Genomic DNA, 115,343 nt, shown 5'->3' on the forward strand with positions numbered 1-115,343 from the left:
GACCGCCCGCCCGGAGAACCGGGCGGCCGTTCGAAGTGCGGGGTCTCGGGCTAGTTGGAGCCGCGGACGATCGCGATGATGCGGAGGATCTCGATGTACAGCCAGACGACGGTCACCATGATGCCGAAGCCGCCGAGCCAGCCGTACTTGCGGGGAGCGCCGTTGCGCACGCCGCGCTGGATCGAGTCGAAGTCGAGCACGAGGGAGTACGCCGCCATGATCACGACGAGGACGCCGATGATGAGGCCGATCGGGATGCCCATGATGGTGTCGCTCAGCAGGCCGAACGGGTTCGAGTTGACGCCGGTCCACATGAGGACGAGGTTCAGCAGCGAGAAGACGAGGTAGCCGACCATCGCGATCATGAAGACCTTGGTGGCCTTCTTGGACGCGCGGATCTTGCCGCTCGCGAACAGAGCCAGCGTCACGCCGACGACCGAGAGGGTGCCGAGCGTCGCCTGGAGGACGATGCCCTCCCAGATCATCTCGAAGTAGGCCGAGATGCCGCCGACGAAGAGGCCCTCGAATGCGGCGTACGCGAAGATCAGCGCGGGGCGAATCTTCTTGCGCGAGGTGAAGATCACGACGAGCGACAGGATGAACCCGCCGAACAGGCCGACGATCCACGGCATGAGCGTGGGCTGGCCGGTCTCGGCGACGGGGGACATCGTCCAGACCCAGCCGGCGACGGCGGTGACCAGCAGGATGCCGAACAGGCCGACGGTCTTCCAGATGGTGTCCTCGACCGTCATGCGGTCGGTCTCGACGGCGCCGGCGGCCGGGGCGGTGTACATGCCCTCGAGCTGGGCCTGGGCCGCGGCATCCGTTCCCGCGTGCTGCGCGGTGGCGTACTGCGTCTGCGCAGCGGGCGGCGTCAGTCCGGGGCGACCGGGGTAGGTCTTGGCGGCCTTGGAATCCTGAAAGGCCGGGTTGTTGAACGCGGGATTGTCGAGGGCCACTGCTCTCACACTCCAAGTAACGAGGTCGACAGCACGGTGCTGTTGATCAACGATATCCGACCGCGTGGGTGCGGGGTGAGGCGGGGGCTGTGAGTGGGCTATGAGGGATGCCGCGGGGGAGGGCGTTTCGTCTCGCTTCGCTCGCTCAACGACCGGGAGCGGGGGGAGGGCGTTTCGTCTCGCTTCGCTCGCTCAACGACCGGCGACGGGGGAGGGCGTTTCGTCTCGCTTCGCTCGCTCAACGAACCGGAGAGGGCGCGCGGGTAGCCTGAGACGATGCCGCGCCGCACCCCGCTCGTGATCGGGCACCGCGGCGCGCCGGGGTACCGGCCCGAGCACTCGCGGTCGTCGTACGACCTCGCGCTCGAGTTCGGCGTCGACGCCGTCGAGCCCGACATCGTGGTCTCCGCCGACGGCGTGCTCGTCGTCCGGCATGAGAACGAGATCTCCGGCACGACCGACGTAGCCGACCGGCTCGAGTACAAGGACCGCCGCACCACCAAGACCGTCGACGGCGCCGAGCTGAGCGGCTGGTTCGCCGAGGACTTCACGTGGGACGAACTGTCGACCCTCCGCTGCCGCGAGCGGCTGCCGAAGCTCCGTGCGACCAGTGCCAGCTTCGACGACGCGCAGCCCGTGCTGCGGCTGCGCGACGTGCTCGACCTCGTCCGCGCCGCCTCGCTCGACCAGGGACGCGAGATCGGCGTCGTCCTCGAGATCAAGCACGCCACGTACTTCGCCTCGATCGGCTGGGACATCGCCGCCCTCATCGACGCCGAGCTGCGCGAGGCCGGCTGGGACGCGGGGCAGCTGCCGCTCACCATCGAGTCGTTCGAGTCGACCGTGCTGTACGCGCTGCAGGAACGAGGCATCCCCGCGACCTATATCTACCTGCTCGAGGCGGCGGGCCGTCCGTACGACTTGCTCGCCGCGCAGGGCAAGGCCGCGCCGACGTACCGGGCGACGGCGAAGCCGGCCGGACTCGACGGCCTGGTCGGGCGGGTCGACGGCATCAGCGTCGACAAGCGCATGATCCTCGCGCCCGACAAGCTCGGCCGCCTCACGGGGCCGTCCCCGATCGTGCGCGACGCCCACGACCGCGGCCTCCGGGTCTTCACGTGGACGTGCCGACCCGAGAACAACTTCCTGATCGGGCAATTCCGCGGCCGGGGCGGTGCGGCCGCGTTCGGCGACTGGGAGTCGGAGTGGGGAGTGATCCGGGATGCCGGTGTCGACGGCGTCTTCGTCGATCACCCCGACCTCGGCGTGGCGTTCTTCCGTTCCTGACGGCTCCGCCGGGTGCGTATGAGATTGTGAGTCTCATGACCTCCCCCGGCATCGTCGTCGAAGGAGTCCGTCGCGCGTTCGGCGAGATCCAGGCAGTGCGCAGCGTGTCGCTTCAGGCGCACGCGGGCCGCGTGACCGGACTCGTCGGGCCCAACGGCTCCGGCAAGACGACCCTCCTCCTCATGCTCGCCTCGCTGCTCGCGCCCGACGCCGGTTCGATCCGCATCGACGGCGTCGACCCGGTCTCCGACCCGCACGCCGCACGCGCGCTCATCGGATGGATGCCCGACGCGCTCGGCGCGTGGGACTCGCTCACGTCGCGCGAGACGCTGGTCGTGACCGGACGGCTGTACGGGATGCCGCGAGCCGAGGCATCCGCTCGCGCCGCCGTCCTGCTGGCCGAAGTGGGCTTGACGGCGCTCGCCGACTCACCGGCGAAGGTGCTCTCGCGCGGGCAGAAGCAGCGGCTCGGCCTCGCACGCGCGCTCGTGCACGAGCCCCGCGTGCTGCTGCTCGACGAGCCCGCGTCGGGCCTCGATCCCCAGGCGCGCATCGACCTGCGCGTGCTCCTCCGCCGCCTTGCGGCCGAGGGGCGGACGATCCTGGTGTCGAGCCACATCCTGTCCGAGCTGGAGGAGGTCGTCGACGACGCCGTGTTCCTCGTCGCGGGTGAGACGGTCGACGCCGGTCGCGTCGAGGCGGCCGCCCGCCGGGCGCGCCCCTGGCGTGTGCGGCTCGACGGGGTCGAGGCATCCGATGCTCTCCCGCAGGTCGCCGCGGCGCTGCGCCTCCCGCTGGAATCGGTCGGCGTGGACCGGCGCGACATCGTCGTCGAGATCTCATCCGACGCGGACGCCGTCGCCGCGCTGCGCGAACTCGTCGCCGCGGGACTCGCGGTCGTGGAGTTCGCCGCGGCGCAGGGCAGCCTCGAGCGGACGTTCCTCGATCTCGGCAAGGGCGTGCCGCCCCACGAGCTCGCAACCCCACCTGCCCCGCCGACGGAACCCGCGGCTCCCGCCGCAGACGGCGAATCGACGAACGACGAGGGGGCGAAGGCATGAGCGGCCAGCGACTCGCGACCATCTTCCGCCTCGAGCTGACCCAGCGCACCCGCAGCGTCGCCTGGTACGTGCTGCTCGGCGTCTTCGCGTGCCTGCTGCTGCTGGTCACGGTGCTGTCGTTCCTCGCATTCGGCGGGCTGCGCGACCAGCAGGGATCGGCCGTCTTCTCGACGATCGTCTACATCACGCTCCTGCTGATCGTCCTCGTCTCGCCGACGCTCAGCGGAAATTCCATCAACGGCGATCGGGATGCCGCGACCCTCGCCCCCGTGCAGGTGACGCTGGCGACCACCGGCGACATCCTGCTCGGCAAGTTCCTCGCCGCGTGGGTCACCGGTCTGGCCTTCGTCGCTGTGTCGGTGCCCTTCCTGGTGATCGCGACGCTCGCCGGTGGTGCGAACGCGGCGACGATCGCGGTGTCGCTGGCTGTGCTCGTCATCGAGGTGGGCGTGATCGCCGCCATCGGCGTGGGTCTCAGCGGCATCCTGGCCCGACCGCTCTTCTCCGTGGCCACCACGTATCTCGTCGTGGCGTCGCTCGTCATCGGCACCCTCATCGGCTTCGGCCTGCTGGGGGCGACCATGCGCACCGAGCAGGTGAACACGTACCGTTCGCTCGACTGGGAGGCGTACCAAGGCGACGACTTCCCGTGCATGCCGGGCGAGGAGCCGTCCGAGAGCTACCCCTGCAACGACGAGAAGCCCCTCGAGTGCGGCGAGTGGGAGACGTACGTCAACGAGGTTCCGCGGTTCGACCGCGTGTGGTGGATCCTCGCGGCCAACCCCTTCGTGATCCTCGCCGACGCGACGCCGACGACCTTCGACCGCAGCGGCTACCCGGTCGACCTCTTCGGGCAGATCAAGGCCGGCGTGCGCATGGCGCAGGAGACGCCGGAGGCCGAGACGTCGTACGACGAGTGCAGTCCGCCGACGGTGGAGGAGAACCGCACGCCCGAGGACATCATCGGCGAGACGACCCCGAGCTGGTTCGTCGGCCTCGGGCTGCAGGTGCTGCTCGCCGCCGGGCTGCTGTGGTGGGCGTGGGCCCGCACCCGCACGCCGGCGCGCACGCTTCCGCCGGGGACCCGCATCGCCTGATCGGAGGGCGGTAGGCGGGATCCTCCGTCACGCCAGTGGCCGCCGTTACGTCAGCGGGCGCGGCTCGTCAAGGCTCCTGCGATCGAGTGCTCGTCCGGCGAGGATCGGACGATCCACTCGAACGCACCATCGCATCGGCGGTGGGCACGGAAGGAGCATCATGAGCGACTCGAACCTGGCCGACGACATCACCCCCGTCGGCAGCGACCAGACCGACGCCCAGCCGCTGCGCGACGGCGATACCTCCCTCGAGGCCGATCCGCAGCAGGATCCCGCCCAGGTCGAGTGGGACCGCACCACGGCCCTCGACGAGGGCGCGACGCCGGAGGAACTCGACACGGAAACGGCAACCGGGGCCGATCCCGCCATGATCCCGGACGACCTCGATGAGATCCCGGCGGAGGACCTGCCTGGCCGCGGCGTTCAGCCCGAATCCCAGGGACTCTCGCCCGTCGATGCGGAGCTCGGCGAGGAGGGCCAGGGCGACCTCGCTCCCGAAGACCTCTGACGTCGTCAGCGCTCGAGCGCGGGGGAGCGGAAGAAGTCGACGAGCTTGTCCGGGTTCGCGATGGAGTGCACGCGCGACACCCGGCCATCCTCGACCGTGACGCCCACGACCGCGGCCAGGATGCCGTCGAGCTCGATGCGGATGCCCGGCTGACCGTTGACCCACGTGGCGAGCGCGACGACTCGACCCCCGGCCTTCTCCCGTCCGCCGATGAGGGTGCGTGCGAGACGGTCGGCGCCGATGATCGGTCGCCGGGCGGCGCCTTGGACCTTCCCGCCGCCGTCGGCGACCGACACGACGTCGGGAGCCAGCACGTCCATGAGCCCTTGCAGGTCGCCGTTGTTGAGCGCGGCGATGAGCCGGTTCACGACGTCCTGGTGCTCGCTCGGGGCAACGGTCATGCGCGGTCGTCGCGCGGCGACGTGGTTCTTGGCCCGGTGCGCGATCTGCCTGACCGTCGCAGGTGAGCGGTCGACGGCATCCGCGATTTCGTCATACGGCATGTCGAACACCTCGCGCAGCACGAACACCGCGCGTTCGGCCGGACCGAGCGTCTCGAGGACCGTGAGCATGGCGAGCGAGACACTGTCGGCCAGCTCGACGTCGTCGGCGACATCGGGTGTCGTGAGCAGGGGCTCCGGCAGCCATTCGCCGACGTACTCCTCGCGCCGTCGCGACACCGTGCGGAGGTGGTTGATCGCCTGCCGCGTCACGATGCGCACGAGGTAGGCCCGAGGTTCGCGCACCAGGGCGCGGTCGACGGCCGCCCACCGCAGCCACGACTCCTGCAGCACGTCCTCGGCGTCGGCGGCCGAGCCCAGCAGCTCGTACGCGACGGTGAAGAGCAGGTTGCGGTGCGTGACGAACGGGTCGTCATGCGGCGCGGGGCACCCATGTCTGCGAGCCTATTCACCCGCGCCGACGGTGGGGCGCTCCGCAAGGGGTGCGAGGCCGCACGCGTCGGCGAAATGCTCTGAGCGGATGCCGAGCGCGATGTTCATGCGCGCCGACATGTTCATGAAGGCGACGCGCGCCGCGAGCTCGACCAGGGCCGGCGCGCCGAGTTCGGCGAGCAGCGCGTCGGACAGTTCGTCCGTGACCGCCGGAGGTGTCTGGCTGGCCGCCTCCGCGTACTCCATGACGAGGCGCTCGACAGGTCGGAACACCGTGGAGTCGCGCCAGCGGGGCACCTCCCGCACCTTCGCCTCGTCGAGGCCACGATTGTGCGCCGTGAAGTAGTTGAAGTCGAGGCAGAAGCTGCAGCCGATGAACGCCGCGGCGGCCATCGCCGCATACGAGGCGAGGTTCGCGTCGAGCTCGTGCCAGTGCTCGGTCTTGCGGCCGATGCCCATCGCGTCCTTCATGACGGCGGGGTTGTTCCAGAGCACCCCCACCGAATCGGGCACGCGGCCGATCATCTTGCGGGCTGCCATCTTGACGACGGCACCGTACAGGCCGTCGACCTCCGCGTTGGGGATGCGGGCGTTCACGGTCATGTCTCCTCCAGTGGTCCGGTTGATCCGTTGCACATGGGACACCGGCCGGAGCGCGGATGTGACACGGCGGCGAGAATTCAGGCGCCCGTGCGCGCCGCGGGAGCACCGCGCCGCGGGGGCACCGCGCCGCGGGGGAACAGCGTCGCGAGCGTCAGTCGGCGATGACGAACCGGTCGCCGCCGGCGCTCTTCGCGTGATACATCGCGACGTCGGCGCGTCGCAGCAGCTCGGACGGCAGCTCCTCGGCGCTCCGCGCCACCGCGATGCCGATGCTGGCCCGCAGCGCGGGACGCGTGGGGGCGCCCGCGTGCTCGCCGCGAAGAACTCCCAGGATGCGCTCGGCGATCTCCGTCGCGCCGCCGGTGTCGGTGACGTCGCACAGCACGACGAACTCGTCCCCGCCGTATCGCGCGACGAGATCGGCTGAGCGCACGGCGCTGGCCAGTCGCTGGCCCGCTTCGCGCAGCATCCGATCGCCGACGTGGTGGCCGAGTCTGTCGTTGATGCTCTTGAAGTCGTCGAGGTCGATGAACAGCGCCGCGCAGTGCACCGAGCGCATGACCTCTTCCATCTCGGCCTCGAGCAGTCGGCGGTTGGGAAGCCCGGTCACGTCGTCGTGCGTCGCGGCGTGCGCGAGGCGCGCCTGCAGGCGAAGGGTGGCCAGCGACTGCGCCGCCTGGCCGGCGAGCGCTTCCGCCAGCGTGGAAGCCTCGTCGTCGAACAGGCGGTCGTGGTGGAACCAGCTGACGAACGCGCCGAAGTCGATCTCCTCGTGATGCAGCGGTGCGGCGATGAACGCTCGCACCGAGGCCGCGCGCATGGCCGCTCCGAGCCCGGGGACCAGGCGCTCAGCCTCGTCCTCGTCCACGACCTTGATGATCCGCCGCGGCGCGCTGACCATCGCGATCAGCGCCTCCGCATCGAAGCGGCCCTCGAGTCCGTCGTAACCGGCGGCGATCACGCTGGTGCCGTCCGGCTGGTGCAGGTAGACGGTCGACTCCTCCGCGCGGTACGCGCGCGCCGTGGTGTCGGCGAGGATCTGTGCAAGACGGTCTTCGTTCGTCGCCGTGGAGAAGGCGATCGACGAGTCCATCACCAGCTCGAGTCGGGTGCGCGTGCGGTCGGCGAGGGAGTACCTGCGACGCAGATCGCGGAGCGCACGGAATCGATCGGATGCCTCGGCCATCACGAGCAGGTCTTCGTCGGGGCGTCGGTGGCGGGTGGCCATGACGGCGCGGTCGGGATCCTGCGCGTGAACCATCACCCAGGGACCTCGGGCGTCGTCGAGGGTGAGGAGATCCTCGTTCGCGTGGACAAGGAACTCGTCGACGCGGCGCCCGGCCAGGGCCTCGGCGGGAACACCGGCCCACTCGGAGAACCATGGGTTGGCCTTCACGATCTCGCCGTTGTGATCGAGATGCACGATGCCGACCGGCAGCGGTGTCTGATCGTTCAACCCGCTTCTCCGTTCGTGCTCGCTCCGGAGCTGTTACTGAACGATATCCCGACAGGGTGCTGGCACGCAGGTTGCCAGCCGATTTGCGCACGTGAGCCGGGATGCGCACGGGAGACGAGCGACTTCCTGCGGACACGGGCTCGTTCCAGGGCGGTGACGTACGATCGCCCTAGGCGCGGCTCCCCCCGTCACGCCCGATTGGAACGCCATGACCGCTGTGCGGACGACCGACGTTCTGCGTCGCAACAATGTCACCGTGTCCGGTGACCCTTCGGGGCGCGTGATGGTGTTCGCGCACGGGTTCGGCTGCAGCCAGGCGACGTGGAGTCTTGTCGCTCCTCAGTTCGAAGCCGACCACCGGGTCGTGCTCTTCGACCATGTCGGCGCCGGTGGCTCCGACAGCTCCGCGTATGACCGCGGCAAGTACGACTCCCTCGACGGCTATGCGAGCGATGTCCTCGAGATCCTCGACGAGCTCGACGTCACCGACGTGGTGTTCGTCGGCCATTCCGTTAGTGGGATGATCGGCGTCCTCGCTGCCAACCGCGATCCGAGCCGCTTCGGCGCGCTCGTCCTGATCGGACCGTCGCCCCGCTACACGAACGACGGGTCGTACGTGGGCGGCTTCGAGCCGGTCGACATCGACGCCCTGCTCGAGTCGCTCGACGCCAACTACCTCGGCTGGTCGCAGGCGACCGCGCCCGTCATCATGGGCACCCCGGATCGTCCGGAGCTGGGCGAACGGCTGACCGACAGCTTCTGCAGCATCGACCCGGAGATCGCCCAGCACTTCGCCCACGTGACCTTCCTCTCCGACAACCGCACCGATCTGGCGCGAGTGTCGGTCCCGACGCTCATCCTGCAGTGCACGGCCGACGTGATCGCGCCGGGCCCCGTCGGCGACTACGTGCACGCCGAGATCGCCGGCAGTCGCCTTGCGCTGCTGCAGGCCACCGGTCACGTGCCCATCCTCTCGGCCCCCGACGAGGTCGTCGCAGAGATGCGCGCGTACCTTCCGTGACGGTTCAGGACTGGTTCCGCTCGGCGCCGTGCGGACTCGTGGCGACGACCGTCGACGGCGAGATCGTCGATGCGAACCCGACGTTCCTGTCGTGGACGGGCTACCCTCTCGACGCCGTCGTGGGCCGGCCCTTTGCCGCGCTGCTCGACCCCGGCAGCAAGCTGTTCTTCGAGACGCGGCATTCGCAGATCATGCACCTCCGGGGCGAGGTCCACGAGGTGGCGCTGACGCTCGTCAAGGCCGACGGCACGACGATGCCCAGTCTGATCAACTCGACGCGCGACGACGACGCCGGCATCATCCGCACTGCCGTGTTCAACGCGGCCGAGCGCATCCGCTACGAGCGGGAGCTGGTGACCGCCCGCCGAGCCGCCGAGACGTCGGAGGAGCGGGTGCGCATCCTGCAGGACGTCTCCACAGCATTCGGCGTGAGTGCCACCGATGAAGACGTCGCCGAGTCGTTTGCCTCGGTCGCACGCACCGCCTTCGCCGCACGCGAGACCGCGGTGCTGCTGATCCAGGAGGATGGCGAGCTCGAGCTCGTCGGCGGGACGAATCCGCTCGCGGGCAAGGTCAGCCCGGTCCCCGAGCTGCGGAAGACCCTCGATGTCGCCGTCGTCACGGCTGGACCGGAGGAGAGGGACTTCCCCCAGGTCGCCGAGGCGCTCCGCGCTGAGCGACTGGCCTCGCTCACGGTCACCCCTCTCGTCGCCGACGGCGTGCGCCTGGGCATCCTGGTCTGCTTCTTCGCGCGGCGCACCGAGTTCGACACTCAGTTCTTCGACCTCCTGGAGGCGCTCGGCCGGCAGGCTTCGCAGACGCTCACGCGCGTTCGGCTGCAGCGCCGGCTGGCGTTCCTCGCCCTTCACGATCAGATGACCGGCGTCGCGAATCGGCAGATGCTGCAGCTCACACTCGACGACGCCATCACCCACGCGAGCGACACGGGTGAGCCGCTCGCCGTCATGTTCCTCGACGTCGACGACTTCAAGAGCATCAACGACGCCTTCGACCACGCCACCGGCGACCTGGTGCTCGTCGAGCTCGCCACCCGGCTGCAGACGGGAGTGCGCTCCGGCGACGTCGTGGGCCGCATCGGCGGCGACGAGTTCGTCGCGGTCTGCGCGGGAACCGACGCGGAGGCAGCGGCATCGATCGCAGCACGCATCCTCGACATCTGCGGTCAGCCGGTCGTGGTCGCGGACGGCATCGTCTCGCCCTCCGTCAGCATCGGCATCTCGCTGTACCGGCCGGGCGTCGATTCGCCGCCCACCCCCGAGCAGCTCCTCGTGCGCGCCGACGCGGCGATGTACGACTCGAAGCGGCAGGGCAAGAACCGCCACTCCTTCAACGAGGCCTGAAAAGCGAGCGGATGCCGCGGTCCGGCGTGCCGCGGCGCCGGAGGCCGATGCGCACATCGCTTCCGCTTACCGCCGTCTCGGGGTAGACCAGAGGTGAGAGGACGGAGGACGGTATGAACGCAGAACACCCGAGGGCCAGTGCGATTGAGAAGCTGGAGACGGCAGAGTGCTGGGCCCTGCTCGAGGCGACGTCCTTCGGCCGGCTGGCAGTCATCAACGCCGACGGCACGCCCGACATCTTCCCCGTGAACTATGTGCCGCATCACGGTTCGCTCTATGTGCGCACCGCGAGGGACGCGAAGTTCATCCACATCGCACGGCATCCGGCGGTCGCGTTCGAGATCGACGGTCATGACGACGACGACCGGTGGAGCGTGGTGGTGCGCGGAGACGCCGAGCGCGTCACCCGGGAGGACGAGATCCGCGAGAGCGGCGTGATGACTCTGGCGTCGTGGAGCCCGACCCCGAAGTTCTTCGTGATGAAGATCGCCGCGCGCGCCGTCACCGGCCGGCGGTTCCCCAAGACCGAGGGCCGCATCGACCACCCCCGGCCCTTCGAAGGGCATGCGGCTCCGGCGCCGGCTGCAGAAGGGGAGGCATCAAGCGCGAGCACGCGCCCGCAGCCGATTCCGCATCGCGGTCCGCTCACGACTCGGAGCAAGCCCCACACGCCGGAGGAGTCGGTCTAGAGCGACTGACGCGCCGGAAGGGATGCCTGCCAGCGGTGCTTCTCGCGCGTGAGGAGGACGGCGAAGATCGCCCAGATGCTGACGTCGTCGGCGAAGCCGAGTGGTCCGAGCACGAGCTCAGGGATCAGGTCGAGGGGCACGAACGTATACACGGTCGCCGCGAGCGCGGCCACCCACGTCGTAGGCGCGACACGGTGCTCGCGCGCTTTCACTGACCGGAGGAACTTCCACCACATGCCGTCCAGTGTGCGCCACCGCGCGCGGGCTGGGTCTCAACACCAGCAAATGCACAGGCAAACGCAATGCCACCGTTGCCGGTCGCTCAATGATCGGCGGCGCGCGCTCAGACCGTGGCCGGATCGGTCGACGGAGGAAACCGCCGGAGCACCTCAGCCTGCACGCGCCGATGGGTCTCGGCGGTGAACGAGACCAGCCGGACGTCTTCGACCTGCGTCGGCGTTGCGGCGATCGTGTCGACCGCCGCGTCGATCGCGTCGTCGAGGGGCCAGGCGTACACACCGGCGCTGATGAGCGGGAAGGCGATGCTCCGCGCGCCGAGTTCGTCGGCGACCGCCAGTGATCGCCGATAGCAGGAGACGAGCAGCGACCGGTCGCGCTCACCGGCGGCGTGATTCGGGCCGACCGTGTGGATGACCCAGGTCGCAGGCAATGCGCCCGCGGTCGTCCATCCGGCGTCGCCGGTGCGGAGGCCGTCGGGGAACCGCGCGATGCAGTCCTCGAGGATCGCCGGTCCGCCGGCTCGGTGGATGGCCCCATCCACCCCGCCTCCGCCGCGCATCTGACGGTTCGCCGCGTTGACGATGGCGTCGACGTGCTGCTCGGTGATGTCGCCCTGGACGGCCGTGAGGTTGACCACGGTCCGAGTCTGCCTCAGCGCGGCGGCGAGGCGCACGACTTATCCCGGGGGATGCTCATGATCCGCTCCTCGCCGAGCGTCAGGCGAACGGCGCCCGATGATGCGGCAGCGAGGTCGGTGGTCAACTGATCGACATCGGCTGCCGAGACCCAGAGTGCGAGCTCCGCCTGCGCCCCGTACGTGGTCGATTCCAACGCCGCGTCGTGACGCGAGACCCACTCACGCAGGAGATGGTCGTAGCGGCCGGCATCAGCGTGGGGTACGAGAACCGTGGCGCGCACGAGCGCCTGCCGTGGCACGAGACCTGCCGCATCGAGAGCTTCCGACGCTGCCTGCGCGTACGCCCTCGCCAGGCCTCCGGTGCCGAGCTTCACGCCCCCGAAGTACCGCGTGACCACCACCAAGACGTCGGTCAGTTCGCGGCGGCGCAGCACCTCCAGAAGCGGGGCACCGGCGGTGCCCGCGGGCTCACCGTCGTCTGACGACCGAGCATGATCGCCGAGTTGACCGGTGATGAGTGCGACGCAGTTGTGGCTGGCAGTCCAGTGGCGCCGCCGGATGGAGGCGATGATCGCCTCGGCCTCTGTCGCTTCCTGCAGAGGAAAGACGTGTGCGAGGAAGCGCGACTTCTTCACGACGAGCTCGTGCTCGACCGACGTCGCGATGGTGGACGGATACCGGCGAGTGGTCATGGCCATCGCGTTCGCACTGTGGTCATTCGCCGGCGCGGTCATCGACGGGGTCGCTGGTCGCGGACGAGTCGAGTGCTTCGCTCGCGGCGCGCCGCCCTTCGGCGATCAGGCGGGGCACATCCCGCATGGTCCACTGCGCCATCCGCTCCATCTCGGGCTGGATCAGCAGGATCGTGGGATCCGCGACGAGCTCGGCGATCTTCGTGGTGGACCGCATCATCCTGGCGTTCTCCCACTTCGCGTGGAGATGGACGACGATCACTCGATCAGCGCCCAGCTCCCGCGCCGACGCGTGAGGCACGTTGTCGACCATGCCGCCGTCGGCGAGCAGGCGGCCGCCGAGACGCACGGGCGGCAGGATTCCCGGCACGGCGATCGTCGCGCGCAGCGCGGCGCTCAACGGCCCCTTGTCGATGGTGACCGCCCGGCGCGTTCGCAGATCCGTGGCAACGGCGCCGAACCGACGCGGCAGATCCTCGATGCGCGGATCCTCGCCGAGCAGGCCCTGAATGGCGTCCATGACGACCCGGGTGTCCAGCAGCCCCCAGCGCGGCTGGAAGCTCCATCGTGCGATGCGGCTCCAGCGGAACCGCAGCGCGATCCGCTCGAGCGTCCCACCACTGAGTCCTGCGGCGTACGCGGCTCCGACGAGCGCGCCTGAGCTCGTCCCGGTGACAATTCCAGGACGGATGCCTCGTTCCTCGAGCACCTGCAGAACTCCCACGTGCGCTGCGCCGAAGGCGCCCCCGCCGCTGAGCGTGATGCCCAGGCGAGGGTCGTCCTTCGGTGCTGGAGTCTCGGGCGGCACGTCGTGACGGTACCACCGGGGCTCTGTGAGTCAGAGCGGCACCTGGCTCAGCGAACTGCTGAGGGCAGGAGTCAGAAGTGATCGACGGCTCTCACGAGCCCGCGCTCGTCGCGCTCGATGCGCCCGGTCTCCAGTCCGCGGCACAGGCCATCGGCGAGGCGTGACGACACTCCCTCGGTGAGGCGCTTGCCACCGAAGAGGGCGAGCGCCCGACGCTTGAGTTCGTCTTCGTTCATGCCTCCGCCCAATTCGGCGACCACCGCCATGGCGTTCGCGATCTCTTCCAGCGGAACGTGATCGAAGTTTCGCCCATCTCCAGGCTGGCTGCGGCGAACGTCCTGCCACCCCACCGGATCGATGCCCGTGGGCCACGCGCATGATCTGTCGGTCGTACGAAGATATTCATGCGGGAGACACCGAAGGATCGCGTCGGCGCGCGCGCCTGAGACGCGGTTGAGGCCGAAGGCCTCCGCTGTGAGCCGCGCCAGTCTCATCTTGTGGATCGGGCCTTCCTTCTGCACGATATCGCGGAGAACCGCACGAACCGCCTGTACCGCCGAATCGTGTGGGAGACGGTCGAGGGTGCCGGTCGTGCCGAACCGCTTCGGCTCCCACTCGACGTACTGGCGAAGCCGAGGGTGCCGGAGCTCAGTCTGTCGGACTGGGGTCGCAAACCGTCCGGCCGCGGAACGCACGGCTGCCGGCTCAGGATCGTCGGCGCGCGGCGTCACGACGGGCTCGGACGGAACCGGGGCGTCGGCGGCAACTTCGCCGGCATTCTCCGGTACGGACCGTGGAAGCTGCCGTTCCGCGCTCGCCTCCACGACTGCGGCACTCAACCGAGCGAGCGTCTCCTCGCGCTGCTGTAGCCACTCCGGCAGCCAGACGCGCTCGACGCCCGGCCATTTCATGAGGCCCTTGAGCACATCGACAGGCAAGCCATCACGATCGGCTACCGTGCGACGCGCACGCCAGCTCTCACCGTCGAGGAGAACAGCGACGAGCGGCCGCGTGGGCTCAGCGGCATCCGCAATCGAAATGTCGACGCGGAAGTCCGACAGACCGATGTCGGTGGACACGGCGAATCCCCGGTAGCGCAACTCGTCTGCGATCTCGTCTCGGTGCCGATCGATGAGCCGCTCGCGATGCGCACTGTCCGTCGCGGATTCCACACCTGACGCGGCGAGCTCCAGGTAGCCCTTCAGGTGCTTGATGCCGATAGAGGCGGTTTCCTCCGCACGCAGTTCGGACGGGTCGAAGCTCGCGAACAAGATCACCTGCCGACGAGCGCGAGTGATCGCGACGTTGAGTCGGCGTTCGCCGCCCGCGCGCGAGAGCGGACCGAAGTTGAGGGGGATGCTTCCCCGTTCGTTCGCGCTGAACGCGACGGAGAACAGGATCGTGTCGCGTTCGTCACCCTGCACGTTCTCGAGGTTCTTCACGAACAGCCCGTCTCGCTCGTCGAGAGCGTGAGCGATCCGCGCATCCGGTGCTTCACGCAACAGAGTCTCGATCAAGGTGCGCTGTTGCGCGTTGAAGGTGATGACCCCGATCGAGGGCGTCTCGTCAGGCGACGCCGCGAATCGCTGCGCGACCTCTCGGACGATCGCCTCGGCCTCCGCGGCATTCGTTCGCAGGTCCCGGCCGCGGCCCGACCGATTGAAGTGCCCGCTTACACGCACGAGCGATATGCCGTGATCAGGATGGGTCGCGGACTCGACCGTGGGCCAAGGCGCTGGGAACGACGAAAGCCGGCTGTCGTAGTAGGCATGGTTGCTGAAGGTGATGAGCGCCTCGTCCTGGCTGCGATAGTGCCAGGACAGCCACTTCCGCGGCACTCGCGCCTGCACGCACTCCGTCAGAATCGATTCCTCGTCCGCGACGACATCGGCCACGGCCGAGGTATCCGATTCGATATCGGTGCTGATCTCGGCGAAGCTCGACGGTGGCATCTGCTTGCTGTCTCCGACCACGACGACGGAGGTGCCACGGCCCATTGCGCCGACGGCGTCAGCGACTCGAATCTGGGATGCCTCGTCGAACACCACGATGTCGAACATCCTGGCCTTGGCGGGAAAGAAGCGGGCGACCGACTCGGGGCTCATCAGGACGCACGGGGCGATCTGCGTGATGAGTTCGCCGTAGTGCTCGAAGAGGGCACGCACTGTCATTCCGCCTCGCTGGCGCGCGAGCTGACGCTTGAGCTCGCCCATCATGCCGCCTTCGTAGGCGGGATCGATCCGACGCTTCGCGATGATCTCGGCGGGAATCCATCGAGGGAGTGCCCCGCGGATCGCTGCTGCGCTCGAGGTGAACCGGTCGATCGTCCGGTTGTGCGCGGGGACGTCGAAGGCCGCCATCGCCTGCGAGTCGGCACGCTCGACGACGGACGCCTGGGCAATTCCCTTGTCGAGAGCGAGCGAAGCGAGATCTGCGGGGACTTCGCCGGTGAGCAGCGCGTCATGAGCACTCGTCATGCCGAACCGGAGGAGTGGTTCGAGATGGCGCCGGAACGCGACCCAGCGATCGAGTGTGACGGGGCCGCTGGTGGTCAGGCTGCGTGCCCCCGTGGTGGAAACCCACGCAGAGAAGAACCCGGCTTCCCGCGCCCACGTCGAGAAGACGTCAGCTCCATCGCCCGTTGGCTCGGTGACGCCGCACGCCGCGACGAGTGCGCGCCATGCTGTGGAGAGCTGCGTGAGCGAGCCGGCCAGGTCGCCGTCGGGACGATTGCTGCTGTAATACCGGCGGAAAGCCTGCCGTAGGTCGGGTCGCCCATCGCTCGATGAAAGCTCGGACCCCAACCACACTGCCCAGGAGAGCGCGGCTCTTGTAGGCTCGGCGTCGTCCCGCAGGTAGGGGTTCCACTGCGCTGACACGAGCGGGAGCGGCAGGGTTGCCAGCTCGGACCTCAGCGAGCGGATCTCGTCGGCGGTGCGCGTCACTTCAACGGTCAGGGGTGTGATCTCGCGCGGAGGAAACTTGCGGGGCTCCACACGGAGAGCGGCGCCGAAGCCGGCGAGAACGCCGCGCTGGCGCTTGCGGCGCCCGAAGAACCCTGATGTCTCGGCAGCAACGGCGGCCTTATGCACGGACTCCACATCGCCGTCGAGCGCCTCGGGGCCGACGGACGCGAACCAGGTGCGTTCGACAGTGCTGGCGTTCAGTCGTTCCTGAAGCGCGGGAACCTCGCCCGACAGCGTGCGCGCGTGGAGCGCGTCGATCGCGTCGAGTGGATGCCGCGGTGCAGTGGCCAGTGTGGCCCATCGGTCGAGTTGCGCCGGCGACGAGACGAGTGCAAGCAGGTCGGCATCGGGTCGACGTGACAGCAGGTCGGAGAGGACCGAATCGAACTCTCGTGCGGCAGAGTGGACCTCGGCCGTGTCGAGGGTCGATGCCCCGGACACCGGGACGAAGCCCCACGGGTGGAGCGGCGTCGGGTGTGCCAGATCGGCTGTCTCCGGCAGCGTTCGAAGCAGATCCCGAAGGTAGTCGAACTGCTCCTCGGTGCCCGTCGCGACGAATGAGCTCGGAACTTCGAGTGCCTCGACGTCGTCCGCCGAGGCGAGAAGCTGCGCTCGCGCCGAGTAGAGGGACATGCCCGCGGAGTTGGGCTCGTGCAGTCGCTTGGCGTACCTGAGCAGCGATCCGCGGCTGGTTGCAGCCGCCTCCGTGTCGGCCTTGAGCGCCGCGGCGTCGGGTCGGGCGATCGCATCGATCGCCGCCCGGATCTGCGTCCGCACCGCATTCGGGCGTGCGCCCTTGTCATGCAGGTCGAGCGAGAAGGCACCGAGGCCTACGGCATCCAGCCGATCCTTGACGACGTCCAGCGCCGCGCGCTTCTCAGCGACGAACAGTACACGCTTGCCGTTCGCGAGCGAGTGTGCCAGCAGGTTGGTGATGGTCTGCGACTTTCCTGTGCCGGGGGGACCCTCGAGCACGAACGTGCGAAGAGCCTCGGCCTCGGCGACGGCTTCAAGCTGCGAGGAGTCGGCTGGCACGGGAACGGCGTTGTTCAGGGCGTCGAGGTCGACGGCGGTGGGGGCGTCGAACGGGTCGACGTACTCGGCCGTCGGCGTGTCGATGAGGTGCTTGACGAGGGAGTTGCTCGCCAGCTCGTTCCAGTTCTCGTCGAGATCCTTCCAGAGGCGGTACTTTGCGAACTGCAGAATCGAAAGATCGACCGTGTCCTCCACCGTGAACGGCAGTCGTGCCGACGCCAAGGCGCGTCGCGTCGCCGCGAACGTTGCGGGCAGATCGATTCCAGAGTCGTCCTTTGCAGGGTTCGCGAGACCTGGGATGTTCAGCCCGAAACTTAGTCGGAGCTTCTCGAGGAGGCAGTAGTTAGGGGTGGACTCACCTGCTTCGTCGAGGCTGAGGCGGAACGTCTTGCCCCCGCCCGACGCCTCCAGGGCCACGGGGACGAGGACCAGCGGCGACCTCAGCTCGCGGTCGTTGAACGTCCAGCGCAGCATCCCGAATGCCAAGTAGAGGTTGTTGGCTCCGGTTTCTTCGACGATCGTCCGGGCCTTGTAGGCGAGTGCGCGCAGTCGGGTCGTATACGTCGCCTCGGTAACCCCGACGTAGACTTGCTTGCGCTCGGTGAGCATTGCCGCGCGCGCCTGCTCGGGGAGGTCGTGACCGAATCGGATGCCGCGACTGCCGTCGACCGTGGGTATCCGGTCGCTCGGCACGAGCGTGACGGTCGTGCCGTTGTTGATCATGTCCTCGAACGCCGCCAGCGACGGCTGCGGAACCGCCAGCGGGTACCCGGACTTCTCGCCGTAGTTGACGAGGCGATTGCGCAGGCTCAAGTCGAGCAGCGCGTTCTTCCATTGCGCAACGCGCGGCGGGACAGGGCGACCGCTGCTGCCGGTCACCGGGTCCGACGACGGCGCGTAGTGCAGAGCATCCGGGGCCTGCGCGACGGCGTACTCGGAGATCGTCACCTCGCCGGACTCGGTCATCGTCCGGCTGGGCAGAGGATAGATCCTCGCCAAGCGTGCTTGCATGACGTCGGTGACGCCCAGGACAGCAGAGATGTCACCCGACAGCGTCGCGACGTGCGGTTGCCGCCGCGCGTCGGCGAAGGGCTTCGATGTCGCGCCCCCCGTGAGGAAAGTGGTCTCGATGACCTCGATCTGCCCGATGCCGACGTAGTTCACCACCTCTGCCGCATCCAGCTGTGCCGGACCGTCGAGACTGGCGTCATCTCGCCAGTAACCGAGGAAGATGTGTCCCTTCAACAGCCAGAGGGTCGAGTTGATCCCGACCTCCTCGAGCGCGGCGGCGAGCGTGACAGTCGTGTCCAGGCATGTCCCGAGCCTGCCCTCGAGCACGTCCGCCGGCGTGCGTACCTTCTGCCCCTCGAGTCCCCAGCTCGCTGGAGGCTCTGCGTAGCGGATGTCGCGGGCGCGCATGCTCTCGTAGATCGCCTCCACGATCGCGTCAACTCGTTCCCGCGAACCCTGCTGGTAACCATCGAGAGCGGAGTTGCCCGTTGCGATCTGCAGTCGATCGGATGCTTCGAGGATCAGCGGTGCGATCGCCGGGGAGTTCGGCTGCACGAACGATGCGAGAAGCTCGAGACTCAGTTGCGGCGGATTTGCGCGCCATTGGTTCGCAGCGAGCACGGTCACTTCGGTGTCGATGAACGTCACTACTATGCCGGCCCCGTCGCGCAGCGTGACCCGGATCACACCCTGCACCGGGTGTTCGACGGCCAGCATGCGAGCAGGATCGAGCACCAGATCGGCGTTGCGGAGCGTTGTCGGCGTGGTGCCGTCCAGGTCCACGATGACCACCCTCGGGTCGCCCAGCGAACCGAGCTGGCAGATCGCCTCGACCTCGACCGACGCGGCCCGCAGTTCGGGTCCGCGGTAGTCCACGACCACCTCGTCCACGATCGCGATGGAGTTGCGTGCGTGGGCATAGCTCAGATCTGGAAGCGTGCTCACGGTGATCGTCGCGCTGCCGGCTGGGTCGACCTTGGCGGCATCCCCGAACACGGGCGCGACAGGCGACGGGGGAGGTGCAGTTTGCGACGGTGCTGCGGGAACCTCGGGCGCGCCCATCGCTGATCCCGAGTCGGATGCTGCCGCCGGAATGGTCGCGCTGGACTCCATGGCCATGGCCGCCAACACCGGACCCTTGAGTGCGTGCACACCGTCGGCCTGGGCATTCGCTCCCAACTCTCGCAGCAGCATTTCTGCGGAGTCGAGCGCGCGATAGGTCTCAGCGACGGAGAAGTCCTCGTTGTGCGCCCACTTGTTGCGTACGTTCCGTAGTTCGCTCGCCCAGTTCTGCGCTTGCCGACTGGCGATACCCGCGAACGGATACCCGAGCGACCCGAATGACTCGGTGAACGCGCGCAGAATCAGGGAGACGTCTCGGGGGTTGTATCGGCCGAGCCCGCGGCCGGCCTGACGATCCTTCTGCGTGAGGATGTCGGTCCACTCAGCGACGGACGGCGCGAGCTCGTGGAACCGACCGGCGACCACGGGGCCAAGGCCCGCACTTAGCGCGACGAGCGCCTTCTCAATGTGGCTTCGCGCATCGAACTCGTGCATCGCGCTCCTCGCTGGGTCCGTCTACTGGAGCATCGAGTGCGCCGCCGGCCAGACGTCAGCGCTCATTGTGATGTCCGGGACTCCATACTCTCGCATAGGCGTGTGACAGCACACGGGCGTCGAGCGGACATGACTCTGCTTTTGCTGAAGGTCATCTCAGGAATACCCTGAGCGCCGAGGGCGCGTCTGTGGCTCCTCCTAGACTGCGAATGCGGTCCCCGGGGGGACCGCTTCTTCGTATGACCGAAGAGCGAAGGGAACCGTCGCATGTCGAAACTGCAGCACCCGGCGCGTCGAGCGCCGAGTGCACCTCCGCGTTCGCATGCGTCCGTTTCGCCGTGGCCGGTCATCTTCGGATGCGCGGCGACAGCCGCGAGCCTCATCATCGCCGTCCTCGTGGCTGTGTTCCTCAGTGCTCCGAGTACCGGATTGGGAATCGAGATCCCGATCGTGCGATCCGAGTATGCCTGGCTCAGCTTGCTGGGGTGGCTGCTGACGCCTGTCGCCGTGATCGCATGCTACGGCTGGGATGTCATCGGCCAGAGAAACGGGTTGCGACGCAATCGCGACATCGTGCTGCAACCGGCTTGGACAACCGTTCTCCTCACGCTGTCCGGCGTCGGAATCCTCATCGGCGTGTGGCACATCTTGAACCTCAGCGTGCCGCTCTCGGAGTGGATGGGCTTCGCATGAGGCGAATCATTGGACTCGGCGTTGCGGCGGGCTTGATCGCGGGCGGCTTGGCGATCGGCGGCGCCGCCGCGCAGACGACCGTGGCAACGGACGAGGCGCTCCTCTCGCAGAATGGCCAGGCTGCGATAGCGGATCTCCGCACTTGCCTCGCATCCGAGGACACGCTGAATGTCTATTACTTGATCGACAGCTCTCAGTCTCTAGACAGACTTGACGGCCAGGCCTCGGGAACGGGCTCGGATCCCGACAATGTGCGCGCTCCAATCCTTGCCAACAGCCTCGAAGAGCTCGGGCGCCTGAGCGAGAACGCCACGGTGAACTGGGCGGCCGGATTCTTCAGCACGGAGTTCTCTGCCGAGATCGAGTGGCACGAGTGGCAGGAGGGTGGACCCGAGGAGCTTGAGGCGGCGATCGAGGAAGAGGTCCCGTCGGGCTACACGAACTGGTCGGCCGCACTGAAAGGCGCGCAAGACGAGCTCGCGGGGCGAAGCGGATGCCGACTGCTGGTCTGGCTCACCGACGGCGTACTTGATCTCCCCGACGGCGAAGGCGACACGACCCTGACGGCCGCCGAACGGGCTGAGCTCGACGGGCTCTGCAGCGCAGACGGCGCCTTCAACGAATTCCGCAGCGACGGGGTGGTGGTGATCGGTGCGCTCCTCTCCAAGACCGCGCCGCCGACGGCGAGCTCCGAGATGCAGAGACTCGTGGAGGGTGAGAACGCGGCAGGCGAAGTCTGCCAACTCCACCCCATGCCCGACGCGTATGCCCACGGTGCCTTCGTCGAGGCAGATGCGCCCGACTCGCTCCGCCGAGTCTTCCTCCAGTTGGGGGCGCAGGTTGGCGGAGGGTTCCCGCGCCCCTTCGACGAAGACGGATCCTTCTGGATTGACCCCGGCGTCGCGAGTTTCCGCATCATCCTCAGCGGCGATTGGACGCTGCATCCGCCCGAAGGCTCAGAGATGGAAGTCGCCACGGCGGCGGCTCCGTCCGGGTGGATGGAGTATGACGGGGAGTGGACGATTGACGTCGGCACCACCACACCGGAAACCCATGGCAAGTGGAGGCTCGAGCGCGGCTCCGACGACGCCCCGGCGCTGTTCCTCTACAGCGGGCTCGCCATTCGGTTCGATGACACGACGACGATCGTAGTAGGCGCTGACGGCGAAGCTTCCGTGACTCTCGATGGTCAGGTACTCACCGCCGACGGTACTCCCGCCGATCTCAGCGGCCTGGATCACACATTGACGGCGACAATCGTGACCGAGGACGGGGCTCCTACGCAGCCGTTCATCTCGCTCGAGAATGCAACGGTGAATTCCGCGAACGGCGCAATCAGCATTCCGATGCCCGATCTCGGCGAGGCGAATACAATCGGGGTCGAGGCGAAGATAGACCCGCTCGTCACGGTGGACCATGGCCTGAAGCTCGCGCCCGTCACGACGCAGAAGGAGTCCGTCGAGATCGTCGAGCCGGGCGACTACCCGCGTGTCACGGCTGTTGAAAAGGTTCAAGACCTCATCGGGGCGCGCGGTGAGGCGGTGTTCAACATCACGGTCGAGGCGCCTGCCGAGGGCGGCGAGGTCTGCTTCGAGGATCCGACGATCGACAGCGACCCCGCTGGGCGTGACGCCGGTAGCTGGAACTGGGACGTCCTGCCGTCGGGCTGTACGCCGGTTTCGGCGGACGGTGAGCAGTTCACTGTGACCGCGGGAAACACCACGGCAGCGGACACCGACGTTGTGGCCACACTGCCGGTCAGGTTGTTCGCGGCAGAGTCGGAGGCGAGCCCAGATGTCTATCCCGAGCAGAACCAGAACGTCCCTCTTGCGTTCCACTCGAGTCATCCGCTCAACCAGGGCGCCATCTGGCCACTCGCCCTGCTGCTCCTTGCCGCGGGAGTCCTCCTCCCACTCCTCGGCCTCTGGCTCGTCAACCGACTCACCGCTGGACTCGACGTCGACAACTCCCTTCAGCGGGGAGCGTTCGCGGTGAAGGTGCAGCCGTCGGGCGTCAGCTTCGTGGATGCTCCGACCAGCGACACGGCCCTGTCGGAGCGGTTCCGCTACGTCACGGCCACCGAGAAGGTCCGGGTGCTCGATGACCCGGACGTGGGGCGGATCAGCCCGGTCGTGCCGTGGTTCCCCCTCATTCCGCCGTGGTACCGGATCCAGCCGTCCAGCGGTCGCAGCATCGCGGTCGCGCGGACAGCGTCGCGATCGGGCGGAAGTGGTGAGGTGCGAGCCGACGGTTCCGTACGATTCGCTCAGCTCCCGTTCGACGGGTTCTGGATGCTCGTCGTGTCCGATGCGGAGTTGGCGCGCACCCAGGCGGGCGACCCGGTGAACGGAAACGTGGTCATCTATCACCGCGCGTCCTCGGACGGTCCCGCTCAGTATCGCGAACGCCTCACCCTCATCACGTCGGACACCAAGCTCCGCGACGCGGTCGACCGTGCTCGAGCACGTGGCGCGCAGGGGGCGACGGCCATTCCCGCCGCGACGACTCCAGCGAAGAATCCAGGGAAGGCGCAGCCAGCAGCGCCCGCTCGCGAGTCGGCTCCAGCAGACGCCGGCCCGCCGCCGCGGCCGGGCTCTGGGGCATCCAGCCCGGGTTCCCCCCCGCCGCGACCGTCAGGGTCGCAGTCGGGTTCGGCTGCCCCACCTCCGCCTCCGCCCTCACGCTCCAGCGGGCCGCCCCCGCGCCCGAGCGATCGCTGACGTCCCCCACCCACTCCAGAAAGCGAACATCCATGCTCAGGCCCTTCCTCATCATCGGAGTCGGTGGTTCCGGCGGAAAAACTCTCCGCGGCATCACCTACCAACTGCAGCTGAAGCTTCAGCAGGTCGGGTGGACGTCGGGCATCCCCGCCGCATGGCAATTCCTCCACTTCGACACACCTACCGCGCAGGACGGCGCAGACTTCCCCGCGCCGTTCCTTCCGGCCCAGCAGTACAAAGGTCTGGTCTCCACAGGAGCGACGTACAACACTGTCTACCGATCGATCGAGAGCTCGCACTCAACCAATCGGCGCGTGCACCGCGACATCCAGCGTCAGCTTCCCGATCAGCGCTATGTCAAGGTCGACGTCACCAAGGGAGCAGGTCAGTTCCGCGCCGTGGGTCGAGCTGTCGCACTCGGCGCGACCAAGGAGATCGCTGCCGCAGCACGCGGCGCCATCGGTCGGCTGAGTGACGCGTCAGCGCTCGCTGAACTGCGGACGCTCGGTCAGCGGCTCAAGGTGCGTGGCGAGGGCAGCGACACCAGCCCCACCGTCATCGTCATATCGTCCATCGCCGGTGGATCTGGAGCCGGCCAGTTCCTCGACGTCATTGAAGTGGTCAAGTCCACGGCGAAGCAGCACCCCTGGTCGAACCAGGTGTTCAGCATCCTGTACGCGCCTGACGTCTTCGACCAGATAAACGGCAGCGCCGGCATGCCGGGAAACGCGTTGGCGGCGATCACCGAAACCATGAACGGGTTCTGGTCGAATGCCCCGTCCGACTCGACTCTCGAGCTGTTGAAGAGCCAGGGGGTGGCGCCGTCGTACGGCGACGCGATGGACCGCGTGGGTGCTGCCTATCCGTTCATCGTCGGTCGGAGCAACAGCAAGGTCACCTTCGAAGACCAGACCGCCGTCTACAATGCCGTCGCCACCAGCCTCACGGCGTGGATCACCGACGAGCGGGTGCAGGACGACATGGTCGCCTACTCGTCGGGCAACTGGCAGGCTCGTGTCGGGGCGAACGTACTCGCTGACCGGTCGGGGCTCGCGAGCCCTGTGCACAACGCACCGCCGTTCTCTTCTATGGGCTTCGGACGCGTCACGCTGGGACGTGAGCGGTTCCTCGAGTACTCGGCGGAGCGCTTCGCGCGGTCGGTGATCGATCGGATGCTGTTCGCGCACACGGAGGGGGATCCGCAGTTCGAGCAGAAGACCGAGCGCGAATGGATCGAGTCCGGGGCTGACAAGTCGTATCAGCGGTTCCTCAACGATCTCAAGCTGAACGAAGAGACCGAGGAGCACAACCAGGTCATCGACGCATTGCGCGCCGACGCCACACTCGAACAGATCAAGGCCGAGCTGGAGAGCGGAGTAGGGCAGCGCCTCGGGAACAGCGGTGGCTTCGACAAGTCCGGTGGGCTCGAGCTCTCTGTGTGGACCGATCGCATGATGCGCGAGTACGCGAACCGGTCCCCGGAGATGCTCCTGCGCGACCAGCGCGATCGCCAGGTGCGCCTCGAGCAGTGGACCAAGCACATGCCGTCCCACATTCTCCATACCGTCGCCACCTACACATCAGACGTGGGCCTTCCCGTCGCCGTCGCGATGCTAGGCCGCCTCGACCGTACGCTGCGCAGCGCCGCCGATGGGCTCGAGGGTGAGTCGCGCCAGTTCGACCAGTGGGTCCAGGACCTACCATCGCTGGTCGCCGATGAGTTGCGGCACGCACCGAACCAGACGTCCATCCGCCCAGACCAAGACGTCATCTCGCACGCCATCGAGCGACTGGCACAGGCGTTGGGGTGGGCGAGCGAGTCCCGCCTCCGGCGGAGTGCGGCGAAGCTGCTCAACGAACTGCGGGCGGATTTCCTTGGCCCGCTTCGCACCCACCTCGAGGGGGCTTTGGAAGCGCTCCGGCAGCGTGTCGGCGACACGCGCACGACAGATCAGCGCACCAACGAGTTCCAGTTCTGGCCGTCCCGGATCGATGCCACCGTGCCCCGCAAGTACGAGCCGGCACCGAACGAGCGGCTCCTCGTCGACCACCGGGAGTATCCCGCAGAGTTCGAGCGACTGGTCCGAGCAAGCGTCGAAGGCGACGAGTCGCGCTATCAGAACGCGATCCTCGACATCATGACCCAACTGCTCATCGGCGACGCCCCCGATTCGGTTCGAGAAGACGATCCCACCTCTTGGACGCTCATCGCCAGCACGCGGACGTGGAAGACGAGCGTGAGCGCGGATCCGGACTCGTCCTTTGCTCCGCAGACCCCTCACTTCCGTATGGAGACCGAGCCCGAGGTCTACCTAGAGCGTGCCCGACTCTGGATGCGGCGCGAGGGGATGCCGTTCCAGGCATACATCGGGGAGGACCTGCTCACGTACTTCGACGAGAACGGCAACCCGCCGGACGTCTTCGCGAAGCGTCGGGATCGCTATCGAGAGCAGCTGCAGGCCGCGCTCGGCGCGAGTGAACCGCTCGTGAAGTTGAACTCCGGCCTCCTCAGAGCCGTGCACGACAAGGCGGTCAACGAGGACACCAGTCTGGTCATCAGTTCCATTCCGTTCCGCGAGGGAACCACGATGTACACCGTAACGAAGGCGGTGCTCGCGGAACTCGGCTTCTGGGATGACGCGACCTCCGAGTCGTGGTTCCGCGACGCGCGGGTCGACGGCATCGAGGTCTTCGCGATGTCGGGGTTCCCCTACCAGCCGATCGTCATGGACTCTGTCATGGAGCCCATCGCGCGGGGCTGGCTCAGCCAGTCGGGGACTCAGGACAGCCGCGAGGCGTTCTGGCAGTTCAAGCGCTCGCGTCTGCTGGGCGAGTCCATCCCGGCTGATCAGCGGGTCATCGCTTCGATGATCCGAGGCTGGTACGTGGCCAAGACGCTCAATCGTCTCGACATCAAGAGCACCGCGGGCGAGCGTGGTCCGGAGCTGCTGGTCTGGGACCCCCACTCACGGAAGCACGTCGGCTTCCCGCATCCGCTCCTCACGGCGCGCAATGCCCTGCCGGTGGACTACCCGGGCGCCGTCATGCAGTCGCTCACCATCGCGATCGCACTGTGTCAGGTGGACGGTACTCTCGACTCGCTGCGTCCCTACCAGGTGCTCGCAGCATTGGGTGGGGAGCAGAACGCTCCTGCGCCCGTGCTCACGAACTGGCTGCAGCACGGCATCGTCGATGGGGGCGCGCCCCCGATGAAGAGCGATCGCGCGGGAACGGCCGACAGCACACTCGAGGAGCGTAGGGAGATCGTCCGTCGCTTTCTGTCGAAGGAGCTCGAGCGTTTCCGTTCCGATGTTGAGGAGCAGGATGACACGGTGCTGGTCTCCGACTACCCGGTGACGTGGGAGCTGCGCGAGTACATCACGGATGCGCTCGAGGGTCTCATGTCGACGGTGATGGCCACCCGTTCCGACGATTCGGGGATCTAGTGGCCGATCGTTTCTGGCCCGGCGCGAAGGCGAGCATCGTCTTGCTTCCCAGTGGGGAGCAAGGAGAGAGGCTGCTGGATCTCGCGGCGGAGTGGACTCAGATGGGTCTTCTTGGGCCGGCGCTCTGGGTGCTCCCCGAGCGCGTGGGTGACGGAGTCGCGGGCCCGCCGCGCATTACCGCGGTCGTGCTCGGCATCGATGTCGACCTGGAAGTCCGTCGCGTCGAGGTGGACCTGTTCGAGGCGCTCGCCCGCGAGGTCCTCACGGTCGTGAGGCTTGTGAAGCTTCGGTCGGCTGCGCCGTCGCGTGAAATGGACGCTTTGCAGGATGCGATCGCCGAGCGCGTTCGCGAATACGTCCGCAAGTCGATGCCGATGCCGAACCCCGGCACGACGGTACTTGACCAGACGGCGGAGCTGAAGCACGCGACGCTCATCTGCGCGCCGACCGAGTTCCAGTTGCAGCAGCGTGTGGACTGGGCATCCTCGGAGTTCGGAGTCGTCGTCGTGGCCTCGCCCGAGGACCGATCGAGCCCGTGGTCAGGTGACGCTTTCGTCCGCGACGACGATCGATTCGTGGGTTTCACGCTTCTCCACGTCGTCAGCGTGGCGGGGCTGTGGCGTGGACTGCCGACTGGCAGCTTCGAGCTGGTGCGCCGAGAGGAATCGGGCCACAGAAGCGTCTGGCTCTCACGCGTCTTCATCAACGCCGTCCTCGCCGGTGCACTCAGCCGTCGGGCTGCTGCCCAGGTATTGACCGAGGCCGCGCGATCCGATTCGGCCTTGGTCGACCCCGGCTTCAGCGCCCCACCCGTCGGCACCGTCTTCATCCAAGACGGCCAGGTCAGCGGCTACATCGATGAGATGGTTCAGGGGGCGATGTCGCTCGACGGCGGCGCGCTGGAGTTCAACGAACCAGCCGTGACAGCGGAGCCTGCGCGGGACCGGTCCAACGCCGGGACGGAGAGCGTCCGGTTCGTCTCGTTCAGCGCAGACAAGCTAGCTCGGGTACCGGTGTGGACCTGGCGCTGGCTGACGTCGGCCGCGTACCGTCGCGTCACCAAGGCCCTTCACTCCGACGAAGGGTCCACGGAACTCGTCGGGTACGAGTCGCATGTGTTCGACACCCGTGAGCTCGAGCTGATCGCAGACGCCGAGCGCATCGTCATGGACGAGCAGCGCGCCAGGGCTGAAGCCGGTGCGCCCGCCTCTGTGTCTCACATCAAGTCGACACCGAGACTTTGGGCGCGGTTGAGAGAACTCGTCTTCGGCTCACTCGATGGCAGTGCCGATCTCAGCGACCTTGGGTTCGCACCGATCGAGGATGCCGTTCCCATCTTCGGACGTGTCAGCGATGTGCTCGCACTGCCTGAACACCCGTGGCTCCCACCGCGAAGTCTCGTTCCCCACGACTTCCCGGAGCGGGTCGACTGGTACGTGCTCGCGCTGGAGGACCCGCGCGAGCGCCTTGTGGACGCTGCGGCGGACGCCAGCGCAGCGCGAGACGCCGCGCAAAGGGAGGTCACCACGCTGCAGCAGGATGTGGAGCGTTTGAAGGCCGAGCTCTCAACTCCGATAGCCTCGCCGGTCGAGGCACCCCCTTCAGCAACGCCCGCCGCTGCAGGGACGGAGTCCGGGCCTGCGGCACCGCCTCCGCCGCCGGCACCCCCGGCCGGTGATGCTCCGGAAACGCTGGCACTCAAGACGTCCATCGCAAGGGTCGAAACCAAGCTGGGAGAGGCGACGGCCGAATTCGCACGATTCTCCATCGAAGCCGAGCGGTTCGAGGGTGGCGTCAACGCGTTCGACGAGTGGGCCTCCACGCAAGATCGGACGTTCGTTTGGCGCCTGTTGACACGCCTGGGTGGCGAGCGCCGCGCAGCGGAGCAGAAATCCGCCGAATTCAGTGAGCAGATCGACTCGCTTACCATCCCTGAGCCCGGTGAGCTGATCAGACTCCGCAGCCGATTCCACCGAGTCGTGGTTCCGACGTGGCTCATCGGCGCAGTGGTGGCGGGCCTCTCCGTCTATGAACTGGTTCGTCGAGCGATCCGCGGCGACGACATCGCGTCTGAAATCGAACTGTGGACGATCCTGGGCGCGACCGTCGGGGTCGTCGTCATCATCAGCGTGATCGCCCTGATCGCCTACCACCGAGGGTGGTCCCGTTTCCAGCGCCGGATCAATCTCGAACGGCACAGGCTTGCGCAGCTCGGAACCAATTCGCGGACCGCGCGGCAAGAGGCGTCTCGGCTGGCTTCGCTGCATCGTCAGACCGTCGATTGGCTCGTCCTGCTCTCCCGCGCGATCCATCGACCGTGGCACGTGCCCGAGCAGTGGACTGCCAAGGACGACCTCGAGGTCGCGCGCTCCCGCATGCCGTTCGCCGTCCAGGTAGCCACGGTCGTCGATGACGACCACGCCAGCGCAACCCGGCTGCGAGGCGTGATGACCGAGCATCTCTTCGTGCGGGGCTGGCGCCACGACGCGTTCACCTCGCTCGTGCGCGAGATCGCTATCGATCGCGGCATGCTGTCGAGTTCGTTCGGTCCGCACACGCTCGACGAAGACCTTCCGCACGCGTCGAACCACAGTCGGCGCATGCTGCTGGCCGCGATCGACGATGAGCACGTCCTGACGCGAGTCGCCGGGCCACGTCTGGAAGAACTTATGAAGGCCGCCCATCGGGATGAGGGTCAGGTCACCCGTCCCCGCGTGCAGCCCGTCGTCGATGATCCGCTCCATGTGATCGCCCGCGGCCCCAACGGCGAGCCCATCGCCACCGATCGCGCGTGGGATGACTTCCTTCTGGGATCGCTCGCCGGCCGCACCGACCCCATGACTCCGCTGAGCGCGACCGTGCTCACCGAGATCGAGTTGGGGGAGCGGCACCACGAGCGCGTGCAGAGTCATCTGGTGTTGCCCGAACGACTCGCGGCGAAGCTCGCCTACTCAAAGGACACCCCCGTGCAGGTCGTCTCGTTCCCGGATGATTCCACCGGGGTGGTCGACCTGAGTTGGAGGGTCGACATCGCTGGACCGGTCCCGATTCGCGCGATCCACCTGTGGGATCGGACGTCGCGGCCGCGCAATCCCGAGAGCTCGGCGGTGCCCACCACGAACACAAGCGGGGATGCCGAAGAGATCGACACCGGCATCTGACCGATGAGCTTACCTCCACCACGCCCCGGCGCCGCCGGCGCGTCCCCGCCGCCGCGCCCGACTACGGGCTCGGTCGGCGCATCTCCGCCCCCGGGCAGGCGTCCCGCGCCGGAGACGTCAGCGCCTGCGGTCGCACCGGCGCCAACGAGACCTCGATGGGCGCTCGCAGGCGGACTTGCTGTGATCACGCTGGTGGTCGGAGTACTCATCGGGTTCTTGCTGGGGTCGGCCGGCAGTGGTGTCACCGCATCGCCTGCAACCACTTCAGCGGCGCCGAGTTCGGCGACGGCGCCGCCATCCGTGACGAGGCTGGCGACACCGTCGCCGGACGCGGTTCCCTCGCCCACGCCGACGGCCGCTGCGACGCAGGGAGCGACCGACACCGTCGCGCAGACGCGATTGCTGCTCAACGACATACCGATCGTCGACGGACGCTCAGAGGCTCGTTACTACCGCGATGCTTTCGGTGAGACGTGGTACGACGTCGATGGGAACGGATGCCGCACGCGAGACGACATCCTCGGGCGCGACCTGACGAATCCGACGTTCAAGCCCGGAACAAACGAGTGCGGGGTGAAGAGCGGCGTACTCACCGATCCCTATAGCGGCGTCGTCGTCGATTTCGTGTCTGGGTGGGACACCTCGCAGCTTGTGCCCGTCGATCACATCGTCGCGCTGGCATGGGCGTGGCGCCAGGGCGCCGACGACTGGACGGCCGCACAGCGACTGAAGTTCGCGAACGATCCGATCAATCTTGTCGCAACGACCCGAGAGATGAATGACGAGAAGTTGGATCACGGTCCCAGCCAGTGGCTGCCGCCGCTGCAGGCCAGCCGGTGTGACTACGTCGTGCGGTGGGTGACGGTCCTCGGCGTGTACGAACTGGGCGTCAATGCGGCGGACAAAGCTGCGGCAGAGTCGGTCCTCGATCAGTGTTGATCCCTCGGCGTGAGATGGCTGTTTAACGAACGTTCGGACTCGACTGCGAGGGAATCGATGCGATCCGAAGACACCGTTGCGGATGGCGCCATCGCACGTAACGATGGCCTATGCCTGCGGACTCTGCAACGCTCAAGCTCATCGACGACGCGCTCGCCCGAGATGAGACCCGGATCGGCGATGTATTCCGGGGAAAGAGAGCGGGGCTGACGAACGCGCAAGTCGCGAAGACGGCTGGCGCGACAACCCATGGCTGGGTCACGAACTACAACGGCTACATCGAGAGCATAAGGACTGCGAAGGTTCCCGATGGGGACAATCGTCGACAAGAAACTCGACGGGCTGTGGAGTCGTTTCTGGATCGACACCGGCGGGAGCTCAACGGTGAAGCGCGCTCGTGGCTGAATCGAGTCATCGCGGATCTGTCCCTGGCAGGCGGGAACCGTCCAGAGGTGAATGATCGCGAATGGGTCGGTGGCGCGGACGGGGGCAGTGGCCACTTCCAGACGATTCAAGTTGACGCAGAGGTCTACCAGCTACTTGTTGATCGCAGATCACGGGACGACCGGACCCTGAATGACACCCTCGGCCGGTTGCTTTCGCGCGACTCGTGCGGATTATGAGCGGATGCCGGATCCGTCCGGCCTGCTCGACCAGCCCCTCACCATCCGGGAGTTGCGTGGCGTGCATGAAGCGGTCGCGGGTGTGTGACTGCTGCCCGACTCGGTCCGGCGGTCGATGCTCCCGCAACTGGAGGCGACGGGCGAGGTGGCGCGATCGGGTCGTGGACGACCCGCGGAGCTGTACCGGAGGGTCGACCACTTGTGACGGCGGACGCTGGGCGTCCCGCGGGTTCGTCGCTCGGCTCGGATCTACACTTCGCGTATGGGCGGACGCTCTCAGATCGACACGACCTTTGACGTGCGTACGGACTCTTCGGGGAAGGACCCAGACAGTCACAGCGCGACGCTCCGCCGGTACCACCGACTGCTGTGGAGTAAGCCGCTGCCGGACGGATCCCCATTCGACCTCGACGCGCGGCTTCGGCACAGTTCGGAGAAAGGGGTCTTCTGGCTCGCGAGCGATGCCATCACACACACGTACTCGACTTGGTCAAGGCCAGCGCGTTTGGTCGCAGTCCTGCGCGAGGTACCTCCCGCGGAGTTGACGGCTTTCTACGATCTCGGCTGCACGGTGGGTGCCTACACGGTCTTCCCTTATGCGATCCAGATCGATGGCAAGTGGCGGCGGTCGATCAACCAGGCTCGAGGAATGCACCATCAGGTGCGGGACCGATTCGACCTCACTCTTGAGTGCATACGACGTCACTACGATGGCGGCGAGCCGAGCCCACTGAGTGATGTGCTCGCGGACTACTCCGACTTCTTTCGACTCTTCGACAGCTTCCGCGGGTACGTCCAGCACTTCCTCCTGGAGGATCTGGTCGAGCACGACTATCGATCAGTGAAGTTCCTCAAGGGCTTCGACGCCTTCGCCGGTGACGCGCTCCCTGTCGGCGATATCGCGGAGTACCGGGAGTACATGATGCGCTCGATGGACTTCATCCGCGCGCGCAACGTGCGGATCGATCGCTTCGCGTCGGCGTTGGAGGCGGGTGACCCCGGTGAGGTCCGATACACCCCCAAATTCTGAGCCGCACGACTCCGTCGAGGATTCCGCAGCACGCATTTTCCTCAAAGAACGTGGACGCGACGGCGGGAGTCGAACCCGCAACACGCCCGGGTATGAGCCGGTGCCCGGGACCACCCGGATCGCCGCGATGACCACACGCTAGCCGCGACCGACGACATATGCCCGAAGCGTTACCCATGGTTGCGCCGCGCGTCGGCATGTGACGGGGGCCGGGCGCGGCATCCGATCACATCTCTGCGAGATAGGCGCGCAGGTGCTCGACGACGAACGCGTGGTCGTCGGCCTGGGGGAGCCCAGAGACGCCGGCGGTGCCCACGACGCCCACGCCGGCGATGGTGATCGGGATCACGCCGCCGTGCGCCGCGTACAGCTGCGGGTCGAGCCGGGCGTCGATGTCGAAGTCCTTGCCGACCGCGCGGAACGACTGGCCGACGCCGTACGACGAGCGGCCGTACCGGCGGGCGACCCGGGTCTTCCGCTCGAGCCAGCTGTCGTTGTCGGCGCTCGATCCGGACAGGGCGGTGTGGAAGACGCGGGCCTCGCCGAGGGTGATGCCGATGACGACCGGCAGGCCGGCTTCCTCGGCGGCTGTGCGCATCCGTGAACCGAGGATCCAGGCATCCGAGAGATCGAAACGGGGCAATATCAGCTCGCGCTCGTCGGCTTCGATGCGGTCGAGGATGCCCTGCGCGTCGTCGCTCATGGGGACGAGCGTATCGCCGCGTAAGAGGCGGTTCGCTGTGCATCCGGACAAGTCAGCCGCCGCTAACGGGGGGTCGGCTGTGCGGTCTGCTCAACCTGAGAATTCACCGTTGACTTGATATGGATTGCCACATACGGTCGCCGAAGTATCTCGCTTCCCAACCCCCAGTCCGAAGCGGGATCATCCACACCTCCAACCCCCAGTACGGAGAAAGTAGGACCCCCTTGTACCGACGTGTATTGGCGGTCGCCGCTGTCGTGGCGCTGTCACTCCCCGCAACCGCGGCATTCGCCGCGACAGACGACGACCCGTCGTCGAAATTCGAGAAGGCCGAAACGCGAGGTGCCATCAGCGCCACCGTCGAGCCGATGAGCGCCAATGCGAGCGGAGACGTCACCGTCGTCGTCGAGCTCGCCGGCGACCCGGTAGCCGTGGTCGAGGCAGAGAAGGGCCGCGAGCTCAGCAAGGCCGAACGCACGGCCATCAAGAAGTCGCTCGAGAAGGTCCAGCAGCCCGTCGTGGGCGCGGTCGAGGCAGAGGGCGGCGCCGTCGAGGCCACGATGCAGTCTGCGTACAACGGCGTGCAGGCGACCATCCCGGCCGAGTCCGTCGACACCGTGGCAGCGCTGCCCAACGTCGTCGCCATCCACGCGGCCCGCACGTACTCGATCGACAACGCGGTCTCCGTCCCTTACCTGGGCGTGCCCCAGGTGTGGCAGAACACCGGATACACCGGCGAGAACATCAAGGTCGCCATCATCGACACCGGCATCGACTACACCCACGCCAACTTCGGCGGCCCGGGCACGGTCGAGGCCTTCGAGGCGGCGAACGCCGCCGAGACCGAGGCCGCCGACCCGGCGTACTTCGGCCCGAACGCCCCGCGCGTCAAGGGCGGCTGGGACTTCGTCGGCGACGACTACAACGCCAATGACGACGCCAGCGTCCCGATGCCCGACGCCAACCCGCTCGACTGCAATGGTCACGGCAGCCACGTCGCCGGCACCACCGGCGGCAGCGGCGTGACGGCCGACGGCGCGACCTACACCGGCGCGTACGACGAGTCCACCGCGTCGCGGCAGTGGAAGATCGGCCCCGGCGTCGCGCCTGAGGTCGACCTCTACGCCCTGCGCGTGTTCGGCTGCGAGGGCTCGACCAACGTCACCACCGCCGCCATCGACTGGGCCGTCGCCAACGACATGGACGTCATCAACATGTCGCTCGGCTCGAGCTTCGGCCGTGCCGACGACCCCGAGGCCGTCGCCGCCGCCAACGCCATCGGCGCGGGCGTCGTCGTCGTCGCCTCGGCCGGCAACGCCGGACCGGCTCCCTACATCGCGGGCTCGCCCGGCAACGGCGAGGGCGTGATCTCGGTCGCGGCCGTCGACAGCACCGAGAGCTTCCCGGGTGCCACCGTCACCGTGAACGGCGTGGCCGTCCCGGCGATCAACGCCAACGGCGCTGACCTCACGGGTCTGCCCGGCATGACCGTCGTGCGTCTGGTCGACAACCCCGCCACGAGCGAGAACGAGGCGCTCGGCTGCTCGACCGATGCTTACACGAGCAACGGTGTCGCGCCGGGTCTCAACCAGCTCGCCGTCTCCGAGCGCGGCACCTGTGCCCGCGCCGCGAGGGCGATCTTCGCCGAACAGGCCGGTGCCGCTGCTGCTCTCATGGTGAACAACACGAACGACTACCCGCCGTTCGAGGGTGCCATCACCGAGAACCCCGACGACGGCACGCCGTTCGTCGTCACCATCCCGTTCCTCGGTGTGCGCATGTCGGACGGTGCGAAGTTCGTCTCGGGCGCTCCGGCGACGATCGCCGCCGCCGACCTGCAGAACCCCGGTTTCCGCGGCTACGCGTCGTTCTCGTCGAACGGCCCGCGCAGCGGTGACAGCGGTGTGGCAGTGGATGTCGCGGCCCCGGGCGTCTCGATCGTCTCGACGGGCGTCGGCACGGGCAACGGCCCGGCCACGATCTCGGGCACGTCGATGGCTGCCCCGCACGTCGCGGGCGTGGCTGCTCTCACCGTCCAGGCCCACCCGGGCTGGAAGGCCGGCGAGGTCTCGGCAGCCGTTGTGTCGTCGGCCGACCCGGAGAAGGTCGCGGGCCAGCAGATGACCCGCGGCGGTGTCGGACTCGTAGATGCCGCGCAGGCCGTGGCGACCACCGTCACCGCGACCGGCGACGCGTTCCGCACCGACAGCGGCTGGCTCCGTGAGACGGCGCTCAACTTCGGGTTCCAGGAGTCGTGGCTCGGATTCGCCGGGCTGAAGACCATCACCCTCACGAACCACGGCGACAAGGCGGTCACCTACAAGGTGAGCTCCGCACCCTCGGCCCAGTCCGAGAACGCGAAGATCACGTTCAACCGCACCTCGGTGAAGGTTCCCGCCAAGGGGAAGGCGACGGTCATCGTCGCCCTCGCCGCGGCGGCCGGATCCGTGGGCTCGTCCACGGTCGACCCGTTCGCCCAGTACGAGTTCTCGGGCGACGTCGTCCTCACGTCGGACTCGTCCACGCTGCGCGTGCCGTACCTCCTCGTTCCCCGTTCGGACAGCCGTGTCGCCTCGTCGACCAGCGCGCTGTTCGGCAAGAAGGAGCAGGTCGCGGATGCCGAGAAGTCGGTCAAGCTGACCAACAAGATCGGCGCCCTCGCAGCCGGAGCGGACTTCTACACGTGGGGTCTCACCGACGGCAAGGACGTGCCGAAGACGATCGGTGACACCGGGTTCGACCTGGCGTCGGCGGGCGTGCAGTCGTTCGCCCAGTCCGACGGCGACCAGCTGCTCGTCTTCGCGGTCAACACCCACAAGCGGTGGTCGAACGCGGCCAGCAACGAGTTCGACGTCGTGATCGACCGCAACGGCGACGGGAACGCCGAGGCCATCGTGTTCTCGGCCGACTCCGGTCTGGTGCGCGCGGGTTCGGCCAACGGTCGTTCGGAGGTCTTCATCAGCACGCCGCAGGGTCTGCTGGCGGCCGGCTTCTACGCCACGGCGCCGACCGACAGCAGCACCATCCTGCTGCCGGTCTTCGCGAGCGACCTGGGTCTGACCTCCGCCGCCGGCTCGTTCGGCTACACGGTCGCCAGCTACTCGATCACCAACTCGGCCGGCTCCGACGAGATCGAGGGTGTCGCGAACTACAACCCGTGGTCGCCGGCGCTCGAGAACGGCCAGTACGTCGAGGTGCCGCGCAACGGCAGCGCGACGGTGCCGGTCGCCGTCGACGGTGACGCGTACGCGACGCAGAAGCCGCTCGGTGTGATGGCGGTCGTGCTCGACAACAAGTCCGGTACGAGCGAGACGGTCCTCGTCAAGACGAAGTAACCGTCCGCAGGCGCGCGAGGGCGGCACTCCCGAATGGGGGTGCCGCCCTCGTCGTCTGCGTCGTCTGTCGTCCTGGCGGTCGGATCGAGCGGATGCCTCGCTCAGGCCTCGCAGAGCACGGGAGAGTCGCCGCGGCCGAACCGGTAGTCGTAGGTGGTCCCGTCGACCTCGACGACGACTCGCATGCCGTCCACGACGGCCTGCGTGTACGACATCCCCGGCTTCGGGCAGCCGAGGGCGCCGTTCGGCCACGACACGGCCTCCGCGCTCACGAGGACCGGCTCGCCCTCGGCCCCGTCCGCGGCGAGGGCCGCGGTGATGGCGTCCCACTTCTCCGGGGGCACGTCGACGGGCGTGCCGGTCGGCGCGAGGGGTCCGGGCGTGGTCGTCTCGAACGCGGGTCGGCTCGACGACGGGGTGGGATCGGTCATGGGTCCTCCGGTGGCACAGGCGGTGAGTGCGAGCAGGAGCAGGCCTCCGGCGCCCGCGAGGATGGGTCGGCGCATGTCACTCCTTCGGTCGGCGCCAGCGTAGGTGCGGGTCCTGCAAGTGCGCTGAGCCCGGGCCGCGCCGCCGCGACGCCAGTCAGTCCTGCCCCATCCGCGAACGGGTGGCCACGACCCGGGGCGGCGGCGGGGGAGCATCGATGGCACGCAGCATCCGCTCGAGAGACTCCCTGAGCTGCGAACGAGAAGGTTCCGCGAGATCGGTCGTGTACTCGACGCCCTCGGGGATCCACATCAGCCCGTACATCGTCTCGCGCCAGTCGGCTCCGCCGACCGGCCAGCGGGTGTGCGTGTCGTCCTCGGCCTCGGCGCCCTGACCCCACTGCCCGAAGAACTCGCGCATCGTGTCGAGCGGAAGCTCCATGACGGCATCCGCCTCCACCTTCTGGCGCACCCACGATCGCGCGACGAAGATGAACTCCTCGATCTGCTCGGGCGTGAGCGGCCTGGGTTCGAAGAGCACGCGCGTGTGCTCCACACCGGCGAGGCGGTCGACGCGGAAGGTGCGCCAGTCCTCCTTGTCGAGGTCCCAGCAGAGCAGGTACCAGTGCCGGTCGGCGGGGGCGAGCGCGTGCGGCTCGATGCGTCGCCGGGTGACCTCTCCCGAAGCGGCCGTATAAGAGAAGCGCACGCGCTCGTGGTCGCGGCACGCCAGGGCGAGCTCGCCCAGCACCTCGCTCGACACCGCGGCGCCGGCGTTGATGCCGGTCGGCTGCACCGCTTCGGCGAGCGCGGTGACGCGTCGACGCAGGGGCGCGGGCAGCACCTGCTCGAGCTTCGCGAGGGCGGTGATGGTGGTCTCGGGTCCGGAGACGAGCCGCTGGGATGCCGCCACACGCAGCCCGATCGCCATCGCGACGGCCTCCTCATCGGTGAGCAGCAGCGGCGGCACGGCACTGCCGGCCTCGAGGCGGTAGCCGCCCGCGGCACCCGGCGAGGACTCGATGCGGTAGCCCAGGTCGCGCAGGCGCTCGACGTCGCGGCGGACGGTGCGCTCGGTGACGCCGAGCCGGCCGGCCAGTTCCGAGCCCGGCCAGTGCCGGTGCGTCTGGAGCAGATTGAGCAGCGAGAGCGCTCGCGTGGTCGTGTCGGACATGTCCTCAACAATGCCCCAAATCGCGGACAGGATCTGTCCGCTATCGCTTCTAGCTTGGGAGCATGGCGAACGAACCGATCATCGAAGCGCACGGCCTGACCAAGCGCTTCAGCGTCAAGAAGAAGACCGTCGAGGCGGTCACCGATCTCACATTCCAGGTCGCGCGAGGAGAGCTCGTCGCGTTCCTGGGTCCCAACGGCGCGGGCAAGTCCACGAGCCTGCGCATGCTCACCACCCTCATCCCGCCGACCGCCGGCACCGCGCGGGTCGTCGGCTTCGACATCCTGAAGCAGCCCGCCGAGGTGCGCGCACGCATCGGGTACGTCGGCCAGCTGACCAGCGGCAGCTTCTCGCAGCGCGCCCGCGACGAGCTGCTGAGCCAGGGAGCGTTCTACGGCCTGTCCAAGGCGGCGAGCCGCGCGCGGGCCGACGAGCTCATCGAGTCGCTCGATCTCACGGGCTTCGCGAATCGCTCGGTGCAGCAGCTGTCGGGGGGACAGAAGCGGCGTCTCGACGTCGCGCTCGGGCTCATGCACGCGCCGCCGCTCATCTTCCTCGACGAGCCGTCGACGGGCCTCGACCCGCAGAGCCGCGCGAACCTGTGGCAGCACATTCTCGACCTGCGCCGGAAGTACGGCACGACGGTCTTCCTCACCACGCACTACCTCGAGGAGGCCGACCGCTACGCCGAGCGCGTCATGGTCATGGACAAGGGGCGGGTCATCGCCGACGACACCGCCACCGCGCTCAAGGCGAACCTGGCCGGCGATGTGCTGACCTTCGGCTTCGCCTCTGAAGCGGATACCGCAGCCGCCGTCGCGGTCGTGCAGCGCCTCACCGACCGCGAGGTGCGTCGCGAGGGCGGCGCCGAGGTCACGCTGACCGCACCCGACGGCGATGCCCTGCTGCCGACGGCGGTGCGGGCGCTCGACGCGGCGGGCATCCAGGTGCGGCGTGCGACCGGCGTGCCGCCCACCCTCGACGACGTCTTCCTCGCACTGACCGGACGCACGCTGCGCGAGGCCGGCGAGGGCGAGGCGGAAGAGAGCGAAGAGACAGCGGATGCCTCGGCCGAGGCATCCGCATCCGTCACGGAATCCGTGAGCGAAGCGACAGGAGCGAGCCGATGACCACCATCCAGGAAGAAGCGCGACCCGACACAGTCGTGCGGGCCAACCCCGCCCGCGACACGTGGAACGTGCTCACGCGGGAGCTCAAGCCGGTCGTCCGCGATCCGTTCACGCTGATCTTCAGCCTGGTGCAGCCGCTCGTCTTCCTCGGCCTCTTCGCGCCGCTGCTCATCGGCTCGTCGGGCGCGCCGGTGGGGGAGACCCTGCAGTGGTTCGTGCCGGGCGTGCTCGTGATGATCGTGCTGTTCGGAACCGGCGCGACCGGGTCGAACCTGCAATACGAGATGATGACGGGCTCGCACGAGCGCACCCTCGTCGCCCCGCTCGCACGGTCGTCGCTGCTGGTCGGCCGCGCGCTCAAGGAGATCGCGCCGATCGTCGTGCAGGCGCTCATCATCGTGCTGATCGCGTGGCCGTTCGGGTTCACCATCAACGTGCCGGGGCTGGTCATCGGCCTGGCCCTTCTCGCGGTGTTCGGCGTCGGGCTCGGCTCGCTGTCGTACACCCTCGCGCTGAAGACGAAAGACCGCGAGTGGCTGTTCTGGGGCGTGCAGCAGACGCTGATCTTCCCGCTGCTGATCCTGTCGGGCATGCTCCTTCCTCTCGACGACGGACCCGCCTGGATGAAGGCGGTCTCGACCGTCAACCCGGTGAACTGGGTCGTGCAGGCCGAGCGAGCCCTGTTCGCCGGTGACCTCGGCGCCGTCGAGGTGCTGTGGGGCTGGGTCGCGGCGCTGGTGCTGGCGGCGCTCGGCCTGTGGGCCGGGATCCGGGCGATGCGCAAGAGCAGCTGAGCCGGACTCCCAAGCGTCCGCGGGCGCCGAGTTGCCAGTTGAGGAGGGGACGCGCGAGCGAAACCCACCACAGCTGGCAACTCGCCCGCCTCGGCCCGCCTGGGCGGGCGGAAGCTGCCTTGCGGCGGGATCGGGTCCGGCCCAGAGTGGGTGGATGGCCGTCGCACGCTGGCATCCTCCGTCCCTATAGCCCCCGGCTGACCCAACCCGACGCGTTTCGTCTCGCTCGCTCGCTCCCTCGCTCAACGGCCGGGGGCTGGCCCAACCCGGGTCGTTGAGCGAGCGAGCGAGACGAAACGCCGCAGACCCCCGGGTCGTTGAGCGAGCGAAGCGAGACGAAACGCCGCGCGTCAAAAGCACTGGTCACGGCGGGGTACCTTTATCGAATGACGCAGGCGACACGGCGAGGCATCCTCGCTGTCGTCACCGGTCTCGTGCTGCTGGCCCTCGGCGCCGGACTCGGCGCCGTCGTAGGCGACGCGCTCGGCATCCGCACCGAGCCGGCCGCGCAGATGGAGCCGGCCGCTCCGACCGCGCCTGACCTGGGTCCCGTCGTGCCGGCACCGTCGTGGACGACGGTAGACGCTCCCGAGAGCCCCCGCTTCGACGCCGCCATCGAGAGCCTGCTCGCCGCGAGCGCTGATGCCCCTGAGCGCGACGGCGAGGCCACGCTGACCGTCGTCGTGGCTGCGGACGGCGACGAGGACGACGAGACCTATCGGCTCTCGGGCACCGCCACCGCTCTCGTGATCGAGGCGGCCGGCGAGAGCGGGGCCGTGCGGGGCATCTACGACCTTGCCCACCAGGTGCGCACCGGTCAGTCGGTCGCCGAGCACCTCGGCGAGGAGATCACGTCGGCGCTGCCGTTCCGCATGGTCGACATGGGCGCCGTCGGCGTCGAGCCCGACCCTGCCGCATGGGAGCCGGGCACCGACTACTCGCACGCGTCCAAGGCGTTCGCCCAGGTGCTGCTGCCCGAGTCGCCGTACATCGACGAAAATGCGCTCGACGAGGCCTTCGCCGACTTCGACGAGTTCGTGCGGCACTCGCTGGCCAACGGCTACAACGCCGTCGCCTTCCCCGGTTTCGTGGAGTTCGTCGCGTTCGATGAGGTCGCCGACGGAGCCGTCTACACACCGGGCGACGAGCATCGCGCCCAGGCGCTGGCGCTGCGCGACGCGTTCGGACCGTTCTGGCAGCACGCCGACGAGCTCGGCATGGACGTCTTCCTGCGCACCGACATGCTGACGCTCACCACTCCGCTCGAGGACTACCTCGTCGACACGTTCGGCTCGCTCGACACCGAGAATCCCGCGCTGTGGGACGTCTACGCCGCCGGACTCGACGAGCTCTACGCCGCCGAGCCCGCGCTCGACGGAATCCTCATCCGCATCGGCGAGGCCGGCGAGGTGTACGACGTCGAAGGCTGGGACTACTACTCGCAGCTCGCTGTGCGCACCCCGAAGGCTGTGCGGACGATGCTCGAGACGCTCAGCACGCAGGCCGAGGCATCCGATCGGGAAGTGATCTTCCGCACCTGGAGCGTGGGTGTCGGCGCCGTCGGCGACATGCACACCAACTCGGCCTCATACGAGGAGGTGCTCGGCGGCATCGACTCGCCCGCGCTCATCGTGTCGACCAAGTACACGCTCGGCGACTTCTACAGCTGGCTGCCCCTCAACGACACCCTCGAGCAGGGTGCGCAGCGGCGCATCGTCGAGTTCCAGAGCAGGCGCGAGTTCGAGAACTTCGGCGCGTTCCCCAACGACCTCGGCCGCGAGTACCAGTACGCCCTGCAGACGCTGCTCGAGGCGAACGACAACATCGAGGGAGTCTGGGTCTGGACGCAGGACGGCGGTCCCTGGCGCGCCGGTCCCATGACCCTCTATCTCAAGGCGGGGTTCTGGCAGCTGTACGAGCTCGACACCGTCGTGGCCTCCGCGCTCGCCCGCGACCCCGAGACCGACGTCGCGGATGTGACGGCGAGCTGGGCAAGGCAGTGGTTCTCGGACGACCCCGCCACGGTCGCGGCCATCGTCGAGGCGATGGGCCAGTCCCGCGAGGCGATCGAGCAGGGCCTCTACATCGAGCAGTTCGCCGACCAGCGCGTGTTCGCAATCGGGCTCGAGCCGCCGCCCATGATGTGGATCTTCGAGTGGGACATCCTCACCGGCGACTCCGCCGTGCTCGATGTGCTCTACGCGATCGCGCGCGATGCGACGGGCGGCGACATCGAGCAGGCCATCGCCGGCGGCGACGAGGCTGTCGCGACGGTCGAGCTCATGCGCGAGACGGTGGCGGGGACGGATGCCTCGACCTGGCGCGACCCCGCGCTGCGCGACGCTTTCACCGAGACGCTCGACTACGAGGCCGATGTGCTGCGGCTGCTCGCGGCGTATCGTGCCATGATCCTGCACCTGGGGCAGTGGCACGACACGCTGTCGTCGGAGGCCTACGCCGCCTGGGACGCCGACCGCGCCGAGTTCGAGGCGCTCGCCGCCGCGCACATCGAGGCGTACGAGGGCGACCTCGACTATCCGGCGTACAACCTCACGGCTGCGCAGCTGGGCGTGGAGCGCGCCGAGCGCGACCTCTCGATGTCGTGGCTGGCGCGCGGGCTGCTCGTGCTCGCGCTCGCGTGGGTCTTCATCGGCATGCTCGCCGCGCGCACCAGCCTGGTGCGCCGTCCCGGGGCCGCGGCCGCCCGCGCCTCGTGGATCGCGTCGACACGGCCGTGGCGGGCGCGCGAGTCGACGCTCGGCATGCTCGAACTCGACCGCTGGCTGCTGCTGATCGTCCCGGCCGCGCTGCTCGTCGCGACGCGGGCGGTGCAGACGTCGTTCCTGTCGTGGACGCACCTCGCGATCGTGTTCGCGGCGTGGGCCGTGTTCGCGCTCGTCGTGCGCATCCTCGTCGGCCGCCGGTCGCCGTGGCCGGTCATCGCGGCCGTGGGCGGGGTCGTGGTGCTTCGCTGCATCGTGACGCTGACGGCGCTGTCGTTCACGGGTCCGGGCGGCTACTGGTTCGCGTTCTGGACCGAGCCGGTGTTCCGAACCGCCTACATCGCGGTCGCCTTCGCGCTGTTCGTGTGGGTGTTCGTCGCCGCGGGCTGGGCGCTGGCGATGCAGGTGCGGGCGCGGCGCGCGACCGGCTACGTGCTGGCCGGTGTCGGCGCCGGGTTGGCGCTGCCCGCGCTCGTGATCGGAGTGTTCGGTCTCGAGCGGGCGCTGACCCTCTGGAACGACGAGATGGGCCTGCTGCCGTGGGGTCTGGCGCGCATCCTCGGCATCACGACGTACCTCGAGATCCCGCCCGAGACGCCGTGGATCGCCGCCGCGTTCGGCGGTGTGCTCCTGCTCGCCGGGGTGCTGCTCGCGATGCCGTGGCAGCGGCGGGAGGACGAGGCATCCCGCCCCGCCTCGATCGCGGCGGACGACCTCAGCTGACCCAGCTCGGGGGCGAAGCCGCCCTCGCCACCCCTTGTTGAGTGTCCAGGACGTGCCGCGCGCTCGGCCGGAGTGACGGCGTGTCCTGGACACTCAACGGGCGGGGTCAGGGGTCGACGGTCATCCGGAGCTGGGCGTTGCGCAGCAGTGCGACCCCGCCCAGGATCAGCAGCAGCAGTCCGCCGGCGAGGACGACGACCCCGATCACCCACCCGGGGTGCAGGTCGGCGGGCGACAGAGTCCGCAGCCACTCGCTGATGGCGGAGAGACCGGATGCCTCGGCCAGCGTCCACAGGGCGGTTCCGGCGAGCACGGCGAAGACGGCGCCCCAGACGATTCCGGCCCAGCGGACCCGGGGGGAGGAGGGCGTCTGCAGCGATTCCACGTCGGCGGCGGCATCCGCGTACGGAGCGTACGTCAGCGGCGGTGGCGTGAAGGACTGCGTCGGTGAGGGGAGGGGCGCGGTGGGTTCGTTGTCCATGGTGAGTCCGTTCAGGGCTGGTAGATGGAGACGGAGACGGTGCCGGATCGCTGGTCGAGGATGACGGTCTGCCGGGTGGGCGGCTCGGCAGAGTCGGCCGGCGTGTTGTCGATGCGCTGGCGCACCACCGTGCGGCCGTCGGCGCTCGCGGCCCCGTCCCACTGCCCGTCGGCGACGGGCTCGCCGGTCTCTCCGTCGAGCGTCGACCATTGCACGCCGTCGGGACTCGTGACCTGCAGGGTGAGGATGACGTCGCCTCCGACCCAGATGTCGGTCGAACCGCTGCGCTTGTCGACCCGGATCGTCTCGCCTGAGGCGCCGTCGGTTCCGCCGAGGTCTCCGATGTCGATGGAGAGGTGACCCCAGACCTGGGTGAAGTCGCGCGGATCCCACGATCCGACGACCGTGTCTCCGAAGACGATGCCGCGAGTGACGGGCACCGCCGCCGTGCTCGTGCCGGCGATCAGGAGGGCGACCGTCAGGAAGGCGAGGAATCCGCTGCGACGGCGGATCGTCCCTGCGACGATCATCGCGATCGCGACGACCAGCGCCGCCGCGAAGAGCCCGACGGTGACCGCGACGAGCAGCTCGTCAGGCTCCACGGCGCTCCGCCACAGTGACGTGATCGCCCCGACGATGAGCGCGGCTCCCATCGTGAAGACGACGTACCCGAAGCTCGTGCGCGGGTTCGAGGCGCGACGGATGCGGCGCTGCGCCGCGGCCTCCGCGGTGAAGGTCGCCATGGCCGCGGCCCGCTCGGCCCTGGACTGATCGCGTGCGGCGCGCTCGGCATCCTGCTGCTGCTGTCGCCACGCCTGGTCCTGGTTCTTCCACGCCGCATGCTGCTCACGCCACGCGGAGATCTCGGCATCCGTCGCCACTCCTGCCGGCGCGGCCGGCTCGAGCGGCGGGGGAGTCAGGGCGGATCCGGCGGCCGACGGTGCTGAGTCGTCGGCGCTCGCCGGATCCGCCGTCGCGCGGACGCCCGAATCGTCCTGCGCGGATTCGCCGGAGTCGCTCGGATCCGCGGAAGCCCTTCGCGGATCCGTCACAGGCGCGACGCCGGACGTGGGAGCGCGGTGCGATGACGACCGCGCGATGAGGTAGATGATCCCGCCGATGGCGGCGACGGTGACCAGGGTCCAGAACCCGCCCCACGGCGACCAGTCGAAGAACGGGCCGAACGGCAGCGCGGCGGCGAAGAACCACGGCACGACCGGGAAGATGCCGATGAGCAGCATGAGGCCGATGCCGACCATCGCGGGGTCGAAGCGACGATCGACGAGCTCGCGCAGGTGGAGACGGCCCGAGAGGTCGGGCAGCAGCGCCCAGGCGATGCCGTAGACGAGGAACATCGGAAGGCCGAACAGCGCCGCGACGACGAACACGCCGCGAACGATGATGGGGTCGATGCCCAGGCGGGCGGCGAGGCCCGCGCACACCCCGCCGATCCAGCCGTCACCGCGGGCGATGCCGAGGTCGGTCAGCCAGGCGAAGAAGCGGTCCCACGAGGAGGGACGCCCACCGGGCGGGGGCGGCGGTGGTCCGGGATCGGCGAGAGGTGCAGCATCGTGTGCGGCAGAGGCATCCGTCATGCTTCGATCCTCCGACGCCTGCGCACCGCCTCGCCATGGGGTGATCCCCTGAGCGGACCCTGATCTTCGCTCCCGGGGTGCGGCACGCGCGAGTGAGGGTGGTTGGATTGCGGCATGTCCTCGTCCGCCCTGCCCGCCGCACGCGACCGCGCGCCGCTGCGCCGCCCCCGCGCGTGCGCCGTGTCGGGAACGTCGGAGGCCCTCGCCGCGCACCTCGGCTGGGGGACGACCGCCGTGCGGATGATCCTCGTGCTGCTCACCCTGCTCTGGGGTGCGGGTGCGCTGCTGTACGCGTGGATCTGGGTGTTCACTCCGTGGCAGGAGGGGGATGCCGCGCCCACGCGACGCGTGCCCCTGGCGTGGATTCTCACCGGCGCGGCCGGCGTGGGGCTCGTCGCGACGTCCGCGGCGCTCATCAGCACCGCATCGGCGCAGCTGCCCATGACCACGCAGCCCGGCTGGTTCGTGTGGGTCGCCTTCACGACCGCGTGCGCGGTGGCGGCGGGGATGTGGGCGACCTTCGTCGATCGCGACGATCCGGCTCGCGGACCCGGGCACGAGCTGGCGGTGCGGCTCACCGTGACGGGCGTCCTCGTCGCGCTCGTCGTCATGCAGGTCGCGATCCTGCAGGAGACCGGGCTCGTCGCCTTCCTGTTCGCCGTCGCGATCATCGTGGGCATCGCGGCGGTCTACTCCTCGACCCTGATTGCGAAGTGGCGCGCGCTCTCGGGCGAGCGCGTGCGCCGCATCCGGGAGGAGCAGCGTGCCGAGATGGCGGCGCACCTCCACGACTCGGTGCTGCAGACGCTCGCCCTGATCCAGAACCGCGCCGGAGCGTCCAGCGAGGCGGCCCGGCTCGCCCGCGCCCAAGAACGCGAGCTGCGCTCGTGGCTCTACGACGGCGACGCCCCCGCCGACAGCGACCTCTCCACCGACCTGCGCGACTACGCCGGCGGTCTCGAGCTCGACTTCCCGGTGCGCATCGACGTGGTCTCGGCCGGCCTGTCCACCGAGCGCGCGAGCGGCGAGATCGCCGCGGCTGCCCGCGAGGCGATGCTCAACGCCGCCCGCCACGCCGGCGGCGAGGTCTCCGTCTACATCGAGGGCACCACGACCGGCGTCGACGTGTACGTGCGCGACCGCGGGCCGGGATTCTCGCTGGACGCCGTGACCGGCGATCGCCTGGGCGTCCGCGAGTCGATCATCGGGCGCCTGCGCCGGGTGGGAGGCTCGGCGACGGTGAAGCCGGGTGCGGGCGGCGTCGGAACCGAGGTCCATCTGCACTACGCCGGAGAGGAGGCCCGACGTGGGTGACACCCTGCGCGTCGTGCTCGTCGACGACCATTCCATCTTCCGCTCCGGACTGCGGGCCGACCTCGATCCGTCGGTCGAGATCGTCGGGGAGGCGGCCGATGTGGCCGGTGCTGTCGCGGCCATCGCCGAGCTGCAGCCCGACGTCGTGCTGCTCGACGTGCACCTGCCCGGCGCTGCGGATGCCGGCATCCCGGATGCCAGCGGCGGCGAAGCCGTGCTGCGTCGCTCTTCGCCGCTGGCCCCTCAGACCCGCTTCCTGGCATTGAGCGTGTCGGATGCCGCGGAAGACGTCGTGCGCGTGATCCGCGCCGGCGCCCGGGGGTACATCACCAAGGGCTCGTCGGGCGACGAGGTGAGCCGCGCGGTGCACGCCGTCGCAGGAGGAGATGCCGTCTTCTCCCCGCGCCTGGCGGGATTCGTGCTCGACGCGTTCGGCGCCGTGGCGGGCGAGACGGCGACCGCCAACGACGAGTTGGATCGACTGTCGGCGCGGGAGCAGGAGGTCATGCGCCTCATCGCGCGCGGCTACGCGTACAAGGAAGTCGCGGCGGAGCTCTTCATCTCGAACAAGACCGTCGAGACGCACGTCTCGGCCGTGCTGCGCAAGCTGCAGCTGTCCTCGCGGTACGAGCTCACCGCGTGGGCCTCGGAGCGCCGCCTGCTCTGACGCGGGCCCCGCTCACCGGTCTGGGCCGCCCGCTAGAGTGAGCGCGTTCGTGCTCTTCGACGTGGGATCGGGGTTCTCGTGAGCAAGCGTGTCGTGGTGCTGGGGGCCGGGTTCGGCGGGCTGGAGCTCGCGTCGACGCTCGCCGAGGAGTTCGCCGGCGAGATCGAGGTGGTGCTCATCGACCGCACCGAGGGGTTCGTCTTCGGCTTCTCGAAGCTCGACGTCATGTTCGGGCGCACGTCCGCCGAGCAGGTCTTCCATCGGTACGCCGATCTGGTGAAGCCGGGCGTGACCTTCGTGCACGCGGAGGTGACCGCGATCGATGCCGGGGCGAAGCAGGTCGAGACGACGGCGGGCACGTTCGCGGGCGACTTCCTCGTCATCGCGCTCGGCGCCGACTACGACATCGGGCGCACGCCCGGGCTCGCCGAGATCGGGCACGAGTTCTACAGCGAGGCCGGCGCGTTCGCGCTGCGTGACACCCTCGCCGCGTTCGAGGGCGGCGACGTCGTCATCGGAATCACGGCCGGACCGTTCAAGTGCCCGCCCGCCCCCAGCGAGACGGCGCTCATGCTCGACGAGCGGTTGCGGGAACGCGGCATCCGCGACTCGTCCACCATCTCGCTGGTGATGCCTTTTCCGCGGCCGATTCCGCCGTCACGGGATGCCTCGGCCGCGCTCCTGGCCGCGTTCGAGGAGCGTGGCATCGAATGGCATCCCGAGACCAACGTGCGTTCGCTCGACCCCGGGTCCCGGGTCGCGAAGCTCGGTGACGGATCGCAGCTGCCGTTCGACCTCTATCTCGGAGTGCCAGTGCATCGAGTCCCCGCCGTGGTCGAGGCATCCGGTCTCACCGTCGACGGCTGGGTACCTGTCGACCCGGCCACGCTGGAGACGCCGTGGCCGGACGTCTTCGCGGTGGGCGACTGCGCGGCGGTCGGCACCCCGCGTGCGGGCGTGTTCGCCGAGCGCCAAGCGGCGACGGCAGCCCGTCAGATCGCCGCGCGCGTGCGCGGAGCCGCGGGCGGCGAAACCTATGATGGCCGAGGCATCTGCTACATCGAGTTCGGCGGCGACGAGGTCGGGATCGTCGAGGTCTCGTTCTTCGAAGGCCGCCCGAACGGGTCGCTGCAGGGCCCGTCGCGCGAGCTGGCCGCGAACAAGCACGAGTTCGGAGCCTCCCGTGTGCGCCGCTGGTTCGACCGGGAGTGGGCACCGCTCGGCTGAGCGGGGGGCGGGTGTCGCCGCGCGCGCCTAGACTTGTCGGGCCATGACCGACGCCCCCTTTCCTCTCATCGTCGGCGGAGATCGCGGCCCCCAGCAGGCCGGCGCACGCCCCGACGAAGACCTCCTCACCGGGCTGAACCCCCAGCAGCGCGAGGCCGTCACCTACCGCGGTCCGGCGCTGCTCATCGTCGCCGGCGCGGGCTCGGGTAAGACGAGCGTGCTCACGCGCCGCATCGCGTCGCTTCTGCGCGCACGCGAGGCGTGGCCCAGCCAGATCCTGGCCATCACCTTCACCAACAAGGCCGCGGGCGAGATGCGCGAACGCGTCGAGCAGCTCGTCGGCGACACCGCGCGCGGCATGTGGATCTCGACGTTCCACTCGGCGTGCGTGCGCATCCTGCGCCGAGAGGCCGAGCAGTTCGGCTTCACGAAGGCGTTCACCATCTACGACTCGGGCGACTCGCGCGCGCTCATCAAGCGGCTCGTCAAAGAGCACGAGGCCGACGCCTTCGGACTCACGCCCGCGGCGACGCAGAGCAAGATCTCCAAGCTCAAGAACGAGTTGGCGGATGCCGAGTCCTACGCCCGCTCGGCGAACATGAGCGACCCCGCCGAGCGCGTGTTCGTCGAGCTGTTCGCGGCGTACCAGCGCGAGCTGCAGCGCGCGAACGCCTTCGACTTCGACGACCTCATCGCGCAGACGGTGTTCCTCTTCCGCGCGTTCCCGCAGGTCGCCGACGTCTACCGCCGGCGCTTCCGGCACATCCTGGTCGACGAGTACCAGGACACGAACCACGCGCAGTACGCGCTCATCCACGAGCTGACGCGGCCCATCGGCTCCGACGCCGGTCCGATCGCGTCCTCCGGCGGCATGATGATCTTCGAGCCCGAGCCGGCCGACGATCCCGAGCACGCGGGCGCCTCGCTCACGGTGGTCGGCGACTCCGACCAGTCGATCTACGCGTTCCGCGGCGCCGACATCCGCAACATCAGCGAGTTCGAGCGCGACTACCCCGGCGCGAAGGTGGTGCTGCTCGAGCAGAACTACCGCTCGACGCAGAACATCCTGTCGGCGGCGAACGCGGTCATCAGCAACAACTTCGACCGCAAAGACAAGAAACTGTGGACCGACGTCGGTGCGGGCGAGCAGATCGTCGGGTTCACCGGCTACTCGCAGCACGACGAGGCGCAATTCGTGGCCGACGAGGTCGAGGTGCTGCGCAAGGCCGGCATCGACTACTCGCAGATGGCCGTCTTCTACCGCACCAACTCGCAGTCCCGTGCGCTGGAGGAGATCTTCATCCGGTCGGCCGTGCCGTACAAGATCATGGGCGGCACGAAGTTCTACGAGCGCGCCGAGATCAAAGACGCCCTCGCCTACCTGGTCGCGGTGTCGAACCCCGCCGACGAGATGGCGATGCGGCGCATCATCAACCGTCCCCGCCGCGGCATCGGCGACGTCACCGTCGAGGCGATCTCCCGCTACGCGCAGGAGGAGCAGATCACCTTCCGCGATGCGCTCGCCAACGCGTCGGCTCTCGGTGTCGGCCCCAAGATCCAGACGGCGATCGCTCATCTCGACGCGGTCCTGGCCGAGGCATCCGCTCTCATGCTTCCCGCCACCGGCGAACTCGCGCCGCCGACCGCGGTCGCCGAAGGGCTCCAGCTGCTGCTGAGCAAGAGCGGGTACTACGACGCGCTGCGGGCGAGCAAAGACGCGCAGGACGAAGCGCGCATCGAGAACCTCGACGAGCTCGTCGCCGTTGCGCGGGAGTTCGCGCGCAACAACCCCGAGGGCACGGTGATCGACTTCCTCGCGGAGGTCGCGCTCGTCTCCGACGCGGATGATCTCGAGGATGCCTCGGGTTCGGTCTCGCTGATGACCCTGCACACCGCGAAGGGCCTCGAATACGACGCGGTGTTCGTCACCGGTGTCGAGGAGGACCTCATCCCGCACCGCATCTCGGCGAACGAGCCCGGCGGACCCCAAGAGGAGCGACGGCTGTTCTACGTGGGCATCACGCGCGCCCGTAAGCGGCTTTACGTCTCTCTCGCGATGACCCGGGCGCAGTTCGGCGAGGTGACGGTCGCGATGCCGAGCCGGTTCCTGCAGGAGATCCCGGCCGAGCTGCTCAACTGGCGACAGTCGCCGGGCGACGTGAACTCGCGCGGGGGCACGCAGTCGCGCGCGCTGAACGCGCGCCGCGCGTCGGGCTCCGGCTACGGCGGATCCGGCAAGCGCTACGGCGACGACCTCGTGCCGCTCGCGAAGCGCGAGCCGAGTGGCAACCTCGAGCGGTTCGCGAACCGCATCCCCGCGAAGGTGCGAGACAACGGCGACATGCAGCTTGCGCCGGGCGACCGCATCCGTCACGACGACTTCGGTGAGGGGCGCGTGGACGCGGTCACCGGCGAAGGTGCGAAGCGCGTGGCCCACGTACGGTTCGACAAGGTCGGTCCGAAGAAGCTGCTGATCAAGATCGCGCCGATCGAGAAGCTGTAGCGGCGGTCGCGTCCCACCGCCTGGGGACAGTCGCGGTCGGCGTTCCTGCGCCCGGGTTAGGCTCGAACGCATGGCCCTGTTCTCGCGCCGATCCAAAGACTCCCCCGAAACGCCGGCTGACGAAGCCGCGCCCGACGAGGCGGTCGACGCGACGCCGGCAGCTCCCGAGGTCGAGTCCGAAGCGGATGCCGCAGCCGACGCCGCGGCCGCGGCATCCGTCTCCATCTCCGTCTCGTCGTACAGCGGACTCGGTGCGTCGGCGCCCGCGGCCAAGCCCACGCTGCAGCCGCGCAAGACGGCGCGCGCCGCGACGAAGGTCGCACCGCGCGCGACCGAGACGGTGCCGGGGCTGAAGGACAACGTGCTGCTTCGCGAGGCCCTCGCGCGGGTGGCCGACGGCACGGCGCCGCAGGCGCTCCTCGACGTCGCACGGCAGTGTCTGCAGGGGCACCTCTTCCTCCGCATCAAGGGTGACGCCCGCGCGCTGCTCGCCGAGGGCAAGGAGCTTCCCCTCGCGATGGTGAAGGTCGGCGACCGGTCGTTCGCGCTGGCGTACTCGAGCGGCGCCGCGCTACAGGCCAGCGTGCGCGGCGACGGCGATGCCGACACGTCCGCCCTGGGCCAGCCGGTGCTGTCGGTCATCAAGCACGTGCTTGCTGGTCCCTACGAGGGATTGATCATCGATCAGTCCTCGGCTCCGGCTCGCGCCGTCCTGCCGAAGGACCTGCTCAAGAAGATCCTCGAGAAGGTCGACGAGCAGCTGACCGTCAAGACGCTGCTCGCCGGCGAGCGCACGCCCGAGACCGCCGCGGCCGTGGCGCAGGCGCTCACCACGGCACCGCTGTGGGTCGCCGTGGGCAAGCTCGACGACGGCCGTCCTGGGATCGCCGAGGGGCGCGCCGAGGACGGCTCCCGCTACCTCGAGGTGTACTCGCACCCGCTCGAGGTCGCGGTGATGGGACGCGGCGATCAGGCCGCACCTGTGACGGGTGCCCAGCTGGCCGCGGCGCTCGGCGACGCGGGCCTGGCGGGTGTGCTCGTCGACCCCGCTGGCCCGTGGATCCGCCTGTCGCGCGCCGACCTCGCCCCGCTGTTCGCCACCGCCGCCTGACGCCTCTGTCTGACGCCTCTGTCTGACGCCTCTGTCTGACGCCTCCGCCTGACGCCTCCGCCTGACGCAACGGCGGAGATCGTCAGCGCCACGCCGGGCCGAGGCATCCGTCGCCCGCGTGTCGTGGATGATCTCCGATGTTGCGCACGAGGGGTCTTGACGCGGCATCCGCTTCATTCTATCTTGTTATCAATCCAACGCTTGATAAAGGAGTCGGTTGATGAGCGAACAGGATGCCGCGCTGGACCGGGCGTTCGCCGCGCTGGCCGACCCGATCCGGCGTGCGATCGTCGCCCGGCTCAGTCGCGGGGCGGCGACGCTGGGCGAGCTCGCCGAGCCGTTCGACATCTCGCTGCAGGCGGTGTCGAAGCACATCACCGTGCTCGAAGATGCCGGCCTGGTGTGGCGCACGCGCGAGGCGCAGCGCAAGCCGGTTCATCTCGACGCCGCCGCGCTCGAACGCCTGACCGCCTGGATCGATCGGTACCGGCTCGACGCCGAGCGGGCGTACCGACGGCTCGACGCCGTGCTCGCCGCCGCGGCATCCACTCAGACCCCTCGCAGAAGAAGCACCCGTACGAAGGAGAAGGAATCATGAGCAATCCGCTGATCGTCGAAGCCGTCCCGGGTACGTCGTACGCCGACATGACCCGCGAATTCGACGCGCCCGTCGAGGCGGTGTTCCGCGCCCACGCCGACCCCGAGCTGTTCACGCAGTGGATCGGCCCCGGCGAAGAGCGCACCGAGATCACCCACTGGGATTTCCGCACTGGCGGCGGCTACCGCTTCGTGCAGCGCGACGCCGACGGCGAGTACGGCTTCCGCGGCGTGTTCCACACCGTTCGCGAGAACGAGCTGATCATCCAGACCTTCGAGTATGAGGGCTGGCCCGACGAGGTGAGCGTCGACTGCATCCGCTTCGAGGCGCTGCCCGACGGACGCACGCGGCTCGTCGACCACAGCGTCTTCTCGACGATCGAGGTGCTCGAGAACATGGTGGCGGAGGGCATGGAGCGCGGTATACGCGAAGGCTACGAGAAGCTGGACCGCCTGCTCGAAGGCGGGGCGTGACATGGGCAAGGTCGTCAGCTCGGCCTCGATGTCGCTCGACGGCTTCGTGGCCCACGAGAACAACGACCCGGGTCGCCTCTTCGACTGGTACGAGGTCGGCGACGTCGAGGTCCTCACCGCCAGCGAACCGGCTTCGTTCCACCTGACGCCCGAGAGCGCCGACTACTGGCGGAGCTGGGTGGAGCAGATCGGATGCCTCGTCGTCGGTCGTCTTCTCTTCGACATCACCGACGGGTGGAGCGGCGAGCATCCGCTCGGGGTGCCGTTCGTCGTGCTCACTCATGAGGCGCCGACCGACTGGGCGCACGCGCACACCGGCAATGCCCACTTCGTGACCGAGGGCATCGAGGCCGCCGTGGCTCTCGCGCAGGAGATCGCCGGAGACCGGGCCGTCGCCCTAGCGGCCGGCACCATCGCCGGGCAGGCGCTCGCCGCCGGGCTGGTCGACGAGGTCGCCATCGATCTCGTGCCGGTCGTGCTCGGCACCGGCCACCGCTACTTCGAGGACGTCGAGCCGGCCGCCGTGCGGCTGGCCGACCCGACGACCGTGATCCGGAGCGCCCGCGTGACGCACATGGTCTTCCCGGTCGAGCGGTGACCTTCGCGCTTCGCGATTGAGAGTCCAGGACGCGCCGTCGCCGGGATGACCCGCACGGCGCGTCCTGGACTCTCAACAAGGGGGAGCGAGGGGCGGGGGAGCGAGAGGGCCGGGGAGTGAGGGGGTGCGGGATGTCGCGCCCCGCGCCTAGGGTCGAGGCATGGCGTCGGAGCGCATCACCCTGACCATCCCCGGGCCCGACGGAGACCGCGAGATCGGGCTGTCGAGCCCGAACCGCGTGATCTGGCCCGAGCTCGGGATCACGAAGCACGAGCTGGCCGAGTACCTGCTGGCGGTCGCCGAGCCGTTCCTCGCAGCGAACGGCGACCGGCCCGTCTCGCTCGAGCGGTTCCCCGACGGTGTCGGCGGCGAGAAGTTCTACTCCAAGAACCCGCCGAAGGGGGCGCCGGGGTTCGTCGAGGCCCAGACCGTCACATACAACAGCGGGCGGAGGCATCCGCAGCTCATCCTCACCGAGATCGCGGCAGCCGTATGGGCCGTCCAGATGAACACCATCGTCTTCCACCCGTGGGCGACGCTCACGGCCAACACCGACAACCCGGTCGAGCTGCGCATCGATCTCGATCCTCAGCCGGGAACGGACTTCGCGGATGCCGCAGCCGTCGCACCCGCCCTGCGCGACGTCCTCGGTGAGGCGGGGCTCACGGCGTTCCTCAAGACGAGCGGCAACCGCGGCATCCACGTGTTCTGCCCGATCGAGCCGGAGTGGGAGTTTCTCGACGTGCGACATGCGGTCATCGCCGCCGGACGCGAGCTCGAGCGCCGGATGCCCGACAAGGTGACCATGAACTGGTGGAAGGAAGAGCGTGGCGAGCGCATCTTCATCGACTTCAACCAGGCCAACCGTGACCGCACGATGGCCGGCGCGTACAGTCCGCGCGCGCTGCCCGGTGCGACGGTGTCGACGCCGCTGACGTGGGACGAGCTGGCGGCGGGTGTGGACCCATCGTCGTTCACGGTGCGCACGGTGCCCGAGCGCTTGGCCGAGGTCGGCGATCCCTGGGCCGACCTGCTCGCGAAGCCGGGTCGCATCGACACGCTCCTCGAGTGGTGGCAGCGCGACCTCGACGACGGTCTCGGCGAGCTGCCGTTCCCGCCCGACTTCCCCAAGATGCCGGGCGAGCCGCCGCGCGTGCAGCCGAGCCGCAAAAACGCCGAGAACTGGGACTGAGGCGATACCGCGATGACGCGGCGTCCAGGAATCGCGGACCGACTTATGGCACGGCTGCTGCGCGTGCGCTGGCTGATGCGCGCGCCGATTCCGCTCTACCGCGCGAGCCTGGGGTGGATGTTCGGCAACCGGCTTGTGATGATCGAGCACCGAGGCCGCACGTCGGGCGAGCGCCGCTACGTCGTCGTCGAAGTCATCGGCATGGAGCGCAACGTGGTGCGGGTCGCGAGCGGGTTCGGTCGAACGTCGCAGTGGTACCGCAACCTCGCGGCGAACGGCGTGGCGTACATCAGCGTCGGCCCGTACCGCCGCGTGCGTGCGCAGCCACGGCTGCTCGACGACGCGGCGTCGGCGGCAAGGCTGGCCGAGTACGCCTCAGCACACCCGGAGGCGTGGCGCCACCTGCATTCCGCGATGGAAGAGCTGCAGGGCGGCGAACCGGAGATCCCGGTCGTCGAGTTCGTGCCGCCCGCCGACTCCGGGGTGCTCGAGGGCGAGTGAGGGCGGGGCGGGACGGGGAGCGGGCCGGCGGGTCGTTGAGCGAGGGAGCGGAGCGACCGAGACGAGACGTGCTTCGCGACGAAGGGGCGTTTCGTCTCGCTTCGCTCGCTCAACGACCGGGGGGCGAGGTTGCGTTTCGTCTCGCTTCGCTCGCTCAACGACCCGGGGGCGAGGTTGCGGGTCGTTGAGCGAGGGAGCGGAGCGACCGAGACGAAACGCGGTCCCCTTGCGCGGGGCGTTTCCTCTCGCTTCGCTCGCTCAACCACCCGGGGCCTCAGTCGAGCACGTCGCCCAGGTCGTAGGCAGAGACCGTCTCGAGCTGGTCGTACGTGCACGACGTCGGATCGCGGTCCGGACGCCAGCGCTCGAACTGCACGGTGTGGCGGAACCGCCACCCCTCGAGCTGGTCGTAGCGCACCTCGAGAACGCGCTCGGGGCGCAGCCGCACGAACGACGAGTCGGCGCGGCCGGCCTGGAACCGCGATTTCTCTCCCTCGGCGCGCATCACCTCGCCCGAGGCATCGCGTTCGACGAGCGGGTCGAGCTCGTCGATGAGCTCGAGGCGGCGGGCGTTGCTCCAGGCGGCGACACCGCCGACCGGGTACAGCGTGCCGTCGTCGTTGTAGAGGCCGACCAGCAGCGAGCCGACGCCGGCTCCGGACTTGTGGATGCGGTATCCCATCGCGACGACGTCGGCCGTGCGCGCGTGCTTGATCTTGAACATCGTGCGCTTGTTCGGTGCGTACGGCTGGGCGAGCGGCTTCGCGACCACGCCGTCGAGCCCGGCTCCTTCGAACTCCGACAGCCAGCGCTCGGCAAGGGCGGGGTCGTCGGTCGTGCGGGTCACGTGAACCGGATGGGGCACGCCGCCGAGCAGGTCGACGAGCTCGGCGCGTCGCACCTCGAACGGCTCGGGCTGCAGATCGCGATCGCCGCGGACGAGCAGGTCGAACGCGATGAACATCGCCGGCGTCGTCTCGGCGAGCATGTTCACGCGGGACTCCGCCGGATGGATTCGCTGGCTCAGCGACTCCCAGTCGAGGCGCTGCGCTCCGGGCTCTCCCTTCGGCACGACGATCTCGCCGTCGATGAGGCACGGCTCGGGCAGCAGGCGCGCGAACGCCTCGACGAGTTCGGGGAAGTACCGGGTGAGCGGCTTCGCACCGCGCGACCCGATCTCGACGTTCTCGCCGTCCCACGACACCAGGGCGCGGAATCCGTCCCACTTCGGCTCGAAGCTCAGGCCACCCTCCACCTTGGCGGGATCGGGCACAGCGGGCACGGACTTCGCCAGCATCGGCGCGGGGATGTCGTACGGCATGGACCCATCCTGCCGTGCGCCTCGGACGCGGGACAGGTTCAGGCGGGTGTCGAGCCTTGCAGCGTGCCACTGTCAGGAGACACGCCGTGACGGGCACGCGGGAGGGTCCGGGCACCGGCATGTCACCTGACACTGGCGCGCGCGACGCCCGTCCGAGGCCCCAGCCCCCGGTTCAGGACTCGATCGGATGCTTCGGCCTGGCCCAGCGGGCGGGGAGATCGGGCCCGTCCCAGACCTGGATGACGCCCCACGCCGCGGCCGCGATCGGCACGGCCAGGACGGCGCCGACGATGCCGCCGAGCACGGCGCCGACGGTCAGGGCGACCAGGATCACGAATGCGTGCAGCTTCATCGACCGGCCCATGAGGAACGGCTGCAGGAAGTTGCCCTCGAGCTGGTTGACCAGCACCACCACGCCCACCACGAAGAGCGCGTTCACCCAGCCGTTGGCGACGAGGGCGACGAGGGCGGCGAGGATGCCGGCCACCGTGGCGCCCACGATGGGGATGAACGCGAGCAGGAACACCAGCACGGCGAGCGGGATGGCGAGCGGCACCTGCAGGATGAGCAGACCGATCAGGATGCCGATCGCATCGACCGCCGCCACGGTGGCGGTGCCCCGCACATACGAGCCGAGCACCGTCGTCGTCTTGTCGCCGATGCGGCGCGCCCGCACGTAGTTCTCGCCGCGGAACGGCCGCAGGAGGAACTCCCACATCTGCGGCCCGTCCTTGAGGAAGAAGAACAGGATCGTCACCATGAGCACGAGTCCGGTGACGAAGTTGGCGACGGCTCCGACGCCGGCGAGGGCACCCGAGCCGAACTGCGCGCTCGTCACGAAGTCGGTGAAGGTCGCGACCCACTCATCGACCTGATCGGGCTGGAGGAATTCGAAGGGGAGCGACTGTGCCCACGCGACCAGGTCGTCGAAACCGGCCAGAGCCTGCGCGTACAGCTCGTCCCACTGGTCGCGGACCGCCCACACGATGAGCCAGCCGAGCAGCCCGAGGATGACGACGATCGCCAGCATCGTGATGATGGTCGCGAGCATCGAGGGGACGCCGCGCCGCCGCATCCAATTCATCACCGGGTTGAACGCGCACGCCAGGATCAGGGCGATCACGAGCGGGATCGTCACGAGCGTGAGCGACTGGATCGCGAAGATGATCCCGGCGGCCACCGTGACGACGACGATGATCTGCAGCGCCCGGATCGCGAGCTTGCCGAAGCCGTCGGCCCACAGGCTCCAGGGCGCGCGACTGGCCTTCAGCTCGGCGTCGTGGGACTCCAGGCGCACGGTTCGCGGCTCGCTGCGGAAGAATCCCATGCGCCGAGGGTATGCGCGGTCGCTGTCCTGCCCCGGCACCTTGCCGGGGTTCCCAGGGTTTGCTAGGCGAACGCGCTCATGCCGGTGATGTCGCGCCCGATCAGCAGCGCCTGCACGCTCTCGGTGCCTTCGTAGGTGTGGATCGCCTCGATGTCGGTCATGTGCTGCATGACGCCGTTCTCGAGCAGGATGCCGTTGCCTCCGAGCAGGTCACGGGCCGTTGCGGCGATCCGCCGCGCGGCGCGGGTGTTGTGGTACTTCGCCAGCGACGCCTGCGTCGGCCGCAGACCGCCGGATGCCTCGAGGTCGGCCAGGTGCCGGCAGTAGAGCTGCATCGCGGTGAGCTCCTCGAGCATCTGCGCGAGACGCTCCTGCACCATCTGGAACTTCGCGAGCGGCTTGCCGAACTGCATCCGCTGCTGCGCATACGACAGTGCGGCCTCGTAGCAGGCCGTGGCGTGGCCGAGCGCCGACCAGGCGACGCCGGAGCGGGTCGAGTACAGCACGGTCGAGGCATCCTTGAAGCTCTTCGTGCCTGGCAGGACCGCATCGAGGGCCACGCGCACCCCGTCGAGCGTGATGAGGGCCTGATGGATGCCGCGCAGCGACGCCTTGCCGCCGATCACGGTGCCGGTGTACCCGGCGGCGCTCTGCTCGACGAGGAAGCAGCGGACGGCGCCGTGCTCGGGTGCGTCGGCATCGTCGACACGCGCCCACACGAACGTGATGCCGCCGGAGGCGCCGTTGCCGATCCACTTCTTGGCGCCGTCCAGCACCCACTCGTCGCCGTCGCGGCGTGCGACCGTCTCGAGCGACACCGAGTCCGAGCCGTGGTCGGGCTCGGTGAGCGCGAAGGCCGCGGGCACCTCGCCGCGTGCGACGGGCTTCAGCCACCGCGCCTGCTGCTCCGGGCTGCCGAAGAGCGCCAGCGTCCGCAGCGCCAGGCCGCCTTGGACGGCGATCACCGTGCCGAGCGATCCGTCGCCGCGCGAGACCTCCATGTTGACGAGTCCTGCCGCCAGCGGGGAGAACCGCGTGAGGTCGGGGTGGTCGATGCCGTCGTTGAAGAGGTCGAGCTCGCCCATGCGCATGACGAGGTCGAGGGGGTAGGTCGCGGCATCCCATGCGTCCTGCATCTGCGTGCCCACCTCGTCGACGTACGACTGCGCGCGCTCCCACACGGCGCGGTCATCGGCCGAGATGTCGGCGAACACCTGGTAGTAGTCGGTGCCGAGGCGCCGGGTGACGTCGTAGCCCGCGGCGCTCTGGCCGGGGCGGGGCTGGAACTCGGTCACGGTCGGACTCCTGACGCTGGGACTGAATGTCACCGTCAAGAGTACTCAGTCTCACGCGTTTCGTCTCGGGGTCCAGCCGGAGGGCAGCGGCCCGTCGGCGGCGGCCCGCTCGGCGTCGGCCGTCGCCGACCAGCCCTGAGCAGCATCCTGCCCGTCGAACCCGCCCCGTGCGACGCGGAACCCGACGTCGTCGTGATGCATGCGCGGAGCACCGCCCCGACGGGTCGACGCGCGGACGCTCCAGGCGTCGTCGGCGTAGCCCCCGCCCCGGAACACCCGGTAGGTGTCGTACCGAGCGGGATCGAGCAGGTCCCAGCACCACTCCCACACGTTTCCGAGGGTGTCGAAGAGCCCGTTGAGATTGGGGAGCTTGCCGCCGACGTCCTGCGGGGCCATGACCCCGTCGGCGCTCGTCCAGGCGACGTCGGACAGCGGTCCGTAGTGGGGTCCGGTCGAGCCGGCACGGCACGCGAACTCCCACTCCGCCTCGGTCGGCAGCCGGAAGCCGTCGGCGTCGACATGCCAGGTCACGTCCTCGCCCTCGAAGGAGTACGCCGGATCAAGGCCCTCCCACTCCGACGCGGCGTTGCAGAAGCGGATCGCCCGAAGCCAGCTGACGTCGGTCGTCGGCCGGCGAGGGTGGCGGGATGCCTCCCCGATGATCTCGGCGAGCTGCTCCTCGGTAACGGGGTAGGCGCCGATCTCGAACGGCTCGAGGTCGACCGTGCGCCGCGCCTTGTTCCGGGCGTCGTGCAGGGTGACGGAGCCGCCGGCGATGCGGGCGAGTTCGAGCTCGGTCACCGCGCCGTCGCCTTCCGCATAAGGGGTTCGTCCGCCCGGATGTAGGTCACGGTCCGAGCCTAAGGCGGTCGGTGATGTCGGGGCGCGGGGGTATGGTGGCGGCACGCTCACCCTGACGTGGCGGATGGCGGATGCCTCATGCCCTCGAAGCTCGGCAACATCACGTTCTACGCCGACGACCCGCACGGTCTGGCGCTGTTCTGGTCGGCGGTGTTCGGGTACCCGCCCGTCGAATGGGACGAGCCGCTCAAGAGCGAGCTCCTCGAGGCCGGCCTCACTGAAGCCGACCTCGCGAAGCGCGGCGTCGCCGAAGACCCGGAAGGCGTCGGTCCGCGGCTGTTCTTCCACCACGCCTCCGAGCCGAAGCGCGGCCGCAACCGGCTGCACCTCGACATCAGCGCGACACCCGGCGGTCGCCGTCGCGCGACGAGCTCGAGGCCGAGAAGGACCGCCTCGTCGCACTCGGCGCCGAAGTCGTCCGGCTCGTCGACCAGGAATGGGGGCCGTGGCCCGAGCTCTACTACCAGCTGCGCGATCCCGACGGCAACGAGTTCTGCCTGCAGTAGAGCGCCGGGGCGCGGAACCAGCCGAGCGGATTCTTCAGACCCGAACGCCCTGCCGCGCGATGCGGCGGCGGCGGATCCACTTCTCCACCTCGACGAACAGCGGCACCACCACGGAGAGGCCGATGCAGATCAGCCACTCGTTCCCGCTGAGCGACACCGTGCCGACCAGCCTCTGGAGGAACCCGATCTCCACCGCCGCGACCGTCAGCGCCAGCGGGATGGCGAGCCACTTGATCGCGGCGAGGATCGGCGCCGCGAGGCCCGACTCGGGGTCGCGGCGCATCGCCAGACCGCCCAGGATCGCGCCGAAGGCGGCGACGACGAACGTCATCGTCACGGGCACGTTCGGCTCGGAGGGGCTGGCCTGGTCGGTGAACAGCAGCAGCGGGATCAGCGTCATGAGGAACAGCACCCCGCCGTAGACGAACCAGAGCGTGACGGCCCCGCCGTTGGCGATGGTCTTCTTCGGGTCGCGCGGAGGCTTGAGCATGATGCCGTCGGGCACCGGGTCGAGGAGGATCACGATCACCGGGAAGATCGAGATGAAGAAGTTCAGGAACAGGATCATGATCGGCGTGAGCGGCACGCCGCTGTTGATGTCGAAGACGCTCGCCACCAGGAACAGCAGCACGAGGGAGAACAGCTGCGACATCTGGTAGCGGACGTAGCTGACGATCTTCTCGTAGATCCCGCGGCCGAGCTGCACCGCCGTCACGAGGGTGCCGAAGTTGTCGTCGACCAGGATCATCTTCCCGGCCTGCTTCGTCACTTCGCTGCCCGAGCCCATCGCGACGCCGATGTCGGCCTGCTTGAGCGCGGCGGCGTCGTTGACGGCGTCGCCCGTCATCGCGACGACGGCGCCGTCCTCCTGCATCAGGCGTGCGAGGCGAAGCTTGTCCTCGGGAGTCACGCGTCCGAAGACGTGCAGGTTCGGCAGGGCGGCCTTGAGCTCGTCGTCGCTCATCGCCTGGATCTCGGCGCCGCTCGCGGCACCGGGTCCGAGCCCGAGCTTCGCGCCGATCGCGGCGGCCGTGATGGCGTGGTCGCCCGTGATCATCCGCACCTCGATGCCGGCCTCCAGTGCAACCCGCACCGCTTCCTTCGACGAGGGTCGCAGCGGGTCGATGATGCCGACGAGCCCGACGAAGGTGAGGTCGGTGATCTCGGCCATGGGGTCTGCCGGCACCGGCGACCCGGGCGCGAAGCGACGCACCGCGAAGGCCAGCACGCGCAGCCCTTGCTCGGAGAGCTTGCGGTTCGCGTCCAGCACGGCGTCACGCTGGGCCTCGATCGGCGCGGGACCGTCGGGCGTCATGACGGTCGAGCAGCGGTCGAGCACCACGTCGGGCCCTCCCTTGACGAGCGCGATGAGTCGCGTCGCACCGTCCTGCGGCACCTCGTGGAAGGTCGCCATGAACTTGTAGGCAGAGTCGAACGGCACCTCGGCGGCGCGCGGGTACTGCGCCCGCGTGAGCTCGGCGTCAGCGCCCATCTTGGCGGCGAGCACGACGAGCGCAGCCTCGGTCGGATCGCCGATCACCGCCCCGTCGTCCGAGACCGTGGCGTCGCTGCACAGGGTGAGCCCGAGCGCGAGGTGCGTGAAGTCGGGAACCGGCTGGCCGGCGACCTGACGGATCTCGCCGGACTTCTCATACCCGCTGCCCGCGACGGTGAACCAGTCGCCCGCGAAGTACAGCGACTCCACCGTCATCTCGTTCATCGTGAGCGTGCCGGTCTTGTCGGAGTTGATCGCGCTGGTCGCGCCCAGCGTCTCCACGTCGGTGAGGTTCTTCACGACGGCCTTGTGCTCGGCGAGCTGCCGGGAGCCGTACGACAGCATCGCCTGCACGAACGACGGCATGCCCGTCGGGATCGCCGAGATCGCCATTGAGATGCCGAGCAGGATGACCGAGGCGATCGGCTGGTCGCGCACCAGGCCGAAGATGACGATGACGGCGACGGCGCCCCACGCGATCCACCCCAGCACGCCCGTGAGCGCATCGAGTTCGCGCTGGAGCGGTGACTTCGCCTGCTTGACGCCGGACAGCATCGACGCGATCTGCCCCATCTGCGTCGTCATCCCGGTGTCGGTGATCACGATCGTCGCAGTGCCCCGGGTCACCTGCGTGTTCTGGAACGCCATGTTCGCGCGGTCACCCAGCGTGGTCTCGGGATCGGCGATGGTCGCGGCATCCTTCGCGATCGGAGCGCTCTCGCCGGTGAGGGCCGCCTCCTGGGTCTCGAGGGTCGCCGAACGCAGGATGCGGCCGTCGGCGGGCACGATGTCGCCCGCTTCCAGGGCGACGATGTCGCCCGGCACGATGTCGGTCGCCGCGACCTGAAGGAGGCTCCCGTCGCGGATCACGCGGGCCTGCGGGATCTGCATCTTCGACAGCGCATCGACAGAGGCCTTGGCCTTCATCTCCTGGCTCGCGCCGAGGAACACGTTCAAGACCACGAGCGCGCCGACCACGATGCCGACGCTGACCTGCCCGATGAGGAGGCTGATCACCGCGACGATGACGAGCATGATGTTCATCGGGTCGGCGAGCTGGCCGAGCGACACCTGCCACAGCGAGGGCGCCTTCTCGGCCGCGATCGCGTTGGGCCCGTGCTCGGCGAGTCGCCGTGCGGCCTCGGCCTGGGTGAGACCCCGCTCGCGGTCGGATCCGAGTGCGGCCACCACCGCATCCGGCTCCTGCGTGTACCAGGGTGTCGCTCCGGTGGCGGCGGTCGGCGACGATTCCACGGTGCTCATGGGCAGACCATACCGCCGCTCATCGGGCGCGGCGAGGGTGAAATCCGCGCTGCGAGGGTGATTTCGAAGAGCGGATGCCGCGGCTCAGTCGAGCCGCTCCCGCAGGCGCCGCGCCACCTCGGCGGTGGGCATCGAGCGGGGGAAGACCGCCACGACGACGTCGTCGGCCGCGGCATCCCGAGTCTCATCGTCGGGCTGCACGCCGAAGCGGCGCAGCGCGTCGTCGAGCGCGCGGCGCAGGACCGAGACCGGGACGCGCTTCGGCCCCCGCAGCAGCTGGCGCAGCACGTGGTTGTGGATCGCCGTGACGAGGGCGGCGAACCCGACGGCGTCGATGGGGTCGAGACCGGGCAGCGCGCCGCGCAGGTACTCGTCGAAGAGGCGCTCGTAGCGGAAGACCGTGACGATCTCGCGCTCGCGGAGGGCCGGCACCTGGCGCACCACGGTGTAGCGCCGGCGCGCGAGCTCGGGGTCGGCGGCGAAGTGGGCGTAGACGAGGACGGATGCCTCGCACACCGCCTTCCACGGGTCGGGATGCGAACCCGCCAGGAAGTCGCGCAGGCGCTCGAGCAGCAGCTCGTGATCGGCGAACACGACGTCGTCCTTGCCGCCGAACTGGCGGAAGAAGGTCGAACGCGACACTCCGGCCGCGTGCGCGATCTGCTCGACGGACGTCTGATCGAAGCCCTGCTCGGCGAAGAGCTCGAGGGCCGCGGCGACGACCGCGGCCTGCGGCGCGGCGGACGGGATCGCGGTGGTGTCGGACATCTCGGGGGAGAGCCTAGTGAACGTGGAGGCCCGGTTGCGGCATCCGGTGTCCTTCCCGATCGATCCCACTCGCGCGGCGCCGTTGTCAACCCGCTGTCGCCGAGGCGCTCGGCGGCATTGACTGACCCCATGACCGCGATCTGGAAGCTCGAAGCCGACCTCGTCGAGGGGACGCCGTTCGAGCCGGGCAGCCACCACGACGTGATCGTCGTGGGGGCGGGCGTGACCGGGCTCTCCACCGCCCTCATGCTCGCGCGCGACGGTCATGACGTCGCCGTCCTCGACGCCGGCGAGGTGGCGAACCTGGCGACGGGGTCGAACACGGGCAAGCTCTCGCTGCTGCAGGGCTCGACGCTCTCGACGCTCCGTCGGCACCATCCGGCGCGGCTCGTGCGGGCCTACGCCGACGCGAACCGCGATGGAGTCGAGTGGCTGCTGGGGTTCGCCGACAGCGCGGGCGTGCCGTACTCGCACCGCACGGCCTATTCGTATGCGCAGACGCCGGACGGCGCGGAGTGCGTCGATGCGGAGTGGGATGCCGCGGCCGAGGCCGGGCTGCCGCTGCGCCGCGTCGCCGCCGACGAGCTCGACGGCAGCGTGCCGATGACGGCGGCGGTCGCGCTCGACGACCAGGTCGCCATCGATCCCCAGCGGCTCGCGGTCGCGCTCGCACGCGCGTTCCTCGCGGCGGGCGGGACGCTGCACACCGGAGCGCGGGTCACGCGCGTGCACGTGGTGCCCAAGCCGCGGGTGTGGACGCCCCAGGGCTCCGCGTCGGCAGACCGTGTCGTGCTGGCGACAGCGGCACCGATCACCGATCGAGGGCTGTACTTCGCCAAGGTGCGCGGCCTGCGGTCGTCGTGCGTCGCGTTCACCTTCGACGGGCCGGTGCCCGAGGGGCTGTATCTCTCGGTCGACGGTGCGACGAAGTCCATCCGGTCGATCACGCCCGACGACGGCCCGGCCGATATCGCGCAGCTGATCGTCGGGGGCAACGGGTTCCCGGTCGGACGCGCCGAGTCGCCGCAGGCGGCGATCGACGACCTGGTCCGCTGGACGCGCGCGCACTTCCCCGGCGCGGAGCCCGTCGCGCAGTGGTCGGCACAGGACTACCAGTCGCACGACCTCATGCCGTTCGTCGGCGCCATGCCGCGAAGTCTGGGGCGCATCCGGTTCGCCACCGGCTACGCGAAGTGGGGGCTGTCCAACGGGCCGGCCGCGGCGCTGCGGCTCACGGCCGAGATCGAGCGGGTGCCGTGGCGTGAGCGACCGGAGTGGATGCGGGTCATCGCGACGCGCGTGACCGTGCCCGCCGACCTGGCACGCGGCGGGGTCGAGAACCTCCGGATCGGGTGGGAGGCGGCGAGCGGCTGGGCCGGCGCACAGGCCGTGCCGACACCGGTGCGGCGGCCCGCGGAGGGCGAAGGGGTCGTGGCCAACCGTGGTGGCCACCCCGTCGGGATCTCGACGGTCGACGGCACGACGCGCGCGGTCAGCGCGGTGTGCACGCACCTCGGCGGCGTCCTGTCCTGGAACGACGCCGAGCGGTCGTGGGACTGCCCGCTGCACGCGTCTCGCTTCGCTCCCGACGGCACGCGCATCGAAGGACCGGCCGTGTGCGATCTCGCCCGGCTGCCGCGCGTGCGCGGCGAGGAGCGAGAAGAGCATGACGACGAGGAGCACGCGGCTCCGGTCGGATCCGTGGAGCGGGAGGTGCACTCGAGCCCCATCGCGGCCTCGTCCGCCGGCTGAGGACAACCGTCCGCGCGTCGCTGCGGTCAGGAGCGCCCGGCAGGCGGTAGTAGGCTGGGGCACTGGTCGATATCTCGACGTCGAGACGCTTTTCGCGTCATCCCACCCCCATTCGCCACCTGCGAAGGAATGCACTGTGGATCTGTACGAGTACCAGGCACGTGACCTTTTCGAGAAGTACGAGGTGCCGGTTCTCGCCGGCATCATCGCGGACACGCCGGAGGAGGTGCGGGCCGCAGCCGAGAAGATCGGCGGAGTCGTCGTCGTCAAGGCGCAGGTCAAGACCGGAGGCCGCGGCAAGGCCGGTGGCGTGAAGGTCGCCAAGACCCCCGACGAGGCCTATGAGGCCGCGAAGGCCATTCTCGGCCTCGACATCAAGGGCCACGTCGTCAAGCGCGTCATGGTCGCGCAGGGCGCGCGCATCGACAAGGAGTACTACTTCTCGGTGCTGCTCGACCGCGCGAACCGCTCCTACCTCTCGCTCGCGAGCGTCGAGGGCGGCATGGAGATCGAAGAGCTCGCCGTCGAGCGCCCCGAGGCCCTCGCCCGCGTGAGCGTCGACCCGCTGCAGGGCATCGACAAGCAGAAGGCCGTCGAGATCGCCGAGGCCGCCGGCTTCGCGCCCGAGCTCGTCGACAAGGTGAGCGACGTCTTCGTCAAGCTCTACGCCGTCTACAAGGGCGAGGACGCCACGCTCGTCGAGGTGAACCCGCTCATCCTGTCGGAGGAGGGCGAGGTCATCGCCCTCGACGGCAAGGTCTCGCTCGACGAGAACGCCGACTTCCGCCACGCGGGTCACTCGCTGCTCGAGGACAAGGCCGCGGCCGACCCGCTCGAGGCGAAGGCCAAGGAGAACGACCTCAACTACGTCAAGCTCGACGGTCAGGTGGGCGTGATCGGCAACGGCGCGGGCCTCGTCATGTCGACGCTCGACGTCGTCGCCTACGCCGGTGAGAACCACGGCGGCGTGAAGCCCGCCAACTTCCTCGACATCGGCGGCGGCGCCTCGGCCGAGGTCATGGCCGCAGGCCTCGACGTCATCCTGGGCGACCCGCAGGTCAAGAGCGTCTTCGTCAACGTGTTCGGCGGCATCACGGCGTGCGACGCCGTGGCCAAGGGCATCGTCGGCGCGCTGGCAGAGCTGGGCTCGAGCGCCTCGAAGCCGCTCGTGGTGCGCCTCGACGGCAACAAGGTCGAGGAGGGCCGCGCGATCCTCCGCGACGCGAACCACCCGCTCGTGACCCTGGCCGAGACCATGGACGAGGGCGCCGACAAGGCCGCCGAACTCGCCAACGCCTGAGCCCCGACATCCGGAACTAGGAAAAGAACAGACATGTCGATCTTCCTCAACAAGGACTCCAAGGTCATCGTCCAGGGCATCACCGGCGGCGAGGGCACCAAGCACACCGCGCTCATGCTCAAGGCCGGCACCCAGGTCGTCGGCGGCGTGAACGCCCGCAAGGCCGGTACGACCGTGCTGCACCGTGACGCCGACGGCAACCCCGTCGAGCTCCCCGTCTTCGCCTCCGTCGCCGAGGCCATCGAGAAGACCGGCGCCGACGTGTCGATCGCCTTCGTGCCGCCGGCGTTCACGAAGGACGCCATGGTCGAGGCCATCGACGCCGAGATCCCGCTGCTCGTCGTGATCACCGAGGGCGTGCCCGTCGGCGACACCGCCGAGGCGTGGGCCTACGCGCAGTCGAAGGGGAACACGACCCGCATCATCGGACCGAACTGCCCCGGCATCATCACGCCCGGCGAGTCGCTGGTCGGCATCACGCCCGCCAACATCACCGGCAAGGGCCCGATCGGCCTCGTGTCGAAGTCGGGCACCCTGACCTACCAGATGATGTACGAGCTGCGCGAGATCGGCTTCTCGACGGCCATCGGCATCGGCGGCGACCCGGTCATCGGCACCACGCACATCGACGCGCTCGCCGCGTTCGAGGCCGACCCCGAGACCAAGGCCATCGTGATGATCGGCGAGATCGGCGGGGACGCCGAAGAGCGCGCGGCCGACTTCATCAAGGCCAACGTCACCAAGCCCGTCGTCGGCTACGTCGCCGGCTTCACGGCGCCCGAAGGCAAGACGATGGGCCACGCCGGTGCGATCGTGTCCGGCTCGGCCGGCACCGCACAGGCGAAGAAGGAGGCCCTCGAGGCCGCCGGCGTCAAGGTCGGCAAGACCCCGAGCGAGACCGCCGAGCTCATGCGCGGCATCATCTCCGGTCTGTAGACACGCGTTTTTCGAAGGGGCGGATGCCGCGGCCAGGGCCGCGCGTCCGCCCCTTCGTCGTGCGGGTTAGGGTGAGGGAATGCCGCTGACCGGAGAGTACAAGCCGTCCACATCCGACTGGGCCCGCAAGCAGGCCGAGGCGTACGAGGCCTCGAACGGGCAGAAGGCCAACACCCTGCGCGGTGTGCCGATCATCGTGCTGACGTCAGTCGGCGCCAAGAGCGGCGGACTCCGCAAGACGGCGCTCATGCGCGTCGAGCACGACGGCCGATACCTCGCCGTCGCCTCCAAGGGCGGCCACCCCGAGCCGCCGCAGTGGTACTGGAACATCGTCAAGAACCCGCACGTCGAGCTGCAGGACGGCGCCGTCAAGCGCGACTACCTGGCGCGGGAGCTGTCGGGCGAGGAGCGCACCGAGTGGTGGGCCCGCGCGGTCGAGGTGTGGCCCGACTACGACCAGTACCAGACCAAGACCGACCGCCAGATCGCGATCTTCCTGCTGGAGCCGGTCGAGGCCTGACCCTCCCGGGGTCCGGCGTCGGCGCCGGGGCGCCGGGTCGGCCGGGCGCAGAATCGGAGATCAACGGCGAAACGCCGGGACGAGGCATCCCCGTCCCGGCGTTTCTCGCACGATCTCCGAGTTGCGGCGGTCAGCCGGCGAGGAGCAGCTCCAGCGGGCCGCGGGCGAAGTAGAGCACGAACCCGGCGGCGACGATCCACAGCAGCGGGCTGATCTCCTTCGCCTTGCCCGACAGCGACCGCACGATCACCCACGAGATGAAGCCCGCGCCGATGCCGTTCGCGATCGAGTAGGTGAGCGGCATGACGGTGACCGCGAGGAACACCGGCAGCAGCACCGAGAAGTCCGAGAAGTCGATGAAGCGGATCTGCGCCATCATGAGCGCACCGACGATGACCAGAGCGGATGCCGCGACCTCGGTGGGCACGATCGACACGAGCGGGGTGAAGAACATCGCGACGAGGAACAGCACGCCGGTGACCACGTTCGCAAGACCGGTCCGCGCGCCCTCGCCGATGCCGGCGCCGGACTCGATGAACACGGTGTTCGACGAGGCGGACGCGTAGCCGCCCGCGACGGCGCCGACGCCCTCGACGATCAGCGCCGACTTGATGCGCGGGAAGTCGCCCTTCGCATCGGCGAGGCCCGCCTCCTTCGAGAGGCCGGTCATGGTGCCCATGGCGTCGAAGAAGTTCGTGAAGACGAGCGTGAAGACGAGCATGAGCGCGGCGAGCCAGCCGATGCGCTCGAACGAGCCCAGCGACACCTGGCCGATGAGCGACAGGTCGGGGATGCTGACGAGCGACGCCGGAAGCTCGGGCACCGAGAGCCCCCAGCCGCCCGGGTTGACCTCGTCGCCGGCGAACTTGGGGCCGATGTCCCAGATCGCCTCGACGACCACGGCGAGAACCGTGCCGCTGACGAGGCCGATGAGGATGCCGCCCTTGACCTTGCGCGCGACGAGGATGCCGGTCAGCAGGAGGGTGAACACGAAGATGAGGGCGGGCACGGTTGCGACCGATCCGTCGACGCCCAGGCCGACCGGGGGAGAGGATGCACCGGTCGTCGTGACGAAGCCGGCGTCGACGAAGCCGATGAAGGCGATGAACAGGCCGATGCCGACCGTGATCGCGAGCTTGAGCTGCACGGGCACCGCGTCGAAGATCATGCGGCGCAGGCCGGTCGCCGCGAGCAGCACGATGATGAGGCCGTTGATGACCACGAGGCCCATCGCCTCTGCCCACGTGACCTGACCGACGACGGACACGGCCAGGAACGAGTTGATCCCGAGGCCGGCGGCGAAGGCGAACGGCAGGCGGGTCACGAGGCCGAACAGCACCGTCATGACGCCCGCGGTCAGCGCCGTGACGGCGGCGACCTGCGTGAACCCGAGGGAGTTGCCGTCGACGTCCACGCCGCCCGACAGGATGATCGGGTTCAGGATCACGATGTACGCCATCGTCACGAAGGTCACCACGCCACCGCGGACCTCGGCGCCGACGGTCGAGCCGCGGCGCGTGATCTCGAAGAAGCGGTCCACCCTGCTGCGCGGTTCGGGGGACTCTGCGGTGGTGTCGACGACGGGCGACGGGGCTGTGCTCATGAAAACCTCCGCGCTCAACGTTAGCGCTCACCGACTGGTGGGAACGACCAGGCCGGATGCTGCGACCGGCCGCTCCGCCGTCCGGGACCCGGCCCGGGCGCTGGGTAGGGTCGATGGCGCATGCATCGCCTCACCGTCGCCCTCCTCTCCGCCGTCGACGCCGCCATCGCGGTGGCCGTCGGCATCGCGGCGACCCTCGCCCCGCTGACGCTGCTCTTCGTCTTCACCTTCGGCGCGGGCGCCGACTGGTCGGCGCTCTGGCCGGCGGGGGTCACGGCGTGGCAGTTCGGCAACCTGGTGCCGCTGCTCGTGACGCTCCCGGCGGAGTACGTCGCCGCCACGGGGATCGACCCGGCCGCGGCATCCTTCACTCTCTCCCTCGCTCCGCTCGCGTTCGCCGGGTTCACGATGATCTTCGCGGCGCGCTCGGGTGTGAGGGCGTCGCGTGCGGATGCCTGGGCCACGGGTGTCGTGTCGGGCACGGCGGCGTTCGGCCTGCTGGCGACGATCGCGGGCTTCACGTCGCAGAACCTCGTGGCCGACGCCGAGCTGTGGCAGGCGATCCTGGTGCCGACGCTCGTGTTCGGTCTGCTCTCGCTCGCCGGCGCCGTCGTCACGGAGTGGCGCGAGGCCGGAGCCGGCCCGGTGGCGCAGTTCCGGGATCGCATCGAGGCCGTGCCGCACGGCTGGGGAGAGGTGCCTGCGCTCATCGCCCGCGGGTCGGCGGTCGTCGTCGTCGGCCTGATCGGCCTGGGCGCGGTGGTCACGGCGGTCGCCGTGCTGCTGCGCGGCGGCGAGGTCGTCGCTCTCTTCCAGGCGGGCAACGTGGACGCGCTCGGCGCGGTCGTCGTGACCCTCGCGCAGCTGGCCTACCTGCCGACCCTCGTGATCTGGGGCATGACGTTCGCCGCCGGCCCCGGCTTCGCCGTCGGCGAGGGGACGGCGGTGTCGCCGTCGGGTACGCAGACGGGCGTCGTGCCCGGCATCCCGATCCTCGGCGCCGTTCCCGACTCGACGACGCCCTGGCTGCTGCTGCTCGCCCTCGTGCCCGTCGCGCTCGGCGCCCTCGCGGGATGGATCGCGCGTTCGCGCCTCGTCGCGCCCGGGACGGCGCTCCGCGACGGTGCCGTCGCCGCGGATGCGGCAGCCGATGACGAAGGTCCGGTCGTCTTGACCGGGCTGCTCGCCTCGGCGCCCGTGATCGAGCCCGAGGCCGCGCCGTCTCCCGCGGGGAACGACGATCCGATGACCGCGCGCCTCGCCATCGTCGCGGGCATCGCGGTGGTGTCCGCCGCCGGTGCGGCTCTGCTTGCGGCCATCGCCTCGGGCTCCCTCGGGCCGGGTCGCCTCGCCCACGTCGGCCCCGAGCCGGGCCCCGTCGCCCTCGCGGTCGGGCTCGAAGTGCTCGTCGGGGCGTCGATCCTCCTGCTGTCGCCTCGCGGGCGGTCCCGCGCCGGCGAGTCCCGGTGGACGGTCGTGGAGCCGGAGACGCCCGTCGATCCTCCCGAGACGGATCGGGATGCCTCGCCCGCCCCTCTCGCGGACGAGCAGTCGACCCTCGACCTGGGCCCCCGACGGCCCGGCGCGAGCGCGCCGGTAGACTAGCCGGGTGCTCACGGTCGCGGTCCTCATCTCGGGCACAGGGTCGAATCTGCGCGCTCTGCTCGATGCGGCCGCCGACCCCGATTACCGCGCCGAGGTCGTCGTCGTCGGCGCCGACCGCGAGGCCGACGGCTTCGCCCACGCCGAGGAGTACGGCATCCCCTCGTTCATGGTGCCGTGGGCGCAGTTCGCGTCCCGTGAGGAGTGGGGCGCCGAGCTCAGCGCGCAGCTCGCCGTGTGGCGACCCGACCTCGTCGTGCTGAGCGGTCTCATGCGGCTTCTGCCGGCGTCCCTCGTCGACGAATGGTCGCCCCGCATCATCAACACCCATCCGGCCTACCTGCCCGAGTTCCCCGGCGCCCACGGCGTGCGCGACGCGCTCGCGGCCGGTGTGCGGCAGTCCGGCGCCAGCGTCATCATCGTCGACAACGGGGTCGACTCAGGCCCGATCCTCGCCCAGGAGCGCGTGCCCGTGCTCCCCGGCGACGACCAGCACACCCTTCACGACCGCATCAAGCCCGTCGAACGCCGGCTGCTGATCGACGTCGTCCGGCGCATCGCGTCCGGCGAGCTGGATCTGCAGGCCGCCTCGGCGAGCGCGGTCGCCCCGTCGACGGTCGCCGAGGGCGACGTGTCGGCATCGCCCGCTTCCTGACCCCATCGACGAGGAGATCCTCCATGGCCGGCCCGAGCCACGACCCCGCCCTGTACCGCCACCGCGACGCGGTCCCGATCCGCCGCGCCCTCGTGTCGGTGAGCGACAAGACCGGCCTCCTCACGCTGGCGGAGGCCCTCGCCGCCGCCGGCGTCGAGATCGTCTCGACCGGGTCGACCGCTGCGACGATCCGCGAGGCCGGGCACGACGTGACGGATGTCGCCGCCGTGACCGGATTCCCGGAGTCGCTCGGCGGGCGCGTGAAGACCCTCCACCCCGGCGTGCACGCCGGTCTGCTCGCCGACCTGCGCCTCGACGACCACGAGCAGCAGCTGGACGAGCTGGGCATCCAGCCGTTCGAGCTCGTCGTCGTCAACCTCTACCCGTTCGTCGAGACCGTGCGCTCCGGCGCCGAGGGTGACGACGTCGTGGAGCAGATCGACATCGGCGGGCCCGCGATGGTGCGTGCGTCGGCGAAGAACTTCGCCAACGTCGCGATCGTCGTCTCGCCCGAGTCGTATCCGGCGATCATCGAGGCGGTCGGCAGCGGCGGGACCACCCTCAAGCAGCGTCGCGAGCTCGCCGCGCGGGCCTTCGCCCACACGTGCGAGTACGACCGGGCCGTGGCGACCTGGTTCGCCGAGCAGACGCTCCGCGAGCCCGACCTGCCGCAGCACCTCACCATCAAGGCCGAGCGTCTCGCCACGCTGCGCTACGGCGAGAACGCGCACCAGCGCGCCGCCATCTACACGAGCGTCGGCGGCCACGGCATCGCCCAGGCGACGCAGCTGCAGGGCAAGGAGATGTCGTACAACAACTACGTCGACGCCGACGCCGCCCTGCGCGCCGCCTTCGACATGGTCAAGCCCGCGGTCGCCATCATCAAGCACGCCAATCCCTGCGGCATCGCGGTCGCGGCCCCCAACGCCCTCGACCCCATCGCGAGCGCCCACCTGCGTGCGCACGAGTGCGACCCGGTGTCGGCCTACGGCGGGGTGATCGCAGCCAACGGCACCGTCACACTCAAGATGGCCGAGAACCTCAAGGACATCTTCACCGAGGTCATCGTCGCCCCCTCGTTCGAGCCGGCGGCCCTCGAGGTGTTCAAGGCGAAGAAGAACCTCCGCCTGCTGCAGCTCCCCGACGACTGGCAGCAGGAGCGCATGGACGTGCGCCTCGTCTCGGGCGGGCTCCTCCTGCAGGACGCCGACCGGTTCCCGTCCGACATCGAGTCGGTCGCCACGGACTGGGAGCTCGTCTCGGGCGAGCGCCCCGCGGCCGAGGAGATGGAGAACATGATCTTCGCGTGGAAGGCCTGCCGGGCCGTGAAGTCCAACGCGATCGTGCTGGCCAAGGCGTCGGCGACCGTCGGCATCGGCATGGGCCAGGTCAACCGGGTGGACTCGTGCCGGCTCGCGGTCGAGCGAGCCGGAGACCGCGCAGCGGGGTCGGTCGCGGCATCCGACGCCTTCTTCCCGTTCGCCGACGGGCCTCAGGTGCTCCTCGACGCCGGCGTCGCGGCGATCGTGCAGCCCGGCGGATCCGTGCGCGACGAAGAGGTCATCGAGGCCGCGCGCGCCGCGAACGTGACGATGTTCTTCACCGGCGAGCGCCACTTCTTCCACTGACCCGCCCGGGCCCCTCCCCCTGGTCGTCCCCGTTTTTCGCGAGACTTCATCGGTGCACCGAGACTGCGGCTGGTGTCCGCGGTCTCGGTGCACCGGTGCCTTCTCGCGGGTGGGGACACAGGGCCGCCGATCACGCTACCCCGCGGGAGATCGTCGTGTCCGATTTCCGCTAGAGGATGTCGGCGGGGCATGTCAGGCTGAGGACATGAGCAGCCCGGCCATGACCTTCGACGAGCGGTACCGCGCAATCGACTCGCGCGACACCCGCTTCGACGGGCAGTTCGTCACGGCCGTCCGCTCGACCGGCATCTACTGCCGCCCGAGCTGCCCCGCGCGCACACCCAAGCCGTCGAATGTGACGTTCTACCCGACCAGCGCCGCGGCGCACGAGGCCGGCTTCCGCGCCTGCAAGCGCTGCCTACCCGAAGCCGCCCCGGGGTCGCCCCAGTGGAACCTCCGGGGCGACACCGCCGGGAGGGCCATGCGCCTCATTGCCGACGGCGTCGTCGAGCGCGAGGGCGTGCCGGGCCTCGCGCGGCGCCTGGGCTACTCGCCCCGCCACCTCACGCGGCTGCTGACGACCGAGCTCGGGGCCGGTCCACTCGCGCTCAGCCGGGCCCACCGTGCGCAGACCGCCCGCATGCTGCTGGTCGGCACCGATCTGGCCGCCGCCGACGTCGCGTTCTCATCCGGCTTCGCCAGCGTCCGCCAGTTCAACGACACCGTGCGCGAGGTGTTCGGCATGTCGCCGCTCGAGCTTCGCGCCCGTCGCCGCCTCGTGCCCGGAACCCGCGCCGTCGTACCCGCACCCGGCGCGATCGACCTCGTGCTGCCGCACCGCGGCCCGCTCGACGCCGATGGTCTCTTCGCGTGGATGGCGGCCCGTGCCGTCGACGAAGCCGAGCGCGCGACGCCGTCGTCCTTCGCCCGTACGCTCCGGCTGGCCGGTGGGCCGGCGTGGTTCGAGCTGCGGCTGGACGACGCCGGGCGCATGCGCCTGCGCGCGCGGCTCACCCACCTCGGCGACCTGTCGACCCTCGTGACCCGCGCCCGGCGCCTGTTCGACCTCGACGCCGACCCGATCGCCGTCGACGAGGCGCTCGCGCAGCATTCCGCTCTCGCTCCGCTGGTCGCGGGGCTCCCGGGCATCCGCGTGCCGGGCGCCGCCGATCCGCACGAGATGCTGATCCGCGCGATGGTGGGGCAGCAGATCACGGTCGTTGCGGCCCGTACCGCGCTGTCGGCGCTGACCGTCGCTCTCGGCGAATCGGTCGACGGCTTCGACGGCGCCACGCGCCTGTTCCCGTCGATGGCCGCCATCGCCGAGCACGGCGCCGACGTCCTGCGCGGGCCGGCCGCCCGCATCCGGTCCATCGTCGGTGCTGCGGCCGCCCTCGCCGACGGCACCCTGCCGCTGACGACAGGCGACGACGGCGCCGACCAGCGCGCCGCGCTCCTGGCGATGCCCGGCATCGGCCCGTGGACGGCCGACTACGTGCGCATGCGCGTACTCGGCGATCCCGACGTCTTCCTCCCCGGCGACGTCGCGGTGCGCTCCGGCGCCGTCGCCGCCGGTCTCCCATCCGAGCCGAAGCCCCTCACCGAGTGGGCGGCGCGCACCGCGCCGTGGCGAAGCTACCTCACCGCGCACCTGTGGCGCGCCGTCCCGCCGAGGCCCCCGCGCGTGCGCCGGGGCGCGGCATCCGATCTCCAGAAAGAGGCGAGCACATGAGCGTCGCGACCATCCAGACCGTCGACACCCCCGACGGAGCCTTCACGATCCTCACCGACGACGCGCAGCGCGTGCTGGCATCCGGGTGGACCGCCGATGCCGACCGCATCCTCGGCAGGCTGCGGGGGAACGATCGGCCGGCTATGGTGCGAGAGGGCGTGACGGATGCCGCGACCGCCGTCGCGGCGTACTACGACGGAGATCTCGCGGCCATCGACGACGTCGCCGTCGCGCAGCGCGGCACGGCCATGCAGCTCGCCGGCTGGGATGCGCTGCGCCGCGTCGAGCCCGGGCGACCGCTGACGTACTCGGAGTTCGCTGCCGTCCTCGGCTCGCCGAGCGCCGTCCGGGCGGCGGCATCGATCTGCGCACGCAACGCTCCCGCGCTCTTCGTTCCGTGCCATCGCGTGCTGCGCACGGGCGGTGCGCTCGGCGGATTCGCGTGGGGCCTCGAGGTGAAGCAGCGTCTGCTCGACCGCGAGGCGGGGGTTCCCGCGCTCATCGCCTGACGCGACCGCCTCGCCACCGCCCGCGCAGGCGGAAAGCGGTTGTTGCGTTCAGCGAACTCCCAGGTATAGGCTGGAGGGCTGTCGCGCTCAACAGGGTGCGGCAGTCCACTTCCGCTCTCACCAAGGAGGATGCCATGTATCAGGCCGCCATCGCCGCGAAGTCCGTCTTCGTCCTCCGCATTGCCGGGCCGAAGCGCCTCCGCGTCCAGGGGTAGACAGCTCCCTCGCGCATTCCGGCGATTTCGCCGGCTTCGGCATACCGCCGTCCTCCGGAGCGTTCCCTTGATCGGGGCTCCGTCGCGCCTCGCGCATCCTCCGACCCGACGCCGGGTCATCCGCACCACCCTCCCACAAGGATCATGACCACCACCGCCCTCCCCGACGGCACGACGCCGTCGCCACGGTCCGAACAGTCCACCATCCAGGCTCTTTCGCGGCTGCTCCCGTTCGCCAAGCCCGTCCTCCCGCGCCTCGTGATGGGCGCCGCCAGTGCGCTCGCGGCGAGCCTGCTCGCACTCTCGATCCCGCTCATCCTCGAGGTGATCGTCGCCGGACCCATCGCCTCGGGTGACATGACCCAGATCATCTGGGGATCGGCCCTCATCCTGGTCCTCGGCCTCGCCGAGGCCGCCATGGTGTGGCTGCGTCGCTGGTTCGTGCTCGGACCGGCCACCAAGGTCGAGTACGAGCTCCGCCACTCGTTCTACTCGCGCCTGCAGCGTCTGCCCGTCTCGTTCCACGACAAGTGGCAGTCCGGGCAGCTGCTCAGCCGCATGATGCAGGACATCAGCATGCTGCGCCGCTGGATGGCGTTCGGCATCGTGCTGCTGGTCGTCAACGCCCTCACGATCCTGGTCGGCTCGCTGCTGATCTTCCGCTGGCACTGGCTGCTGGGAACGATCTTCCTCGTCACGAGCGCACCGCTCTGGTACGCCGGCTACCGGTTCGAGAAGACCTACGGCTCGCTCGCGCGCCAGAGTCAGGACCAGGCCGGCGACCTCGCGACCTCGGTCGAGGAGAGCGTGCACGGCATCCGCGTGCTCAAGGCCTTCGGCCGCGGCAAGCACGCGTTGCAGAAGTTCACCCGCCAGGCCGAGACGCTGCGCGAGACCGAGCTGAGCAAGGCGCGCGCGATCGGCTGGATCTGGTTCTGGCTCGTCCTGCTGCCCGACATCGCCTTCGCGCTGTGCCTGGGCGCAGGCGTGTACCTCACCGCGGTCGGCCAGCTCCAGGCGGCCGAGCTCATCGCGTTCTTCGCGATGGCGACGGTGCTGCGGTGGCCGATGGAGTCGATCGGATTCCTGTTCTCGTTCACGCTCGACGCGCGGACGGCGACCGACCGCATCTTCGAGGTGTTCGACGAGGAGAACTCGATCGTCGATCCCGAGGCGCCGAGCACCATCGCCCGCCCGCGCGGCGAGCTCGCGTTCGAGGGCGTGCACTTCCGCTACCAGGACGCCGCCGCACGCGAGCGCGATCTGCTCGACGGCATCGACCTCGTCCTGCGCCCGGGCGAGACCATGGCGCTCGTCGGCCTCACCGGCTCGGGCAAGACGACGCTCACCACGCTGCCCGCGCGCCTCTACGACGTCACCCAGGGCCGCGTCACGCTCGACGGCGTCGACGTGCGCGACCTGACGCTCAGCGAGCTGCGCCGGCACGTCGGCATGGCCTTCGAGGACGCCACGCTCTTCTCGCAGTCGGTGCGTGACAACGTGCTGCTCGGCCGCGAAGACCTCGTGCCCGGAAGCCCCGAGGCCGAGGCCGTCGTGCGCGAGGCGCTGCAGGTCGCCCAGGCCGGCTTCGTCGACGACCTGCCGGACGGGGTCGACACGGTCATCGGCGAGGAGGGCCTGTCGCTCTCCGGCGGTCAGCGCCAGCGCCTGGCACTCGCACGTGCGGTCGCGGCACGCCCTGCCGTGCTCGTGCTCGACGACCCGCTGTCGGCGCTCGACGTCGACACCGAGGCTCTCGTCGAGGACGCGCTCCGTGAAGTGCTGCACGCGACGACCGCGCTCGTGGTCGCCCACCGCCCGTCCACCGTCATGCTGGCCGACCGCGTCGCCCTGCTCGAAGCGGGGCGCGTCACAGCGGTCGGCACGCACTCCGAGCTGCTGCGCGAGAGCGAGCACTACCGACATGTGATCTCGAGCCTCGAGGTCGAGGAAGCCCGTCTGCGGGAGAGGGAGGTGAACCTGTGAGCACCACGACCGTCACCGGAACCAGCGGCGAAGACCGCTCCGACTACACCAAGGTCGAGAGCAAGGCGATCCGCAAGCGTTCGCTGCGCCTGCTCGGCTCGCTCGTCACGCCCGTGCGGCGCGATCTGTGGCTCGCCGGGATCGTGCTCGTCGTGTCGACGATCTTCCGGGTCGCGGGTCCCGCCCTCATCGCCTATGGCATCAACCAGGCGCTGCCCACGGCGGTCGACCAGATGGACTGGCTGCCGACGATCGGCGTCGTCGTGGTGTACCTCGTCACGGGCATGGCCGGCGCGGCGCTCATCGGCTGGTACGTCGTCGTGGCCGCCCGGCTCACGCAGGCGATCATGCTCGACCTGCGCAAGCGCATCTTCCTGCACACGCAGCGGCTCAGCCTCGAGTTCCACGAGTCGTACACCTCCGGCCGCATCATCTCGCGCCAGACGAGTGATCTCGACTCGATTCGCGAGCTGCTCGACGGCGGCCTCAACGAGCTCGTCTCGGGCATCCTCTACGGCGGGTTCACGCTGGTCGCGCTGCTGCTCGTGGACTGGCAGTCGGGCGTCATCCTCGCGGTGATGGGCATCCCGCTGTTCCTCCTCATGCGCTGGTTCTACACGCGTTCGCAGGTCGTCTACCGGGAGTCTCGCGTCGTCAGCGCGAAGGTCATCGTCAAGTTCGTCGAGACGATGACGGGCATCCGCGCCGTGAAGGCATTCCGCAAGGAGACCCGCAACGACGAGGAGTTCGGCCAGCAGGCGAGCGACTACCGCGACGTGAACATGCGGACGATCCGCTTGTTCGGCACGTTCGAGCCCGGCCTCATGGCCGTCGCCTCGGTCACCCTGGCGTTCGTCCTGCTGTGGGGCGCATTCCGCGTCGTGGACGGCACGCTCCTGCTCGGAACGCTGCTGGCCGCGGTGGTCTACGTCCGCAACTTCTTCTCGCCGCTGCAGGAGGTCGCGTTCTTCCTGAACTCGTACCAGTCCGCGACGGCCGCGCTCGAGAAGGTCTCGGGCGTGCTCGAGGAGCAGCCCACGGTGCCCGACCCGGCCGAGCCGGTCGACCTGTGGAGTGCGCGCGGTCACGTGCGGTTCGACGACGTCCTGTTCGGATACTCGAACGACCGCGTGATCCTGCCGGACTTCTCGCTCGACATCCCGGCAGGTCAGACGATCGCCCTCGTGGGAACGACCGGTGCCGGCAAGTCGACGCTCGCCAAGCTCGTGTCACGGTTCTACGACCCGACGCGCGGCGCGGTGACCCTCGACGGGGTCGACCTGCGCTCGCTGCACCCGAAGGACCTCCGGCGCGCGATCGTCATGGTCACGCAGGAGGCCTACCTGTTCAGCGGCACGGTCGCCGACAACATCGCGCTCGGCAAGCCCGATGCGACGCTCGACGAGATCCAGGCCGCGGCACGCGCGGTCGGAGCCGACGAGTTCATCCAGGCGCTGCCCGACGGCTACGACACCGACGTGAACAAGCGCGGCGGCCGTGTCTCGGCGGGCCAGCGTCAGCTGATCTCGTTCGCGCGGGCGTTCCTCGCCGACCCGGCGGTGCTCATCCTCGACGAGGCGACCGCATCGCTCGACATCCCGAGCGAGCGCCAGATCCAGGACGCACTTCAGACGCTGCTGGCCGACCGCACGGCGATCATCATCGCCCACCGCCTGTCGACCGTCGCGATCGCCGATCGCGTCCTCGTCATGGAGCACGGCCGCATCATCGAGGACGACTCGCCCGAGGCGCTCATCGGCGGCGACGGTCGCTTCGCCAAGCTGCACGCGGCCTGGCGCGAGTCTCTGGTCTGACGACGGTTCCGGATGCCTCGGCCCCGCCTCGCGCGGCGGCCGGGGCATCCGCCGTCTCAGCTGCCGGCGGCCGACACGAAGGAAGCGAGCGGATGCTGCGGCTCGAGCTGCGCGAGCGCGAGCGCTCCGTCGATGCCCTGACCGCGCGGCTCGACGAATCGCGCGCCGGGCACGGCCGAGCGCAGGCTCGCCTCGAACTCCGCGCGCAGCAGGCGTGATCCGAACACGCCGCCGATCGTGCAGACCGCCGGCTCGTCGGTGTCGCCGACGCGGCGAAGCGCCGTCGAGACGCTCAGCGCGAGCTCATCGCCGGCGCGCACGAGGATGGTGCGCGACACCGCGTCGCCCTCTTCGGCCAGGCGCGCCGCCGCTTCCGCGAAGGATGCGACGACGCTGACCCGCTCGGCCGAGGACTGGAGGTCGATGTACGCCTCCGACAGCTCGGGCCACCGCGCCGCGGCGAGGTCCTGCAGCGCGGTGCCGGGGCCACGGCCGTCGTACGCGCGCATGACCGCCTCCAGGGCTTCGCGGCCGATCCAGTAACCGCTGCCGGCGTCGCCCATCACGTTGCCCCAGCCGTCGACGCGGGCGACGCTCTCTGGCCCGACGGCCAGCGTGACGACTCCGGTGCCGGCGGCCACGACCGCGCCGCGCGCCGGACCCATCGCCCCCAGGTACGACGTCGTCGAGTCGTGGGCGAGCACCACCCGGTCGATGCCGGCGTCGCGGACGAACGGAAGCAGGGCCGAGGCATCCGCTTCCCTCGAGGTGAGTCCTGAGACGCCGGCGGCGGCGATGACTCCCTGGCCGGGCTGCCACTGCGCCAGGGCGTGACGGACGGCGGCGGCGAGCTGGGGGAGCAGCGCCTCGTGCGTGCGGATGCCGGGCAGCACCGCGTCCTCGGTTATCGAAGGGGAGCGGAGCCGGAGCTTGATCCCGGTCTGCCCGGCGTCGATGGCCAGGATGCTCCGCGCGGTCACGGCACCCCTCTCGTCTCGCGATCCTGCCTCACCCTAGCGGCACCCTGACGGCGCCAAGACGGGCCGGAGCAGAGGGCGACGGAGCCTCGATGGGGGAGGGGTATTCGAGGCCCCGCCGCCGGTCTCGGGAGCCCGGGCGGGCTGTGTCGCTGCTGCTGTGTTCGGGTAGGAGCGCGAGGTCGTCAGAGACGGATCTCTGCGATGACTTCACCGTACTCGGTCTCGCCGACGGGTGTGAAGCCCACACGCTGGAAGAATGCTTCGGGTCCGCCTTCGCCGGCCTCGTAGATCACGTTGACGCGGTCGAGGCCCCGATTGCGCGCCTCTTCGAGGAGCTGCTCGACGGCGAATCGACCGACACCTCGGCCCTGATCGTCGGCATCGACGTTGATGCGCCACAGCACGGAGTGGAAGTGGTCGACGGGCGCCTCGGGGTCGAAGTTGGCGCTGACGAAGGCGACGACCTCGTCGCCGTCCAGCACGACGCGCTGCCAGGTGGTCTGGGGATTCATGACCGTGGCGGCGATGCCGTAGCTGACCGGTGCGAGGAACTGCTCCTGACCCGGCTTGAGCGACAGATTGTTGACCGCCACGATCGTGGAGGCGGAGAGTTCGACGAGTCGCAGATCAGCCATACGCACAGGCTAGCCCGGATGAGCGCGCCCGGCACCGCCCGATGATCTTGTTCACATGCGGTTTACACGGCGAGATATCTCGATGTCAAGATACTTTCGCCCTTGCGATAAGCTGGAATCACCACTGAACGGAGACGAACCCGGTGACCGACTCGACCATCATCTACACCTACACCGACGAGGCTCCGGCGCTTGCCACAGCATCGTTCCTGCCGATTGTGAAGGCCGTCACCAGCCAGGCGGGGGTGGATGTCGAGATCCGTGACATCTCGCTCGCGGGTCGCGTGCTCGCCGCATTCCCGCAGAAGCTCACGACCGAGCAGCAGGTGGGTGACGCCCTCGCCGAACTCGGCGGGCTGGCCACGCTTCCCGAGGCGAACATCATCAAGCTGCCGAACATCTCGGCGTCGATCCCGCAGCTGAAGGCTGCCATCGCCGAGCTGCAGGCGGCCGGATACGACATCCCCGACTATCCCGACGAGCCCGAGTCCGTCGAAGACAAGGACGTCCGCGCGCGCTACGACCGCATCAAGGGCTCCGCCGTCAATCCGGTGCTCCGCGAGGGCAACAGCGACCGCCGCGCACCGCTGTCGGTGAAGAACTACGCGCGCAAGCACCCGCACCGCAACAAGGCGTTCGCCGAGGGCTCCAAGACGCGGGTCGCGACCCTCGGACACGACGACTTCAAGTCGAACGAGAAGACGACGGTGATCCCCGCCGACGACGTACTCACGATCCAGCACGTCACTGCGGACGGCACCACGACCGAGCTGAGGAGCGGCATCAAGGTGCTGCCGGGCGAGATCGTCGACGCGACCTTCCTGTCGGCCGCCGCACTCGACGCCTTCCTCGCCGACACGCTCGCCGAGGCGAAGGCCGACGACGTGCTCTACTCCGTGCACCTCAAGGCCACGATGATGAAGGTCAGCGACCCGATCATCTTCGGCCACGTCGTGAAGGCGTTCTTCGCCGACGTGTTCGCCACGTACGGCGACAAGATCGCCGAGGCGGGTCTGACCGCGAACGACGGCCTCGGCGCGATCCTCGCGGGTCTGCCATCGGTCGAGGGCGGCGACGAGATCGTGGCAGCGATCACGGCCGGACTCGAGCGCGGCCCGCGTCTGTCGTACGTCAACTCCGACAAGGGCATCACGAACCTCCACGTGCCGTCCGACGTCATCGTCGACGCGTCGATGCCGGCGCTCATCCGCAACGGCGGCAAGCTGTGGGGCGTCGACGGCGGCGAGGACGACACGCTCGCGGTGATCCCCGACTCGTCGTACGCGAGCGTCTACCAGACCGTGATCGACGACGTCATCGCCCACGGCCCGCTCGACCCCGCCACGATCGGCACGGTCCCCAACGTCGGGCTCATGGCCCAGGCGGCCGAGGAGTACGGCAGCCACGACAAGACCTTCGAGATCGCGGCGCCCGGCGTCGTACAGGTGCTCAACGGCGCCGGCGACGTGCTGCTCGAGCACGACGTGCAGGCGGGCGACATCTGGCGCGCCACGCAGACGAAGGACATCGCGGTGCGCGACTGGGTCAAGCTCGCGGTCAGCCGCGCTCGCGCGACCGGCTCGCCGGCCGTGTTCTGGCTCGACGCCGCCCGCTCGCACGACTCGGCGCTCATCGGCAAGGTCAACGAGTACCTCGCCGACCACGACACCGACGGCCTCACGATCGAGATCCTCGCGCCCGCCGAGGCGACGCAGTACTCGCTCGACCGGCTGCGTCGCGGCGAAGACACCATTTCGGTCACGGGCAACGTGCTGCGCGACTACCTCACCGATCTCTTCCCGATCCTCGAGGTGGGCACGAGCGCCAAGATGCTCTCGATCGTGCCGCTCCTCGCGGGCGGCGGTCTGTTCGAAACCGGAGCCGGCGGCTCGGCGCCGAAGCACGTCCAGCAGCTGCTGCAGGAGAACTACCTCCGGTGGGACTCGCTGGGCGAGTTCTTCGCCCTCGCGGCGTCGCTCGAGCACCTGGCCACCACGACGGGCAACGTCCGCGCGCAGGTGCTCGCCGACACGCTCGACGCCGCCACCGGCACGTTCCTCGAGAACGACAAGTCGCCCGGTCGCGCGCTGGGCACGATCGACAACCGCGGCAGCCACTTCTACCTGGCGCTCTACTGGGCCCAGGAGCTGGCGTCGCAGCAGGCCGACCCCGCGCTGTCCACCGCGTTCACGCCGATCGCCGAGACGCTCGCCGCCCGCGAAGACGAGATCGTGGCCGAGCTGATCGCCGTGCAGGGCTCGCCGGCCGACATCGGCGGCTACTACCGCCCCGACACCGCGCTGGTCGAGGCGGTCATGCGCCCCTCGAAGACCTTCAACGGGATCATCGACTCGCTCGGCTGACCTGACGAAGAGAAGAGCGGATGCCTCGGCCGAGGCATCCGCTCTTCTCATTCACCCGCGAAGCGGGCAGGGCGTCAGGCGTAGACGTTGACCTCGGTGCCGGTGGGCGCCCAGTCGTAGACGAACTTGGCGACGTCGATCGGCATGTTCACGCAGCCGTGGCTCATCCGGTTGCCGAAGTTGTTGTGCCAGTAGGTGCCGTGGAAGCCCTGGTCACCGTTGAAGTAGGTCACCCAGGGGACGTTCTCCGTGCAGTAGCTGTTCTGGGCCTCGGGGTTGTAGCAGAGCTCGCCCATGTCCTGCATGCTCACGTGCGCGAAGATGCGGAACGAGCCGGTCTGCGTCGGCGTGCCCGGGAGGCCCGACGAGATCGCGTAGGAGGCGATCACCTGGTCGTTCTCGAAGAGATAGGTCGTCTGGGCGCTCAGGTCGACCTCGATGCGGCGCTCGAGCGCCGTCGTGGCGAACTCGGTCTCGGTGACCGGCAGCTCGTACTTCGCGTTGCCGGCGGCGAGCTGCGCGGCGTACTCGTCGGCGATGCCGACGGTGTCGCCGAGCTCGCGGCCCGGCACGCCGACGGCCAGTTCGGTGAGCACCCCGCCGCCCGAGTCGGTGATGACCTTGGCGTTGACGACGTCGCGGTTGACGGCGGCCGGAAGGGTGGCGACGACCTCCTCGATCGCGGCGGAGTCGACCGAGATGTCGAACGTTCCGCGCTCCCCGGGTGTGACGGTGAGCCACGACGCGGCCACCTCGCGTGCCACGGGAACGGTCCGCTCGCTGCCGACGTAGAAGCCGGCAGTCGTGAGGATGCCGTTGAGGCGATCGGCCGTGGCGTCGGCGACGTAGGTGGGCGTGGAGGCCTGAACGGGAGCCGAGACGGCGTCGAACTCGACGCGGGTCTCGCCCGCCTTGAAGGCGTCCTGCAGCGTCGCGCGCAGGGCGTCGACGTCGATGCCGGTCCCCGGCTCGGCGGGCGTCGTCACGTAGGAGACCGACGTCGCGTCGAAGGCCAGTGTGGCGTCGACCGGGTCGGAGTAGAGTTCCGGCGCGGCTGCCCGGAGCACGGAGCTCGCGGTCTCGTGGTCGATGCGCACCGGTGCGTCGACGGATGCCGGGAACCACGCCGTGACGTTCCACAGCGGGTTGGCGGCGAAGGCGTCGGCGACCAGGCCGCTCGCGTCGACCGATGCGCCGAGGTCGGCGCCGGTCACTTCGGCGTCGCCTCCCTCGCCGGTGAGGACGATGGTCGTGTCGGCGAGGCGCTGGTTCACGGCGTCGGTGGCGGCTGCGGTCGGCAGGAGCCCGACCGGCACGCCGGCGATCGATGTGCCGGGCGCGATGAGGGTGACCGAGGCGACGGCGAGTGCGATGACCGCGACTCCGGCGGCCAGGCCGATCCACAGCGCCTTGCGGCTCTTCTTGGGCGCGGGCTCGTTCGGTGCCCACGCGTACACCGGGGAGTCGGGACCGCCGCCGACGGGGGCGTCTGCGTCGATCGCGTCGTCGTCGGCAGGCGTGACGGGGGAGACGACCTCGGTGGGGGCGTCGGGCGCCGGCACAACCTCGGTGGTGTCGACGGCATCGAGGACCCTGGTCGCGTCGTCGGCCGGCTCGGTCGTGACGGGCTCGGTCTCGGTCTCGGTCTCGGTCTCGTCGACGGGATCCGCGTCGGCCTCGACCTCGGCCGCGGCCTCGTCGGCCTCGGCGTCGTCGACTTCAGCGTCTGCCTCGTCGACCTCGGCGTCGTCGACTTCAGCGTCTGCCTCGTCGAGGTCAGCGGAGTCACCGAGCTCTGCCTCGTCGACGTCAGCAGAATCAACGAGTTCTGCCTCGTCGACGTCAGCCGAGTCATCGAGTTCGGTCTCGTCGACGTCCGCAGAGTCGTCGACTTCGCCCGTTTCGGCGTCGGTGATCGCGGCGTCGTCGATGAGCGCAGCGTCGTCCGACTGCGCGTCCTCGGCTCCTGACTTGGTCGCCAGATCCGTCACGTCTTCACCCCCCGGTTGTGAGCAACGTTGCCCCCATGGTAAATGACAGGGCTGTGCGCGTGCGCAACGACCTGATCACGCTCTCGCACCGAGGCGCGCGCATCACTCGCTGGGTGCGCACAGCTCCTCGAAGCGAGCGCCGGTCTCCTTGAAGCTCGCGCCGAGATCCTCGAGCTCGCCGACCTTCGACGTGTCGCCTTCGACGATCGCGGCCATGAGGTCGGCCACCTGTCCGAACATCGCCTGGAGATCAGGGAGGATCGCGGCCACCTCCTCGTTGCTGACCTGCTCCGACGCGTCGGAGAGGCTCTGCACCGCGGCATCCATCGCCTCGACGACCGCGTCGGGGTCGTTGGGGTCCATGTTCTCGAACTCCGCTGTCGCCTCGGTCATGATGTCGTTGACGACCTCGCACGCTTCCGTCGTGGTCTGCGTGCCGTTGTCGGTCCCGCTCGCGGACTGGTCGCCGTTCCCGGCGCCAGGGCCCGTGCATCCCGTCAGGCCGATGAGCGCGACCGCCGCCAGAGTGAGCGCGGCGAGGCGGTGGGGGAGGTACGTCGTACGCATCGTCCCACTGTAGGTGACGGCATCCGGCTCTCGCAGGGCGGGCGGAAACTCCTTGCGACCACCCGTGTAACAGTTTTGTAAACACGCCGCCCAAACCGGTCGCGAGGGCTTGCGGTTCGTTTGTTCGTAAGGTCTACTAACAAACATGTCTGCATCGGAAGTGCAGCGCGGCTCTTCCACCATCGAGTCGCCGCACCCTTCAGGAAACGCGAACGCCCGCGGCTTCAGCTCGAAGCGCGCGCTGCGCCAGGGAGCCAAGGTCCTGCCCGAGCACGCCCGCGGCCACAACCGCGCTCTGGTGCTGCAGACACTCTTCCATCAGGGCGCCATGAGCCGCGCCGATCTCTCGCGCGAGACCGGCCTCACCCGCGTGACGATCTCCGACCTCGTCGGCGAGCTCATCGCCGACGGCTTCGTCGCCGAGAAGGGTGTGCGAGAGGCCTCCGGTCCCGGCAAGCCCGCGATCCTCGTCGACCTCGACCGCGACGGTCACCGGATCGTCGGCATCGACCTCTCGGAGAGCGACACCATCTTCGGCGCGGTGCTCACCCTCGACGGTGACATCGTCTTCCGACGCGAGGTCCCGCTGCCGACGGCCGACGACGTCGTCGCGACCGTCGTCGAACTGGCGAGAGTGCTCGTCGCAGAGTCGCACGCCCCGGTCCTCGGCATCGGGGTGGGCACCCCGGGTGTCGTCGACGATCGCGGCGTCATCCTGACCGCTCCGAACTTCGGGTGGGCGGGCTTCGATCTCGAGGGAGCGCTGCAGAGCGCGCTCAGCCTGCCGGTCCTCGTCGCCAACGACGCCAACGCCGCGGTGCTCGCCGAGTACACGTTCGGAGGCGCCGGCGACGACGTCCTGCTCGTGAAAGTTGGCCGCGGTGTCGGCTCCGGCCTTCTCGCCGGCGGCCAGCCGATGCGCGGGAGCCGCTTCGCCGCGGGCGAGATCGGTCACGTCACCGTCGGCACCGACGGCGGCCCGGTCTGCGGCTGCGGGAAGATCGGATGCCTCGAGGCGTGGCTGTCGGTGCCGTCGCTGTCATCGCGCTTGGCCGCGGCATCCGCTCCCGAAGATCGGGACGGCATCCTCCGCGACGCGGGGGAGCGCCTCGGGATCGCGCTCGCGCCCGTGGTCGGGGTGCTCGACCTGTCGGAGATCGTGCTCTCGGGCCCCATCGAACTTCTCGACGGACCACTCGCGGAAGCGACCGTCGAGACCCTCCGCAAGCGCACGCTGGCGCAGTTCCAGGACAGCGTGCGCGTGCGGATGACGGAGCAAGGCCAGGACATCGTCCTGCGCGGAGCGGCCGTCATGGTCCTGTCAGGACAACTCGGGGTGTCGTAGCCACGCACCCGGCCTGGGGTCCGAGAACCCCTAATTTCCCCCCGGATGGGTCACCCGACCCTTCCGAACCATCAAGAAACACGAAGGAAGACACCATGAACAAGAAGCTCGGAGCCCTCGCGCTCGTCGGCGCCGCCGCCGTCGTGCTCGCGGGCTGCGCCAGCGGCTCGGGCGGATCGAACCCCTCCGACTCGGCAGAGGCCGAGATCCGGGTGTGGCTCGTCGGCACCGACACTCCGCAGGACGCACGCGACTACCTGGTCGAGACGTTCGAGGAGGAGAACCCCGGTTCCACCCTCGTCATCGAGGAGCAGACCTGGGAAGGTCTCGTCGACAAGCTCACGACCAGCCTCTCGAGCTCGGACAGCCCTGACCTGGTGGAGTTCGGCAACACCCAGGCGCCCGCGTTCACGTCGGTCGGCGCTCTGCTCGACATCAGCGACGAGTACGAGGCCCTCGGCGGCGACGACCTGCTGCCCGGCTTCGTCGAGGCTGGATCGTACGACGGCAGCTTCTACGCGCCGCCGCTGTACTCGGGAGCTCGCGTGGTCTTCGCCGACCCCGCGCTCGTCTCGGAGGCGCCTGCGACGCTCGACGACTTCGTCGCGAACGCCAAGGACCTCGCGGCGGCGAACGAGGGCAAGTCGGGCCTCTACTTCGCCGGTCAGGACTGGTACAACGCGCTCCCGTTCATCTGGGAGAACGGCGGCGAGATCGCCGTCGCCGACGGTGAGACGTGGGACGCGCAGCTGAGCTCCGACGAATCCGTCGCCGGACTGCTGCAGGTGCAGGACCTCATGACGAACGCCTCGCTCGCACCGAAGGACGGCGACAACGCCGAGCCGTGGACGCCCTACTGCGAGGGCACCTCGATCCAGTTCTCGGCCCCCAACTGGGCGCTGGGTCTGGCCAGCGAATGCGAGACCGCATCCCCGCCGGCCGCGCCCTTCGTGTACGCGATGCCCGGCATGGACGGCGGCGCCGCCCAGGTATTCGCCGGCGGCTCGAACATCGGCATCTCGGCGAAGTCGGCTCACCCCGAGCTCGCGAAGAAGGCACTCGCCATCATCCTGAGCGACGAGTTCCAGACGATCTACGGCGAGAACGGCCTCATCCCGGCGAAGAAGTCGCTGGCCTCGACGCTCGGCGACACCCCCGAGGCGATGGCGTTCACCGAGGCTGCCGGCAACGCGAAGCTCACGCCCGCGTCGCCCAACTGGGCCGAGGTCGAGGCCGCGCGCATCCTCGAGGACTTCTTCGTGAAGATCGCTCAGGGCGGCGACGTCAAGGCTCTCGCCGAAGAGGTCGACGTCAAGATCGAGGACATCCTCAACGGCTGATCCCACAGGCGCGCTGCGCCTTCGGCTTCCACGCCGATGACGCGTCCGCGTCGAATCCGGGCCGGCGGTGCATCACTGCCCGCCGGCCCGGCCACCTGTTCTGCCCTTCCCAGGAGTCACCATGTCCACCGCATCCAGCCGGCTCACCCCGATGGTGCAGCCCGTCGACGGCGAGGGGGAGTTCCCGTCCACCGGGATCGAGCCGCCCGAGCGTCGCCGATTCCTCCGGCCCGGGACGCTCACTCCTTTCGCGCTGCTGACCCCCGCGCTGATCGCCCTCGTCGTCATCACCGGCTGGCCGCTCCTGCAGCTGCTGATCATGTCGTTCCAGGAGTACGGCCGCGCCCAGGTGTTCGGCGCTCCGCCCGAGTTCGTCGGCCTCGAGAACTACATCGACATCCTCACCGATGCGGAATTCTGGGGTGTCCTCGGCCGCTCCGTCGCCTTCGCCGCAGTGTGCGTCGTCGCGACCATGGTGCTCGGCGTCCTGATCGCGCTGCTGATGAACCGCCTCGGCAAGGTGATGCGCACCGTCGTCTCGGTCGGGCTGCTGCTCTCCTGGGCGATGCCGCCGCTGTCGGCGACCATCGTCTGGGGCTGGATCTTCGACCCGCAGTACGGGGTCTTGAACAACATCCTCACGAACTGGTTCGGTCTCGATTTCGCCGGCCATCCGTGGCTCCTCGAGCCGCTCAGCTTCTTCTTCGTCGCGGCCATCATCATCGTGTGGGGCGCGATCCCCTTCGTGGTGTTCACCGTGTTCGCCGGCCTCACCCAGGTGCCGGACGAGGTGCTCGAGGCCGCGCAGCTCGACGGCGCCGGCGGGACGAAGCGCTTCTTCCTCGTCGTCGTGCCGTACATCAAGTCGATCCTCGTGATCGTCACGATCCTCCAGATCATCTGGGACCTGCGCGTGTTCACGCAGATCTATGCGCTGCAGTCGATCGGCGGCCTCGCCGAGCAGACGAACACGCTCGGCGTGTACATCTACCGGGTGTCCCTCGGGTCGGGCGACTTCGGAGTCGGCGGCGCCATCTCCGTCATCGTCGTGCTGCTCCTCGCGGCCGTCTCGATCTTCTACGTCCGTCAGACCGTCAAGGAGGACTCGCTGTGAGCACCGCCACGGCCCCCTCGCCCTCCGCTCCGCGCGTCGTCGAACGCTCGGAGCGCGACCTCCGCTCCCGGCGCAGCCGCCGTCTCACGGCCGTCCTGCGCAACGCCGCCGCCGTCGTCGTCTTCGTCGCCTCGGTCTTCCCGGTGTACTGGATGGTCAACACGTCCTTCCAGCCGAACGGGCAGGTGCGCGGAGCCGATCTGCACTTCTGGCCCGACAACGGCACGCTCGAGAACTACGCCGCCGTCATGTTCGGCGATACGCGCGCCCCATTCGGCCCAGCCCTCGCCAACTCCATCGCCGTGACGCTGCTGACGGTCGTCGCCGCGCTCGTGATCGGCTTCCTGGCCGCGCTCGCCGTAACGCGCTTCCGCTTCCGCACCCGTGGAGCGTTCATCATCGCGATCCTCGTGGTTCAGATGATTCCCGCCGAGGCGATGATCATCTCGATCTTCCGGCTGGTCGACGGCTGGCAGCTGCTCAACACCATCCTGGGTCTGTCGTTGGTCTACGTCGCCACGGTGCTGCCGTTCACCATCTGGACCCTGCGCGGCTTCGTCAACGGCGTGCCTGCCGACCTCGAGGAGGCCGCCATGATCGACGGCCTGAGCAGGCCGCAGGCATTCTGGCGGATCACCTTCCCGCTGCTGGCCCCCGGCCTCGTCGCCACCGGCGTGTTCGCGTTCATCCAGGCCTGGAACGAGTTCGTGTTCGCCCTGGTGCTCAATCCGCGTCCCGAGGCCATGACGCTTCCGGTCTGGCTGCGCACGTTCCTCGACCCGAACGGGGGCATCAACTGGGCGGAGCTCATGGCGGCATCCACGCTCGTCGCCATCCCCGTCGTGGTCTTCTTCCTGATCATCCAGGGGCGCATGACGAGCGGCCTCGTCGCGGGGGCGGTCAAGGGCTGATGCGCGCGCACAACGACACCCTCTCCCGCGGGGAGACGGGGCGATGAAGGTCGGCCTGGACGTCGGCGGCACGAAGACCGACGCCGTCGCCGTCGACAACTCCGGCGCGATCGTGGGTCACGTGCGCCTCGCGACAGGGTGGGGACCGGATGCCGTCACCGCCACGGTCCTCGATGCGGTGAGCGCCCTGGGGCGCGAGGCCGGCGTCGACGTCTCGGCGATCCGCTCCGTCGGCATCGGCATCCCGGGCCAGATCGAGCCGGGAGCGGGACGCGTGGTGCATGCCGTCAACCTCGGTGTCGAGGAACTCGACCTCGTGGCCGCGACGCAGCCGCGCCTCGGCGTGCCGGTCGGGGTGGAGAACGACGTCAAGGCGGCCGCGCTCGGTGCGTTCGCCCTGCACGGCGGCTCGGGCTCGATGGGCTACCTGAACCTCGGCACCGGCATCGCGGCGGGCATCGTGAGCGAGGGCGTCCTGTGGCGAGGCGCGCGCGGCACGGCCGGCGAGGTCGGGCACATCTCCGTCGATCCGAGCGGACCGCTCTGCCGCTGCGGTCAGCACGGCTGCATCGAGGCGCTCGCCGGTGGCGGGGCGATCGCCGAGCGGTGGGGTCATGCCGCGGCGCTGCCGGTGCGCGACGTGTTCGACGCCGCCGATGCGGGAGACCCCACCGCGCGCGAGCTGCGGGCCGGGCTCGCACGGGGTGTCGCGGCGGCCGTGCGCGTGCTCGTGCTGACCGCCGACCTCGACGCCGTCGTCCTGGGCGGCGGCGTGACCGCTCTCGGCGAGCGTTTGATGACGGATGTCGCGGCCGAGCTCGCGGCCAGTGCCGAGGCATCCCCGTTCATGCGATCCCTGCGCCTCCAGGAGCGCGTCGAGCTGCTGCCTGCGGGCTCTCCCGCCGCGGCACTCGGCGCTGCCCTCGTCGGCGCGGCCCGCGACCCGGAGGGAGCACTCGCCCGTGGCTGAGATCATCATCGTCGGCGATCAGGCCGAGGCCGGCGCCATCGCCGCCGACGAGATCGTGCGCCTCATCCGCGCGAACCCCGAGACGGTGCTCGGACTGGCCACCGGATCCACGCCGCTGCCGGTCTACGAGGCGCTTCGCCCGCGCGTCGCCGCCCTGGACGTGTCGCGTGTGCGCGGCTTCGCCCTCGACGAGTACGTCGGCCTCGACCCCGCGCATCCCGAGAGCTATCGCTCGGTGATCTCGCGCGAGGTCGTCGAGCCGCTCGGTCTCGACCCGGCCCTCGTCCGCGTTCCGGACGGGTCGCTCGACGGCATCGAGCACGCCGGCGACGCCTACGAGCGCGCGATCGTGGACGCGGGCGGCGTCGACCTGCAGATCCTCGGCATCGGGACGGACGGCCACATCGGCTTCAACGAGCCGGGTTCCTCATTCGCGTCGCTGACGCGCGTGAAGACCCTTACCGAGCAGACGCGCGAAGACAACGCGCGCTTCTTCGACAGCGTCGACGACGTGCCGCGGCACTGCATCACGCAGGGTCTCGGCACGATCATGCGCGCGCGGCATCTCGTGCTCCTCGCGTTCGGCGAGGGCAAGGCCGAGGCCGTCGCGGGCGCGGTGGAGGGCCCGGTGACGGCATCCCTTCCCGGCTCGGCGATCCAGCTGCACCCGCACGCCACGGTGCTCGTCGACGAGGCCGCCGCTTCGCGCCTCGCCCATGCCGACTACTACCGCTACGCGTACGCGAACAAGCCCGCCTGGCAGGGTCTCTGACCGCCCGCACACTAGCCGGGCGGTCCGGTTTCAGTCCGAGAACACCTTGCCCGGGTTCAGGATGCCGAGCGGGTCGAACTCGCGCGTGATCCGGCGCTGCAGGTCCCACTGGTCGGCGCCGAGCTCTTCGACGAGCCAGCGGCGCTTGAGCACGCCGACGCCGTGCTCGCCCGTGAGCGTGCCGCCGAGGCGCAGCGCTGCGCGGAAGAGGTCGTCGGCGGCCGCCCAGATGTGAGCGGGCGCCTCGACGACGCCGAACTCGTCGGGCTCGGCATCGAAGATGAAGTTCGGGTGCAGGTTGCCGTCGCCCGCGTGCGCCACCGTCGGGATGACGACGCCGTGCTCGCGTTCCACCCGGGCGATCTCGTCGAACATGGCGGGGAGCGCGCTGCGCGGCACCGAGACGTCTTCGATGAGGGCGGTGCCGAGGCTCTCCATCGCCGGGTGCATCGACCGTCGGATCGCGAGCAGGCGCTCGCCCTCCTCGCGGTCGTGCGAGACCGCGACGGTGCCGCCCGCGGCGGTCAGGACGGCGGCGATCCGATCCGCCTCCGCACCGGCAGCGGGGCCGTCGGTCTGGATCGTCAGCTGCGCGGCGCCGGGGGTCGGCGGCTCGAGCGACAGGAGCGCGTGGACGGCGGCGAGGGACGCGGCATCCATCAGCTCCATGATCGCGGGCTGCGCACCCGACGCCGTGACCGCAGCGGATGCCTCGGCCGCGGTACGCACACCCGGGAACGTGGCCGCGATCGTGCACACCTCCCCGGGCACGAGCCGGCGCAGCTTCAGGGTCGCGCTGACGACCACACCGAGCGTGCCCTCGGACCCGATGACGAGCGACGTCAGATCGAGTCCGGTCACGCCCTTCACCGTCCGGTGGCCGAGGCGCAGCAGGCGGCCGTCGGCGAGCACGAGGTCGACGCCCAGCACCGCGTCGCGCACCACGCCGTACTTCGCGCACAGCAGGCCGCCCGCTCCGGTGGCGATGTTGCCGCCGACCGTCGAGATCGCACGGCTGGCGGGATCGGGAGCCCACCACAGCCCGTGCTCGGCCAGAGCGGCGTTGAGGTCGGCGTTGATGATGCCCGGTTCGACGACGGCGAGCAGGTCGTCAGGACGCACCTCGAGGATGCGATCCATTCCTCTCACCGAGAGGGCGATCTCGCCGGCGCCGGCGTTCGCGGCTCCGGCCAGGCCGGTGCCGGCTCCGCGGGTGACGACGGGCGTCCTGGTGGCGGTCGCGATGCGGAGGGTCTGCTGCACATCGGTCACCGAAGCCGCGTGGACGACAGCGAGCGGGATTCCGGATGCCGCGTGCCCCGACTTGTCGGCGCGTGCGGCGGCGAGCGACCCGGGGGAGGTGTCGACGCGGTCTCCGAGCGCGGCGCGCAGCTGCGCGACGACGTCGGCCGGCTCGGTCACGCGAACCGGCGCCGGCCCGCGATCACGCCGATCGTCACGGCGACCACGCCGAAGCCCAGCCCGATCCAGGCCTGGTCCATGCTCCACCACGCGATGGTCGCCGAGGCGTACACGAGGAGCTCGACCAGGGCGCGGACGAACGGATGCACCGCGAACACGGCGCGGGGAGAGACGAACAGGGCCCACACCACGATGGCCAGGAGGGGTGCGCCGATGCCCGCGACGATGTTCCATGGGAACGGCCAGGACGCGAAGCCCCAGATGGCGAGGGTGGCGAACGCGAAGAGCTGGCAGAGGAGAGCGAGGATGTCGATCGCCGACAGGGGGGCCCGCGTGCCCGGGACGGGCTCGGCGGACGACGCGGGGCGTGCGGAGTCGGACATGCCTCCAGTTTAGGCGCCGCGCCTCACCGGCTTGTGGCGCGCGGTGCGCCTCAGCCGAGCGCGCTCAGCTTCGCACCGACCGGCGGGCCGACGTGGGCACCTTCGACGTAGCGCAACTCGAGGCGGGCATCCGCCGCGATCTCGGCGGCCGTGGGCGCGAGGGTGAGAACGCCGATTCCGCTGCCATCGAGGGTCGTCGTCGCGTGAACCGCGCCGCGGATCCGCGCCTGCACGGATGCGCCTGCGGCACCGCTGACCGTCACGTCGATCGTCGTCTGACCCGACCCCGTCGACGCGGTGCTCGAGACGATCGAGGGCGTTCCAGCGGGAAGGGAGGGTCCTGCGGGCTTTCCGGCGCCGCCGGCGTTGCTGTTGGAGCTGCCGCTGTTCGCGTTGCCGCTCTGCGGGGTGCCGTTGTTCACGCCCGGGGCCGTGTTCCCGTTGTTCGTGCCGCCGTTGTTGGTTCCGGCGTGCGCGTTGGCGTTCGCGTTGGCATTGGCGTTGCCGCTGGCGCTGGCGCTGGCGCCGTTGTTGGTGCTGCCGTTGTTCGTGCCGCCGTTGTTCGTGACGCCGCTGGGGGTGCTGGTGGGGCCGTTGCCGGTGCCCGTGGCTCCGTTGCCGGTTCCGGCGTTGCTCGTACCGCCCGCGTCGGTGCTGCCGGAGCCGTTGGCCGGAGCATCCGCGTTCCCATCGCTGCCGCCGCCCGCGCCCGCGTTCTCAGCCGGGGAGCCGCCGTCGGACTGCTCATGCGCTGAGGCATCGGTCGACTCCGACGGAATCACCGGGATGTCGGCAGGCGAGGGGCCGCCCGGCGCGGAGATGGGGATCGTCCCCTCCTCGATCGTCTCGAGAGGGGTGTCGTGCGCATCGGCCAGAGTCCGCACGGACGCAGTCTCGACGTCCGACGGAGCACGGCCAGGCGACTCCGGCAGTGCGATCGCGGCCGCGACCGTCCCGGCGACGACGAGTCCGGCCGCTGCGAGGCCGGCCACACCCGCCCCCGTGAGCACGCCGCCCGTGGCGGCGGCGGCGGTCACCGTCGCCGCAGCGCCCGCGGCACCGACACCGGCGGCTGCCGCTCCGGCAGTCGCGGCCGATCCGGCACCGGCGGCCGATCCTGCGCCGACGAGGGTCGATGAAGCGGCGGCTGCACTCCCGGCCGCCGTGGATCCTGCCGCTGCCGCCGAGGAGCCGACACCCGCCGCGCCGATCCCGGCCGCAGCGGATCCGGCCGAGCCCGCGCCCGCGGTCACGGCGCCCTGGACCACCGACGACGGCATCGCGGCGAGTGCGATGATCGGCACGCCGCTCTGCAGCGTCGCCAGGTATCCGGCGGTGCCGACCACTCCGACCGTGAGCGGGATGAGCACCAGGGCCAGGCGGCTCGAAACCTCCCGAGCCTCGCTCGCGACGATCGCGCAGCGCGCGCAGCCCGCGAGGTGCTCCTCGACGCGGGCCCGATCACGGCGTCCGACGTTGTTGCGCGCGTATGCGCCGAGCCGTTCGATCGACCAGGCGCAGTCCGAGCCGTCGGCGACCGAGCGCAGGTGCGCCTGGATCCACGCCTCCCGCAGGCCCTCTCGCGCGCGGAAGGTGAGCTGTGCGACGGCGGTCGCCTTCATGCCGAGCAGCGGCGCAATCTCGGAGGGCTTCATGCGCTCGATCTCCGAGTACCAGAGCACCTCCTGCCAGCGGGTCGGGAGGCTGCGGAACGCCTGGTGGGTCAGCCCTCGGTCGAGCGATGCGGCGGTCGCCTCGTCGGTCGTCGTCGGGTCTTCGAGCGTCTCGATCTCGTCGATGGTGGTCTCGCGCCGGCTGCGGCCCCAGCCGGCAGCCGTGTTGCGGATGCTGGTGAACAGGTAGGCGCGGAACGATCCGGTCGGACCCCCGCCGCGCTGGATCGACTGGAAGATCTTCGTGTACGCCTCTTGCACGAGGTCGTCGGGGTCGGTCGTCGGCGAGACGCTGCGGGCGACGGCGATGCCGGAGCGGTAGTGGCGTCGCCACAGCTCGCCGAAGGCGGTGGCGTCACCGGACCTGCTGCGCAGGACGAGATCGACGTCGGCGATCTCCGCCGGCGGATCGGTCGTCGCGTCGTGTTCGGTCACAGTCTCCCCCAGTCGACTGGGCGGTCATGATCGCTCCCCAGCGGCGACCGGCCCAAGCGGCCCCGAGCTGAACGGGCCACCGGGTCCATTCTGACGGCGAACCGCTGATTTGGCCAGATCAATCCTCCAATCGGTGCGCGCTTCGGGTGGTGCGTGCGGATCCCCTCGGGAATTTCTCGGAACCCGCGTAATAGAACGCCCGACGCGCCGTCTCATGGGTGACACATCGTTGCTCACCGAATCGTGGGGATCAGGTGAGCATCGGCGAAGGACGGATTTCCGTCCGTGTCGCCGAAGGCGGGGCTCGGTGGGAACTCGGGGGAGGGACCACCGGCCCCGCTCTACCCCTGGACTGCGTGGCCACGCCCGAATGGCAGCGGTCGCCACTCACGCTCCGTCCGTCGCGCAGCACCCCGGTTTGCGCGGCGGGCGGACCAGTCAGACCGTCGCGCCGCCGACCCAGACGCGGCTCACGCGCAGGTCGGCATCGAGCAGCACGGCGTCCGCGACGCCGCCGACCGCGAGCGTGCCGAGATCGGATCGTCCGACGGCCCTCGCCGGCGTCGACGTGAGCGCGCGCACCGCCGTCGGCAGCGGCACCCCCGCCGCCACCACGCGGCGCAGGGCTTCGTCCTGCGTCAGGGTCGAGCCGGCGATGGCACCGCCCTCGTCCAGCCGTGCCACACCGTCATCGACGGTGACCGCGAGGCCGCCGAGCTCGTAGCGACCGTCGGCCGACCCGGCGGCGGCCATCGCGTCGGTCACGAGCGCGACGCGATCACCGGCGGCCGCGAACGTGACGGCGATCAGGTCGAGGTCGACGTGAGCGCCGTCGGCGACCAGCTCCAGGATCACTCTCCCGTCCCGCATCGCGGCGACGACCGGACCGGGCGCGCGGTGGTGGATGCCGGGCATCGCATTGAAGGCGTGCGTGAGGATGGTGGCCCCGGCGTCGAACGCGCGTCGAGCGGCGTCCGCATCGGCGTTCGTGTGCCCGACGGCCACAGCGACGCCGGCGTCGACGAACCGCCCGATCGCCTCGTCCGCGCCCGGCAGCTCCGGAGCGAGCGTGACCTGGCGGATCGTGCCTCGTCCCGCCTCGAGGAGACGATCGACGGATGCCGCATCCGGCGCCCGCAGGAGCGCCTCGGTGTGCGCGCCCTTGTGTCCCGGATCGAGGAACGGCCCCTCCAGGTGCGAGCCGAGGATGCCGGGGTCGGCGGCGGCGAGGTCGGCGACCATGGCCACGCGCGCGACCAGGTCGTCGAGCGATGCCGTGACCAGCGACACCACGGCCCGGGTCGTGCCGTGCGCCAGGTGCAGCGTCCGCGCCGTGCGGATCGCGTCCGGACCGTCGTCGTAGCTCGCGCCGGCGCCGCCGTGCCCGTGGATGTCGACGAAGCCGGGGACGAGGCATCCACCACCGCCGTCGATGACCTCGTCGGACGCCGGTCGATCCCGGCCGACGCCGGCTGCGCGAACCCGGCCGTCGTCGAACAGCACCCACGCGTCGTCCCTGACGCGTCCGTCGTCGACGAGCCGCACCGCGTGGACGAGTGCGCTCACTCGGTCGCCCAGTCGATCTCGTCGCTGGGGTGGAAGCCGATGCCCAGGCTCGTCCACAGCGGCCCGAGCGACCCGACCCGCTCGCGGAACGAGTCCCACGTGCGCAGCTCGCTCGCATCGGTCGCCGGCGACCAGCCTGCCTCCGCGGCGGCGGCGATCCGGGGGAACGCCATCGTCTCGATGTCGTCGAGCGTCCGGATGGTCTCGCTCCACAGCGGCGCCTCGACTCCGAGGATGTCGCTGTCGTCGACGTCGGCGAGGATCGTGGAGGGCTCCCACTCGTAGGCCCGCTGCACGCTTGTCGGCCCGTTCGCCCACGTGAGTCCGAGCTGCGGGCCGGTCGGGTACTGCATGTCGAGGTAGATCGCGTCGGCGGGCGAGAGAATCAGCCGACCGCCGTTGCGCACGAAGCCGCGCGCCTTGTCGTCCATGCCATCCGTGGGTCGCATGAAGCCCCAGTACTGACCGACCGTGGCCTCGGCCAGGTCGGGCGCGTCTCCTGCCTCGTGCCACGCCACGGGCGTCTTCCCGAGGTCGGCGATGATGCCGCTCACCCGCGAGACGAACAGGGCGAAGTCCTCGTCGGGAGTCCCGAGCGCCTCGTCGCCGCCCAGGTGCAGGTACGGGCCGGGGGTCATGGCGGCGAGCTCGCCGAAGACATCAGCGGCGAAGTCGTAGGTCGCCTCGTCGTGGATCTTGAGCGAGGAGAAGCCGACCGCGATTCCGCCGTAGTGCTTGCCGCTCTCCGGCAGCTCGCTGCCGTCCTCGCGCATGTGGTCCGCGATCACGGGCTCCTCGACGAGTTCGGGATACGCGAGGCCGACCGCGTGTGTGTGCCCCGGCATGTCGATCTCGGGCACGACGATCATGTGACGGGATGCCGCGTGCTCGACGATCTCGCGGTAGTCGTCGCGCGTGTAGAAGCCTCCGGCGTCGCCCCCGACCGCGCTGCCCGCTGCCAGCTCGGTGAGCTTCGGACGCGAGTGCAGCTCGATGCGCCAGCCCTGGTCGTCGCTCAGGTGCAGGTGGAGGGCGTTGAACTTGAGCCCGGCCGCGTCGTCGATGTAGGCCTTGACGGTCTCGACCGAGTGGAAGTGGCGGGCGACGTCGAGCATCACGCCGCGGTAGGCGAACCGCGGCGCGTCGTCGATCGAGACGGCGGGCACGATCCAGTCGTCGCCATCGCGGGCGATGAGCTGGCCGAGCGTCTGCACGCCGTAGAAGAGGCCTGCGTCGTCGGCGCCGGTGATGGTGACGGATGCCTCGTCCGCGACGAGCCGGTACGACTCGGCCGGGCCGCCCCGCTCGATCGCGACGGTCACCGTGGGGCCGCCGCCGTTCGCGGCCGGGCTCAGACCTGTGCGCGCCTCGACGAGAGCGGTGAGCGCGGTCGCGGCATCCGCTTCGCCTTCGATCCGCGTCGAGTCGGAGAGGCGGAACGGCGCGCCGGCGGCCTGCTCGATCGAGGCGGGGGCGGGGACCACGGCGGGAAGCGACACAGTGTCTCCATTCTGGGCGGGAGGCGCGCAGCCCGCCAGCAACGCCGCGGCGACGGCGGCCAGAGCCAGCGTCCGTCCTCGACGACGATTCATGTAAAGAGTCCTAACAAAAGGTGGACTCAGCCTATCGCCCCTACCGTCGAGCGTCCAAGACTCGCCGCGCGCCGAGCGGCGGGCGCGGCGTGTCCTGGACGCTCGACCGGGGAAGAGGGTGGGGTGAGGCATCCGTTATGCTCGGAGAGTCGCGACTGGCGTTGAGGTGGGCCACCACCGGGGAGCGACCGACTACGGCATTCGACCGCGCGCCTGGGCCGATGTGTGTTTCGATACGCGCGCGCTTCGCGGGCTGCTCAACAACCGCTGTTCACTGCCGCAGTCAGGAGATCGTCATGACCGATCAGTACTTCAACGCCCCTCTCTCCGAGGTCGACCCCGAGATCGCCCAGGTGCTCGAGCGTGAGCTCGAACGCCAGCGCGGCTACCTCGAGATGATCGCCTCCGAGAACTTCGTGCCCGTGTCGGTGCTGCAGTCGCAGGGCTCGGTGCTCACCAACAAGTACGCCGAGGGCTACCCGGGGCGTCGCTACTACGGCGGCTGCGAAGAGGTCGACGTCGCCGAAGAGCTCGCGATCGCTCGAGCGAAGGAGCTGTTCGGCGCCGAGTTCGCCAACGTGCAGCCGCACTCGGGCGCGACCGCGAACGCCGCCGTGCTGCACGCCATCGCGCGCCCGGGCGACACGCTCCTCGGACTCTCGCTCGACCAGGGCGGTCACCTCACGCACGGCATGAAGATCAACTTCTCGGGCCGCCTGTACGACATCGTCGCGTACGGCGTCGACCCCGAGACCTCGATCATCGACATGGACGAGGTGCGTCGCCTCGCGATCGAGCACAAGCCCAAGGTCATCATCGCCGGCTGGTCGGCGTACCCGCGTCAGCTCGACTTCGCCGCGTTCCGCGCGATCGCCGACGAGGTCGGCGCACTCCTCTGGGTCGACATGGCGCACTTCGCCGGCCTCGTCGCCGCCGGCCTGCACCCGAACCCGGTGCCCCACGCCCACGTCGTCTCGTCGACGGTGCACAAGACGATCGGCGGCCCGCGCTCGGGCTTCATCCTGACCAACGACGCCGACATCGCGAAGAAGATCAACTCGGCCGTCTTCCCGGGTCAGCAGGGCGGTCCGCTCATGCACGTCATCGCCGCCAAGGCGACCGCGTTCAAGCTCGCCGGAACCCCGGAGTTCACGGAGCGCCAGGAGCGCGTGCTGCGCGGCGCGCACATCATCGCCGAGCGCCTGTCTCAGCAGGATGTGGCGGATGCGGGCATCACGGTGCGCTCCGGCGGCACCGACGTGCACCTGGTGCTGGTCGACCTGCGCAACGCCGAGATCGACGGCAAGCAGGCCGAGGACCTCCTGCACGAGATCCACATCACCGTCAACCGCAACGCGGTGCCGAACGACCCGCGTCCGCCGATGATCACGTCGGGTCTGCGGATCGGCACGCCCGCCCTCGCGACGCGCGGCTTCGGCGACGCCGAGTTCACCGAGGTGGCCGACGTCATCGCCCTGGCGCTCCTGCCCGGCGCCGACGTCGAGGCGCTCCGCGCCCGCGTCGCCGCCCTGACGGCCGCCTTCCCGCTCTACCCCGGCCTTCAGCAGTAGCCCCGGCCGCGGCATCCCACCCCCACCCGGCCCGCCGGGCGCCCTCGCCCTACGTCCCGTTTTTCGCGAGACTGCATTGGTGCACCGAGACCGCTGCCGGTGGCTGCAGTCTCGGAGCACGTTTGCGGTCTCGCGTACCGGCGGAGGCTCGCAGCGACGAACACAGGAGAAGTCAGATGACGGCGATCAAGCTCGACGGCAAGGCCGCTGCGGCCGAGATCAAGGCGGAGCTGGCCGAGCGCGTCTCCGCGCTCAAGGAGCGCGGCATCACGCCCGGCATCGCGACCGTGCTGGTCGGCGCAGACCCGGCCTCGCAGCTGTACGTCGGCATGAAGCACCGCGAGTCCGAGTCGATCGGCATGAACTCGATCCAGCGTGAGCTTCCCGCGGACGCCTCGCAGGCCGAGGTCGAAGCGCTCATCGACGAGCTCAACGCCGACCCCGAGTGCCACGGCTATATCGTGCAGCTGCCGCTGCCCAAGCACATCGACACCGACGCGATCCTCGAGCGCATCGACCCCGCGAAGGACGCCGACGGACTCCACCCGACGAACCTCGGGCGGCTCGTGCTCAATGTGAACACGCCCATCACGTCGCCGCTGCCCTGCACCCCGCGCGGTGTGATCGAGCTGCTCCTGCGCAACGGCTACGACCTCAACGGCAAGGACGTGGTCGTCGTCGGCCGCGGCGTGACGATCGGCCGGTCCATCGGCCTGCTGCTCACGCGCCGCGAGTACAACGCGACCGTGACCCTCACCCACACCGGCACGGCCGACCTCGCCCACCACCTGCGTCAGGCCGACGTGGTCGTCGCTGCGGCGGGCGTCAAGCACATCGTGCGCGCCGAGGACGTCAAGCCGGGCGCCGCCGTCCTCGACGTCGGCGTCACCCGCGAGGTCGACCCCGAGACGGGCAAGTCGAAGATCTTCGGCGATGTCGCACCCGACGTCGCCGAGGTCGCCGGCTTCCTGTCGCCGAATCCCGGCGGCGTCGGCCCGATGACGGTCGCGCTGCTGATGACGAACGTCGTCGAGGCCGCGGAGCGGCTCGCCGGCTGACGCGGGTCGGGCTGGTTCAACCGCGCCGCTTTGCGCTTCGGCGGCGTCCTGCGCCGCGCTCCGGCGCGGTTGGGGCGTGAGGCGTGGGGTTTCAACCGCGTCAACGGGCAACTGACGGTGAGCGGATGCCGCACCTCGGCGCGGTTGAGCAGGGCGGCGCGCCGGCGGGTTGGTTCGGCGCGGGGGTTGAGGCGTGAGGCGCGGGGTTCGACCGCGCCAACGGGTGCATCCAGGCGAGCGGATGCCGCACCTCGGCGCGGCTGAGCAGCTCATGGCTCCCCAGCCGAGACTTTACGGCGAGCGGCGATCGATGGCAGGTTGAGGGTGTGAACACCGGGGTGCCGTCGTGCTGATCTTCTCCATGGGCGTGTCCGTCGACGGCTACATCGCCGATCGCGACGGCGGCTTCGGGTGGAGCGCCCCGAGCGACGAGCAGTTCGCCTTCCACATCGAGGAGATCCGCGGGCTCGGCGGGTGCCTGCTCGGGCGGCGTCTGTACGAGACGATGGTCGTCTGGGAGACCGACCCGTCCTTGCGCGACAGCGACGCGACGACGGAGTTCGCCGAGCTGTGGTCCGCCCTCCCCAAGGTGGTGTTCAGCCGCACGCTCGACCGGGTCGAGGGCAACGCCCGGCTCGCCGAAGGGTCGCTCGCGGACGAGGCGGCGCACATGCTCGCGGCGACGGACAAGGACATCGAGGTCGGCGGCGCGACTCTCGCCTCCGCCGCGATCGACCTCGGGCTCGTCGGTGAGCTGCGGATGTTCCGCCACCCCGTCGTTGTGGGCGGCGGCACGCCGTTCCTGCCGCCGGTCGCGCGCGCCATCGACCTCGAACTGCTCGAGACGCGCACCTTCGGCACGGGCGTGGTGTTCGAGCGGTACCGCGTCGCGCAGGATGCCTGACGCCGTGCCTGATCTCGACGACATGCGTCGCACCGCGTCCCAGCTTCCGGGCAGTGAGGAGCGCTCGACGACCGGCGGCGCGGCATGGTTCGTGCGCGGCAAGCTGTACGCGTGGGAGTGCCATCCGTGGCCGAGCATCCCCGAGGACATGCGCGCGATTATCGCGGCGGAGCTCGTCGTCGGAGTGAAGGTCGCCGATCGCGTCGACGCGCTCGCCTTGGTCGAAATGGAGCCCGATGTGTTCCTGCGCACGACGACGGCGTGGAACGAGCCGAAGGTCGCCCTCCGCATGGCGGGGATCGATCCCGACCACCTGGCGGAACTCGTCACGGAGGCGTGGCGCACGCAGGCGCCGAAGTACCTGCGGCGGGAGTTCGACGAGCGTCCCGCCTGACGCGCGCGCCGCATCCCGTCGCGGGGCGGCGGTCTGACATGCGAGAGTGACGGGATGCCGTCGCCGCAGTCCCTCAGTGAAGACGACCGTCGGCTCGTCGCCTCGTGGGCGGCCGACTGTGCGGAGCGGGTGCTCTCGCTGTTCGAGGCGGAAGCTCCAGGCGACGACCGGCCGCGCGACGCCATCGCCCGCACCCGCGCGTTCGCGCGCGGCGACCTCACGGCAGCGGGCGAGATCAAGCGGCGCTTCGTCGCGGGCCGGGCAGCGGGCGCCGTCACGTCACGGTCCGCCGTCGCCGCCGCTCGCGCGGCCGCGCAGGCCGCGGGGGTCGCGCACATGGGAGCGCACGCGCTCGGTGCGGCGGCCTACGCGGCGCGAGCGGCCGGCGCGGCCGAGACGGACGCATCCGCCGCCGCCGCACGCGAACTGCAGTGGCAGCTCGAGCGCATGAGCGACGAGGTCGCATCCGCTCTGCGACAGCTCCCCCCGCTCGGTCACGACTCGGCCGGCCCGCTCGGTCCTGGGCTGCTCGCCTCGGGCGACCTCGGTGACCATATCCGCGCGATCCAGGCTGGGCTGAAGGACAGAGACGGATGATGATCGGATGCCGCGGCATCCGCTCTCTCGATCAGAACGCGCGCGCGACCCCGGTCACGACCGGCGCCCGCTGTGATCCTCGACGTCCGGCTTCGCTCGCGCTCGATCGGCGATCTCCTCCTCCGGGCGCGGGGCGATCGTCTCGTCGTCCTCGAGCTCGGGGATCGTGGCTTCGTCGGGACCGGGGACGTGGTCCGGCGACGGGTGCTCGCGCTGAGACATGGGGATTCCCTCACTTCCGCTGTCGCTCGGTTCTCCCAGCATGCGCCCGACCGCGCGTCGCCTCAAGCGGGCGACGGGCTCTCACGGCCTAGCGGGCAGGACGCCCACGAGGGCACACTGAACCCGTGACACCGGAAGAGATCCACGAGTACTGCGCTGCGAAGTGGGGAGCGTGGGAGGACGAGCCGTGGGAGGGCGACGTCGTCTTCAAGGTCGGGCCGGGGGAGCGCGGCAAGATCTTCGCCTTCCTCGGCGACGGACGCTCGATCGGGGTCAAGGCGGCGGCCACCCGTGAGGAGGCGGACGAGTGGCTGATCCGCTATCCGGACGATGCCCGGGTCTCCGCCTACATCGGCCGGTCCGGCTGGAACACACTCGACACCGGCGGCGGGATCCCCGACGACGAGCTTCGCGAGGCGATCGACCGCTCGTACGAACTCGTGGTGGCGGGCCTGCCCAAGAAGTACCGCGAACCCCCGGAGGAGTGACCACCGTGACGGGAAGCATCACGATCGTCACCGGCCCGGCCGGGGCTGGAAAGAGCTCGGTCGCGCGACGCGTCGCGTCGGCGCGCCGACTGGCCGTGCACCTCCACACCGACGACTTCTGGGGCTTCATCGCCGCGGGCGGAGTCCTGCCGTATCTGCCGGAGGCCGACGCTCAGAACCACACGGTGCTCGACGCCATCGCGGCCGCCGCGTTCGCGTACGCGGAGGGCGGGTACGAGGTGGTCGCGGATGGCGTCGTCGGACCCTGGATGCTCGACCACTACACCCGCCCGGCCACCGCTCACCCCGGCATCCCGCTCCGTTACATCGTCCTCCGGCCCGACCTCGCCGTCACCCTGCGGCGCGCGCAGGCGCGCACGGCGACGGACGCCCTGACCGATGGTGACGTGGTCGCCGACCTGTGGCACAAGTTCTCGAACCTCGGGGCGCTCGAGTCGCACGTCATCGACACGTCAGGGCTCGAGCTCGGCGAGACGGTGCAGGCGGTGGAGGCCGCGATGGTGTCCGCGGACTACGTCCTCACCTGACCGGGCGTGATCCTCGCGCGGGTCATCCCGCCGCGCGAGCGCGCGCCTCGGCCGCCGCCAGCGCGGCGGCCGCGCCCTCGGTGGGCGCGATCGCGACGAGCCCGCGATACAGCGTCACCAGGGCGTCGACGTCGAGCTCGCCCGTGCGGGCCCGGTCGCAGTGCACGGCCTGAATCGCCGCCTCGAGCTGGAACCTTCCGAGTGGCCGACCGAGAGCCGACGCGCGGCGGAGCAGGGCTGCCCCTTCGACGATCATGCCGTGGTCCCAGTCGGACGGATCCTGCTCGTCGAGAGGCGGCCAGGGGACGGCTGTCCGTGCCGGAGCACGCGACTGCGCGTAGGTCAGCAGCGCAGCCAGACCCCACGCCTCCGGCTCGTCGTCGAGCAGGCTCGCGGCGAGCACCGCGAGCCATCGGGCCTCGTCGGCGAGTGACTCCCTCGGCTCGTCACCCTGGTCGAGCCACTCGAGCGCGTATGCGCCGTAGATCGCTTCGAGCACCGCCGGCAGACGGGCCGGCATGTCGGCGCGGGTGGGCACGGCGAACGGGATGCCGGCGTCGCGGATCCGCCGCTTCGCCCGCACGAGTCTCTGCGCCATGGTCGCAGGCGGCACACCGAACGCGCGCGCCACGTCGGCGGCCTCGAAGCCGAGGACCGTCTGCAGCATGAGGGGCGAGCGCACGTCGGGGTCGATGGCCGGGTGCGCGCACGCGAAGAGCAGCTCCAGCCGCTTGTCGGGGATGTCGTCGCGCCGCTCCACCACGGCGGTCGGATCGAGGGCCCGGTCGTCGGCGAGCGTCGCGGCGACGGCCTCGTCGAGCGGCACGCCGGTGCGCCGGGCGGCCGAGCCGAGGGCGTCACGCAGTCGGTTGCGTGCCACGGTGAGCAGCCATCCTTCGGGATTGGCAGGGATGCCGGCATCCGGCCACGTCCTCAGCGCGCGCTCGAACGCATCGGCGAGGGCGTCCTCGGCGAGCGCGACGTCACGCGTGCCTGCGGCGACCAGCGCCAGGAGGTGACCGTACGACGTGCGGGCCGCGCGCTCGGTGGCGGACCGCACGTCGTCGGAGCCGGGCATCACACCGCGAAGCTCGTCCAGGCGCCGTCGACGAACCGGGTCGCCGTCGGCCGGATCTCGACCGTGCCCCACCCGATGGACGGAGCCTGGGCGGCCCACCCGATCGCGGCGTCGAGGTCGTCGACCTCGATCACGAACGTGCCGCCGAGCTGCTCCTTGGTGTCGGCGAACGGGCCGTCCTGCACGCGCAGCGTGCCGTCCGGCGCGGTGACCGAGGTCGTCACGGCCGAGGGCTGCAGCACCTCGGCCGACCGCAGCACGCCGGCCGCGTCGATCGCCTTGGCGTACTCGTCGAACTCGCGCATGCCTTCGGCCCAGGCATCCGGCCCCATGTCGTCGGAGGTCATCTCGGGATAGTGGAGGAGGAGCGTGTAACGCATGATGTCGTCCTTTCGTCAGTGCTGCGACACCACGATGACGATCGAGGATGCCGCGGATCGACAGCCCTGCGGGATTCTCCTCAGCCCTTGCCGAGCTCGTCGAGCATGCGCCGCTGCTCGTCGGTGAGCCCGTCATGGAGCTCGCGACGGCCCGCGGCCTCCTCGGGACTCGGGATGCGCGGAGCCGAGTCAGCCGATACCGCCGCCGTCGAACCCCTGCCTCCGGAGGCCCGGTCGTACAGGGAGCCGGCGTGTGCCTCGACCTTGTCGTCGATCGCGTCGTAGATCGCCCAGCCGATGAGGAGGATCACCGGGGGGAGCACGTATCCCCAGAAAGCTCCGAAGAAGCCGCCCCCGATCGAGACGCCCGACAGCCACACGGTCGCGATCCATACCAGGAACGCGACGGCGAACCCGAGCAGGAACTCGACGAACTTCTCACCCGCCTTGGTCCGCTGATTCGCCGACTTCGCCGCCATCGAGCGGAACCAGCGGTGAACGGCCGGCTTGATCCAGATGACGAGCGCCGTCATGACGATGGCGGCCCACAGAGCGGACCAGCCGACCCGCGCGGGCGTCAGGAATCCGATGACGAGCAGCACGACGATGTTGAAGACCAGCAGCGACGCGAAACGGACGATCCACTTCCTCATGGGATCACTGTGCCACGTCGGGACGCGGTCGCGGGAGCCCGCTCACCAGATCGAGACGAGCTCCGTGATGTCGTCGTCGGGCAGCACATCGGCGGTCGCGGTGACCTCCATGTCGATCAGGTCGGCGCGGCCGGACATCACCGTCAGGAATGCCGTGTCTGCGGCATCCCTCCCCGTAGCGATGCGCACGAGCGACGATCGCGGCGCGAGGGTGGTCGCGTCGACCGCGCGCCAGGCATCGTCGATCCACGCCTCGGCCACCGCGTGGAAGTCCATCGGCGAGACGCCCGGGGCGTACACGGCGACGCTGCGCGCGGGGACCCCGAGGCCTCGCAGCAGCGCGACGGACAGGTGCGCGTAATCGCGGCAGACTCCCTGCCGGGCCAGGAGGGTGCGCGTCGCGCCGTCGGTGGGCAGCGACGAACCCGAGACGTAGCGCAGGCGCGTGCCCACCCAGGACGAGACGGAGGCGAGCAGCTCGGACGGATCGGTGATGCCCGCGAACTCCCCTCCGGCCGTCGGCGCGAGGGCGTCGGACTCCGCGTACCGGCTCGGCCGGCTGTAGATCAGGAGGTCCGCTTCGGTCGCGTCCGCGGTCTGCGCGGTCCCGTCCACGCGCGCGGTGTACTCCGCGGTGAGCCTGCCGACACCCGACTTCACGCGGTGCAGACGCGTGCCGTGGGCGTCGGAGACCACGTGCCAGTCGAGGGATTCGCCGTCGAGCGTCGCGGAGAAGTGCTCCTGCGACGGCGCGTACTGGTCGGCCACCGCGATCGCGAACACCAGGTCGGCGGGCTCGGTGATTTCGAGAACGATCCGGCTCGAGACATCCCTCTGCATGTCCTCACCCTGACACGCGCGGGCGCCGGATGTGGGGACTTGACAGAGCGGATGCCGCGACCAGGGTGCGGTGGGATCGTCGCGGCGGGCGGGATCTCAGTACGAAGAGCGGTTGCCGTCGGATGCCGCGACCCAGCGCGCCGCGAGGGATTCCGACGCCCGCGCGAGTACTGCCACGTCGGCGCCGACCAGCACGAAGCCCGCTCCGGCGTCGACGTACGACTGGGCCGCCGCCGGGTCGAACGCGTTCACGCCGACCGGCTTGCCTGCCGCGAGCACCGCATCGAAGGCGCGGACGACGGCGGCCGCGACATCCGCGTGCGTCTGCTGACCCAGCAGCCCCATCGAGGCGGCGAGGTCGCTCGGCCCGACGAAGACGCCGTCGATGCCGTCGACCGCCGCGATCGTCCCGGCGGCCTCGACGCCTTCCACGGTCTCGACCTGGACGAACAGCGAGACGTGCTCGTCGGCGTTCGCCAGGTAGTCGTCGACGCGGTTCCAGCGGGCGGAGCGGGCGAGCGCCGAGCCGACGCCGCGACGGCCGCGCGGGGGATAGCGCACGGCCTCGACCAGCTGGGCGGCCTCCTCGGCGGACGACACCATCGGCACGAGGATGTTCTGGGCGCCGAGATCGAGCACCTGCTTGAGGGTGACGACGTCGCCGATCGGGACGCGCACGACCGGGCTCACCGGATAGGCGGCGACCGCCTGGAGCTGCGCGAGCACCGACTCCAGGCCGTTGGGGGAGTGCTCCATGTCGATGAGCAGCCAGTCCAGGCCGGACCCGGCGCAGATCTCGGCGACGAGCGGGGATCCGGAGCAGACCCACATGCCCGCCAGCGCGCGATCGGCGCCGGAGAGCGCGTCGCGGAATGTGGGGCTCAGATGAAGCGACATGCGATCTTTCCCATCGGTCCGTAGTCGCACAGCACGCTATCGCCCCGCGACACCCACAGGGGGCGCGTGAACGATCCGGCGAGGATGATCTCGCCCGCCTCCAGCCGCGCGCCGTGCTGGTGGAACTTGTTCGCGAGCCACGCCACACCGGTCGCCGGGTGGCCGAGGACGCCGGCCGCGACGCCGGTCTCCTCGATCTCGCCGTTGCGGCTGAGCACGCCCGGGACCCACCTCAGGTCGATCTCATCGGGCCGCTTGCGCACGTCGCCCAGCACCATGGCGCCGTACGCGGCGTTGTCGGCGATGGTGTCGACGATGGTGCGTCCCTCGAGCTCGATGTGCGAGTTGAGCACTTCGAGCGCCGGCACGGCGTAGTCGATCGCCGCCAGCGCGTCGTCGAGGGTCGCCTCAGGCCCCTCCAGCGGCTTGGCGAGCACGAACGCGAGCTCGACCTCGATCCGGACGTTCGAGAACAGGTCGACCGGGATCTCCGCGCCGGACTGGTACACGGTGTCGTCGAACATGACGCCGTAGTCGGGCTCGGTGATGCCGGTGGCCTGCTGCATGGCCTTCGACGTCAGCCCGATCTTGCGGCCCACCAGACGGCGTCCGGCCGCGAGGTTCTGGTCGCGCCACACGCCCTGGATGGCGTACGAGTCCTCGATCGTCGCGTCGGGGTAGCGCGCGGTGATGCGCGGGATCACGCCGTGCGTGCGGTCGGCTTCGGCGAGCTCGTCCGCGAGCTTCGCGATGACGTCGGGTGGAAGCATGTCTCTCCTTGGTGGGCGTTTCGTCTCGCTTCGCTCGCTCAACGACCGGGGCCGGTCAGAGCTGGTGGCCGAGCTTGTACTCGCCCTGCTTCCAGCTGGGCAGCTCCTCCGCCTTGTCGTCCGGTCGCGTGTACGAGAACCCGTCCGCGCCGATCGTGACCGCCATCTCCGACGTGTCGGTGCGGGCGACGACCGGCTGCGGGTTGCCGTCGAGATCGAGCACAAGGGATGCCTCGGTGTACCACGACGGCACGACGGGGTTGCCCCACCAGTCGCGGCGCTGGTTGTCGTGCACGTCCCACGTGATGACCGGGTTGTCGGGGTCGCCCGTGTAGTAGTCCTGCGTGTAGATCTCCACGCGGTGGCCGTCGGGGTCGCGCAGGTACAGGTAGAAGGCGTTGCTCACCCCGTGGCGCCCGGGTCCGCGCTCGATCGCGTCGGAGCGACGCAGCGCGCCGAGCTTGTCGCAGATCGCGAGGATGTTGTGCTTCTCGTGCGTGGCGAACGCGACGTGGTGCATGCGCGGGCCGTCGCCGCCGGTCATCGCGGTGTCGTGCACGGTCGGCTTGCGGCGCATCCACGCGGCGTACACGGTGCCCTCGTCGTCCTGGATGTCCTCCGTGACGCGGAACCCGAGGTCCTGCATGAACGCGACCGCCCGCGGCACGTCGGGCGTGACCTGGTTGAAGTGGTCGAGGCGGACGAGCTCTCCGGGGGTGTGGAGGTCGTAGCGCCACGACAGGCGCTCGACGTGCTCGGTCTGGAAGAAGAACTCGTACGGGAAGCCGAGCGGGTCGGTCACGCGCACCGAGTCGCCGATGCCCTGGGTGAATCCTTCCGGGCGGCGCTCGACGCGGCATCCGAGTTCCTCATAGAAGGCGACCGCCTTGTCGAGGTCCTCCGGCGTGCGCACGCGGTACGAGAACGCGGCGACGGCGGCGACCGGCCCCTGACGGAGCACGAGGTTGTGGTGGATGAACTCCTCCGTGGAGCGGAGGTAGATCGCGTCGCCGTCCTCCTCGGTGACGTAGAGCCCGAGCACGTCGACGTAGAAGGTGCGCGAGGCGGCGAGGTCGGTCACCACGAGCTCCATGTACGCGCAGCGCAGGATGTCGGGGGCCGGGCTCGACGGCGTGGGCACCGGGTTGTCAGTGTGGATCGGGGCCTCCTGGCTCACGTAGAAGCCGGACGAGGTCAGGGTCTTGTCGGTGTGGCGGGTCATGTCGTCGCGTCCTCGGGTCTCAGGCCTGCAGCTTGGTGGCGGCGTCCGTCTGGTCGGCGGGAGAGCCGGACTTGCCGAAGGTGGGGTTGTGGGCGGGGCCGAGCGTGATGTGCACGGCCTGCTGGTCGGTGTAGAAGTCGATGGAGCGGTAGCCGCCCTCGTGGCCGAGGCCCGAGGCCTTCACCCCGCCGAACGGCGTGCGCAGGTCGCGCACGTTGTTCGAGTTGAGCCACACCATGCCGGCCTCGATCGCCTGCGAGAAGTTGTGAGCTCGCTTGAGGTCGCTCGTCCACACGTAGGCGGCGAGGCCGTACTTCACGCCGTTGGCGAGCGCCAGCGCCTCCTCGTCGGTGTCGAACGGCGTGATCGCGACGACCGGGCCGAAGATCTCCTCCTGGAAGATTCGCGCGTCGGGCGCGACATCCGCGAACACCGTCGGAGCCACGTAGTTGCCGGTGGGGAAGCCGTCGGGGCGGCCGCCGCCCGCGACGAGACGGCCCTCGGTCTTGCCGATCTCGATGTAGGACATCACCTTGTCGTAGTGCTCGGGGTGCACGAGCGCGCCGACTTCGGTCCGGGGGTCCTGCGGGTCGCCGACGATCACGCGCGACGCTTGCGCCGCGTAGCGCTCGACGAACTCGTCGTAGACCTCGCGCTGCACGAGGATGCGCGATCCGGCGGTGCAGCGCTCGCCGTTGAGCGAGAAGACGCCGAAGATCGTGGCGTCGATCGCGGCGTCGAGGTCGGCGTCGGCGAACACGATGGCGGGCGACTTGCCGCCGAGCTCCATCGACAGACCCTTCAGGAACGGCGCCGCGTTGCCGAAGATGAGCTGGCCGGTGCGGCTCTCGCCCGTGAACGAGATGAGCGGGACATCCGGATGCTTCACCAGTGCGTCGCCCGCCTCCTCACCGAGTCCGTTCACGAGGTTGAACACGCCCTGGGGCAGGCCGGCCTCCTCGAAGATCCCGGCCCACAGCGAGGCCGAGAGGGGGGTGAACTCGGCCGGCTTGAGTACGACGGTGTTGCCCGTCGCGAGGGCCGGGCCGAGCTTCCACGACTCGAGCATGAAGGGGGTGTTCCACGGCGTGATGAGCCCGGCGACGCCGATCGGCTTGCGGTTGACGTAATTCAGCTGACGCCCCGGCACCTTGAACGCGTCGTCGGTCTGGGCGACGATCAGGTCGGCGAAGAACCGGAAGTTCTCGGCCGCGCGCCGCGCCTGGCCGAGCGCCTGGGTGATGGGCAGCCCCGAGTCGTACGACTCGAGCTCGGCGAGCCGCGCATCGCGTGACTCCACGAGATCGGCGATGCGGTGCAGGATGCGCGAGCGCTCGCGCGGCAGCATCCGCGGCCAGGGGCCTTCGGTGAAGGCACGTCGGGCGGCTGCGACGGCGCGATCGATGTCGGCCTTCTTGCCGGCTGCGGCCTGCAGGTAGGTCTCGTTCGTGACCGGGTCGAGGACGTCGAACGTGTCGCCGTCGACCGAGTCGACGAACTCGCCGTCGATGTAGTGCCGGATGTGGTCGGGCAGGTCGGCGGGCACGTGGCGTGCCGAGGTGGCCTGGGCGGTGTCGGTCATGGGGTGCTCCTTTGCGGGGGAGGTCCGGGGTGCGCGCAGTGGGCGGGCGACTCCGGTGGGGGTCAGAAGGCGGGGAGGCCGAGGGCCTCGTCGGGATGCTCGTGGATCATGTAGGCGTCGAGGGTGGCCGAGCGGTGGCGGCGGGCCGCCTTCTCGATCTCCCCGAGGGGCGCGCCCGACTCGATGAGCTGGACGATGTTCTCGTGTTCGCGCACGGACTCCTGGGCGCGGCCGGGAACGAAGCTGAAAGTGGAGTCGCGCAGGTGCCCGAGTCGCGCCCATTCGCCGCGCACCAGCTCGAGCATGCGCGGGTTGGCGCACTTCTCGTAGAGGGCGGCGTGGAACTCCTGGTTGAGCGCGGTGAACGCCCGCGGGTCGAAGTGCTCGAGAGTCTCGATCATCAGCTCGTTGATGCGGCGGGCGTTGCGGATGTCGTCGGGAGTGAGCCGCCGCGCCGCCAGCGCGGTGGCGGCGCCTTCGAGGATCGACAGCGCCTGCATGCTGAACCGGTACTGGGTGTCGTCGACCATCGACACGCGCGCGCCGACGTTGCGCTCGAACATCACGAGCCCTTCGGCCTCGAGCTGCCGGATCGCCTCGCGCACCGGCACGACGCTCATGTCGAGCTCGCCGGCGATGCTCCCCAGGACGAGCCGGTACCCCGGCGTGAACTCCTGATTGGCGATCCGTTCCTTCACCCAGCGGTACGCCTGCTGCGACTTGCTGAGCTCCGCGTTCGGGCTGTCGCGCACGGCGGCGTCGAACGGAGTCATCGCGCGTCTCCCTGCTCCGCGGCGTCCGCTGCGTAGCGGGCCCGCCATTCGGCGTTCATCGGGAACAGCCCGTCGACGGGATGTCCCTCCGCGACGCGCTGCGCGATCCAGGCGTCCTCGTCCTCCTGCGCGAGGGCGGCGTCCACGACCTCCTCGACGAGGGCCGGCGGGATGACGATCACGCCGTCGGCGTCTCCCACGATGACGTCTCCGGGCTGCACCGTCGTGCCGCCGCATCCGATCGTCACATCGTGGTCCCAGGGCACGTGCTTGCGACCGAGCACCGCGGGATGCGCGCCCGTCGTGTACACCGGGATGCCGACGGCCGTCACGGCGTCGGCGTCGCGCACGCCGCCGTCGGTCACGATGCCGGCGGCGCCGCGCGCGTGGGCGCGGATCGCGAGGATGTCGCCGAGCGTGCCGGAGCCGGCCTCGCCGCGCGCCTCGATCACGATG

92 protein-coding genes, 1 tRNA gene, 2 pseudogenes and 1 riboswitch (1 of these 96 running past the window's edge) are annotated in these 115,343 nt (G+C 69.7%); of the genes and pseudogenes, 53 read left to right on the forward strand and 42 right to left on the reverse strand.

Going from position 1 to position 115,343, the window contains the following annotated elements:
- Positions 1–50 precede the first annotated feature (50 nt).
- On the reverse strand, positions 51–959 hold the full coding sequence (locus tag JX005_RS03705; RefSeq protein ID WP_214466656.1) for a Bax inhibitor-1/YccA family protein: 909 nt from the start codon (positions 957–959) through the stop codon (positions 51–53).
- Between the two features lie 276 nt (positions 960–1,235).
- Between JX005_RS03705 and JX005_RS03710 the strand changes: the two genes are divergently transcribed.
- The 4 genes from JX005_RS03710 (at position 1,236) to JX005_RS03725 (ending at position 4,912) form a co-directional block, all read left to right on the forward strand.
- Positions 1,236–2,246, forward strand: a complete 1,011-nt coding sequence (locus tag JX005_RS03710) for a glycerophosphodiester phosphodiesterase family protein (protein WP_214466087.1) — start codon at positions 1,236–1,238, stop codon at positions 2,244–2,246.
- Between the two features lie 35 nt (positions 2,247–2,281).
- The gene (locus tag JX005_RS03715; RefSeq protein ID WP_214466088.1) at positions 2,282–3,307 is read left to right on the forward strand and encodes an ABC transporter ATP-binding protein; all 1,026 of its coding nucleotides are present in this window, start codon (positions 2,282–2,284) and stop codon (positions 3,305–3,307) included.
- Positions 3,304–4,404, forward strand: coding sequence for an ABC transporter permease (locus JX005_RS03720; protein ID WP_214466089.1), 1,101 nt, complete (start codon positions 3,304–3,306; stop codon positions 4,402–4,404). The genes JX005_RS03715 and JX005_RS03720 overlap by 4 nt, the downstream gene beginning before the upstream one ends.
- A gap of 160 nt (positions 4,405–4,564) precedes the next feature.
- Positions 4,565–4,912, forward strand: coding sequence for a sugar ABC transporter ATPase (locus tag JX005_RS03725; protein ID WP_214466090.1), 348 nt, complete (start codon positions 4,565–4,567; stop codon positions 4,910–4,912).
- A gap of 5 nt (positions 4,913–4,917) precedes the next feature.
- On the opposite strand, the pseudogene JX005_RS03730 reads toward JX005_RS03725, so the two are convergent.
- From JX005_RS03730 to JX005_RS03740, 3 genes and pseudogenes are all read right to left on the reverse strand, one after another.
- A pseudogene (locus JX005_RS03730) lies at positions 4,918–5,784 on the reverse strand (RNA polymerase sigma-70 factor); the annotation flags it as partial.
- Positions 5,785–5,817: 33 nt separating this feature from the next.
- Complete coding sequence (locus JX005_RS03735; protein WP_214466091.1) at positions 5,818–6,408, reverse strand: carboxymuconolactone decarboxylase family protein; 591 nt, start codon at positions 6,406–6,408, stop codon at positions 5,818–5,820.
- A 151-nt stretch (positions 6,409–6,559) separates the two neighbouring features.
- Positions 6,560–7,864 (reverse strand): diguanylate cyclase, encoded by a 1,305-nt coding sequence (locus JX005_RS03740; RefSeq protein ID WP_214466092.1) that lies wholly within the window; start codon positions 7,862–7,864, stop codon positions 6,560–6,562.
- A 208-nt stretch (positions 7,865–8,072) separates the two neighbouring features.
- On the opposite strand from JX005_RS03740, the gene JX005_RS03745 reads away from it, so the two are divergent.
- The 3 genes from JX005_RS03745 to JX005_RS03755 all read left to right on the forward strand — a co-directional run bounded on the left by JX005_RS03745 (position 8,073) and on the right by JX005_RS03755 (position 10,935).
- Complete coding sequence (locus JX005_RS03745) at positions 8,073–8,885, forward strand: alpha/beta fold hydrolase (protein ID WP_214466093.1); 813 nt, start codon at positions 8,073–8,075, stop codon at positions 8,883–8,885.
- Complete coding sequence (locus JX005_RS16350; RefSeq protein ID WP_214466094.1) at positions 8,882–10,246, forward strand: sensor domain-containing protein; 1,365 nt, start codon at positions 8,882–8,884, stop codon at positions 10,244–10,246. Before JX005_RS03745 ends, JX005_RS16350 begins: the two co-directional genes overlap by 4 nt.
- Positions 10,247–10,359: 113 nt before the next feature.
- On the forward strand, positions 10,360–10,935 hold the full coding sequence (locus tag JX005_RS03755; protein WP_214466095.1) for a pyridoxamine 5'-phosphate oxidase family protein: 576 nt from the start codon (positions 10,360–10,362) through the stop codon (positions 10,933–10,935).
- On the opposite strand, the gene JX005_RS03760 is transcribed toward JX005_RS03755, so the two are convergent.
- The 5 genes from JX005_RS03760 to proA all read right to left on the reverse strand — a co-directional run bounded on the left by JX005_RS03760 (position 10,932) and on the right by proA (position 19,881).
- The gene (locus tag JX005_RS03760; RefSeq protein ID WP_214466096.1) at positions 10,932–11,171 is read right to left on the reverse strand and encodes a YkvA family protein; all 240 of its coding nucleotides are present in this window, start codon (positions 11,169–11,171) and stop codon (positions 10,932–10,934) included. The two genes, JX005_RS03755 and JX005_RS03760, sit on opposite strands and share 4 nt — an antisense overlap.
- 107 nt (positions 11,172–11,278) lie before the next feature.
- Entirely contained in the window at positions 11,279–11,812 is a 534-nt protein-coding gene (locus JX005_RS03765) for an O-acetyl-ADP-ribose deacetylase (protein WP_214466097.1), read from the reverse strand.
- A gap of 14 nt (positions 11,813–11,826) precedes the next feature.
- Positions 11,827–12,504 carry an IMPACT family protein gene (locus tag JX005_RS03770; RefSeq protein ID WP_214466098.1) on the reverse strand — a complete coding sequence of 226 codons (678 nt, stop codon included), beginning with the start codon at positions 12,502–12,504 and terminating at the stop codon, positions 11,827–11,829.
- A 22-nt stretch (positions 12,505–12,526) separates the two neighbouring features.
- Positions 12,527–13,312, reverse strand: coding sequence for a patatin-like phospholipase family protein (locus JX005_RS03775; RefSeq protein WP_214466099.1), 786 nt, complete (start codon positions 13,310–13,312; stop codon positions 12,527–12,529).
- 71 nt (positions 13,313–13,383) lie between these two features.
- Complete coding sequence (proA, locus tag JX005_RS03780) at positions 13,384–19,881, reverse strand: anti-phage protein ProA (RefSeq protein ID WP_214466100.1); 6,498 nt, start codon at positions 19,879–19,881, stop codon at positions 13,384–13,386.
- Positions 19,882–20,366: 485 nt separating this feature from the next.
- Here proA and JX005_RS03785 point away from each other — a divergent pair, with 485 nt between their 5' ends.
- The 6 genes from JX005_RS03785 to JX005_RS03810 all read left to right on the forward strand — a co-directional run bounded on the left by JX005_RS03785 (position 20,367) and on the right by JX005_RS03810 (position 32,493).
- Positions 20,367–23,294, forward strand: coding sequence for a hypothetical protein (locus JX005_RS03785; RefSeq protein ID WP_214466101.1), 2,928 nt, complete (start codon positions 20,367–20,369; stop codon positions 23,292–23,294).
- Positions 23,295–23,326: 32 nt separating this feature from the next.
- On the forward strand, positions 23,327–26,740 hold the full coding sequence (locus JX005_RS03790) for a tubulin-like doman-containing protein (RefSeq protein ID WP_214466102.1): 3,414 nt from the start codon (positions 23,327–23,329) through the stop codon (positions 26,738–26,740).
- Between the two features lie 185 nt (positions 26,741–26,925).
- Positions 26,926–29,901 carry a hypothetical protein gene (locus JX005_RS03795; protein ID WP_214466103.1) on the forward strand — a complete coding sequence of 992 codons (2,976 nt, stop codon included), beginning with the start codon at positions 26,926–26,928 and terminating at the stop codon, positions 29,899–29,901.
- Between the two features lie 180 nt (positions 29,902–30,081).
- Entirely contained in the window at positions 30,082–30,840 is a 759-nt protein-coding gene (locus tag JX005_RS03800) for an HNH endonuclease family protein (RefSeq protein ID WP_214466104.1), read from the forward strand.
- A 110-nt stretch (positions 30,841–30,950) separates the two neighbouring features.
- Positions 30,951–31,463 (forward strand): hypothetical protein, encoded by a 513-nt coding sequence (locus JX005_RS03805; protein WP_214466105.1) that lies wholly within the window; start codon positions 30,951–30,953, stop codon positions 31,461–31,463.
- Positions 31,464–31,725: 262 nt separating this feature from the next.
- Positions 31,726–32,493 (forward strand): DUF6994 family protein, encoded by a 768-nt coding sequence (locus tag JX005_RS03810; protein WP_214466106.1) that lies wholly within the window; start codon positions 31,726–31,728, stop codon positions 32,491–32,493.
- A 51-nt stretch (positions 32,494–32,544) separates the two neighbouring features.
- On the opposite strand, the gene JX005_RS03815 is transcribed toward JX005_RS03810, so the two are convergent.
- Together JX005_RS03815 and JX005_RS03820 are read right to left on the reverse strand one after the other, a co-directional pair.
- A tRNA-Met gene (locus tag JX005_RS03815) sits at positions 32,545–32,620 on the reverse strand.
- Between the two features lie 99 nt (positions 32,621–32,719).
- Positions 32,720–33,196, reverse strand: coding sequence for a heme-degrading domain-containing protein (locus JX005_RS03820; protein WP_214466107.1), 477 nt, complete (start codon positions 33,194–33,196; stop codon positions 32,720–32,722).
- Between the two features lie 239 nt (positions 33,197–33,435).
- Here JX005_RS03820 and JX005_RS03825 point away from each other — a divergent pair, with 239 nt between their 5' ends.
- Complete coding sequence (locus JX005_RS03825; protein ID WP_246533548.1) at positions 33,436–36,531, forward strand: S8 family peptidase; 3,096 nt, start codon at positions 33,436–33,438, stop codon at positions 36,529–36,531.
- Positions 36,532–36,632: 101 nt separating this feature from the next.
- Here JX005_RS03825 and JX005_RS03830 read toward each other — a convergent pair whose 3' ends face one another.
- Together JX005_RS03830 and JX005_RS03835 are read right to left on the reverse strand one after the other, a co-directional pair.
- Positions 36,633–37,037 carry a DUF8738 domain-containing protein gene (locus JX005_RS03830; RefSeq protein ID WP_214466109.1) on the reverse strand — a complete coding sequence of 135 codons (405 nt, stop codon included), beginning with the start codon at positions 37,035–37,037 and terminating at the stop codon, positions 36,633–36,635.
- 79 nt (positions 37,038–37,116) lie between these two features.
- Positions 37,117–38,133: a helix-turn-helix transcriptional regulator gene (locus JX005_RS03835; protein WP_214466110.1), complete on the reverse strand. Its 1,017-nt coding sequence runs from the start codon at positions 38,131–38,133 to the stop codon at positions 37,117–37,119.
- Positions 38,134–38,195: 62 nt separating this feature from the next.
- On the opposite strand from JX005_RS03835, the gene JX005_RS03840 reads away from it, so the two are divergent.
- The 3 genes from JX005_RS03840 to JX005_RS03850 all read left to right on the forward strand — a co-directional run bounded on the left by JX005_RS03840 (position 38,196) and on the right by JX005_RS03850 (position 43,503).
- Entirely contained in the window at positions 38,196–39,263 is a 1,068-nt protein-coding gene (locus JX005_RS03840) for an ATP-binding cassette domain-containing protein (RefSeq protein WP_214466111.1), read from the forward strand.
- Complete coding sequence (locus JX005_RS03845) at positions 39,260–40,057, forward strand: ABC transporter permease (protein ID WP_214466112.1); 798 nt, start codon at positions 39,260–39,262, stop codon at positions 40,055–40,057. Before JX005_RS03840 ends, JX005_RS03845 begins: the two co-directional genes overlap by 4 nt.
- Positions 40,058–40,443: 386 nt before the next feature.
- On the forward strand, positions 40,444–43,503 hold the full coding sequence (locus tag JX005_RS03850; protein WP_214466113.1) for a hypothetical protein: 3,060 nt from the start codon (positions 40,444–40,446) through the stop codon (positions 43,501–43,503).
- 106 nt (positions 43,504–43,609) lie between these two features.
- Here JX005_RS03850 and JX005_RS03855 read toward each other — a convergent pair whose 3' ends face one another.
- Both JX005_RS03855 and JX005_RS03860 read right to left on the reverse strand, forming a co-directional pair.
- Positions 43,610–43,984 carry a hypothetical protein gene (locus JX005_RS03855; RefSeq protein WP_214466114.1) on the reverse strand — a complete coding sequence of 125 codons (375 nt, stop codon included), beginning with the start codon at positions 43,982–43,984 and terminating at the stop codon, positions 43,610–43,612.
- A gap of 11 nt (positions 43,985–43,995) precedes the next feature.
- Entirely contained in the window at positions 43,996–45,579 is a 1,584-nt protein-coding gene (locus JX005_RS03860) for a PspC domain-containing protein (protein WP_214466115.1), read from the reverse strand.
- 114 nt (positions 45,580–45,693) lie between these two features.
- Here JX005_RS03860 and JX005_RS03865 point away from each other — a divergent pair, with 114 nt between their 5' ends.
- From JX005_RS03865 to JX005_RS03910, 10 genes are all read left to right on the forward strand, one after another.
- The gene (locus JX005_RS03865; RefSeq protein ID WP_214466116.1) at positions 45,694–46,893 is read left to right on the forward strand and encodes an ATP-binding protein; all 1,200 of its coding nucleotides are present in this window, start codon (positions 45,694–45,696) and stop codon (positions 46,891–46,893) included.
- Entirely contained in the window at positions 46,886–47,560 is a 675-nt protein-coding gene (locus JX005_RS03870; RefSeq protein WP_214466117.1) for a LuxR C-terminal-related transcriptional regulator, read from the forward strand. Before JX005_RS03865 ends, JX005_RS03870 begins: the two co-directional genes overlap by 8 nt.
- 78 nt (positions 47,561–47,638) lie before the next feature.
- Positions 47,639–48,787 (forward strand): NAD(P)/FAD-dependent oxidoreductase, encoded by a 1,149-nt coding sequence (locus JX005_RS03875; protein ID WP_214466118.1) that lies wholly within the window; start codon positions 47,639–47,641, stop codon positions 48,785–48,787.
- 43 nt (positions 48,788–48,830) lie between these two features.
- Complete coding sequence (locus JX005_RS03880) at positions 48,831–51,290, forward strand: ATP-dependent helicase (RefSeq protein ID WP_214466119.1); 2,460 nt, start codon at positions 48,831–48,833, stop codon at positions 51,288–51,290.
- A 70-nt stretch (positions 51,291–51,360) separates the two neighbouring features.
- On the forward strand, positions 51,361–52,401 hold the full coding sequence (locus JX005_RS03885; protein WP_214466120.1) for an SseB family protein: 1,041 nt from the start codon (positions 51,361–51,363) through the stop codon (positions 52,399–52,401).
- Positions 52,402–52,621: 220 nt separating this feature from the next.
- The gene (locus JX005_RS03890; RefSeq protein WP_214466121.1) at positions 52,622–52,999 is read left to right on the forward strand and encodes an ArsR/SmtB family transcription factor; all 378 of its coding nucleotides are present in this window, start codon (positions 52,622–52,624) and stop codon (positions 52,997–52,999) included.
- Positions 52,996–53,472, forward strand: coding sequence for an SRPBCC family protein (locus tag JX005_RS03895; protein WP_214466122.1), 477 nt, complete (start codon positions 52,996–52,998; stop codon positions 53,470–53,472). Before JX005_RS03890 ends, JX005_RS03895 begins: the two co-directional genes overlap by 4 nt.
- A gap of 1 nt (position 53,473) precedes the next feature.
- Positions 53,474–54,070, forward strand: coding sequence for a dihydrofolate reductase family protein (locus JX005_RS03900; protein ID WP_214466123.1), 597 nt, complete (start codon positions 53,474–53,476; stop codon positions 54,068–54,070).
- Positions 54,071–54,230: 160 nt separating this feature from the next.
- Complete coding sequence (ligD, locus tag JX005_RS03905; protein ID WP_214466124.1) at positions 54,231–55,262, forward strand: non-homologous end-joining DNA ligase; 1,032 nt, start codon at positions 54,231–54,233, stop codon at positions 55,260–55,262.
- 45 nt (positions 55,263–55,307) lie between these two features.
- Positions 55,308–55,763 (forward strand): nitroreductase family deazaflavin-dependent oxidoreductase, encoded by a 456-nt coding sequence (locus tag JX005_RS03910; protein ID WP_214466125.1) that lies wholly within the window; start codon positions 55,308–55,310, stop codon positions 55,761–55,763.
- A 274-nt stretch (positions 55,764–56,037) separates the two neighbouring features.
- Here the strand turns inward: JX005_RS03910 and JX005_RS03915 are convergent, their stop codons facing one another.
- The 4 genes from JX005_RS03915 to JX005_RS03930 all read right to left on the reverse strand — a co-directional run bounded on the left by JX005_RS03915 (position 56,038) and on the right by JX005_RS03930 (position 60,507).
- The gene (locus JX005_RS03915) at positions 56,038–57,084 is read right to left on the reverse strand and encodes an ATP-dependent DNA ligase (RefSeq protein ID WP_214466126.1); all 1,047 of its coding nucleotides are present in this window, start codon (positions 57,082–57,084) and stop codon (positions 56,038–56,040) included.
- Between the two features lie 172 nt (positions 57,085–57,256).
- Positions 57,257–58,411 carry an AI-2E family transporter gene (locus tag JX005_RS03920; protein ID WP_214466127.1) on the reverse strand — a complete coding sequence of 385 codons (1,155 nt, stop codon included), beginning with the start codon at positions 58,409–58,411 and terminating at the stop codon, positions 57,257–57,259.
- Positions 58,412–58,473: 62 nt separating this feature from the next.
- A complete protein-coding gene (locus JX005_RS03925) occupies positions 58,474–59,706 on the reverse strand; it encodes an acyl-CoA dehydrogenase family protein (RefSeq protein ID WP_214466128.1) in 1,233 nt (410 codons plus the stop codon).
- Between the two features lie 51 nt (positions 59,707–59,757).
- Positions 59,758–60,507: a formylglycine-generating enzyme family protein gene (locus tag JX005_RS03930; protein WP_214466129.1), complete on the reverse strand. Its 750-nt coding sequence runs from the start codon at positions 60,505–60,507 to the stop codon at positions 59,758–59,760.
- Between the two features lie 353 nt (positions 60,508–60,860).
- Here JX005_RS03930 and JX005_RS16460 point away from each other — a divergent pair.
- Positions 60,861–61,073 (forward strand): annotated as a pseudogene (locus tag JX005_RS16460) (VOC family protein); the annotation flags it as partial.
- Positions 61,074–61,107: 34 nt separating this feature from the next.
- Here the strand turns inward: JX005_RS16460 and JX005_RS03940 are convergent.
- Positions 61,108–63,831: a cation-translocating P-type ATPase gene (locus tag JX005_RS03940; protein ID WP_214466130.1), complete on the reverse strand. Its 2,724-nt coding sequence runs from the start codon at positions 63,829–63,831 to the stop codon at positions 61,108–61,110.
- 84 nt (positions 63,832–63,915) lie between these two features.
- Entirely contained in the window at positions 63,916–64,599 is a 684-nt protein-coding gene (locus JX005_RS03945; protein WP_214466131.1) for a TetR family transcriptional regulator, read from the reverse strand.
- Between the two features lie 129 nt (positions 64,600–64,728).
- On the opposite strand from JX005_RS03945, the gene JX005_RS03950 reads away from it, so the two are divergent.
- From JX005_RS03950 to JX005_RS03965, 4 genes are all read left to right on the forward strand, one after another.
- Entirely contained in the window at positions 64,729–66,351 is a 1,623-nt protein-coding gene (locus tag JX005_RS03950) for an FAD-dependent oxidoreductase (RefSeq protein ID WP_214466132.1), read from the forward strand.
- Between the two features lie 136 nt (positions 66,352–66,487).
- A complete protein-coding gene (gene sucC / locus JX005_RS03955; protein WP_214466133.1) occupies positions 66,488–67,651 on the forward strand; it encodes an ADP-forming succinate--CoA ligase subunit beta in 1,164 nt (387 codons plus the stop codon).
- Positions 67,652–67,684: 33 nt separating this feature from the next.
- Positions 67,685–68,587, forward strand: coding sequence for a succinate--CoA ligase subunit alpha (sucD, locus tag JX005_RS03960; protein WP_214466134.1), 903 nt, complete (start codon positions 67,685–67,687; stop codon positions 68,585–68,587).
- A gap of 79 nt (positions 68,588–68,666) precedes the next feature.
- Positions 68,667–69,107: a nitroreductase family deazaflavin-dependent oxidoreductase gene (locus JX005_RS03965; protein ID WP_214466135.1), complete on the forward strand. Its 441-nt coding sequence runs from the start codon at positions 68,667–68,669 to the stop codon at positions 69,105–69,107.
- A gap of 130 nt (positions 69,108–69,237) precedes the next feature.
- Here JX005_RS03965 and JX005_RS03970 read toward each other — a convergent pair whose 3' ends face one another.
- Positions 69,238–70,710 (reverse strand): NCS2 family permease, encoded by a 1,473-nt coding sequence (locus tag JX005_RS03970; protein ID WP_214466136.1) that lies wholly within the window; start codon positions 70,708–70,710, stop codon positions 69,238–69,240.
- 120 nt (positions 70,711–70,830) lie between these two features.
- On the opposite strand from JX005_RS03970, the gene JX005_RS03975 reads away from it, so the two are divergent.
- The 7 genes from JX005_RS03975 to JX005_RS04005 all read left to right on the forward strand — a co-directional run bounded on the left by JX005_RS03975 (position 70,831) and on the right by JX005_RS04005 (position 80,851).
- Positions 70,831–72,315: a cell division protein PerM gene (locus JX005_RS03975; RefSeq protein WP_214466137.1), complete on the forward strand. Its 1,485-nt coding sequence runs from the start codon at positions 70,831–70,833 to the stop codon at positions 72,313–72,315.
- Between the two features lie 4 nt (positions 72,316–72,319).
- Positions 72,320–72,967, forward strand: coding sequence for a phosphoribosylglycinamide formyltransferase (gene purN / locus JX005_RS03980; RefSeq protein ID WP_214466138.1), 648 nt, complete (start codon positions 72,320–72,322; stop codon positions 72,965–72,967).
- Positions 72,968–72,990: 23 nt separating this feature from the next.
- Complete coding sequence (gene purH, locus JX005_RS03985) at positions 72,991–74,595, forward strand: bifunctional phosphoribosylaminoimidazolecarboxamide formyltransferase/IMP cyclohydrolase (RefSeq protein WP_214466139.1); 1,605 nt, start codon at positions 72,991–72,993, stop codon at positions 74,593–74,595.
- Between the two features lie 205 nt (positions 74,596–74,800).
- On the forward strand, positions 74,801–76,327 hold the full coding sequence (locus JX005_RS03990) for a DNA-3-methyladenine glycosylase 2 family protein (RefSeq protein WP_214466140.1): 1,527 nt from the start codon (positions 74,801–74,803) through the stop codon (positions 76,325–76,327).
- Positions 76,324–76,836 carry a methylated-DNA--[protein]-cysteine S-methyltransferase gene (locus JX005_RS03995; protein WP_214466141.1) on the forward strand — a complete coding sequence of 171 codons (513 nt, stop codon included), beginning with the start codon at positions 76,324–76,326 and terminating at the stop codon, positions 76,834–76,836. The genes JX005_RS03990 and JX005_RS03995 overlap by 4 nt, the downstream gene beginning before the upstream one ends.
- 359 nt (positions 76,837–77,195) lie before the next feature.
- Complete coding sequence (locus JX005_RS04000; protein ID WP_214466142.1) at positions 77,196–79,037, forward strand: ABC transporter ATP-binding protein; 1,842 nt, start codon at positions 77,196–77,198, stop codon at positions 79,035–79,037.
- Positions 79,034–80,851 (forward strand): ABC transporter ATP-binding protein, encoded by a 1,818-nt coding sequence (locus tag JX005_RS04005; protein WP_214466143.1) that lies wholly within the window; start codon positions 79,034–79,036, stop codon positions 80,849–80,851. Before JX005_RS04000 ends, JX005_RS04005 begins: the two co-directional genes overlap by 4 nt.
- A 56-nt stretch (positions 80,852–80,907) precedes the next feature.
- On the opposite strand, the gene JX005_RS04010 is transcribed toward JX005_RS04005, so the two are convergent.
- Both JX005_RS04010 and JX005_RS04015 read right to left on the reverse strand, forming a co-directional pair.
- Positions 80,908–81,831 carry an N-acetylglucosamine kinase gene (locus JX005_RS04010; protein WP_214466144.1) on the reverse strand — a complete coding sequence of 308 codons (924 nt, stop codon included), beginning with the start codon at positions 81,829–81,831 and terminating at the stop codon, positions 80,908–80,910.
- A 182-nt stretch (positions 81,832–82,013) separates the two neighbouring features.
- Positions 82,014–82,466, reverse strand: coding sequence for a GNAT family N-acetyltransferase (locus tag JX005_RS04015; protein WP_214466145.1), 453 nt, complete (start codon positions 82,464–82,466; stop codon positions 82,014–82,016).
- Positions 82,467–82,609: 143 nt separating this feature from the next.
- Here JX005_RS04015 and JX005_RS04020 point away from each other — a divergent pair, with 143 nt between their 5' ends.
- Positions 82,610–84,829: an NADP-dependent isocitrate dehydrogenase gene (locus JX005_RS04020; protein ID WP_214466146.1), complete on the forward strand. Its 2,220-nt coding sequence runs from the start codon at positions 82,610–82,612 to the stop codon at positions 84,827–84,829.
- 74 nt (positions 84,830–84,903) lie between these two features.
- On the opposite strand, the gene JX005_RS04025 is transcribed toward JX005_RS04020, so the two are convergent.
- Positions 84,904–86,820, reverse strand: coding sequence for a L,D-transpeptidase family protein (locus tag JX005_RS04025; RefSeq protein ID WP_214466147.1), 1,917 nt, complete (start codon positions 86,818–86,820; stop codon positions 84,904–84,906).
- Positions 86,821–86,922: 102 nt separating this feature from the next.
- Positions 86,923–87,387, reverse strand: a complete 465-nt coding sequence (locus tag JX005_RS04030) for a hypothetical protein (RefSeq protein WP_214466148.1) — start codon at positions 87,385–87,387, stop codon at positions 86,923–86,925.
- Positions 87,388–87,532: 145 nt separating this feature from the next.
- On the opposite strand from JX005_RS04030, the gene JX005_RS04035 reads away from it, so the two are divergent.
- The 6 genes from JX005_RS04035 (at position 87,533) to JX005_RS04060 (ending at position 93,839) form a co-directional block, all read left to right on the forward strand.
- Positions 87,533–88,732, forward strand: a complete 1,200-nt coding sequence (locus tag JX005_RS04035; RefSeq protein WP_214466149.1) for an ROK family transcriptional regulator — start codon at positions 87,533–87,535, stop codon at positions 88,730–88,732.
- A 95-nt stretch (positions 88,733–88,827) separates the two neighbouring features.
- Positions 88,828–90,072, forward strand: a complete 1,245-nt coding sequence (locus JX005_RS04040) for an extracellular solute-binding protein (protein ID WP_214466150.1) — start codon at positions 88,828–88,830, stop codon at positions 90,070–90,072.
- 121 nt (positions 90,073–90,193) lie between these two features.
- Positions 90,194–91,186: a carbohydrate ABC transporter permease gene (locus JX005_RS04045; protein ID WP_214466151.1), complete on the forward strand. Its 993-nt coding sequence runs from the start codon at positions 90,194–90,196 to the stop codon at positions 91,184–91,186.
- Complete coding sequence (locus tag JX005_RS04050; protein WP_307858487.1) at positions 91,183–92,097, forward strand: carbohydrate ABC transporter permease; 915 nt, start codon at positions 91,183–91,185, stop codon at positions 92,095–92,097. The genes JX005_RS04045 and JX005_RS04050 overlap by 4 nt, the downstream gene beginning before the upstream one ends.
- A gap of 43 nt (positions 92,098–92,140) precedes the next feature.
- Positions 92,141–93,067, forward strand: a complete 927-nt coding sequence (locus JX005_RS04055) for an ROK family protein (protein ID WP_214466152.1) — start codon at positions 92,141–92,143, stop codon at positions 93,065–93,067.
- Complete coding sequence (locus JX005_RS04060; protein ID WP_214466153.1) at positions 93,060–93,839, forward strand: glucosamine-6-phosphate deaminase; 780 nt, start codon at positions 93,060–93,062, stop codon at positions 93,837–93,839. The genes JX005_RS04055 and JX005_RS04060 overlap by 8 nt, the downstream gene beginning before the upstream one ends.
- A gap of 30 nt (positions 93,840–93,869) precedes the next feature.
- On the opposite strand, the gene JX005_RS04065 is transcribed toward JX005_RS04060, so the two are convergent.
- From JX005_RS04065 to JX005_RS04085, 5 genes are all read right to left on the reverse strand, one after another.
- Positions 93,870–95,261 carry an FAD-binding oxidoreductase gene (locus JX005_RS04065; RefSeq protein ID WP_214466154.1) on the reverse strand — a complete coding sequence of 464 codons (1,392 nt, stop codon included), beginning with the start codon at positions 95,259–95,261 and terminating at the stop codon, positions 93,870–93,872.
- Complete coding sequence (locus JX005_RS04070) at positions 95,258–95,644, reverse strand: YrdB family protein (protein WP_214466155.1); 387 nt, start codon at positions 95,642–95,644, stop codon at positions 95,258–95,260. Before JX005_RS04070 ends, JX005_RS04065 begins: the two co-directional genes overlap by 4 nt.
- A gap of 50 nt (positions 95,645–95,694) precedes the next feature.
- Positions 95,695–97,752 carry a sigma-70 family RNA polymerase sigma factor gene (locus JX005_RS04075; protein ID WP_214466156.1) on the reverse strand — a complete coding sequence of 686 codons (2,058 nt, stop codon included), beginning with the start codon at positions 97,750–97,752 and terminating at the stop codon, positions 95,695–95,697.
- Between the two features lie 438 nt (positions 97,753–98,190).
- Positions 98,191–99,318, reverse strand: a complete 1,128-nt coding sequence (gene nagA, locus JX005_RS04080; RefSeq protein ID WP_214466157.1) for an N-acetylglucosamine-6-phosphate deacetylase — start codon at positions 99,316–99,318, stop codon at positions 98,191–98,193.
- Positions 99,315–100,817: a beta-N-acetylhexosaminidase gene (locus JX005_RS04085; RefSeq protein ID WP_214466659.1), complete on the reverse strand. Its 1,503-nt coding sequence runs from the start codon at positions 100,815–100,817 to the stop codon at positions 99,315–99,317. The genes nagA and JX005_RS04085 overlap by 4 nt, the downstream gene beginning before the upstream one ends.
- Before the next feature lie 234 nt (positions 100,818–101,051).
- Positions 101,052–101,136: riboswitch (ZMP/ZTP riboswitch) on the forward strand.
- A 70-nt stretch (positions 101,137–101,206) separates the two neighbouring features.
- Between JX005_RS04085 and glyA the strand changes: the two genes are divergently transcribed.
- The 5 genes from glyA to JX005_RS04110 all read left to right on the forward strand — a co-directional run bounded on the left by glyA (position 101,207) and on the right by JX005_RS04110 (position 105,434).
- Positions 101,207–102,481 (forward strand): serine hydroxymethyltransferase, encoded by a 1,275-nt coding sequence (gene glyA / locus JX005_RS04090; RefSeq protein ID WP_214466158.1) that lies wholly within the window; start codon positions 101,207–101,209, stop codon positions 102,479–102,481.
- 176 nt (positions 102,482–102,657) lie between these two features.
- Positions 102,658–103,539: a bifunctional methylenetetrahydrofolate dehydrogenase/methenyltetrahydrofolate cyclohydrolase gene (locus JX005_RS04095; RefSeq protein ID WP_214466159.1), complete on the forward strand. Its 882-nt coding sequence runs from the start codon at positions 102,658–102,660 to the stop codon at positions 103,537–103,539.
- Between the two features lie 346 nt (positions 103,540–103,885).
- On the forward strand, positions 103,886–104,443 hold the full coding sequence (locus tag JX005_RS04100) for a dihydrofolate reductase family protein (protein ID WP_214466160.1): 558 nt from the start codon (positions 103,886–103,888) through the stop codon (positions 104,441–104,443).
- Positions 104,444–104,447: 4 nt separating this feature from the next.
- The gene (locus JX005_RS04105; RefSeq protein ID WP_307858488.1) at positions 104,448–104,837 is read left to right on the forward strand and encodes an MmcQ/YjbR family DNA-binding protein; all 390 of its coding nucleotides are present in this window, start codon (positions 104,448–104,450) and stop codon (positions 104,835–104,837) included.
- Between the two features lie 54 nt (positions 104,838–104,891).
- On the forward strand, positions 104,892–105,434 hold the full coding sequence (locus JX005_RS04110; protein ID WP_214466162.1) for a putative immunity protein: 543 nt from the start codon (positions 104,892–104,894) through the stop codon (positions 105,432–105,434).
- 54 nt (positions 105,435–105,488) lie between these two features.
- Here JX005_RS04110 and JX005_RS04115 read toward each other — a convergent pair whose 3' ends face one another.
- Positions 105,489–105,656: a hypothetical protein gene (locus tag JX005_RS04115; RefSeq protein ID WP_214466163.1), complete on the reverse strand. Its 168-nt coding sequence runs from the start codon at positions 105,654–105,656 to the stop codon at positions 105,489–105,491.
- Positions 105,657–105,781: 125 nt separating this feature from the next.
- Here JX005_RS04115 and JX005_RS16225 point away from each other — a divergent pair, with 125 nt between their 5' ends.
- Positions 105,782–106,144 carry an MmcQ/YjbR family DNA-binding protein gene (locus tag JX005_RS16225; RefSeq protein ID WP_214466164.1) on the forward strand — a complete coding sequence of 121 codons (363 nt, stop codon included), beginning with the start codon at positions 105,782–105,784 and terminating at the stop codon, positions 106,142–106,144.
- 5 nt (positions 106,145–106,149) lie between these two features.
- Positions 106,150–106,692 (forward strand): AAA family ATPase, encoded by a 543-nt coding sequence (locus JX005_RS04125; protein ID WP_214466165.1) that lies wholly within the window; start codon positions 106,150–106,152, stop codon positions 106,690–106,692.
- A gap of 22 nt (positions 106,693–106,714) precedes the next feature.
- Here JX005_RS04125 and JX005_RS04130 read toward each other — a convergent pair whose 3' ends face one another.
- From JX005_RS04130 to JX005_RS04175, 10 genes are all read right to left on the reverse strand, one after another.
- Positions 106,715–107,770, reverse strand: coding sequence for an RNA polymerase sigma factor (locus JX005_RS04130; RefSeq protein WP_214466166.1), 1,056 nt, complete (start codon positions 107,768–107,770; stop codon positions 106,715–106,717).
- Positions 107,770–108,150: a YciI family protein gene (locus JX005_RS04135; protein ID WP_214466167.1), complete on the reverse strand. Its 381-nt coding sequence runs from the start codon at positions 108,148–108,150 to the stop codon at positions 107,770–107,772. Before JX005_RS04135 ends, JX005_RS04130 begins: the two co-directional genes overlap by 1 nt.
- An 80-nt stretch (positions 108,151–108,230) precedes the next feature.
- Positions 108,231–108,803, reverse strand: a complete 573-nt coding sequence (locus JX005_RS04140; protein ID WP_214466168.1) for a hypothetical protein — start codon at positions 108,801–108,803, stop codon at positions 108,231–108,233.
- A 42-nt stretch (positions 108,804–108,845) separates the two neighbouring features.
- Positions 108,846–109,643 (reverse strand): transglutaminase-like domain-containing protein, encoded by a 798-nt coding sequence (locus JX005_RS04145; protein ID WP_214466169.1) that lies wholly within the window; start codon positions 109,641–109,643, stop codon positions 108,846–108,848.
- Positions 109,644–109,739: 96 nt separating this feature from the next.
- Positions 109,740–110,540 (reverse strand): HpcH/HpaI aldolase family protein, encoded by an 801-nt coding sequence (locus JX005_RS04150; protein WP_214466170.1) that lies wholly within the window; start codon positions 110,538–110,540, stop codon positions 109,740–109,742.
- A complete protein-coding gene (locus JX005_RS04155) occupies positions 110,525–111,310 on the reverse strand; it encodes a 2-keto-4-pentenoate hydratase (protein WP_214466171.1) in 786 nt (261 codons plus the stop codon). Before JX005_RS04155 ends, JX005_RS04150 begins: the two co-directional genes overlap by 16 nt.
- Before the next feature lie 55 nt (positions 111,311–111,365).
- A complete protein-coding gene (gene hpaD, locus JX005_RS04160) occupies positions 111,366–112,532 on the reverse strand; it encodes a 3,4-dihydroxyphenylacetate 2,3-dioxygenase (RefSeq protein WP_214466172.1) in 1,167 nt (388 codons plus the stop codon).
- Between the two features lie 19 nt (positions 112,533–112,551).
- Complete coding sequence (gene hpaE / locus JX005_RS04165; protein ID WP_214466173.1) at positions 112,552–114,114, reverse strand: 5-carboxymethyl-2-hydroxymuconate semialdehyde dehydrogenase; 1,563 nt, start codon at positions 114,112–114,114, stop codon at positions 112,552–112,554.
- Positions 114,115–114,176: 62 nt separating this feature from the next.
- A complete protein-coding gene (locus JX005_RS04170; protein WP_214466174.1) occupies positions 114,177–114,887 on the reverse strand; it encodes a GntR family transcriptional regulator in 711 nt (236 codons plus the stop codon).
- Positions 114,884–115,343 carry the 3' portion of a fumarylacetoacetate hydrolase family protein gene (locus JX005_RS04175; protein ID WP_214466175.1) on the reverse strand. It continues 1,130 nt past the right edge of the window, so the window shows 460 of its 1,590 coding nt (coding positions 1,131–1,590); its start codon lies off the right edge, out of view; the stop codon is at positions 114,884–114,886. The genes JX005_RS04170 and JX005_RS04175 overlap by 4 nt, the downstream gene beginning before the upstream one ends.

It is taken from the genome of Microbacterium flavescens (assembly GCF_018588945.1).
GTDB lineage: Bacteria > Actinomycetota > Actinomycetes > Actinomycetales > Microbacteriaceae > Microbacterium > Microbacterium flavescens.

Coding starts and splice junctions, on each gene's coding strand:
- JX005_RS03710 (WP_214466087.1), top strand. CDS start 1,236: ATGCCGCGCCGCACCCCGCTCGTGATCGGGCACCGCGGCGCGCCGGGG.
- JX005_RS03715 (WP_214466088.1), top strand. CDS start 2,282: ATGACCTCCCCCGGCATCGTCGTCGAAGGAGTCCGTCGCGCGTTCGGC.
- JX005_RS03720 (WP_214466089.1), top strand. CDS start 3,304: ATGAGCGGCCAGCGACTCGCGACCATCTTCCGCCTCGAGCTGACCCAG.
- JX005_RS03725 (WP_214466090.1), top strand. CDS start 4,565: ATGAGCGACTCGAACCTGGCCGACGACATCACCCCCGTCGGCAGCGAC.
- JX005_RS03735 (WP_214466091.1), bottom strand. CDS start 6,408: ATGACCGTGAACGCCCGCATCCCCAACGCGGAGGTCGACGGCCTGTAC.
- JX005_RS03745 (WP_214466093.1), top strand. CDS start 8,073: ATGACCGCTGTGCGGACGACCGACGTTCTGCGTCGCAACAATGTCACC.
- JX005_RS03755 (WP_214466095.1), top strand. CDS start 10,360: ATGAACGCAGAACACCCGAGGGCCAGTGCGATTGAGAAGCTGGAGACG.
- JX005_RS03760 (WP_214466096.1), bottom strand. CDS start 11,171: ATGTGGTGGAAGTTCCTCCGGTCAGTGAAAGCGCGCGAGCACCGTGTC.
- JX005_RS03770 (WP_214466098.1), bottom strand. CDS start 12,504: ATGACCACTCGCCGGTATCCGTCCACCATCGCGACGTCGGTCGAGCAC.
- proA (WP_214466100.1), bottom strand. CDS start 19,881: ATGCACGAGTTCGATGCGCGAAGCCACATTGAGAAGGCGCTCGTCGCG.
- JX005_RS03790 (WP_214466102.1), top strand. CDS start 23,327: ATGCTCAGGCCCTTCCTCATCATCGGAGTCGGTGGTTCCGGCGGAAAA.
- JX005_RS03805 (WP_214466105.1), top strand. CDS start 30,951: ATGCCTGCGGACTCTGCAACGCTCAAGCTCATCGACGACGCGCTCGCC.
- JX005_RS03810 (WP_214466106.1), top strand. CDS start 31,726: ATGGGCGGACGCTCTCAGATCGACACGACCTTTGACGTGCGTACGGAC.
- JX005_RS03820 (WP_214466107.1), bottom strand. CDS start 33,196: ATGAGCGACGACGCGCAGGGCATCCTCGACCGCATCGAAGCCGACGAG.
- JX005_RS03830 (WP_214466109.1), bottom strand. CDS start 37,037: ATGCGCCGACCCATCCTCGCGGGCGCCGGAGGCCTGCTCCTGCTCGCA.
- JX005_RS03835 (WP_214466110.1), bottom strand. CDS start 38,133: ATGTCCGACACGACCACGCGAGCGCTCTCGCTGCTCAATCTGCTCCAG.
- JX005_RS03840 (WP_214466111.1), top strand. CDS start 38,196: ATGGCGAACGAACCGATCATCGAAGCGCACGGCCTGACCAAGCGCTTC.
- JX005_RS03845 (WP_214466112.1), top strand. CDS start 39,260: ATGACCACCATCCAGGAAGAAGCGCGACCCGACACAGTCGTGCGGGCC.
- JX005_RS03850 (WP_214466113.1), top strand. CDS start 40,444: ATGACGCAGGCGACACGGCGAGGCATCCTCGCTGTCGTCACCGGTCTC.
- JX005_RS03855 (WP_214466114.1), bottom strand. CDS start 43,984: ATGGACAACGAACCCACCGCGCCCCTCCCCTCACCGACGCAGTCCTTC.
- JX005_RS03860 (WP_214466115.1), bottom strand. CDS start 45,579: ATGACGGATGCCTCTGCCGCACACGATGCTGCACCTCTCGCCGATCCC.
- JX005_RS03865 (WP_214466116.1), top strand. CDS start 45,694: ATGTCCTCGTCCGCCCTGCCCGCCGCACGCGACCGCGCGCCGCTGCGC.
- JX005_RS03880 (WP_214466119.1), top strand. CDS start 48,831: ATGACCGACGCCCCCTTTCCTCTCATCGTCGGCGGAGATCGCGGCCCC.
- JX005_RS03885 (WP_214466120.1), top strand. CDS start 51,361: ATGGCCCTGTTCTCGCGCCGATCCAAAGACTCCCCCGAAACGCCGGCT.
- JX005_RS03890 (WP_214466121.1), top strand. CDS start 52,622: ATGAGCGAACAGGATGCCGCGCTGGACCGGGCGTTCGCCGCGCTGGCC.
- JX005_RS03895 (WP_214466122.1), top strand. CDS start 52,996: ATGAGCAATCCGCTGATCGTCGAAGCCGTCCCGGGTACGTCGTACGCC.
- JX005_RS03900 (WP_214466123.1), top strand. CDS start 53,474: ATGGGCAAGGTCGTCAGCTCGGCCTCGATGTCGCTCGACGGCTTCGTG.
- ligD (WP_214466124.1), top strand. CDS start 54,231: ATGGCGTCGGAGCGCATCACCCTGACCATCCCCGGGCCCGACGGAGAC.
- JX005_RS03910 (WP_214466125.1), top strand. CDS start 55,308: ATGGCACGGCTGCTGCGCGTGCGCTGGCTGATGCGCGCGCCGATTCCG.
- JX005_RS03915 (WP_214466126.1), bottom strand. CDS start 57,084: ATGCCGTACGACATCCCCGCGCCGATGCTGGCGAAGTCCGTGCCCGCT.
- JX005_RS03920 (WP_214466127.1), bottom strand. CDS start 58,411: ATGGGATTCTTCCGCAGCGAGCCGCGAACCGTGCGCCTGGAGTCCCAC.
- JX005_RS03940 (WP_214466130.1), bottom strand. CDS start 63,831: ATGAGCACCGTGGAATCGTCGCCGACCGCCGCCACCGGAGCGACACCC.
- JX005_RS03945 (WP_214466131.1), bottom strand. CDS start 64,599: ATGTCCGACACCACCGCGATCCCGTCCGCCGCGCCGCAGGCCGCGGTC.
- JX005_RS03950 (WP_214466132.1), top strand. CDS start 64,729: ATGACCGCGATCTGGAAGCTCGAAGCCGACCTCGTCGAGGGGACGCCG.
- sucD (WP_214466134.1), top strand. CDS start 67,685: ATGTCGATCTTCCTCAACAAGGACTCCAAGGTCATCGTCCAGGGCATC.
- JX005_RS03965 (WP_214466135.1), top strand. CDS start 68,667: ATGCCGCTGACCGGAGAGTACAAGCCGTCCACATCCGACTGGGCCCGC.
- JX005_RS03970 (WP_214466136.1), bottom strand. CDS start 70,710: ATGAGCACAGCCCCGTCGCCCGTCGTCGACACCACCGCAGAGTCCCCC.
- JX005_RS03975 (WP_214466137.1), top strand. CDS start 70,831: ATGCATCGCCTCACCGTCGCCCTCCTCTCCGCCGTCGACGCCGCCATC.
- purH (WP_214466139.1), top strand. CDS start 72,991: ATGGCCGGCCCGAGCCACGACCCCGCCCTGTACCGCCACCGCGACGCG.
- JX005_RS03990 (WP_214466140.1), top strand. CDS start 74,801: ATGAGCAGCCCGGCCATGACCTTCGACGAGCGGTACCGCGCAATCGAC.
- JX005_RS03995 (WP_214466141.1), top strand. CDS start 76,324: ATGAGCGTCGCGACCATCCAGACCGTCGACACCCCCGACGGAGCCTTC.
- JX005_RS04000 (WP_214466142.1), top strand. CDS start 77,196: ATGACCACCACCGCCCTCCCCGACGGCACGACGCCGTCGCCACGGTCC.
- JX005_RS04015 (WP_214466145.1), bottom strand. CDS start 82,466: ATGGCTGATCTGCGACTCGTCGAACTCTCCGCCTCCACGATCGTGGCG.
- JX005_RS04030 (WP_214466148.1), bottom strand. CDS start 87,387: ATGCGTACGACGTACCTCCCCCACCGCCTCGCCGCGCTCACTCTGGCG.
- JX005_RS04035 (WP_214466149.1), top strand. CDS start 87,533: ATGTCTGCATCGGAAGTGCAGCGCGGCTCTTCCACCATCGAGTCGCCG.
- JX005_RS04040 (WP_214466150.1), top strand. CDS start 88,828: ATGAACAAGAAGCTCGGAGCCCTCGCGCTCGTCGGCGCCGCCGCCGTC.
- JX005_RS04045 (WP_214466151.1), top strand. CDS start 90,194: ATGTCCACCGCATCCAGCCGGCTCACCCCGATGGTGCAGCCCGTCGAC.
- JX005_RS04055 (WP_214466152.1), top strand. CDS start 92,141: ATGAAGGTCGGCCTGGACGTCGGCGGCACGAAGACCGACGCCGTCGCC.
- JX005_RS04070 (WP_214466155.1), bottom strand. CDS start 95,644: ATGTCCGACTCCGCACGCCCCGCGTCGTCCGCCGAGCCCGTCCCGGGC.
- glyA (WP_214466158.1), top strand. CDS start 101,207: ATGACCGATCAGTACTTCAACGCCCCTCTCTCCGAGGTCGACCCCGAG.
- JX005_RS04095 (WP_214466159.1), top strand. CDS start 102,658: ATGACGGCGATCAAGCTCGACGGCAAGGCCGCTGCGGCCGAGATCAAG.
- JX005_RS04110 (WP_214466162.1), top strand. CDS start 104,892: ATGCCGTCGCCGCAGTCCCTCAGTGAAGACGACCGTCGGCTCGTCGCC.
- JX005_RS04115 (WP_214466163.1), bottom strand. CDS start 105,656: ATGTCTCAGCGCGAGCACCCGTCGCCGGACCACGTCCCCGGTCCCGAC.
- JX005_RS04130 (WP_214466166.1), bottom strand. CDS start 107,770: ATGCCCGGCTCCGACGACGTGCGGTCCGCCACCGAGCGCGCGGCCCGC.
- JX005_RS04135 (WP_214466167.1), bottom strand. CDS start 108,150: ATGCGTTACACGCTCCTCCTCCACTATCCCGAGATGACCTCCGACGAC.
- JX005_RS04140 (WP_214466168.1), bottom strand. CDS start 108,803: ATGAGGAAGTGGATCGTCCGTTTCGCGTCGCTGCTGGTCTTCAACATC.
- JX005_RS04145 (WP_214466169.1), bottom strand. CDS start 109,643: ATGCAGAGGGATGTCTCGAGCCGGATCGTTCTCGAAATCACCGAGCCC.
- JX005_RS04150 (WP_214466170.1), bottom strand. CDS start 110,540: ATGTCGCTTCATCTGAGCCCCACATTCCGCGACGCGCTCTCCGGCGCC.
- JX005_RS04155 (WP_214466171.1), bottom strand. CDS start 111,310: ATGCTTCCACCCGACGTCATCGCGAAGCTCGCGGACGAGCTCGCCGAA.
- hpaD (WP_214466172.1), bottom strand. CDS start 112,532: ATGACCCGCCACACCGACAAGACCCTGACCTCGTCCGGCTTCTACGTG.
- hpaE (WP_214466173.1), bottom strand. CDS start 114,114: ATGACCGACACCGCCCAGGCCACCTCGGCACGCCACGTGCCCGCCGAC.
- JX005_RS04170 (WP_214466174.1), bottom strand. CDS start 114,887: ATGACTCCGTTCGACGCCGCCGTGCGCGACAGCCCGAACGCGGAGCTC.